This window comes from Stenotrophomonas sp. GL_111 (assembly GCF_057835245.1).
Map to the genome: position 1 here is coordinate 1,885,163 of NZ_CM174421.1, position 115,343 is coordinate 2,000,505.

At 67.1% G+C, this 115,343-nt stretch carries 96 protein-coding genes and 1 tRNA gene (2 of these 97 running past the window's edge); 56 read left to right on the forward strand and 41 right to left on the reverse strand.

All coding sequences use genetic code 11. The features are described 5' to 3' along the window. Positions 1-130 carry the end of a phosphotransferase enzyme family protein gene (locus AC3IPM_RS08715; protein WP_489303546.1) on the forward strand. The gene continues 974 nt to the left of window position 1, outside the view, so 130 of the gene's 1,104 nt are visible here — the last part of the coding sequence; its start codon lies off the left edge, out of view; it ends in the stop codon at positions 128-130. Between the two features lie 6 nt (positions 131-136). Here AC3IPM_RS08715 and AC3IPM_RS08720 read toward each other — a convergent pair whose 3' ends face one another. The 7 genes from AC3IPM_RS08720 to amaB are packed head-to-tail and all read right to left on the reverse strand — an operon-like array spanning position 137 to position 6,594. Further along, the gene (locus AC3IPM_RS08720; RefSeq protein WP_489304058.1) at positions 137-1,024 is read right to left on the reverse strand and encodes a DMT family transporter; all 888 of its coding nucleotides are present in this window, start codon (positions 1,022-1,024) and stop codon (positions 137-139) included. A gap of 32 nt (positions 1,025-1,056) precedes the next feature. After that, positions 1,057-2,106: a UDP-N-acetylmuramate dehydrogenase gene (gene murB, locus AC3IPM_RS08725; RefSeq protein WP_489303547.1), complete on the reverse strand. Its 1,050-nt coding sequence runs from the start codon at positions 2,104-2,106 to the stop codon at positions 1,057-1,059. Next, complete coding sequence (locus tag AC3IPM_RS08730) at positions 2,103-3,158, reverse strand: quinone-dependent dihydroorotate dehydrogenase (protein ID WP_489303548.1); 1,056 nt, start codon at positions 3,156-3,158, stop codon at positions 2,103-2,105. Before AC3IPM_RS08730 ends, murB begins: the two co-directional genes overlap by 4 nt. Positions 3,159-3,167: 9 nt before the next feature. After that, complete coding sequence (locus AC3IPM_RS08735; protein WP_489303549.1) at positions 3,168-3,938, reverse strand: class I SAM-dependent methyltransferase; 771 nt, start codon at positions 3,936-3,938, stop codon at positions 3,168-3,170. 7 nt (positions 3,939-3,945) lie between these two features. Beyond that, positions 3,946-4,230, reverse strand: a complete 285-nt coding sequence (locus tag AC3IPM_RS08740; protein WP_489303550.1) for a DUF4190 domain-containing protein — start codon at positions 4,228-4,230, stop codon at positions 3,946-3,948. 46 nt (positions 4,231-4,276) lie between these two features. Continuing rightward, positions 4,277-5,062, reverse strand: a complete 786-nt coding sequence (locus AC3IPM_RS08745; RefSeq protein WP_489303551.1) for an SDR family NAD(P)-dependent oxidoreductase — start codon at positions 5,060-5,062, stop codon at positions 4,277-4,279. Beyond that, positions 5,062-6,594, reverse strand: a complete 1,533-nt coding sequence (gene amaB, locus AC3IPM_RS08750; RefSeq protein WP_489303552.1) for an L-piperidine-6-carboxylate dehydrogenase — start codon at positions 6,592-6,594, stop codon at positions 5,062-5,064. Before amaB ends, AC3IPM_RS08745 begins: the two co-directional genes overlap by 1 nt. 223 nt (positions 6,595-6,817) lie before the next feature. On the opposite strand from amaB, the gene kdsA reads away from it, so the two are divergent. Next, positions 6,818-7,663 (forward strand): 3-deoxy-8-phosphooctulonate synthase, encoded by an 846-nt coding sequence (gene kdsA, locus AC3IPM_RS08755; RefSeq protein ID WP_489303553.1) that lies wholly within the window; start codon positions 6,818-6,820, stop codon positions 7,661-7,663. Positions 7,664-7,755: 92 nt separating this feature from the next. Then, a tRNA-Arg gene (locus tag AC3IPM_RS08760) sits at positions 7,756-7,832 on the forward strand. A 55-nt stretch (positions 7,833-7,887) separates the two neighbouring features. Here AC3IPM_RS08760 and AC3IPM_RS08765 read toward each other — a convergent pair. Both AC3IPM_RS08765 and AC3IPM_RS08770 read right to left on the reverse strand, forming a co-directional pair. Next, on the reverse strand, positions 7,888-10,602 hold the full coding sequence (locus AC3IPM_RS08765; RefSeq protein ID WP_489303554.1) for an XVIPCD domain-containing protein: 2,715 nt from the start codon (positions 10,600-10,602) through the stop codon (positions 7,888-7,890). 36 nt (positions 10,603-10,638) lie between these two features. After that, positions 10,639-11,289, reverse strand: a complete 651-nt coding sequence (locus tag AC3IPM_RS08770; RefSeq protein WP_489303555.1) for an imm11 family protein — start codon at positions 11,287-11,289, stop codon at positions 10,639-10,641. 176 nt (positions 11,290-11,465) lie between these two features. Between AC3IPM_RS08770 and AC3IPM_RS08775 the strand changes: the two genes are divergently transcribed. Next, positions 11,466-11,915 carry a GNAT family N-acetyltransferase gene (locus tag AC3IPM_RS08775; protein ID WP_489303556.1) on the forward strand — a complete coding sequence of 150 codons (450 nt, stop codon included), beginning with the start codon at positions 11,466-11,468 and terminating at the stop codon, positions 11,913-11,915. 56 nt (positions 11,916-11,971) lie between these two features. Here the strand turns inward: AC3IPM_RS08775 and AC3IPM_RS08780 are convergent, their stop codons facing one another. Then, complete coding sequence (locus AC3IPM_RS08780; protein WP_489303557.1) at positions 11,972-12,469, reverse strand: DUF6265 family protein; 498 nt, start codon at positions 12,467-12,469, stop codon at positions 11,972-11,974. A 254-nt stretch (positions 12,470-12,723) separates the two neighbouring features. Here AC3IPM_RS08780 and AC3IPM_RS08785 point away from each other — a divergent pair, with 254 nt between their 5' ends. Together AC3IPM_RS08785 and AC3IPM_RS08790 are read left to right on the forward strand one after the other, a co-directional pair. Next, entirely contained in the window at positions 12,724-13,173 is a 450-nt protein-coding gene (locus tag AC3IPM_RS08785; protein ID WP_489304060.1) for a PA2169 family four-helix-bundle protein, read from the forward strand. Positions 13,174-13,361: 188 nt separating this feature from the next. Continuing rightward, a complete protein-coding gene (locus tag AC3IPM_RS08790; protein WP_489303558.1) occupies positions 13,362-13,649 on the forward strand; it encodes a hypothetical protein in 288 nt (95 codons plus the stop codon). 134 nt (positions 13,650-13,783) lie between these two features. Here AC3IPM_RS08790 and AC3IPM_RS08795 read toward each other — a convergent pair whose 3' ends face one another. Both AC3IPM_RS08795 and AC3IPM_RS08800 read right to left on the reverse strand, forming a co-directional pair. After that, positions 13,784-14,251, reverse strand: coding sequence for a GNAT family N-acetyltransferase (locus tag AC3IPM_RS08795; RefSeq protein WP_489303559.1), 468 nt, complete (start codon positions 14,249-14,251; stop codon positions 13,784-13,786). A 61-nt stretch (positions 14,252-14,312) separates the two neighbouring features. Continuing rightward, positions 14,313-15,143, reverse strand: coding sequence for a DUF6491 family protein (locus AC3IPM_RS08800; protein ID WP_489303560.1), 831 nt, complete (start codon positions 15,141-15,143; stop codon positions 14,313-14,315). A gap of 143 nt (positions 15,144-15,286) precedes the next feature. Here AC3IPM_RS08800 and AC3IPM_RS08805 point away from each other — a divergent pair, with 143 nt between their 5' ends. From AC3IPM_RS08805 to thrC, 5 genes are all read left to right on the forward strand, one after another. Then, positions 15,287-16,009, forward strand: a complete 723-nt coding sequence (locus AC3IPM_RS08805) for a helix-turn-helix transcriptional regulator (protein WP_489303561.1) — start codon at positions 15,287-15,289, stop codon at positions 16,007-16,009. A gap of 74 nt (positions 16,010-16,083) precedes the next feature. Further along, entirely contained in the window at positions 16,084-17,031 is a 948-nt protein-coding gene (locus tag AC3IPM_RS08810) for a DMT family transporter (protein WP_489303562.1), read from the forward strand. Between the two features lie 375 nt (positions 17,032-17,406). Beyond that, complete coding sequence (gene thrA, locus AC3IPM_RS08815; RefSeq protein ID WP_489303563.1) at positions 17,407-19,932, forward strand: bifunctional aspartate kinase/homoserine dehydrogenase I; 2,526 nt, start codon at positions 17,407-17,409, stop codon at positions 19,930-19,932. Further along, positions 19,929-20,864, forward strand: a complete 936-nt coding sequence (locus AC3IPM_RS08820; protein WP_489303564.1) for a homoserine kinase — start codon at positions 19,929-19,931, stop codon at positions 20,862-20,864. Before thrA ends, AC3IPM_RS08820 begins: the two co-directional genes overlap by 4 nt. Positions 20,865-20,913: 49 nt before the next feature. Further along, positions 20,914-22,209 (forward strand): threonine synthase, encoded by a 1,296-nt coding sequence (gene thrC, locus AC3IPM_RS08825; protein ID WP_489303565.1) that lies wholly within the window; start codon positions 20,914-20,916, stop codon positions 22,207-22,209. Positions 22,210-22,232: 23 nt separating this feature from the next. On the opposite strand, the gene AC3IPM_RS08830 is transcribed toward thrC, so the two are convergent. Further along, positions 22,233-22,988, reverse strand: a complete 756-nt coding sequence (locus AC3IPM_RS08830) for a Crp/Fnr family transcriptional regulator (RefSeq protein ID WP_489303566.1) — start codon at positions 22,986-22,988, stop codon at positions 22,233-22,235. Positions 22,989-23,131: 143 nt separating this feature from the next. Here AC3IPM_RS08830 and hisS point away from each other — a divergent pair, with 143 nt between their 5' ends. The 15 genes from hisS to AC3IPM_RS08905 all read left to right on the forward strand — a co-directional run bounded on the left by hisS (position 23,132) and on the right by AC3IPM_RS08905 (position 37,107). After that, positions 23,132-24,529, forward strand: a complete 1,398-nt coding sequence (gene hisS, locus AC3IPM_RS08835) for a histidine--tRNA ligase (RefSeq protein ID WP_489303567.1) — start codon at positions 23,132-23,134, stop codon at positions 24,527-24,529. Next, a complete protein-coding gene (locus AC3IPM_RS08840; protein WP_489303568.1) occupies positions 24,526-24,861 on the forward strand; it encodes a hypothetical protein in 336 nt (111 codons plus the stop codon). Before hisS ends, AC3IPM_RS08840 begins: the two co-directional genes overlap by 4 nt. A gap of 175 nt (positions 24,862-25,036) precedes the next feature. Continuing rightward, positions 25,037-25,363, forward strand: a complete 327-nt coding sequence (locus AC3IPM_RS08845) for a YerC/YecD family TrpR-related protein (protein ID WP_489303569.1) — start codon at positions 25,037-25,039, stop codon at positions 25,361-25,363. A 12-nt stretch (positions 25,364-25,375) separates the two neighbouring features. Next, a complete protein-coding gene (gene hisG / locus AC3IPM_RS08850; RefSeq protein ID WP_489303570.1) occupies positions 25,376-26,284 on the forward strand; it encodes an ATP phosphoribosyltransferase in 909 nt (302 codons plus the stop codon). Further along, complete coding sequence (gene hisD, locus AC3IPM_RS08855) at positions 26,281-27,576, forward strand: histidinol dehydrogenase (RefSeq protein ID WP_489303571.1); 1,296 nt, start codon at positions 26,281-26,283, stop codon at positions 27,574-27,576. The genes hisG and hisD overlap by 4 nt, the downstream gene beginning before the upstream one ends. After that, positions 27,573-28,664, forward strand: coding sequence for a histidinol-phosphate transaminase (gene hisC, locus AC3IPM_RS08860; protein ID WP_489303572.1), 1,092 nt, complete (start codon positions 27,573-27,575; stop codon positions 28,662-28,664). Before hisD ends, hisC begins: the two co-directional genes overlap by 4 nt. Continuing rightward, positions 28,661-29,734: a bifunctional histidinol-phosphatase/imidazoleglycerol-phosphate dehydratase HisB gene (hisB, locus tag AC3IPM_RS08865; RefSeq protein ID WP_489303573.1), complete on the forward strand. Its 1,074-nt coding sequence runs from the start codon at positions 28,661-28,663 to the stop codon at positions 29,732-29,734. The genes hisC and hisB overlap by 4 nt, the downstream gene beginning before the upstream one ends. After that, the gene (hisH, locus tag AC3IPM_RS08870; RefSeq protein WP_489303574.1) at positions 29,731-30,333 is read left to right on the forward strand and encodes an imidazole glycerol phosphate synthase subunit HisH; all 603 of its coding nucleotides are present in this window, start codon (positions 29,731-29,733) and stop codon (positions 30,331-30,333) included. Before hisB ends, hisH begins: the two co-directional genes overlap by 4 nt. Beyond that, positions 30,330-31,064, forward strand: coding sequence for a 1-(5-phosphoribosyl)-5-[(5-phosphoribosylamino)methylideneamino]imidazole-4-carboxamide isomerase (gene hisA, locus AC3IPM_RS08875; RefSeq protein ID WP_489303575.1), 735 nt, complete (start codon positions 30,330-30,332; stop codon positions 31,062-31,064). The genes hisH and hisA overlap by 4 nt, the downstream gene beginning before the upstream one ends. Beyond that, a complete protein-coding gene (gene hisF, locus AC3IPM_RS08880) occupies positions 31,058-31,834 on the forward strand; it encodes an imidazole glycerol phosphate synthase subunit HisF (protein ID WP_489303576.1) in 777 nt (258 codons plus the stop codon). The genes hisA and hisF overlap by 7 nt, the downstream gene beginning before the upstream one ends. Further along, positions 31,824-32,447 carry a bifunctional phosphoribosyl-AMP cyclohydrolase/phosphoribosyl-ATP diphosphatase HisIE gene (hisIE, locus tag AC3IPM_RS08885; protein ID WP_489303577.1) on the forward strand — a complete coding sequence of 208 codons (624 nt, stop codon included), beginning with the start codon at positions 31,824-31,826 and terminating at the stop codon, positions 32,445-32,447. Before hisF ends, hisIE begins: the two co-directional genes overlap by 11 nt. 94 nt (positions 32,448-32,541) lie before the next feature. After that, the gene (locus AC3IPM_RS08890) at positions 32,542-34,140 is read left to right on the forward strand and encodes a calcineurin-like phosphoesterase C-terminal domain-containing protein (protein ID WP_489303578.1); all 1,599 of its coding nucleotides are present in this window, start codon (positions 32,542-32,544) and stop codon (positions 34,138-34,140) included. A gap of 120 nt (positions 34,141-34,260) precedes the next feature. After that, the gene (locus AC3IPM_RS08895) at positions 34,261-35,322 is read left to right on the forward strand and encodes a glucokinase (protein ID WP_489303579.1); all 1,062 of its coding nucleotides are present in this window, start codon (positions 34,261-34,263) and stop codon (positions 35,320-35,322) included. 55 nt (positions 35,323-35,377) lie between these two features. Beyond that, positions 35,378-36,376 carry a glycosylasparaginase gene (locus tag AC3IPM_RS08900; protein ID WP_489303580.1) on the forward strand — a complete coding sequence of 333 codons (999 nt, stop codon included), beginning with the start codon at positions 35,378-35,380 and terminating at the stop codon, positions 36,374-36,376. Next, positions 36,373-37,107, forward strand: a complete 735-nt coding sequence (locus AC3IPM_RS08905; protein WP_489303581.1) for a copper homeostasis protein CutC — start codon at positions 36,373-36,375, stop codon at positions 37,105-37,107. The genes AC3IPM_RS08900 and AC3IPM_RS08905 overlap by 4 nt, the downstream gene beginning before the upstream one ends. 87 nt (positions 37,108-37,194) lie before the next feature. Here AC3IPM_RS08905 and AC3IPM_RS08910 read toward each other — a convergent pair whose 3' ends face one another. After that, complete coding sequence (locus AC3IPM_RS08910; RefSeq protein ID WP_489303582.1) at positions 37,195-40,266, reverse strand: TonB-dependent receptor; 3,072 nt, start codon at positions 40,264-40,266, stop codon at positions 37,195-37,197. Between the two features lie 564 nt (positions 40,267-40,830). Between AC3IPM_RS08910 and AC3IPM_RS08915 the strand changes: the two genes are divergently transcribed. The 6 genes from AC3IPM_RS08915 to AC3IPM_RS08940 all read left to right on the forward strand — a co-directional run bounded on the left by AC3IPM_RS08915 (position 40,831) and on the right by AC3IPM_RS08940 (position 50,726). Next, positions 40,831-43,299, forward strand: a complete 2,469-nt coding sequence (locus AC3IPM_RS08915) for a GH92 family glycosyl hydrolase (RefSeq protein WP_489303583.1) — start codon at positions 40,831-40,833, stop codon at positions 43,297-43,299. A 117-nt stretch (positions 43,300-43,416) separates the two neighbouring features. After that, positions 43,417-44,460: a LacI family DNA-binding transcriptional regulator gene (locus AC3IPM_RS08920; RefSeq protein ID WP_489303584.1), complete on the forward strand. Its 1,044-nt coding sequence runs from the start codon at positions 43,417-43,419 to the stop codon at positions 44,458-44,460. A 43-nt stretch (positions 44,461-44,503) separates the two neighbouring features. Then, positions 44,504-45,817 (forward strand): L-fucose:H+ symporter permease, encoded by a 1,314-nt coding sequence (gene fucP / locus AC3IPM_RS08925; protein ID WP_489303585.1) that lies wholly within the window; start codon positions 44,504-44,506, stop codon positions 45,815-45,817. A 7-nt stretch (positions 45,818-45,824) separates the two neighbouring features. After that, the gene (locus AC3IPM_RS08930) at positions 45,825-46,820 is read left to right on the forward strand and encodes a carbohydrate kinase family protein (protein WP_489303586.1); all 996 of its coding nucleotides are present in this window, start codon (positions 45,825-45,827) and stop codon (positions 46,818-46,820) included. Continuing rightward, positions 46,817-48,025, forward strand: coding sequence for an AGE family epimerase/isomerase (locus AC3IPM_RS08935; RefSeq protein WP_489303587.1), 1,209 nt, complete (start codon positions 46,817-46,819; stop codon positions 48,023-48,025). The genes AC3IPM_RS08930 and AC3IPM_RS08935 overlap by 4 nt, the downstream gene beginning before the upstream one ends. A gap of 55 nt (positions 48,026-48,080) precedes the next feature. Continuing rightward, a complete protein-coding gene (locus AC3IPM_RS08940) occupies positions 48,081-50,726 on the forward strand; it encodes a beta-mannosidase (protein ID WP_489304062.1) in 2,646 nt (881 codons plus the stop codon). 80 nt (positions 50,727-50,806) lie between these two features. Here the strand turns inward: AC3IPM_RS08940 and AC3IPM_RS08945 are convergent, their stop codons facing one another. The 6 genes from AC3IPM_RS08945 to AC3IPM_RS08970 all read right to left on the reverse strand — a co-directional run bounded on the left by AC3IPM_RS08945 (position 50,807) and on the right by AC3IPM_RS08970 (position 56,311). Continuing rightward, positions 50,807-51,091: a hypothetical protein gene (locus tag AC3IPM_RS08945; RefSeq protein WP_489303588.1), complete on the reverse strand. Its 285-nt coding sequence runs from the start codon at positions 51,089-51,091 to the stop codon at positions 50,807-50,809. Further along, the gene (mtnC, locus tag AC3IPM_RS08950) at positions 51,091-51,789 is read right to left on the reverse strand and encodes an acireductone synthase (RefSeq protein WP_489303589.1); all 699 of its coding nucleotides are present in this window, start codon (positions 51,787-51,789) and stop codon (positions 51,091-51,093) included. The genes AC3IPM_RS08945 and mtnC overlap by 1 nt, the downstream gene beginning before the upstream one ends. A gap of 3 nt (positions 51,790-51,792) precedes the next feature. After that, entirely contained in the window at positions 51,793-52,356 is a 564-nt protein-coding gene (locus tag AC3IPM_RS08955) for a 1,2-dihydroxy-3-keto-5-methylthiopentene dioxygenase (protein WP_489303591.1), read from the reverse strand. 85 nt (positions 52,357-52,441) lie between these two features. Beyond that, the gene (locus AC3IPM_RS08960) at positions 52,442-53,083 is read right to left on the reverse strand and encodes a methylthioribulose 1-phosphate dehydratase (RefSeq protein WP_489303593.1); all 642 of its coding nucleotides are present in this window, start codon (positions 53,081-53,083) and stop codon (positions 52,442-52,444) included. A 257-nt stretch (positions 53,084-53,340) separates the two neighbouring features. Then, positions 53,341-54,768 carry an amino acid permease gene (locus AC3IPM_RS08965; RefSeq protein WP_489303595.1) on the reverse strand — a complete coding sequence of 476 codons (1,428 nt, stop codon included), beginning with the start codon at positions 54,766-54,768 and terminating at the stop codon, positions 53,341-53,343. A 67-nt stretch (positions 54,769-54,835) separates the two neighbouring features. Then, positions 54,836-56,311: an amino acid permease gene (locus AC3IPM_RS08970; RefSeq protein ID WP_489303597.1), complete on the reverse strand. Its 1,476-nt coding sequence runs from the start codon at positions 56,309-56,311 to the stop codon at positions 54,836-54,838. Positions 56,312-56,495: 184 nt separating this feature from the next. Here AC3IPM_RS08970 and AC3IPM_RS08975 point away from each other — a divergent pair, with 184 nt between their 5' ends. Then, entirely contained in the window at positions 56,496-57,077 is a 582-nt protein-coding gene (locus AC3IPM_RS08975; protein WP_489303599.1) for an NUDIX hydrolase, read from the forward strand. 320 nt (positions 57,078-57,397) lie between these two features. Here the strand turns inward: AC3IPM_RS08975 and serA are convergent, their stop codons facing one another. Then, the gene (gene serA / locus AC3IPM_RS08980) at positions 57,398-58,639 is read right to left on the reverse strand and encodes a phosphoglycerate dehydrogenase (protein WP_489303601.1); all 1,242 of its coding nucleotides are present in this window, start codon (positions 58,637-58,639) and stop codon (positions 57,398-57,400) included. Between the two features lie 190 nt (positions 58,640-58,829). On the opposite strand from serA, the gene AC3IPM_RS08985 reads away from it, so the two are divergent. The 3 genes from AC3IPM_RS08985 (at position 58,830) to AC3IPM_RS08995 (ending at position 62,396) form a co-directional block, all read left to right on the forward strand. Beyond that, positions 58,830-60,218, forward strand: a complete 1,389-nt coding sequence (locus AC3IPM_RS08985) for an FAD-binding oxidoreductase (RefSeq protein WP_489303603.1) — start codon at positions 58,830-58,832, stop codon at positions 60,216-60,218. 61 nt (positions 60,219-60,279) lie between these two features. Next, a complete protein-coding gene (locus AC3IPM_RS08990; RefSeq protein ID WP_489303605.1) occupies positions 60,280-60,576 on the forward strand; it encodes a DUF2388 domain-containing protein in 297 nt (98 codons plus the stop codon). Next, the gene (locus tag AC3IPM_RS08995; protein WP_489303606.1) at positions 60,576-62,396 is read left to right on the forward strand and encodes a DUF7844 domain-containing protein; all 1,821 of its coding nucleotides are present in this window, start codon (positions 60,576-60,578) and stop codon (positions 62,394-62,396) included. The genes AC3IPM_RS08990 and AC3IPM_RS08995 overlap by 1 nt, the downstream gene beginning before the upstream one ends. On the opposite strand, the gene AC3IPM_RS09000 is transcribed toward AC3IPM_RS08995, so the two are convergent. Then, complete coding sequence (locus tag AC3IPM_RS09000; protein ID WP_489303608.1) at positions 62,374-63,441, reverse strand: ATP-binding protein; 1,068 nt, start codon at positions 63,439-63,441, stop codon at positions 62,374-62,376. The two genes, AC3IPM_RS08995 and AC3IPM_RS09000, sit on opposite strands and share 23 nt — an antisense overlap. Continuing rightward, positions 63,441-64,187 (reverse strand): response regulator, encoded by a 747-nt coding sequence (locus tag AC3IPM_RS09005; RefSeq protein ID WP_489304064.1) that lies wholly within the window; start codon positions 64,185-64,187, stop codon positions 63,441-63,443. Before AC3IPM_RS09005 ends, AC3IPM_RS09000 begins: the two co-directional genes overlap by 1 nt. A gap of 128 nt (positions 64,188-64,315) precedes the next feature. Between AC3IPM_RS09005 and AC3IPM_RS09010 the strand changes: the two genes are divergently transcribed. The 4 genes from AC3IPM_RS09010 (at position 64,316) to AC3IPM_RS09025 (ending at position 69,839) form a co-directional block, all read left to right on the forward strand. Further along, positions 64,316-65,467 carry an efflux RND transporter periplasmic adaptor subunit gene (locus tag AC3IPM_RS09010; RefSeq protein ID WP_489303610.1) on the forward strand — a complete coding sequence of 384 codons (1,152 nt, stop codon included), beginning with the start codon at positions 64,316-64,318 and terminating at the stop codon, positions 65,465-65,467. A 26-nt stretch (positions 65,468-65,493) separates the two neighbouring features. Then, positions 65,494-68,613 carry a multidrug efflux RND transporter permease subunit gene (locus AC3IPM_RS09015; protein ID WP_489303612.1) on the forward strand — a complete coding sequence of 1,040 codons (3,120 nt, stop codon included), beginning with the start codon at positions 65,494-65,496 and terminating at the stop codon, positions 68,611-68,613. Then, a complete protein-coding gene (locus tag AC3IPM_RS09020) occupies positions 68,610-68,999 on the forward strand; it encodes a nuclear transport factor 2 family protein (RefSeq protein WP_489303614.1) in 390 nt (129 codons plus the stop codon). Before AC3IPM_RS09015 ends, AC3IPM_RS09020 begins: the two co-directional genes overlap by 4 nt. A 93-nt stretch (positions 69,000-69,092) precedes the next feature. Then, positions 69,093-69,839, forward strand: coding sequence for an MliC family protein (locus tag AC3IPM_RS09025; RefSeq protein WP_489303616.1), 747 nt, complete (start codon positions 69,093-69,095; stop codon positions 69,837-69,839). Between the two features lie 15 nt (positions 69,840-69,854). On the opposite strand, the gene AC3IPM_RS09030 is transcribed toward AC3IPM_RS09025, so the two are convergent. From AC3IPM_RS09030 to AC3IPM_RS09060, 7 genes are all read right to left on the reverse strand, one after another. Next, entirely contained in the window at positions 69,855-70,289 is a 435-nt protein-coding gene (locus AC3IPM_RS09030; protein ID WP_489303618.1) for a hypothetical protein, read from the reverse strand. Positions 70,290-70,392: 103 nt separating this feature from the next. After that, positions 70,393-70,959, reverse strand: coding sequence for an elongation factor P-like protein YeiP (gene yeiP, locus AC3IPM_RS09035; protein ID WP_489303620.1), 567 nt, complete (start codon positions 70,957-70,959; stop codon positions 70,393-70,395). Between the two features lie 70 nt (positions 70,960-71,029). Next, complete coding sequence (locus AC3IPM_RS09040) at positions 71,030-71,800, reverse strand: SDR family NAD(P)-dependent oxidoreductase (RefSeq protein WP_489303622.1); 771 nt, start codon at positions 71,798-71,800, stop codon at positions 71,030-71,032. Between the two features lie 79 nt (positions 71,801-71,879). Continuing rightward, a complete protein-coding gene (locus AC3IPM_RS09045) occupies positions 71,880-74,444 on the reverse strand; it encodes a sensor domain-containing protein (RefSeq protein WP_489303624.1) in 2,565 nt (854 codons plus the stop codon). Continuing rightward, positions 74,441-75,334, reverse strand: coding sequence for a hydroxymethylglutaryl-CoA lyase (locus AC3IPM_RS09050; protein ID WP_489303626.1), 894 nt, complete (start codon positions 75,332-75,334; stop codon positions 74,441-74,443). Before AC3IPM_RS09050 ends, AC3IPM_RS09045 begins: the two co-directional genes overlap by 4 nt. Positions 75,335-75,527: 193 nt before the next feature. After that, positions 75,528-75,914: a VOC family protein gene (locus tag AC3IPM_RS09055; RefSeq protein ID WP_489303628.1), complete on the reverse strand. Its 387-nt coding sequence runs from the start codon at positions 75,912-75,914 to the stop codon at positions 75,528-75,530. 17 nt (positions 75,915-75,931) lie between these two features. Continuing rightward, positions 75,932-76,720 carry an enoyl-CoA hydratase-related protein gene (locus tag AC3IPM_RS09060; protein WP_489303630.1) on the reverse strand — a complete coding sequence of 263 codons (789 nt, stop codon included), beginning with the start codon at positions 76,718-76,720 and terminating at the stop codon, positions 75,932-75,934. 118 nt (positions 76,721-76,838) lie between these two features. Between AC3IPM_RS09060 and AC3IPM_RS09065 the strand changes: the two genes are divergently transcribed. The 3 genes from AC3IPM_RS09065 to AC3IPM_RS09075 are packed head-to-tail and all read left to right on the forward strand — an operon-like array spanning position 76,839 to position 79,203. Next, positions 76,839-77,093, forward strand: a complete 255-nt coding sequence (locus tag AC3IPM_RS09065) for a FeoA family protein (protein ID WP_489303632.1) — start codon at positions 76,839-76,841, stop codon at positions 77,091-77,093. Continuing rightward, complete coding sequence (gene feoB / locus AC3IPM_RS09070) at positions 77,090-78,949, forward strand: ferrous iron transporter B (protein ID WP_489303634.1); 1,860 nt, start codon at positions 77,090-77,092, stop codon at positions 78,947-78,949. Before AC3IPM_RS09065 ends, feoB begins: the two co-directional genes overlap by 4 nt. After that, positions 78,949-79,203 (forward strand): DUF6587 family protein, encoded by a 255-nt coding sequence (locus tag AC3IPM_RS09075; RefSeq protein WP_489303636.1) that lies wholly within the window; start codon positions 78,949-78,951, stop codon positions 79,201-79,203. Before feoB ends, AC3IPM_RS09075 begins: the two co-directional genes overlap by 1 nt. Before the next feature lie 243 nt (positions 79,204-79,446). Here the strand turns inward: AC3IPM_RS09075 and AC3IPM_RS09080 are convergent, their stop codons facing one another. Further along, a complete protein-coding gene (locus AC3IPM_RS09080; RefSeq protein WP_489304066.1) occupies positions 79,447-80,028 on the reverse strand; it encodes an NAD(P)H-dependent oxidoreductase in 582 nt (193 codons plus the stop codon). A 54-nt stretch (positions 80,029-80,082) separates the two neighbouring features. Further along, on the reverse strand, positions 80,083-80,484 hold the full coding sequence (locus AC3IPM_RS09085) for a MerR family transcriptional regulator (RefSeq protein ID WP_489303638.1): 402 nt from the start codon (positions 80,482-80,484) through the stop codon (positions 80,083-80,085). A gap of 163 nt (positions 80,485-80,647) precedes the next feature. Between AC3IPM_RS09085 and dapB the strand changes: the two genes are divergently transcribed. The 6 genes from dapB (at position 80,648) to recJ (ending at position 89,357) form a co-directional block, all read left to right on the forward strand. Further along, positions 80,648-81,388 (forward strand): 4-hydroxy-tetrahydrodipicolinate reductase, encoded by a 741-nt coding sequence (gene dapB / locus AC3IPM_RS09090; RefSeq protein WP_489303640.1) that lies wholly within the window; start codon positions 80,648-80,650, stop codon positions 81,386-81,388. A gap of 225 nt (positions 81,389-81,613) precedes the next feature. Further along, the gene (carA, locus tag AC3IPM_RS09095) at positions 81,614-82,744 is read left to right on the forward strand and encodes a glutamine-hydrolyzing carbamoyl-phosphate synthase small subunit (RefSeq protein ID WP_489303642.1); all 1,131 of its coding nucleotides are present in this window, start codon (positions 81,614-81,616) and stop codon (positions 82,742-82,744) included. 68 nt (positions 82,745-82,812) lie between these two features. Next, complete coding sequence (gene carB, locus AC3IPM_RS09100; RefSeq protein WP_489303644.1) at positions 82,813-86,055, forward strand: carbamoyl-phosphate synthase large subunit; 3,243 nt, start codon at positions 82,813-82,815, stop codon at positions 86,053-86,055. Positions 86,056-86,063: 8 nt separating this feature from the next. Continuing rightward, positions 86,064-86,528: a transcription elongation factor GreA gene (gene greA / locus AC3IPM_RS09105; protein ID WP_489304068.1), complete on the forward strand. Its 465-nt coding sequence runs from the start codon at positions 86,064-86,066 to the stop codon at positions 86,526-86,528. Positions 86,529-86,534: 6 nt separating this feature from the next. After that, on the forward strand, positions 86,535-87,452 hold the full coding sequence (locus tag AC3IPM_RS09110; protein ID WP_489303646.1) for a phosphoglycerate mutase: 918 nt from the start codon (positions 86,535-86,537) through the stop codon (positions 87,450-87,452). 171 nt (positions 87,453-87,623) lie between these two features. Further along, on the forward strand, positions 87,624-89,357 hold the full coding sequence (gene recJ, locus AC3IPM_RS09115) for a single-stranded-DNA-specific exonuclease RecJ (RefSeq protein ID WP_489303648.1): 1,734 nt from the start codon (positions 87,624-87,626) through the stop codon (positions 89,355-89,357). A 69-nt stretch (positions 89,358-89,426) separates the two neighbouring features. On the opposite strand, the gene AC3IPM_RS09120 is transcribed toward recJ, so the two are convergent. The 4 genes from AC3IPM_RS09120 to AC3IPM_RS09135 all read right to left on the reverse strand — a co-directional run bounded on the left by AC3IPM_RS09120 (position 89,427) and on the right by AC3IPM_RS09135 (position 97,585). Beyond that, positions 89,427-89,981 (reverse strand): hypothetical protein, encoded by a 555-nt coding sequence (locus AC3IPM_RS09120; protein ID WP_489303650.1) that lies wholly within the window; start codon positions 89,979-89,981, stop codon positions 89,427-89,429. Between the two features lie 22 nt (positions 89,982-90,003). After that, positions 90,004-90,243, reverse strand: a complete 240-nt coding sequence (locus AC3IPM_RS09125; protein ID WP_489303652.1) for a hypothetical protein — start codon at positions 90,241-90,243, stop codon at positions 90,004-90,006. 551 nt (positions 90,244-90,794) lie between these two features. Continuing rightward, a complete protein-coding gene (locus tag AC3IPM_RS09130; protein ID WP_489303654.1) occupies positions 90,795-96,350 on the reverse strand; it encodes an RHS repeat protein in 5,556 nt (1,851 codons plus the stop codon). Positions 96,351-96,535: 185 nt separating this feature from the next. After that, entirely contained in the window at positions 96,536-97,585 is a 1,050-nt protein-coding gene (locus tag AC3IPM_RS09135; RefSeq protein ID WP_489303656.1) for a DUF1176 domain-containing protein, read from the reverse strand. A 135-nt stretch (positions 97,586-97,720) separates the two neighbouring features. On the opposite strand from AC3IPM_RS09135, the gene AC3IPM_RS09140 reads away from it, so the two are divergent. The 6 genes from AC3IPM_RS09140 (at position 97,721) to AC3IPM_RS09165 (ending at position 108,561) form a co-directional block, all read left to right on the forward strand. Continuing rightward, entirely contained in the window at positions 97,721-100,648 is a 2,928-nt protein-coding gene (locus tag AC3IPM_RS09140; protein WP_489303658.1) for a DUF2135 domain-containing protein, read from the forward strand. 96 nt (positions 100,649-100,744) lie between these two features. Further along, entirely contained in the window at positions 100,745-101,668 is a 924-nt protein-coding gene (locus AC3IPM_RS09145) for a LytTR family DNA-binding domain-containing protein (protein WP_489303660.1), read from the forward strand. A 42-nt stretch (positions 101,669-101,710) separates the two neighbouring features. Then, positions 101,711-102,836, forward strand: a protein-coding gene (gene prfB, locus AC3IPM_RS09150; protein ID WP_489303662.1) for a peptide chain release factor 2 whose coding sequence is annotated in 2 segments (ribosomal slippage) — positions 101,711-101,785 and positions 101,787-102,836 — 1,125 coding nt in all. Because the reading frame shifts where the segments join, the coding sequence is not laid out codon by codon here. A gap of 123 nt (positions 102,837-102,959) precedes the next feature. After that, the gene (gene lysS / locus AC3IPM_RS09155; RefSeq protein WP_489303664.1) at positions 102,960-104,477 is read left to right on the forward strand and encodes a lysine--tRNA ligase; all 1,518 of its coding nucleotides are present in this window, start codon (positions 102,960-102,962) and stop codon (positions 104,475-104,477) included. A 198-nt stretch (positions 104,478-104,675) separates the two neighbouring features. After that, positions 104,676-105,815: a cyclic di-GMP phosphodiesterase response regulator RpfG gene (gene rpfG / locus AC3IPM_RS09160; protein ID WP_489303666.1), complete on the forward strand. Its 1,140-nt coding sequence runs from the start codon at positions 104,676-104,678 to the stop codon at positions 105,813-105,815. A gap of 1 nt (position 105,816) precedes the next feature. Next, entirely contained in the window at positions 105,817-108,561 is a 2,745-nt protein-coding gene (locus tag AC3IPM_RS09165; protein WP_489303668.1) for a response regulator, read from the forward strand. 13 nt (positions 108,562-108,574) lie between these two features. Here AC3IPM_RS09165 and rpfF read toward each other — a convergent pair whose 3' ends face one another. The 4 genes from rpfF to AC3IPM_RS09185 all read right to left on the reverse strand — a co-directional run bounded on the left by rpfF (position 108,575) and on the right by AC3IPM_RS09185 (position 112,550). Continuing rightward, a complete protein-coding gene (gene rpfF / locus AC3IPM_RS09170; protein WP_489303670.1) occupies positions 108,575-109,444 on the reverse strand; it encodes a diffusible signal factor synthase RpfF in 870 nt (289 codons plus the stop codon). Between the two features lie 208 nt (positions 109,445-109,652). Then, positions 109,653-111,329, reverse strand: a complete 1,677-nt coding sequence (locus AC3IPM_RS09175; protein WP_489303672.1) for a long-chain fatty acid--CoA ligase — start codon at positions 111,327-111,329, stop codon at positions 109,653-109,655. Positions 111,330-111,516: 187 nt separating this feature from the next. Beyond that, positions 111,517-112,179: an ATPase gene (locus AC3IPM_RS09180; RefSeq protein ID WP_489303674.1), complete on the reverse strand. Its 663-nt coding sequence runs from the start codon at positions 112,177-112,179 to the stop codon at positions 111,517-111,519. Beyond that, positions 112,179-112,550 carry a type II toxin-antitoxin system Phd/YefM family antitoxin gene (locus AC3IPM_RS09185; RefSeq protein ID WP_489303676.1) on the reverse strand — a complete coding sequence of 124 codons (372 nt, stop codon included), beginning with the start codon at positions 112,548-112,550 and terminating at the stop codon, positions 112,179-112,181. The genes AC3IPM_RS09180 and AC3IPM_RS09185 overlap by 1 nt, the downstream gene beginning before the upstream one ends. Before the next feature lie 177 nt (positions 112,551-112,727). On the opposite strand from AC3IPM_RS09185, the gene AC3IPM_RS09190 reads away from it, so the two are divergent. Continuing rightward, positions 112,728-113,174 (forward strand): hypothetical protein, encoded by a 447-nt coding sequence (locus AC3IPM_RS09190; RefSeq protein ID WP_489303677.1) that lies wholly within the window; start codon positions 112,728-112,730, stop codon positions 113,172-113,174. 73 nt (positions 113,175-113,247) lie between these two features. Here the strand turns inward: AC3IPM_RS09190 and acnA are convergent, their stop codons facing one another. Next, a protein-coding gene (gene acnA / locus AC3IPM_RS09195; RefSeq protein WP_489303679.1) for an aconitate hydratase AcnA crosses the window boundary here: on the reverse strand, positions 113,248-115,343 show its 3' portion. 658 nt of this gene lie beyond the right edge of the window; only the last 2,096 of its 2,754 coding nucleotides appear in the window; the start codon falls outside the window, past its right edge — the gene reads right to left on this strand; its stop codon occupies positions 113,248-113,250.

A 115,343-nucleotide genomic window follows, 5' to 3' on the forward strand; every position in this document is an offset into this window, starting at 1 on the left:
GGGGGCAGCGGCACGGCCACCCTCGCAGCGGCTGCAGGCTCTGCGCCACATGGACGAGCAGTTCGCGCCGGGCAACGTGGTGGATGCGGCCGCACGCGCGGACGCCGCCGCACGCGCACGGGCCGGCTGACCGGCGTTATTCGCCCGGTTTGGCCCCGGCGCTGGCGGCCTCGCTGGCCGCACGCCGTGACAATACTGCTTCGCGATGCGCGATATAGGCGTTGGCGGCCAGGATGATGCTGGCTCCGAGCACGGTCCAGCGGTCGACGGTTTCATTGAACAGCAGCCAGCCGAACAGGCTGACCAGGGGCAGCTGCATGAAGCTGATCGGGGTCAGCGCCGAGACTTCACCCAGGCGCAGGGCCCGCGTCCACAGCAGCTGGCCGATGGTGCCGAACAGGCCGGTCGCCGCCAGCCACAGCCAGGCGATACCGGCCGGCCAGACCCATACGAACAGCGCTGGCACCAGCGACAGCGGCACCCAGAACACGTAGGTGTAGAACACCACCGTATCGGCGCCGTCGACGCGGGTGAGCTGCTTGATCTGGATCGCCACCAGTGAGCTCATTACCGCGGCCAGCACCGCCACCAGCGTGCCGGGGGTGAAGCTGTCCGAGCCGGGCCGCACAATGATCAGCACGCCGATGAAGCCGATGATCACCGCCGCCCAGCGGCGCATGCGCACGGTCTCGCCCAGCCACAACACCGCGGCGATGGTGACGAACAGCGGCGTGGAATAGGACAGCGAGATGGCCTGCGACAGCGGCAGGTGGCCGATCGCCCAGAACCCGCACAGCATCGAGGCCAGCCCGATCGCGCTGCGCAGGAAATAGCGCGGCAGCTGCTGGGTTTTCAGCGGTGAACGACCGGGGCGGATAAGCATCGGCAGCAGCGCGAGCAGGCCGAAGGCGTTGCGGAAGAACGCCACTTCCTGGGTTGGCACGTGTGCGGTGGCGAAGCGGATCGCCACCGCCATGAAGCCGAACGCCAGGGTGCTGCCGAGCATCAGCAGCGCCGCACGCATCGGCGTCGGCGCGGGCAGGGCCAGCGGTGGGGTCACCACTGGGCGCCGATCAGGCGCGGCTCCGGTTCGATGGGTACGCCGAACTTCTCCAGCACCGAGGCCGAGATCTGTCGCGCCAGCGCCAGCAGCTGTTCGCCGCTGGCGCTGCCGTAATTGACCAGCACCAGCGCATGGCTCGGCGCCACGCCGGCATCGCCGTCGCGGAAGCCCTTCCAGCCGCAGGCCTCGATCATCCAGGCCGCCGACAGCTTGCGTCGGTTGTCCTGGTCGGCCGGGTACACCGGCAGGTCGGGGAAGTGCTGCAGCAGCACGTCCACCTGCTCCAGCGGCAGCACCGGGTTCTTGAAGAAGCTGCCGGCGTTGCCGAGCACATCCGGGTCGGGCAGCTTGCGCTGACGGATGGTGATCACTGCATTGGCGACATCGGCGGCGACCGGCAGCTCCACACCCATCGCCTGCATTTCCTCGGTGATGCCGGCATAGCCCAGGCGCAGGGCGTGCAGCAGCGGCAGGCGCAGTTCGATGGCGGTGATCAGGTAACGGTCCGGCGCCTGTTTGAACAGGCTGTCGCGGTAGCCGAACTGGCAGGCCTCGGTATCGAAGCGAACCCACTCGCCGGTGTCGCGGTCCCACGCATCCACGGCCTGGATGAACTCATCGACCTGCACGCCATAGGCGCCGATGTTCTGGATCGGCGCGGCGCCGGCGGTGCCGGGGATCAGCGCCAGGTTCTCCAGCCCGGACAGGCCATTCTGCAGCGACCACATCACCAGCCCATGCCAATTCACCCCGGCACCGGCGCGGACCACGGTGTGGTCGGCACGGTGTTCGAGAATCTGGATGTCGCGGTTGGCGAACACCAGCACGGTGCCCTCCACATCGGCGGCGATCAGCACGTTGCTGCCGCTGCCCAGCACCAGCAGCGGCTGCCCGGCCACCTGCGGCAGTGCGAGCACCTCCGGCAGCGCGTCGGGGTCGAACACCTCCAGCAGCTGCGCGGCGGTAGCCTCGACGTGGAAGGTGTTGAGCGCCTTCAGCGAGGCGTTTTCGGTCAGGGTCCAGGCAGGCATTGCATTACTCATAGGGGGGCCACCGCGCCGCGGCTGGGGGCTTCGCGGCGGCGACGGATCGCCTCCACGCAGTCCTGCACCAAGGCCGGGCCACGGAAGATCAGGCCGCTGTAGCACTGCACCAACGCCGCACCGGCCGCCATCTTGGCCACCGCATCGGCACCGGACTGGATGCCGCCGACGCCGATCAGCGGCATGGATTCGGGCAGCCGCGCGCGCAGGCGGCGCAGCACCAGGGTGGATTGGCCGAGCAGCGGCGCACCGGACAGGCCGCCGGCTTCTTTGGCATGCGGGTCGTTGGCCACCGCGCTGCGGTCGATGGTGGTGTTGGTGGCGATCACGCCGTCGACCTTCAGTTCACCCAGCACGCGCGCAGCGGCATCGATGTCGCGATCGCTCAGGTCCGGGGCCACCTTGACCAGCATCGGCACGCGGCGACCGTGCTTGGCGGCCAGGTCTTCCTGGCTGTCGCGCAGCTGCGAGACCAGCTGGCGCAGCGCGGTTTCTTCCTGCAGCTCGCGCAGCCCGGCGGTATTGGGCGAGGAGATGTTGACGGTGATGTAGTCGGCCAGCGGGTACACCTTCTGCAGGCAGTGCTGGTAGTCGTCGAACGCCTGCTCGTTGGGGGTGTCCTTGTTCTTGCCGATGTTGATGCCGAGCAGCCCGTTGCGGCGCTTGGCGCGTTCGACATTGCGCACCAGCGCATCCACGCCCAGGTTGTTGAAGCCCATGCGGTTGATGATGGCCTGGTGGGCCGGCAGCCGGAACAGCCGCGGCTTGGGATTGCCCACCTGCGGGCGCGGGGTGATGGTGCCGATTTCGACGAAGCCGAAGCCCAGCGCCAGCAGTGCATCGATGTGCTCGCCATTCTTGTCCAGGCCGGCGGCCAGGCCGACCGGGTTGGGGAAGTCCAGGCCGAAGGCCTTGGTCGGCATCGGCGCGATGCGGCTGCCCAGCAGCGGCGTGGTGCCGGTGCGGTAGGCCAGCTCGAGGGCACTCAGGCCGAGACCGTGGGCGCGTTCGGCGTCCAGGCAGAACAGGAAGGGGCGGGCAAGCGAATACATGGTGTCCAGTCAGTCCAGCGTGCCGATGAAGGCACGGGTTTGATATTCAAAGGCGATGTGGCCGTCCTGGGCATGGGCGTCGAACAGCTGGCGCAGCGCCAGCAGCATCGGAGCATGCCGCGGATGCCCCGCCTGCGGGGCGTAGGAGGAAGACAGCAGACGTCCGCGCAGGCCGTCGAAATCCATGCGCTGTACATTCGGCAGGCACGCGGTCCCGCGCAGGCCCTCGCCGTACCAGGCGCGCATGGTGTCGTCGTCCTGATAGCGTTCGGCGACCTCGGTGTAGTCGGTACCGAACTCCAGCAGCAGCTGCTCGTAGCCGACCAGGAACGGCGAGGCATCGAGCAGGCGCGAGTTCCAGAACACCAGCGCCATTCCGCCCGGGTGCAGGATGCGCGCCCATTCGCGGCGCACCGCCGTGGTGTCGAACCAGTGGAAGGCCTGGGCGGCGGCGACCAGGCCGACACTGTCCTGGGCCAGGGTGGTGGCCTCGGCGGTGCCTTCGACCAGCTTCAGGCGCAGGTAGTCCGGGGCCAGCCACTGTTCGGCCGCGGTGCGCATGGCGGCATTGGGTTCCACCGCAATCACCGGGTGGCCGGCGGCCAGGAACAGGCGGGTGGAGATGCCGGTGCCGGCACCGATATCGGCCACCAGCGTTTCGGTGGGGACACCGATATCGTGATGCAGCCAGTCCAGCAGGGCCGGCGGATAATCGGGACGGTAGCGGACGTAGTCGGCGACGCGGCTGCTGAAGCGTTCGGTCGAATCCGGGCGGCTCATGCGCACCTCACGAATTGATGGCGACCAGCCAGGCCAGGCCGCCGAAGAACAAGAGAAGGATCACAATCGCCAGCAGGCTGCCGATCACCACCACCCAGCCCAGGATCAGGCCGGCTACGGCCATGCCGTCGCCTTCCAGCTCAAGCGGGCGGCGGCGCAGCTCGGCGCGGGCCATGTGCCCGGTGATGATCGCCAGCAGGCTGCCGAGGAAGGGCATGGCGGTCCAGCCGAGGATGCCGGTGATCAGGCTGACCACGGCCAGCGCACTGGTCTGGCGGGGGGGCTGGTGCATCCGGGTCCTCCTGGGCAGAGCGCCCATGATAGTGCTTGTGCCCGGATTAGCCCATCAACACCTGGCCGCCGTCGACATTCAAGGTATGCCCGGTGATCCAGCTTGCCAGCGGCGAGCACAGGAACAAGGCCGCGTTGGCGATCGCCTGCGGTTCCCCGAAGCGGCCAAACGGAATCTTCGCCAAGGTGGCGTGGTACAGCGTGGGGTCCTGCTCGCGGCGGCGTGCCCACAGCCCGTCCTCGAATTCGATCGAGCCCGGGGCGATGGCATTGACGCGGATCCGCTGCGGGGCCAGCGCCAAGGCCTGGGAGGTGGTGTAGTGCATCAGCGCGGCCTTGGCGGCCGCGTAGGGCGCACCGCCCGGACGCGGCTGCTGCGCCGCGATCGAGGCCAGGTTGAGGATGCAGGCGTCGTTGGACTGCTGCAGCCACGGCAGCGCCAACCGTGACGCACGCACCGCCGCCATCAGATCGATGGTGAGGCTGGCCTCCCAGCCGGCCTCATCGTCGTTCATGCCGTAGCCGGTGGCGTTGTTGACCAGCACATCGATGCCGCCCAGTGCCTGCGCGGCATCGGCCAGCCATGCGCCGATGTCGTCAAGGACCGACAGGTCGGTGCTGCGGGTATGCAGCGACCGCCCCAACGCCTGTGCCTCCGCACGCAGCGCGGCAAGCCCGGGCTCACCGCGTGCGCAGACCGAGACGTCGGCGCCTGCCGAAGCAAACGCCAACGCCATCACGCGCCCGATGCCCTTGCTGCCACCGGCGATCAACACCCGGCGCCCGTTGAAATCCAGGCGCGGGCCGGTGCTGGCTTCAGGCGCGTTGCCCATCACAGGTCGAACTTGATGCCCTGGGCCAGCGGCAGCGAGTCGGAGTAGTTGATGGTGTTGGTCTGGCGGCGCATGTACACCTTCCAGGCATCGGAGCCGGACTCACGGCCACCGCCGGTGTCCTTTTCGCCACCGAACGCGCCACCGATTTCCGCACCCGAGGTGCCGATGTTGATGTTGGCGATGCCGCAGTCCGAACCGGCCGCCGACAGGAAGCGCTCGGCGGTTTTCAGGTTGGTGGTGAAGATCGACGAGGACAGGCCCTGCGGCACGCCGTTCTGCATGTCGATGGCTTCGTCCAGGGTGCTGTACTTCATCACGTACAGGATCGGCGCGAAGGTTTCGTGCTGCACCACTTCATCGCTGTTCTTCAGCCCGGTCACGATCGCCGGCAGCACGAAGTTGCCCGCGCGGTCGATGCGGGTGCCGCCGGTCTGCACGGTGCCGCCGCTGGCCTTGGCCTTTTCGATGGACGCCAGGAACTGCTGCACGGCGCCGTCGCTGTTGAGCGGGCCCATCAGGTTGGCCGGGTCGGTCGGGTCGCCGATCTTGCCTTCGACCTGCTTGTAGGCCTTGATCAGCGTGGCCAGCACGTCGTCATGGATGGATTCGTGCACGATCAGCCGGCGCGTGGTGGTGCAGCGCTGGCCGGCGGTGCCGACCGCACCGAACACGATGCCGGGGATGGCCAGCTTCAGGTCGGCGGTTTCGTCCAGGATGATGGCGTTGTTGCCGCCCAGTTCCAGCAGGCAGCGGCCCAGGCGGTGGGCGACCTTCTCGGCGACCTGACGGCCGACCTGGGTCGAACCGGTGAAGCTGATCAGCGGCACGCGCTTGTCGGCGACCATGGTCTGGGACAGCTCCACGCCGGCATCGTTGATCAGGAAGAAGATGTCCGGGAAGCCGGCACCGCGCAGCGCGTCGTTGCAGATCTTCATCGAGGCGATCGCGGTCAGCGGGGTCTTGTTGGACGGCTTCCACAGGCACACATCGCCGCAGATGGTGGCCAGGAACGAATTCCACGCCCACACCGCCACCGGGAAGTTGAACGCACTGATGATGCCGACCAGGCCAAGCGGCTGGTACTGCTCGTACATGCGGTGGCCCGGGCGCTCGGAATGCATGGTGTAGCCGTACAGCATGCGGCTCTGGCCCACGGCGAAGTCGGCGATGTCGATCATCTCCTGCACTTCACCGTCGCCTTCGGGCTTGCTCTTGCCCATTTCCAGCGCGACCAGCGAGCCCAGCGCATCCTTGTGCGTGCGCAGCGCTTCGCCGCACAGGCGCACGGCTTCGCCACGGCGCGGGGCCGGGGTGGTGCGCCAGACCTTGAAGGCTTCCTGGGCGCGCGCGATGATGGTTTCGTAGTCGGCGGGGGTGGTCGCGTAGACCTGGGCGATGGCCTCACCGGTGGTCGGGTTCACCGAGGTGATCACACCGGCATCGGTGGCGGTGGACCACTCGCCGTTGCCAAGGTAGGTGCCAGCGTTGGTCGCGTCGAGGCCGAGGGCCTTGAGCAGGTCAGAGGACATGCAAACTCCTGTTGCGTAACGAAGAGGGCGCAGCCGCTGGCAGGGTGGGGGGCGGCATGCAGAACGCCGATTTTAGCAGACCCTCGCCCGGCGCCGACCCGGCGTGCCATGCCAGTGCCGGACGCCGGCCGGCAACCCCGACACAGCGTCCCAGCCGCTAGAATGCAGCATTGACCGGGGTGGCCATGGCCGTGGCCCGGTCGCCTCGTCCCCAGGAGTCTGAATGAACGTTACCGTTGCAGAAGGTGTGGTCGTCGGGAACCGTCTCCCGTTCGTGCTGTTTGGCGGCCTGAACGTGCTGGAAGACCTGGATTCGACCCTGCATGCGGCCGAGCACTTCACCAACGTGACCCGCAAGCTGGGCATCCCGTATGTGTTCAAGGCGTCGTTCGACAAGGCCAACCGCTCTTCGATCCATTCCTACCGCGGTGTCGGCCTGGACGAAGGCCTGCGCATCTTCGAAGAGGTCAAGCGCCGCTTCGGTGTGCCGGTGATCACCGATGTGCATGAAGTGGCACAGGCCGCGCCGGTGGCCGAAGTGGTCGATGTGCTGCAGCTGCCCGCCTTCCTGGCGCGCCAGACCGACCTGGTGGTGGCGATCGCGCAGACCGGCCGTGCGGTCAACATCAAGAAGCCGCAGTTCCTCAGCCCGACCCAGATCAAGCACATCGTTGCCAAGATCCGCGAAGCCGGCAACGAGAACATCATCCTGTGCGAGCGGGGGGCGCAGTTCGGTTACGACAATCTGGTGGTGGACATGCTCGGCTTCCGCGAGATGATCGAATCCACCGGCGGGCTGCCGGCAATCTTCGACGTCACCCACAGCCTGCAGCGCCGCGACGCGGGCAGCGAAGCCTCCGGTGGCCGTCGCCGCCAGGTCGCCGAGCTGGCCCGTTCGGGCATGGCGCTGGGTCTGGCCGGTCTGTTCCTGGAAGCCCACCGCGATCCGGATCACGCCCGCTGCGACGGCCCCAGTGCCTTGCCGCTGGCCGCGCTGGAGCCGTTCCTGGCCCAGATCAAGGCGGTGGACGACCTGGTCAAGGGCTTCGACGAACTCAACGTCAACTGAGTTTGTCGATACCCGGCGCGCAGGCCCGGCCTTGGTCCTGCCGCTGAATGTGGGTATCCTTCACGGCTGCACGCATCGCGCGTGCAGCCTGTGGCCCCGTAGCTCAGCTGGATAGAGCGTCCCCCTCCTAAGGGGAAGGTCGCCCGTTCGAATCGGGCCGGGGTCACCATCGATGACCAACCTGTCTGCGGCTGCGAGGTGTCTGCGCAAGCCTGGGTTGTTCACTACGTCATCTTCGGCCCTTGCCGGGTCTGCTCATCGCGCTGCTGTTCCTGTGCCTGGGCCAGTTCCTGCCCCCGGCTCTGTTCCTGTGGGCCGCGGCTCTGCTGGGCAACTGCATACTGCTGCTCGGGTGCTGCAGCCAGGGCTTCCTGTGTCGGCATCTGCGCGCGGTTGGCCGCGGGGTCTGGCGACGCGCCATGTCCTGAGCGCATCACCAGCAGCGTGGTACCGGCGGCTCGAGTTTCGGTGGCATCGTTCAAGGCCATCTCCACCTTGTCGCCGGGCTTGAACCCGGCCTCCACGGACAGCCGGTACGCGCTGGCCAGAAGCCGGTCGCTGTCCTGGTCCCACGGCTTGTTGTGCTTTTCATCGAGCTTCGCCACAGACGAACGCAACTGCGCCACCAATCCGGCATCTTCCGGGCGCGGCAGCATGCTGTGTCTGCGGTCTACCTCTGCACGATCTGGCGTGGTGGGCGGTGTGTTGTTCGGTGCGGGCGTATTCGGTGCGGGCGCGGGCGGGTTTGCAACAGCGGGCGTCACGCTGCCCGGCGGCTGGGATGCCGGTGTGGTCGCCCGCTGTGCGAGCGCCTGCGCGATTTCCTGCGTCGTGGTGACGGAGCGGATCTCCATCCGCTCGTCATCCTTGCCCGCCAGGGTGGCGAGCGAGCCATCCTTCTGCACCTGCAGGGAGTAGGGCATGGGCGCGATCATGTCGCGTGCGTGGTCCTGGGTGACAGCTGCCACGGCATCGTCGATTTCCTCCGCGGTGCGTTGAATACCGGCGCTGCGGTAGGCCGCTGCCACCTGGCCACGCAGGCCGAACTCGGTGGGGGTGGGGTTGGCGCGGGCCACCTCGGCCATGCCGCGCAGTTCCTGCACGCCTGCTGCCTGGCTTTGGCGTGTGCGGTTGAGCTCCTCGATGATGTTGCCTTCGGCCGGGTTGGTGCCGTAAACCCAGCCGGGGGTGTGCCACTGTCCGTTGGCATCCTGCGTGTACTTCTCGCCGTTGGATGCCCTCAGCGGTTGCGGCTGGGTCTGGGCGTTGCTGATCACCTCGGGCACCGGCTCGATGCGGGCGAAGTCATTCCAGCCGTACTGGTTGTACGCAACCTGGTAGCGGGCAGTGAGCGCCTCGGGGGTGTTGGCGGCGTTCTGGGCAATGATGCGCTGGGATTCCAGTTCCAGTTGGCCCGCCTTTTCCGCGCCGACGACCACGCTGCGATCAAGGGGAATGCGCCCATCGATCACCTCGTGGATGGACAGGTTCCATGCACCGTTCTGCGGGTTGCGCACGTAGTGGCGGCTGGTTTCAAACGGCTCGCGCGGCGGGGTGTTGTCGCCGCGAGCATCGATGCGGAAGGGGTCCTGGGGTTTGGGCAGGTTGGCCAGGCCCAGCGAGTACGAGTCGTTGGCCGCCTTGTAGTTGAGCTCGTCCACGAGCCGGCCGGCAGCCACCATCTGGAGGTCGCGGTAGTTGCCGTCCGGGGTGGGCGCGCGCACGGTCCGGCTCCAGGTGCCGTTGGCGTCTTCCGGGTTGCGGGTCCATTCGTTGCCGCTGCGATCCACCTGGGTGTAGACGGCCTTTTTGTCCTGGTGCTGCGCCCAGTACTCCCCCGCGAAGCCGCCGGCCACGCCGCCGGCCAAACCCGTGATCACGGCACCGGGGCCGGTCCACGAGCCGGTAACGATTCCATAGCCGGCCCCCAGCAGGAAGCCGCCGCCAAAGCCGCCGGCGGTGCGGCCTACGAAGTGGGTGGCGGCGGAATTTGCGCCGGCTTCGTTGCCCTCCGCGCGCAGTTCGGCCACGCGATGGCCGGTGATGGCGAAGTCCACGGCAAGGGCGGCCACCCCGGCCGCCCCGAGGACACGTGCTCCGGTGAGCGGCCCGCGTGCGGCGGCGACCTCGGCGGCGGCACCTTCTGCGGCGCCGGCGCGACCTGCGCTGCCGGCCAGTTCAGGGGCTGTGGGCGTTGGCGCGGGACGCGCGATGGACAGCGGCATTTCCGGATTGAACGCCGTGCGCACGCGCACCGCAGTGGGTTCGTTCAGCGGCAGGCGGCCGCCATGATTGGCCTCTTCAATGGCCGTGCCCAATGAAGCACGGCCACCCCAACGATCGCTCAGGGTGGTGTTGCCGGGTTGGTCGATGGCGTCGAGCGCCAGCCGCAGGTTGGTTTCGGACTGGGTGACGGCGCGCCAGCGTAATTCGTCAGGCGCGAGGGTTTTCAGCTCGGCAATCTGGGCGGCGTGGGTGCGCTGATAGCCGTCGAGGTCGGCAAAGAAGGCACGGACGCTGGTATTGGCCTGCGCGGGCGTCATGCCCTGGGGCGTGTTGGTGACCAGGTCGCCGTTGATGATGCCGGCGCGCAGGGTTTCGGTCAGGGTTTCGACCTTCGCCGCCACGCGCTGCAGTGCCAATGCCTGCTGCTCGGGCGTCGCGGGCAGTTTGCCCATGGCGGCCCTGCCTTCGGCGGTGTTCTCGATTTCCTTCAGCGCCTGCCTGAGCTGGTCCGAGTAATCGCCCAACGGTCCACCCGGATGCGGGGAGATGCCCATCTGCGCGGCCAACGCCTGATTGGCGGGCAGGTTGATGATGTTGCCCGCGCCATGAAGCTCGAAATGGCCGGCTCGGGCAAGCCGCTGCAGCATGAGGTTCTTCTCATACAGCGCCTGCTCGATGAGGTGGTGTCCCTGGAAAACCGGTGTGTCAGGCATCGGCGAATGTCCCGCTCAAAAGTCCGTTTCAGGGGGTTACAGTGCGTAGGTGTCCTTGAGTTCAACGCCAGCCAGATGGGCTTGGCCAAGGGCATCGAACATCACACGGTCGCAGATGGGATCCAATCCACTGCGCGGCTGGCGGAAGATGTGCGCAGCACCCACCACCGCCTTGTTGAACACCAGGCAAGCGCCGCCGAGCACGCTGTAGAAGGGTTCGTCCTCGCCGGTGATGAAGTTGTAGTCGGTCTTCACCTTCACCTGCGAAGCGGGCACGTCCAGCGCATCCAATGTGCGGATCACATCGCAGAAGTAGTACTGCGGGCCCGGGGAGCCATCGGCCAGGGTGAAGTCGCAGGCGACGAACGCAAAGGCCTGTGGGTCCACGGAAGCGAACACCTCCTTGAGTGCCTGCGAGACGATCCAGATGCCGGCCAGCTCTTCAAAATCCCGCGGCATGCCGCCCTTTTCCGGCACGTGCACCAGGTGGGGACGCTCCGGGTACTGGCCGGGTTCGCCTGTAGGCGGGGCCACCACCTCCATGCCCGGGGAAACCAGTTTTTCCGCGTTGGCAATCTCCAGCCCGGGGAACTGACCGTTGCCCCAGAAGCTGGATGTGATGACATAGAACTCGCCCCGGTGGGATTCGGTCTCAACCGAGACGGGAATGGCAGTGGGCTCGTTCATGGGCTTCCATCATGGATGCGGAGGTAGAACAGTACCGAGGGGCGGGCTGATCGTAGCCGGGGTGAGGGGGAGGGGCAAGTTTGCCGCATGCCGGCCACTCATCCACTGTTGACCTGGGATGCGGGACGCTCGCCTGCGCAGGTGCCGGGCTCGCTGGCGCCACACGGGAGAGCGGCATGTCAGTGACGATTCGCAACGCCGGGGTGAAGGATCTGGGCCAGGTTGCGGTCTTGTTCGACACCTATCGCCAGTTCTACGCGCAGCCGGCCAATCCCGCGTTGGCGCGCGACTTCATGCAGGCCCGGTTATCGGAAGGCACATCGCTGGTACTGGTAGCCGAAAACACGGACGGTACGATCCTGGCCTTCACCCAGCTGTATCCGCTGTTCGATTCGGTGGGGGCCATGCCCAGCTACATTCTTTACGACCTTTTCGTGTCGCTGCAGGCGCGCCGTCAGGGGATTGCCCGGTTATTGATGGTTGAAGCGGTGAACGAGGCGCGCCGGCGCGGGGCAGGGCGGGTGGAGCTGCAGACCGGGCGCGACAACCTGCCCGCGCAGGCCCTGTATGAAGGACTGGGCTGGGCGCGCGACAACGACTTCTTCATTTACGCCATTCATCCGTAGGCCGCCGCGGTATCAGAACCGCTGCGTGGCTTCACGGCAGCAATTGCACGGCGTGGTCATTCCGCGTGCGTCCCCGCATCGTCGCAGCGCGTGCGTTGCATGGGGAAGTCGATGGCCTTGACCGCACCGCTGCGCGCGCCTTCGATCCTGGCCAGCAGCTGGTCATCGCCCTTGCGGGTATAGGTGATCCGCTGCGGGAAGTCGTTGTGCGGATTGACGAAGTGGGCCTCCGTTCTGTTGATCCGTTCAAGCTGGAATTCGGTACGGTCCTGCCCGGAGGGCAGGGCGATGAACGCAAGGTCGCCGCCGTCGATCTGGCGCAACTGCATGAACTCGTAGCTGACGGTCCGGCCACCCTTCACCGTTCGGCTGGTGCCGAGCATCGTGCCGCCTGCCAGCGTGCTCCACTGCTCGCCCGTGCCAGGCTCGGCGTCGCTTTGGCGCCAGCAACCCGTCAGCCAAGTGAGGTGCTCGATATCCGCAACGGCAGCGGCGCAATGCAAGGGTGCACAGGCAAGCACGCATCCTGCGATCCACATCGGTACACCGCGCATGTCGGCCTCTCGTGCAGGTGAGTAGGGGTGGAGGGTAGCGCCGGGGCATGCTCCAGGCAATGAAGTGACTCGGCCGATCGGGTCGATGCGTGAGTGATCGCATGCACGGCAATCACGGCAATTGAACGCACGCTGCGCGCGGCATTGATGTCACTTAACGCTGTGTTTTGCAGGTCACGCCAACGTCATCGCCATTGCGGAAAAGTCGTTCCACCCAAGCACGGGCTTTCAATCCGCAACAGGAGTAGATGACAGTGACGACCGAATCGAAGACCGCCCATACCTTGAACGACCTGATCGAGATCGCCCGCGACGGCGAACAGTTCTACACCGAGGCTGCCGGCAAGGTGGAAGACACCGAACTGTCCGCCCTGTTCACCCGTATCGCCGGAGTGAAGTCGGAGATCGTGCGGTCGCTCAGCAGCACGGTGCTGGCGGCCGGTGGCAAGCCGGCCGAGCATGGCACGGTGGTGGGGTCGATGCAGCAGTTCTACGGCAAGGTGCGCGCCACCCTGGGCGACAAGCAGTACGGCTACGTGGCCGAGCTGGAGGAGTCGGAGGATCGCCTGCTCAAGGCATTCAAGGACACGCTGACCGACAGCGATACGCCGCCGGCCGCGCGCCAGGAAGTGCAGCGTCTGCTGCCGCAGGTGCAGGAATGCCATGCGGTGATGCGCGACCGTAAGCATGCAATGAAGCACTGAATGCGCTGAGGCCGCGGCGGCGGCCACGGTGATCGATGCGCCCCGGCTTGTCCGGGGCGCGTCTTTTCAGGCGGGTGCCTGGCGGCCCCGCGACGGGGCCGGGGGCGGCTGTGATCGGTTCCGGACGTGCGCGTACGGGGGGCGGGGATTTGGTGCATACTCGATTGAAAGAACCGCTTGGATTCGCTATGGAACACATGCGTTGGCTGACGCTTCGTCTTAGCAACAATCAATCCATCGGGCCGAGGGTGCTGCTGGAGCTGTGGGCCAATGCCTGCGAAACCAACCAGTCCACGGTGTCGCGTGAGACGCTGCCCGGCAAGTCCACGTCGTACGCGTTGCATGCACCGACGTCATTGGCGTATCCCAAGCGTGCGGAATTGCGCATGCGCAAGCTGCTGGAGGATGCCGGTTATACCTTTACCCTGGGATCGCTGGCCGATCGCCCCGCGCCGCAGCCGGTGCGTTTCCGATGAGTGCGGGCGGCGCGATGCGTCGCCGTTGATGTTGTTGGGTGTGTGATTGCCACGCATGGCGTGGCACTACCCGGGTTGGTACGAAGGTTGGGTAGAGCGACGCCATGCGTCGCTGCGGTGCCTACGGGGCGGGGTTATTCTAGGGTGCGCAGCATGATCCGTACCGGGAAACCGCCGGCGTGGATCAGCGACTCCAACGGCTGCCACCCCAATCGCCGGTACAGGCCGCCATCGTCGGCTTCGGTCTGCAGATAGACCTCGCGCACGCCAAGATCCGCCGCGCGCTGCATCAGTTCTTCAATCAGCTGTGCGGCGATGCCCTGGCCGCGATGACTGTCGCAGACATACACGCCACCCAGCCAATGCAGGCGCTCGGGGCGCTCGGTGCGTTCGTGGAACTTGAGTTGTGCAGCAGCCACCGGCTGCCCGTCGACCAGTGCCACCATCAGCAGCGGCAACTCGTCCGATTGCAGGAACACTTCCAGGCGCTGCTGTTGATCGGCCAGCGTCACGCCAGGAACCTGCTGGCCCCACGCGTTGAAGTACCAGTCGGCCAGCACCGGCAGCAGTTCGGGGTGTTCACTCAGGGCAATCAGCTGCATCACGCTTCCGTGTGTAGACGGCGGTCGCCGAGCATACGCGTTTGGCGCGTGCAGCGCGTACTCAGCTGTCGGGATATACGGCCAGGATGTCGCAGCGATCCGCCACGCGGTTGATGCTCATCGAGGCCAGGTTGCTCTTGGCGGGGCCATCGCTCAACGCCTCGATGGAGGGGTCGATAATCGGCAGGATCTCGACGCGGTCCCCTGGATTGCCGCAGATCACCCCGCTGTTGAAACCGGAGTGGAAGCGCAGCTGCGGGGAGTTGACCAGCGAGCGGCACAGTGTGCCCACTTCAACCACGTAGTAGCGATGACCACCGGCGCGGCGCGGATTGGTTTCCACGGTGATGCCGCGGGAATTCTCGTTCCAGCCGCGCACGTCGCGGGTGCTGAAGCAGTAGGACGGTGAGCCGCGGAACGTGCGCCGCGTCTGGGTGACGCTGACGGCCTCCAGGGTGGGGATCGGGCTGCGTGTGGTCTGCCGGGCATCCTGGGAGAATTCGCGGCGACTGATACGTTCGACCGAGGCGACGGTGCAGCTGCGGTCATCGGCCAGCACGCGTTCCTGACCGCCACCGCAGACCCAGCTGTCGGTGGCGACTACGCGCGGCTGGGCAGCATCCAGCACGCCGGGGCAGGCCGAAGCGAAGTTCACGCGCCAGGCAGACTGATCGGCGGCCAGCAGCGAAATGCTGCCCGGGTTGACCTGGTTCATTTCCAGCAGGCCTTTGGCGTCCATGCAGGTGGGGCCGGGGGCCACCCGTGCCGACGTCTGCGGGGCTGCCGGGGACGTGGACTGCGCGGCCGCCAGGGGTACACAGACCACGGCAAGGGCGAGCAGGGCCGGGCGATACCGGCGCAACAGCGGGGCTACCTTGTAGGAAGACGTCACGGCATGCACTCCTTGCTGACTGGACGAGCCGACTATAGCACCGGGATGTGACAGGGCTGGCCGGCCAGGCCCCGGGGGTTTGCGCGCGGGACGGGGGGCGCGCAGACTCGGCTCCCCCGCCTCTGCCGTGCCGTCTCCTTCGCATGTCTGCCGCCGCCTTCAATCTGCGTCGCTATGGTCGGTCCTCCGCGGCGGACCGGCATGCGTTCGCGCAGTGGGTGGTGCCGTTCGGCGGTGAACTGGAGTTCGAACTGGAAGGCCGTGGCGCACGCCTTGACCGGTTGCAGGGTGCCTTCGTCGCACCGTCAACAGGGCATGCGCAGGGTGCCTGGGACGACCAGCCGTTCCTGATCGTGGACTGCCCGGTGGCGCTGCTGGACGATGACACCCTGCAGCGACTGGATCGGCAGCCGGTACTGGCGTTGCCGGCACCCGTGCGGGCGATGGCGCAGCGGCTGTGTACCGATGCGTCGGCGCGCTTCGATGCGGCCACGGTGGCACGCGAATTGCCGGTGTTGCTGCAGGCGTTTTCGCTCGCCGGCAGTGCCACCCGCCTGCAGGCCGTGTGCGCGCGCATCGATCAGGCGCCGGGGCAGGACTGGCCGGTGGAGCGGATCGCCGCGGCGGTCGGGGTCAGCGGCAGTCGCGCGCATGCGCTGTTCCGCCAGGCCTTCGCACTCAGCCCGCAGGCCTGGCTCAGCGCCAGCCGGTTGCGCTGGGCGCGTGCGCAGTTGGCACACAGCGATGCATCGGTTGCCACCATCGCCCAGCATGCCGGCTATTCCGAACACAGCGCCCTGACCCGCGCGCTGCGCCGCGAATGGGGCATGACGCCGGCCGACTACCGGCGCCGCCATCGGCAGTAGCCTGGGTCAAGCATCGGTACTGCAGCCTGCCTACACTGGCCGATCTTTCCGAAGCGGCAGGCGTACGCAGGCAGATGAATCGATCGATGGGCGTGGGCATCGCCAACGGCATTGCCGCCGGAGCGCTGTGGGGCGTGGTGTTCCTTGCGCCGGCGATGCTGAGCCAGTTCGGCGCGGTGCAGCTGTCGGCCGGCCGTTACCTGGTCTACGGGTTGATCGCCGTGGTATTGCTGGCGCCGCGTTGGCGCGAGCTGCGCACGCGGATTGGCATGGCCGAATGGCGTGGCCTGTTGTGGCTGAGCTTGGCCGGCAACCTGGTGTATTTCGTGTTGCTGGCCAATGCGGTGCAGTGGGCCGGTGGTGCGGCCGCATCACTGATCGTGGGCCTGATTCCAGTGGTGGTGACCCTGGCCGGCGTTCGCGAGGAGGGGGCGGTGCCATTGCGCAGACTCGCCCCGGCACTGCTGCTGTGCCTGTTCGGGGTCGGCCTGGTCGGCTATGAGGCGCTGCTGGCCGAGCATGCGCAGGGCTCCACCGGTCGCCGTCTGCTGGGGTTGGCGTGTGCGTTCGGTGCGCTGTTGTCGTGGGCGCTGTATTCAATCGGCAACAGCCGCTGGTTGGCACGCCGCCCGGACCTGTCCGGGCACGACTGGTCGCTGCTGACCGGGGTGGCAACCGGGGCCTTGGCGCTGCTGCTGGTACCCACCGCCTTCGTGACCAGTACCGCCACGCACAGTCCCGCCGACTGGGCCAGCTTCTGGCTGATCAGTGCCGGGGTGGCGGTGGTGGCCTCGGTGCTTGGCAACGCGTGCTGGAACCGCGCCAGTCGCAACCTGCCGCTGACCTTGACCGGGCAGATGATCGTGTTCGAAACCCTGTTCGCGCTGCTATATGGCTTCGCCTGGCAGCAACGCTGGCCGACTCCGATCGAGAGCGTGGCAATTGTGTGCCTGGTGTCGGGGGTGCTGATGTGCGCGCATGCGCACCGGCCGCCGCCGGCCGTGGCCGAGCATGTGGGGTGAACCGGCAGGACAGCTGGGCAGGCGGTGCGTTGCGCAAAGCGCTGCGCTGCGGTGATGGTCACATCGGCAACTTTTAGGCGACGTTGCCTGCAGATCGGTCGCTGCGGGTTTTTGCAGTGCAACACTTGACAAGCCGGGGGGCGACGGTGTTTTCTTGACCCATGGTCTTCGCCCTCGCCACCGCCCTGTTGCACACCCCCGCGCATGCGGGCGGCCAGGCCGTGTCGACCGGTACCACCATTACCACCGCCACCACTCGCCCGGTGCGGCCCGTCGTCTTCGCGTAATTTCCGAAAACAACGGCCCCGCACCAGATCAGGTTGCGGGGGACACTCCTTCAGCCTGAATGACGCGGGGCCTCGAATCGAGGTCAGCATGTCTTCTGTTGCCGTTCCCGCCATCGCCGTTGCATCCCCCGTCGCCACCGCCCCGGCCCTGCGTGCCGGCACCGCTACGGTGGTGCACAAGTTCGGCGGCACTTCGGTGGCCGATGCCGAGCGCTACCGGCATGTTGCCCAGTTGCTGCTTGCCCGCGATGAGGCGATGCAGGTCACCGTGGTGTCGGCAATGAAGGGGGTCACCGACGCGTTGATCGCGCTGGCGGGCGTGGCCGCTGACAACAGCCCCACCTGGCGCGACCACTGGCATGCGCTGCGTGCACGCCATCGGGGCGCAGCGGTGGCCCTGCTGGGCGAGCATGCCGGCCCGACCGTGGAGTGGCTGGACGCGCGCTTCGAACACCTCGCCGAGGTGCTGGGCGCGTTGGCGGTGATCGGCGAGCTGCCCAGCGAAGTGCTGGACCGGGTACAGGGGCTGGGCGAGGTTTACTCCGCGCAGCTGCTCGGGGTGTACCTGCAGACCCTGGGCGAAGACTGCGCGGTGCTGGATGCGCGCGAGGTGCTGGTGGTGGACCGCGGCGAGCTCGGCGTGGACGTGGACTGGGTGCAGAGTGCGCAACGGTTGGCGCTGTGGCGCGAGACGCATCGCAGTGCGCGGGTGGTGGCAACCGGTTTCGTGGCACGCGATCGGCGCGACCGCGTCACCACGCTGGGGCGCAATGGCAGCGACTACTCCGGTGCGATCTTCGCGGCGCTGTTCAATGCCGATGAACTGCATATCTGGACCGATGTGGACGGCGTGCTTTCGGCCGATCCGCGGGTGGTGCCCGAGGCGGTGCAGCTGGAAGCGCTGAGCTACGACGAAGCCTGTGAGCTGGCGTATTTCGGGGCCAAGGTGGTGCATCCGCAGACCATGTCGCCAGCCATCGAGCGCGGCCTGCCGATCATCATCCGCAACACCTTCCGGCCCGATCACCCGGGCACGCGGATCACCGCCGAGCGCACCGTCTCCGGCCCGATCAAGGGGCTCACGCTGAGCCCGGATCTGGCGCTGCTGAACCTGGAGGGCACCGGTCTGATCGGCGTGCCGGGGACGGCCGAACGGGTGTTCGCCGCGCTGCGCAACGCGCATGTGTCGGTGGTGATGATTTCGCAGGGTTCTTCGGAGCATTCGATCTGCTGCGTGGTGCGTCAGGGCGAAGCGGCGCGGGCCCGCGATGCGTTGCTGCATGCCTTCGCGCATGAGCTCAGCCTGGGCCAGGTGCAGCGCGTGCAACTGACCGACAATGTCAGCGTGCTTGCCGCGGTGGGCGATGGCATGGCCGGGCAGCCCGGCGTGGCGGCGCGCCTGTTCGAATCGCTGGGCCGTGCCCAGGTCAATATCCTGGCCATTGCGCAGGGCTCCTCGGAACGCAATATCTCCGTGGCGGTCGACAGCCGCCATGCGACCAAGGCGCTGCGCGCCGCGCATGCTGGATTCTGGCTGTCGCCGCAGACGTTCTCGGTGGGCGTGATCGGGCCGGGCAATGTCGGGGCGGCACTGCTGGACCAGCTGCAGGCCGCGCAGGTGTCGCTGCTGGGGCGGGCCAATGTCGATCTGCGGTTGCGTGCGGTGGCTTCGCGCAGCCGCATGCTGCTTGATACCCGTGGCGTGGGCGGTGACTGGCGTGCGGCGTTGGCCGGGCCGGGCGAAGCCACCGACCTGGCGCGTTTCACCGAGCATCTGTTGTCGGCGCACCTGCCGCATGCGGTGATCATCGACTGCAGCGGCAGTGCCGATGTTGCCGACCGCTACGCCGGCTGGTTGGCCGCGGGCATCCATGTGGTCACCCCGAACAAACAGGCCGGCGCCGGCCCGTTGCCGCGCTACCACGCGATCCGCGAGGCAGCGGCGGCCAGCGGGGCGCGGTTCCGTTACGAAGCCACCGTGGGCGCCGGGCTGCCGGTGATCACCACGTTGCGCGATCTGGTCGATACCGGCGATGAAGTGCTGGCCATCGACGGTATCTTCTCGGGCACGCTGGCCTGGCTGTTCAACAAATACGACGGCGCGGTACCGTTCTCGCAGCTGGTCGTGCAGGCGCGGGGGATGGGTTACACCGAGCCGGACCCGCGCGACGATCTTTCCGGTGTGGATGTCGCGCGCAAGCTGGTGATCCTGGCCCGCGAAGCCGGGCGTGAGTTGAGCCTGGAGCAGGTACAGGTGGAAAGCCTGGTGCCGGAGGTGCTGCGCCAGGCCAGCGTGGACGACTTCATGGCCGGGCTGGGAGCGGTGGATGCGGTGTTCGCCGAGCGCCTGGCCCAGGCCCGGGCGCGTGGCGCGGTGCTGCGCTACGTCGCCCGCTTGTCGGCGGACGGTGCGCAGGTGGGGCTGGTCGAATTGCCGATCGGGCACGCCTTCGCCAACCTGCGCCTGACCGACAACGTGGTGCAGTTCACCACCCGCCGCTACTGCGACAACCCGCTGGTGGTGCAGGGCCCGGGCGCGGGCCCGGAAGTGACGGCGGCCGGTGTGTTCGCCGACCTGCTGCGGGTGGCCGCCGGTGAAGGAGCGCGCCTGTGAGTGCATCGGCAACCGGGCAGCAGGCGCGTGCCTTCTCGCCGGCATCGGTGGGCAATGCTGCGGTCGGCTTCGACATCCTCGGCCATGCCATCGCCGGGGTTGGCGATACGGTGAGCGTGCGCCGGATCGCGGAACCGACGGTGCGGATCGTGGCGATCCGCGGCACCACCGTGGACCTGCCGTTGCGTGCCCAGGACAACACCGCCGGTGCGGCATTGCTGGCGATGCAGGAGGCGCTGGCCTTGCCGTTCGGGTTCGAGCTGGAGATTGATAAGGGCATTGCGCTGGGCTCGGGCATGGGCGGTTCGGCGGCCTCGTGCGTGGCGGCGCTGGTGGCGGCCAATGCACTGCTCGACGCACCGCTGTCGCGGCAGGCGTTGTATCCGTTTGCCTTGACCGGTGAAGCGGTGGCCAGTGGCGGGCGCCACGGCGACAACCTCGGGCCGATGCTGCTCGGTGGGTTGGTGTTGAGCACGGCCGAGCGGTTGGTGCCGATTCCGGTACCGGCGGCCTGGCACAGCCTGCTGGTCCACCCGGACGCGGTGCTGGAAACCCGGCGTGCACGCGCCGCGCTGCAGGGCCACTACGCGCTGTCGGAATTCGTGGCGCAAAGCGCCAATCTCGCGCTGGTGTTGAGCGGCTGCTACAGCGGTGACGCGGCTCTGGTGCGCGCCGGGCTGCGCGACGTATTGGTGGAGCCGCGCCGCGCCGGCCTGATCGGTGGCTTCCACGCGGCGCGCGATGCGGCATTGGCGGCCGATGCGATGGGAGCCAGCATCTCCGGCGCCGGCCCCAGCGTGTTTGCCTGGTTTGAATCCGAAACGGCGGCGCACGCCGCGCAGGCGGGCGTGCAGCAGGCCTTCGCCGTGGCCGGGTTCAGCAGCCAGGCATGGGTATCGCCGTTGCATGCGCCCGGCGCGCAGTTGCTGTGAGCGCGCTTGCCGAAAGCGCACGGTCCCTTTCCATTGCCAGGATGTCTCGATGAAGTTCGTTTCCACCCGTCATGTCGCGCCCGCTGTTTCACTGAGCCAGGCCATCGCCGCCGGGCTCGCTCCCGATGGCGGCCTGTACGTCCCCGAGCAGCGCCCGCAGCGGCAACGTTGGCACGCGCAGCAGGATCTGGCCGCGAATGCGGCCGCCGTGCTGGCACCGTATTTTGCCGGCGATGCGCTGGCCGGTTCACTGGACGCGCTGTGCGCGCAGGCCTTCGATTTCCCGGTGCCATTGCGCGCGCTGTCGACCCCGGGCGATCACGTGCTGGAGCTTTTCCATGGGCCCACGGCGGCGTTCAAGGACTTCGGTGCGCGCTTCCTTGCCGCCAGCCTGGCCCGGTTGCAGCGCGATCAGGCGCGCGAGCTGACGATTGTGGTCGCCACCTCCGGCGATACCGGTGCCGCCGTCGCTGCTGCCTTCCATCGCCAGCCGGGTATCCGCGTGGTGGTGCTGTATCCCGATGGCCGGGTCTCGCCGCGCCAGGCACATCAACTGGGCTGTTTTGGCGACAACATCCGCACGCTGCGCGTGGCCGGTTCGTTCGATGACTGCCAGGCGATGGTCAAGCAGGCGCTCGGCGACCGTGCGTTGCAGGCGCAGGTGCCCTTGAGTTCGGCCAACAGCATCAGCCTGGGCCGTTGGCTGCCGCAGATGAGTTACTACGCCGACGCGGCGCTGCGCCACCATGCCGCCACCGGCGAGGGGCTGAACCTGGTGGTGCCTACCGGCAACCTGGGCAACGCGATGGCGGCGGTGCTGGCACGTGCGATGGGCTTGCCGCTGGGCACGATCGCCTTGGCCACCAATGCCAACGATGTACTGCCTCGCTATTTCCACGGCGCGGACTACCAGCCCGGTACCAGCGTGGCGACGCTGGCCAATGCGATGGACGTGGGGGCGCCCAGCAATTTCGAGCGGCTGCGCTGGCTGTATGCCGACAATGACGCCGCGTTGCGTGCGGACTTCCGGGTGGAGGCGGTAAGCGATGCGGCGATCCGCGAGCTGATCGCCCGACGCTGGTCACAGGCCGGGGAGGTGTTCTGCCCGCACACGGCCACGGCGATGACGTTGCTGGAGCGGTTGCGCGCCGAGGGCGCACAGGGGCATTGGGCGGTGGCCGCCACCGCGCATCCGGCCAAGTTCGAATCGGTAGTGGAGCCCTTGATCGGCCAGGCACTGGACGTGCCGCCGGCGTTGGCCGAACTGCTGCAGCGGCCGGCGCAGGCCGAGCCATGTGCGCCGGACTATGCGGCGCTGCGCGCGGTGCTGCTGCAGGGGAGATAGTGCCGGGCGAGCCCGGTGGCGCATCAGGCGTCGCCGGAGAGGTGCTGCAGGCCGGCTTCGTCGAGGATCTCGACGGTGTTCAGGTGGGGCAGGGCGATCAGGCCCTGCTGGCGCAGCTTGGTGAAGGTACGGCTGACCGTTTCCATGGTCAGGCCGAGGTGATCGGCGATATCGCCGCGGCCCATCGGCAGCGTCACGCGCAGGCCGTTGCCGCCCAGCAGCGCTTCGCGGGCGGCCAGCCGCAGCAGGAAATCGGCCAGTTTCTCGGCCGGTTGCAGGCGGCCCAGCGCCAGCGCGGCATCCTGGGCATCGTCGAGCGCCTGGCAGGCCCGCTGCAGCAGCTTGCGTTCCAGGTGCGGGAAGCGTGCGCGCAGGTCTTTCATCTGGGTCAGGCTGACCCGGCAGACGCGGCTGTCGCCGATGGATTCGATGTCGTAACGGTGGTGGTCACTGCCGCTCAGGCCGAGATAGTCCCCCGGCAGCACAAAGCCGCTGATCTGGCGGCGGCCATCGGCCAGGGTGCGGACCAGACGCAGCGCACCGTCGGTCAAGGTATAGACATGTTGGCGCGGCTCCCCGGCACGGGCCAGGGTGGCGCCCAGTGGCAATGGCACCGAGACGGTAACCCGCTCCAGTGCCTGCACCTCGTCCGGCGACAGCGCCGAGCACACCGCCAGATGGCGGACCGAGCAACGCAGGCAATCGCGCAGCGGCGAGCAGCCCGGCGCGGTGGGGTCTTCTACAGCAGAAAGCGCGATGCCGGAGTGGGGCCGGGACATGTCGAACCAGGGAGCGGGGCCTGCTTATGATACGTCATGCGGCCAATCGGCCGGTCCAATGACCAGGTGCGGGGCCGAAGCGGCCCGCTGCGGCTAGAATATGCCGCTCGCTCATTCCCCACGTTTCCGCAGGAGTCCCGCAAGTGATCAAGCCCCGTACGCCGCCCGGCATCATGGAGTTGCTGCCGCGCGAGCAGATCGCGTTCCAGCGCATGCTGGACGTCATCCGCCGCAACTACGAGCGGTTCGGGTTCCTGCCGGTGGAAACCCCGGTGTTCGAATTGTCCGATGTGCTGCTGACCAAGTCCGGCGGCGAGACCGAGCGCCAGGTGTATTTCGTGCAGTCCACCGGCGCGCTGGCCAATGCCGCCGAAGCCGGTGACAAGAGCCTGCCCGAGCTGGCGCTGCGCTTCGACCTGACCGTGCCGCTGGCGCGCTACGTGGCCGAACACGAACACGACCTGACGTTCCCGTTCCGTCGCTACCAGATGCAGCGCGTGTACCGCGGCGAGCGCGCCCAGCGCGGCCGTTTCCGCGAGTTCTACCAGTGCGACATCGACGTGATCGGCAAGGACGCGCTGAGCACGCGTTACGACGCCGAAGTGCTGGCCGTCATCCACGCGGTGTTTGCCGAACTGCGCATCGGTGACTTCTCGGTGCAGTTGAACAACCGCAAGCTGCTGCGCGGCTTCTTCGAAAGCCTGGGTGTGGCCGATGGCGAGCGCCAGCTGGCGGTGCTGCGCGAAGTGGACAAGCTGGACAAGCGTGGCCCGGATTACGTGCGCGAAACGCTGGTCGGCGAGGGCTTTGCGATTCCGGCCGAACAGGTCGAGCGCATCCTGGCCTTCGTGGCCGTGCGTTCGAGCAGCCATGCCGATGCGCTGGCACAGCTGGACGCGCTGCTTGCCGATACCGCCGCCAGCGACACGCTCAAGACCGGCGTGGCCGAACTGCGCGAAGTGCTGGAGCTGGTCAAGGCGCTGGGCGTACCGGAAACGGCGTACTGCCTGAACTTCTCGATTGCCCGTGGCCTGGATTACTACACCGGCACCGTGTACGAAACCACGCTGACCGACCACCCGCAGATCGGCTCGATCTGTTCCGGTGGCCGCTATGAAGACCTGGCCAGCCACTACAGCAAGTCCAAGCTGCCGGGCGTGGGCATCTCGATCGGCCTGACCCGGCTGTTCTGGCAGCTGCGCGAAGCCGGCCTGATCGACGGTATCGAGGACAGCAGCGTGCATGCGCTGGTGGCGCTGATGGATGACGCCAGCCTGCCGCAGTCGCTGGATATCGCCCGTCGCCTGCGCGCCGGTGGCATCAACGCCGAAGTGCAGATGGAGCCGAAGAAGATCGGCAAGCAGTTCCAGTACGCGGCCAAAGCCGGCATCCGCTTCGTGGTGTTGGCCGGTGAAGACGAGCTGGCGCGCGGCGTGGTGGCGGTCAAGGACCTGCTGCGCGAGCAGCAGTTCGAGGTTGCCCGCGAGGAGCTGGCCAGCACGCTGCAGGTCGAACTGGAGCAGGCCAAGGTCATGCCGTGAAGTGGCCCGGAGCAGCCGTGCTGCTGCTCCTGCTGGCTGCCTGCCGCAGCGACCCTGCGCTGCACAGCCAGCGGCTCGGTCCGGGGCACTACCGGCTGGTGGTCGATCGCTGCCATGTGATCGACCCGGCCCAGCTGGAGGGGGACCTGCGTGCGCTGGCCGGGCAGACGTGCCCGAAGGGGGCGGGGCCGCTGGAAGCTGTGGAGCGCATTCCCAGCCGCCAGGGCAGCCTGTTCGGCGAATGCCTGCGCAGAGGGGCGTCGCGGGCCGAAGTGCATTGCGTGGCTGCCGGCGCCTCGGGGGCGGTGCTGCCTCCCCCTGGCCCCATCTGAACGGCGCGATCTGCCCGCGCGCAGGCAAACAGCCCTGCCGCTTGATTCCCAATGCCCGCCTTCTGGCGGGCGTTTTCGTTTCCGGGGCCTGAACTGGTTCTTTCCACCTCGCCGCGGGGTTTGACCCTGCCCGCTGGTTTGCGCTAATGTATTAGCACGCTATTACATTGATACGATGAAACTACGTCCGCTCCCCCGTGAAAAAGATGCCCAGGCCGACCTAGCCTGCCTGGCCGGTGCCTTCGCCGCGTTGTCCAGCGCGGCCGAGGTGACTGCCTTCCTGCGCGACCTGTGCACGCCGGCCGAGCTGGAGGCGCTGGCGGACCGCTGGAAGGTGGTGCCGCTGCTGCAGCAGGGCGTGCCGTACCGCGAGATCCACGAATTGACCGGTGTCAGCGTGACCACCACCGGCCGTGTGGCGCGCTCGCTGGATCACGGCCACGGCGGCTATGCCGCCGCCGTCAGCGCGACCGCAACGCCCACGCCCCCCGAATCCGAGTAGAGACCCGCCCCCATGAGTGCAACCCAGACCGCCCCGGCACGCGACCGGCTGCGTATCGCCATCCAGAAGAACGGGCGGCTGGCCGAGCCGGCGCGCAGCCTGCTCACCGCTTGCGGGCTGAGCTGGCGGCAGAGCCGCGACAAGCTGTTCTGCTATGGCGAATCACTGCCGGTGGACCTGCTGCTGGTCCGCGATGACGACATCCCGGGGCTGATCGCCGATGGCGTGTGCGACTTCGGGATCGTCGGCCGCAATGAGCTGGACGAGCAGGGCGCGGCGCGCCGTCGGATCGGCCTGCCCGATGCCTACCAGGCTCTGCGCGGGCTCAACTTCGGCCAGTGCCGGCTGATGCTGGCGGTGCCGGAGGAGTGGACCTGGACCGGCGTGGAACAACTGGCGGGCATGCGCATCGCCACCAGCTACCCGGCGATCCTGGCCGACTGGCTGGCCGCACGCGGTGTCAGTGCGCAGGTGGTGGAGTTGTCCGGCTCGGTGGAGATCGCGCCCCGGCTGGGCACTGCCGACCTGATCTGCGACCTGGTCTCCAGCGGTGCCACGCTGGCGGCCAACCAGCTCAAGCCGGTGGAGACCCTGCTGGAAAGCGAGGCGGTGCTGGCCGGGCCGGTGCGCATGCCCGATGACGCCCGTGCCGGGCTGATGGCGATGCTGCTGCGGCGCCTGGATGCGGTGAAGGTGCAGGACAGCAAGCTGCTGATGTTCCGCGCCGAGCGGGACCGCGTGTCCGAGCTGAGCCGCCTGCTGCCCGACGCCGATCCGCTGGTGCAGCTGCCCGATGACGGCGGCCGTCTGCGTTTGCAGACCATGTGCCACGGTGCGTTGACCTGGCAGCGGCTGGAGGAGCTGGAGCGCGCAGGCGCCCAGGGGTTGATGGTGTTGAGCGTGGAGCGTTCGCTGGCATGAATCGTCTGCAGTGGTCCCAGTTGGATGCCGGCGCCCAGGCGCAGGCCCTGCAACGCCCGGTCCAGGCCGTGGCGGTGCGTACCCGTGAATCGGTGGCGGCCCTGATCGCGGCGGTGCGTGCCGACGGCGATGCCGCGTTGCGTGCGATCAGCCTGCGCTTCGACGGCGTGGCCCCGGAGGCATTTGAAGTCAGCGAGGCCGAATTCGACGCCGCCGAGCAGCAGGTATCCGCCGAGCTGCGCCAGGCGATGGTGGATGCGGCCGCACGCATCCGCGTCTTCCACCAGGCCGGGATGAGCCAGGGCTATGCGGTGGAGACCGCGCCGGGCGTGCACTGCGAGCGCGTGGTGCGGCCGATCGGCCGGGTCGGGTTGTATGTGCCGGCCGGGAGCGCGCCGTTGCCCTCGACCGCGCTGATGCTGGGTGTGCCGGCGCAGTTGGCGGGCTGCCGTGAAGTGGTGTTGTGCACGCCGCCACGCAAGGACGGCAGCGCCGATCCGGCGGTGCTGGTGGCCGCGCGGCTGACCGGCGTGCACCGGGTGTTCAAGCTCGGCGGCGCGCAGGCGATTGCCGCGATGGCCTATGGCACCGACAGCGTACCGGCCTGCGACAAGCTGTACGGGCCGGGCAACAGTTATGTCACCGAAGCCAAGCAGCAGGTGGCGCAGGACGGTGCGGCCGCCATCGACATGCCGGCCGGGCCGTCCGAAGTGCTGGTGATCGCCGATGCCGGGGCCAACCCGGCCTTTGTCGCCGCGGACCTGCTCTCGCAGGCCGAACACGGCCCGGATTCGCAGGTGCTGCTGCTCAGCGACGATGCCGCGATGGTCGAACAGGTGGAGCTGCAGGTGCAGGCACAGCTGGCGCGGTTGTCGCGCGCCGACATCGCCACCCAGGCGCTGGCCTCGTCGCGCTTGATCCAGGTCGACTCACTGCAGCAGGCGTTCCAGATCAGCAACCGCTACGCGCCCGAACACCTGATCCTGGCGCTGCGGCAACCGCGCGACTGGCTCGACCAGGTGGAAGCGGCCGGCTCGGTGTTCCTCGGCGACTACACCCCCGAGGCATTGGGTGACTATTGCAGCGGCACCAACCACGTGCTGCCCACCGCCGGCGCCGCGCGTGCCTACAGCGGGGTCAGCGTGGCCAGTTTCCAGAATCTGATCAGCGTGCAGTCGGCCACCGCGCAGGGCATCGCGGCGATTGGCCACTGCGCGCGTGTGCTGGCCCGGGCCGAAGGCCTGGACGCGCACGAGAATGCGGTGGCACTGCGCATGGAGACGGCGGCATGAGCGCGCCCCCCTCCGTGCTGTCGCTGGTGCGCCCGGACCTGCAGGCGTTCGCCGGCTACTCTTCGGCGCGCAGCAGCGCGCTGGTCGGCGATGTGTGGTTGAACGCCAACGAATCGGCTTGGGCCAACCCGGCCGATAGCGAGGGCCGCGCCCGACGCTATCCCGAGCCGCAGCCCTTGGCGCTGCGTGCGCGGCTGGTCACGCTGTACGGCTGTGCGCCGGACCAGTTGCTGATCGGCCGTGGCAGTGACGAGGCGATCGACCTGCTGGTGCGTGCGTTGTGCGTGCCGGCCTGTGATGCGGTGTTGGTGACCCCGCCGGTGTTCGGCATGTACGCGGTATGTGCCCGCCTGCAGAACGCCCCGCTGCTGGAAGTGCCGCTGCACGATGACGGCCACAGCTTCAGCGTGGATATCGAGGCGGTGATCCGCACTGCGCTGGACGGCGATGCCAAGCTGGTGTTCCTGTGCTCGCCGTCCAATCCGGCCGGCAGTGTGGTGACGCTGGCGGATATCGAACACGTGGCAACGGCGCTGCGGGGCAGGGCACTGGTGGTGGTGGACGAGGCCTATGCCGAGTACGCCGAGCAGGGTTCGGCCATCTCCTTGCTGGACCGCTACGACAACATCGCCGTGCTGCGGACGCTGTCCAAGGCGCATGCGTTGGCGGCGGCGCGGATTGGCAGCCTGATCGCCGATCCGGCGTTGATCCAGCTGCTGCGCCGCTGCCAGGCCCCGTATCCGGTGCCCGGCCCGTGCGCGGAACTGGCCCTGGCCGGGTTGGCCGACGGCTGCCTGCAGCTGACCGCTGAGCGCGTGGAGCGGATCAAGTCCGAACGCAGCCGCCTGCAGCGTGGGCTGGAGGCCTTGCCCGGCGTGGTGCGGGTATACCCCTCGCAGGGCAACTACCTGCTGGTGCGTTTCGAGGATGCGCAGCAGGCCTTCGAGGCACTGCTCGATGCCGGGGTGGTGGTGCGTGACCAGCGCGCCGCGCCGCAGCTGCACGACGCACTGCGCATCAGTATCGGCTCCAGCCTGGAGAACGACCGCGTGCTCAGTGCGTTGGCCAAGCGGAGGGCCGCAGCATGACCCCCATCCTGTTCGTGGACCGCGACGGCACCCTGATCGAAGAGCCGGCCGATTTCCAGATCGATGCCTACGAGAAGGTCCGCTTCGTGCGCGACGTCATTCCGGCCATGCTCAAACTGCGCGACGCCGGCTACCAGTTCGTGATCGTCAGCAACCAGGACGGGCTGGGCAGCGCGGGCTACCCGCAGGCCAGCTTCGATGGCCCCAACGATCTGATGCTGCAGATATTCGCCAGCCAGGGCATCGTGTTCCGTGACGTGCTCATCGATGGCACGTGGCCGCACGACAACGCGCCGACCCGCAAGCCGGGCATCGGCATGCTGCTGCCGTACCTGCAGGACCGCAGCATCGACTGGGCGCGCTCGGCGATGGTGGGTGACCGCATCACGGATATCCAGTTCGCCGAAAACATGAACATCCGCGGCTTCCAGTTGCGCACCGAACAGTTCGGTGGCGAGTGGGACTGGAACACGATCGCGCATGAGCTGGCCGATGCGCCACGCCGCGCCGTCGTACAGCGCAATACCAAGGAAACCCGGATCCGCGTCGAGGTCGACCTGGACCGCACCGCCGAGCCACAGACCCACACCGGGCTGCCGTTCTTCGACCACATGCTGGAGCAGATCGGCAAGCACGGCGGTTTCGCGTTGCAGGTACAGGCCGAGGGCGACCTGCACATCGACGAACACCACACCATTGAAGACACCGGCCTGGCCCTGGGCCAGGCGCTGCGCGAGGCGCTCGGCGACAAGCGCGGGATCGGCCGCTATGGCTTCACCCTGCCGATGGACGAGACCCTGGCCAGCGCGGCGCTGGACTTCAGCGGGCGCCCGTATTTTGTATTCGAGGGGGAGTTCAAGCGCGAGCGCGTGGGCGATATGCCGACCGAACTGGTGCCGCATTTCTTCCGTTCGCTGTGCGACGCGGCCGGGCTCAACCTGCACCTGAGCGTGCGGGGCGACAACGACCACCACAAGGTGGAAGCCTGCTTCAAGGCGCTGGCGCGTGCGTTGCGCCAGGCACTGCCGCGGCAGGGCACCGCGCTGCCGAGCACCAAGGGGGCGCTGTGACCGAGGTTGCGTTGATCGATGCCGGTGGCGCCAACCTGGGCTCGGTGCGCTATGCGCTGGAGCGCCTGGGGGCCACGGTGCGGCTGGTGCGCGACGCGCACGGCCTGCAGGGCGCAGCGCGGGTGATCCTGCCCGGGGTGGGCGCTGCACCGCACGGGATGGCGCGCCTGCATGCGCAGGGCCTGGTGGAACCGCTGCGTGCACTGCAGGTGCCGCTGCTGGGCATCTGCCTGGGCATGCAGCTGCTGTTTGAAGGCTCCGAAGAAGGGCATGTGGAATGCCTGGGGCTGATGCCCGGCGTCGTCCGCCATCTGCACCCGGCCACGGGCATCCGGGTACCGCACATGGGCTGGAACCGGCTGCTGCCCCTGCGCGAATCGCCCCTGTTGGACGGGGTGCGCGAGCGTTCCAGTGCCTATTTCGTCCACAGCTATGCCGCCCCGCTGGGCGAGCACACCGTGGCCGCCTGTGACCACGGCGGCCTGTTCGCGGCGGTGGTCCAACGCGGGCTGCACAGCGGCGCGCAGTTCCACCCGGAGCGCTCGGCCGCCACCGGCGCGCGCATGCTGCGCAACTTCCTCGAGACCGAACCCACATGAGTTTCACTGTCTATCCCGCGCTGGACATCCGCGAGGGCCGCGTGGTGCGCCTGCTGCAGGGCGACTATGACCAGCAGACCACCTATGGCGACGACCCGTTGCCGCGTGCCTGTGCCTTTGCCGCGGGCGGGGCACGCTGGATGCACCTGGTCGACCTGGACGCCGCACGTGCCGGCGGCTACACGCTGGCCCCGCTGCTGGCCGCGATTGCCGCTGACAGTGGCCTGCAGGTGCAGACCGGCGGCGGCGTGCGCAGCCGCGATGACGTCGCGCGCATTCTCGACGCGGGCGCCTCGCGCGTGGTGGTCGGTTCGGTGTCGGTGCGTGCGCCGGCGACGGTGATCGGCTGGCTGGCCGAGTTCGGCCCCGAACGGTTGACCATCGCACTGGATGCGCGCCAGGCCGACGACGGCCGCTGGCTGCTACCGGTGCATGGCTGGACCGAGACCGCCGAGGACACCCTCGACGTACTGGCCACGCGCTTTGCCGAAGCCGGCATGCGGCACCTGCTGTGCACCGACATCGCCCGCGACGGCATGCTGTCCGGGCCCAACATCGGCCTGTATCAACATCTGGCCGCGCTGCTGCCCGGCGTGGCGGTACAGGCCTCCGGCGGCATGCGCAGTGCTGCCGACGTGGCCGAGGCCAAGGCGGTGGGGTGTGGCGGGGCGATCCTCGGCAAGGCGCTGCTGGAAGGGCGCATGACCCTGGAAGGCGCGCTCGCATGTTGAGCCGACGACTGATTCCCTGCCTGGATGTGCGCGATGGCCGTGTGGTCAAAGGTGTGCGTTTCCGCGATCACGTCGATATGGGCGACATCGCCGAGCTGGCGCTGCGCTACCGCGACCAGGGCGCCGACGAACTGGTGTTCTACGACATCGGTGCCAGCCCGGAAGGCCGCGCGGTGGACGTGGGCTGGATCGAGCGGATCGCACGGCTGATCGATATTCCGTTCTGCGTGGCCGGCGGTATCAGTGATGTCGAGACCGCGCGCCGCGTGCTGTATGCCGGGGCCGACAAGATTTCGATCAACTCGCCGGCGCTGGGCCGGCCGGAACTGATCGAGGAACTCGCCGATGCGTTCGGCGTGCAGTGCGTGGTGGTCGGCATCGATTCGGTGCGTGAAGCCGATGGACAGTGGCGGGTGCGGCGCTTCAGCGGCGACCCGGACAAGACCCAGGCCGTGCCGGTGCGCACGCTGGACTGGCTGGTGGAGGCCCAGCGCCGCGGTGCCGGTGAGATCGTGCTGAACTGCATGGACAGCGATGGCGTGCGCCGCGGCTATGACGTGGCCCAGCTGCGCCAGGCGCGCGCGCTGTGCCAGGTGCCGCTGATCGCCTCCGGCGGCGCGGGCGAGATGCAGCACTTCGCCGATGTGTTCGACCAGGCCGATGTCGACGGCGCACTGGCCGCCAGCGTTTTCCACAGTGGCGCCATCGCCATTCCCGCGCTCAAGCAGTTCCTGCGCGCGCAGCAGATCGAGGTTCGAGATGTCTATTGAAGTACTGCCGTCGCGCGAGGCGCTGGATGGCCTGGATTGGACCAAGGGCGACGGCCTGTTGCCGGTGGTGGTGCAGGATGCCGACAGCCTGGCGGTGTTGATGCTCGGCTACGCCAGCGCGGAATCGCTGGAGATCACCCTGGCCACCGGCCACATGACGTTCTACAGCCGCAGCAAACAGCGGCTGTGGACAAAGGGAGAATCGTCGGGGAACGTGCTGTCGGTGGTGGCGGTGCGCGTGGATTGCGACCGCGACACCTTGCTGGTCAGTGCCCGCCCGGCCGGACCGACCTGCCACACCGGCAGCGCGAGCTGCTTCCCGCAGGCGCCGGGCAACTTCCTGGGGCGGCTGGATGCGCTGGTGCACGATCGCGAGCAGCAGCGCCCTGCCGGCAGCTACACCACCACGCTGTTCGAGGCGGGCACGCGGCGGATCGCACAGAAAGTGGGCGAGGAAGGCGTGGAGACGGCATTGGCCGGGGTGGTGCAGGACGATGCCGCGCTGCTGGGCGAATCGGCCGACCTGCTGTTCCACCTCACCGTGCTGCTGCGCGCGCGTGGGCTGTCACTGCATGACGCGGTGGCGGTACTGGCGGCCCGGCACGCCGGTTGAGTGTTGCCGAGCGTTGCGTTTAACGGGTCTGCAACGCGGTGCAGGCGATGATGCACGGCTCTACAATCCCCCACCCCCCGAACGGACTTCGCCGATGACCCGTAATGCTGCCTGGCTGGCCTGCCTGCTGTTGATGTCCACGCCTGCCCTGGCCGCCGAGGTCACCGTGACCGGCAAGGTCTACCAGGAGCGCGACGGCAAGCCCGGGCGCGGCCCGACCGACCCGGGGCTGGCGGGGGTACAGGTCTCCAATGGTGAGCAGATCGTGCGCACCGCCGCCGATGGCAGCTATGCGCTGCCGGTGCGCGAGGGCCAGACGGTTTTCGTGATCAAGCCCGACGAATACCGCTTCCCGGCCGCGGCGAACGGTCTGCCCGGTTTCTGGCGCCACTACGCGCCGCAGGGCTCGCCGCGACTGAAGTACGACGGCATCCGCGCCACCGGTGGCAACACCCGCAACTGGGACTTCGCGCTGGAGCCGGCCAAGGGCACCGATGCGGCCCGTGCCGGCTTCGAGATGCTGGTGTTCAGCGATTCGCAGACCGCCAGCAAGCAGGACATCAGCTACTACCAGCGGGCCATCGTCGAGCCGATCATCGGCAAGCACCCGGCGCGACTGGGCACCACCCTGGGCGACATTGTCAATGACGACCTGAGCCTGTACCCGGCGATCAACAAGGTCACCGCGCAGCTGCAGGTGCCGTGGTTCCACGTACCGGGCAACCACGACCTGGACATGGACGCGGCCAACGACGCGCATTCGCTGGACAGCTGGCGCGCCGAGTACGGCCCGGATACCTATGCGGTGGAGGAGGGCGGGGCCAGCTTCGTGTTCCTGGATGACGTGGTCTACGACCCGAAGGCCACGCCGAAGTACGTCGGCGGCCTGCGCACGGACCAGTTCACCTTCCTCGGCAGCTACCTGAAGGGCCTGCCGCGCGACCGCCTGGTCGTGCTGGGCATGCACATCCCGTTGTTCGACGCCGCGCCCGGCCGCGAAACCTTCCGCCGTGCCGACCGCACACGTCTGTTCGCGCTGCTCAAGGACTTCCCCAACGTCTTGGTGCTCAGCGGCCACAGCCACACCCAGCAGCACTACTACCACGGCGCCGCCGAGGGCTGGCAGGGCAGCAAGCCGCTGCACGAGTACAACGTCGGTGCGGCCTGTGGTGCGTTCTGGTCCGGGGTGAAGGACAGCAACGGCATTCCGGATGCGACCATGAGCGATGGCACCCCGAACGGCTACGCGGTGCTGGCGGTCAAGCCCGGCGGCGACTACGCGCTGACCTACCACGTGGCCCGCGCCCCGGATGACTACCAGATCGGCCTGCATGCGCCGCAGGTACTGCGCAAGGGCGCGTACCCGGCCTGGGGCATCTACGCCAATGTGTTCATGGGCCAGGCCGATACGCTGGTCGAGTACCGCGTCGATGGCGGCGCGTGGCAGCGCATGAAGCGGGTCGAGCAGCCCGATCCGCGTCTGCTGGTGGAGAACGTCGCCGACGACACCGCCGAGCGCCTGCGCGGCTACGACCGCTCGCCGGAGGCCACGCCGTCGCCGCACCTGTGGCGCGGCGCGCTGCCGACCGACCTGGATGCCGGCGAACACAAGGTGGAAGTGCGCGCGGTGCACGGCGATGGCCCGACCGCCACCGCCAGCACCACCTACCGGTTGCAGGTCGGCAAGCCGTGATGGCGTGCCGGCAGGGGCTGTGATGCGATCCGCCAATACACCCCTGTACGGCATCGCCTGCTTTGCAAAGGCCGGCCGATCGCCGAGAATCCAGTCGATTGAATCGTTTCAAGCCAAGGCATGCGAGTGAGCGTTGCGGCACCGTTTCCGGATTCTGTTCCGGACCCTTCCGACGCGTCTCCCGCGTCGTCCTTCCGCCCGGATGCACCGGTTGAAGCGCTGATCGTGGCCGATGTCGGTGGCACCTTCGCGCGCGTGGCGCATGCGACGGTGCGTGCCGGCCAGGCACCGCAGCTTAGCGGCCTGCGCCGCTATGCCTGCGCCGACTACCCCAGCCTGGCCGCGATCCTGGCCGATTTCGCCGCGACGCTGGCCACGCCTGCCGACACCGCGGTAGTGGCCATTGCCGGCCTGCTCGATGGCGACCACCTGGTCAACACCAACCTGGCCTGGCCGGTGTCGGTACAGGCGACCCGGCGCGGCGCCGGGCTGGCGTCGCTGGCCTTGATCAATGATTTCGAGGCGGTGGCCTATGCCATTCCCTTCGTGCAGGCCGAGACGCTGCATGGCTTGAACGGCGCGCCGGGCGAAGGCCTGCGCTGGCCGGCGCTGGTGCTTGGCCCGGGCACCGGCCTGGGCGCGGCACTGCGTTTCGAAGGCGGCCCGCGTCCGGTGCTGGCCAGCGAGGCCGGGCATGCCGCGCTCACCGCCGGCAACGCGTTGGAACTACAAGTGCTGCAGCAGATGCTGCAGCGCTGGGCACACGTGGACAGCGAACGCATCCTGTCCGGCAGTGGCCTGATGAACTTGTACCCCTGCCTGTGCGAGCTGCGCGGCAGTACGCCGCGTTGGCAGAGCACCGAGGCGCTGATCGCCGCCGCGCATGCGGGCGAGGATGCACTGGCGGTGGAAACGCTGGAGGTCTTCTGCGCCTGGCTGGGCAGCCTGGCCGGCGACCTGGCGACCACCTTCGGTGCGCGTTCGGTCTATCTGGCCGGCGGAATTTCTTCGCGGATCGAGCGCTTCCTGCACGATGGTCGCTTCCAGGCCCGCTTCCTCGACAAGGGCGTGATGCGCGAAGTGCTGCGGCAGGTGCCGGTGTGGCGGGTGGACCATGGCGAGCTGGGCGTGATCGGCGCGGCGGTCTGGCATGCCGGGCAGGGCGCACGCGCCGCTGCGTGAACAACCGCATCCGGGCTACCGGGTGCGGCATTGACCATTGCTGGGAGGGAATCGGATGACGGATCGCAGACAGTTCCTGCAGGCCGGTGCACTGGCCGCAGGTGTGATGGCGTTTCCCCGCGTGCAGGCCAAGGCCGCCGCAGGCGCGCGCGTGGTATCGACCTGGGACTTCGGGGTGGCCGCCAACCAGGCGGCGTGGAAAGTGCTCGGCACCGGCGGCAGCGCCCTGGATGCGGTGGAGGCCGGCGCGCGCTGGGCGGAAAGCGAGCTGTGCAATCCCACGGTGGGGCGTTGCGGCAATCCTGATCGCGACGGTGTGCTCAGCCTGGACGCCAGCATCATGGCCGGTGATGGCCGCTGCGGCTCGGTGGCGGCCCTGACCGACATCCTGCATCCGGTTTCAGTGGCCCGCAAAGTGATGGAGCAGACCCCGCACGTGATGCTGGTGGGCGAGGGCGCGCAGCAGTTCGCGCTGCAGCAGGGCTTCGCGCGGGAAAAGCTGCTGACCCCGGAAGCGGAGAAGGCCTGGCGCGACTGGCTGAAGACCGCGCAGTACACGCCCGAGATCAATGCCGAACGCCGCACCCGGCCCGGTGACAGCAGCAACCACGACACCCTCGGCATGCTCGCTCTGGACGCCCAGGGCCAGCTGGCCGGTGCCTGCACCACCAGTGGCATGGCCTGGAAGCTGCATGGCCGGGTGGGCGACAGCCCGATCATCGGGGCCGGGTTGTATGTCGACAACGAGGTCGGCGCAGCGACGGCATCGGGAGTGGGTGAAGAAATGATCCGCAACGCCGCCTCCTTCCTGGTGGTGGAATTGATGCGCCAGGGCCGCAGCCCGGCGCAGGCCTGCCGCGAAGCGATCGCGCGGGTGGTGCGCAAGCGCCCGGAGGCCAGCAAGACCCTGCAGGTGTGCTTCCTGGCGCTGTCGCGCAGCGGTGAAGTGGGGGCGTATGCGCTGCACCGTGGCTTCGTCTATGCGGTGTGCGACGCCGAACGCCAGGATCTGCTGCGCGATTCGCAGTCGGTCTATACCAGCGAGCAGGTATGAGCACGCCGCGCCGGTTGCTGGAAATCGCCTCCAATTCGGTGGCCTCCGCCTTGGCCGCGCAGCAGGGCGGTGCCGACCGCATCGAGTTGTTCGACAACCTGGCCGAGGGCGGCGCCACGCCGTCGTTCGGCAGCATCGCGCTGGCCCGCGAGCAGTTGCGGATTCCGCTGTATGTACTGATCCGCCCGCGTCCCGGCGACTTCCTGTATGACGCCGCGGAAGCCGACATCATGCTGCGCGACATCGAGAACTGCCGGCGACTCGGTTGCGATGGCGTGGTGATCGGTGCATTGGATGCCGATGGCGGCATCGACATGACCCTGTGCCGGCAACTGGTGGCCACCGCCGGCCCACTGGACGTGACCTTCCATCGCGCCTTCGATGCGGCGCGTGACCTGCCTGCGGCGCTGGAGCAGGTAGTGACGCTAGGTTGCGCGCGCGTGCTGAGTTCAGGGGGGCACGGCAGTGCCGAGGCCGGTGCAGGCGTGCTGGCAGCGTTGGTGGCGCAGGGGGCAGGGCGCATCGGCGTGATGGCCGGGGCAGGGCTCAGCGCAGGCAACATCGCCACGGTCGCTGCGCGCACCGGTTGCCGCGAACTGCATGCTTCGGCCAAGGCGCCACGGCGTTCGGCCATGCGCCACCACAACCCGGCCCTGACCGGGCTGTCGCCGGATTGGATCGCCACCGGCGTCGACGAAGTCGCCGCGCTGCGCGCCGCGCTGGACCGCTGACAATCCCGCAGAACAAAAAACGGCAGCCACCTGATACCAGCGTGGCTGCCGTGGAGGAACATCCCCGCCCGAAGGCGGGGTAACGTCTTAGAACTTCCAGTTCACGCCGAAGTACAACTGGCGGCCGGCATAGATGTTGGACACCAGGCGGGCCTGGCTGTCGTTGCCCAGGTAGCTGCGCAGTTCGGACTTGGTGGCGTTGAGCACCGAGGCGGTCAGCGTCCAGTCCGGGGTGATGTTGTAAGCGACGTTCAGATCCAGCTGATCGTAGGGCTCGGTGTAGGTGGTCATGCCATTGATGAGACCACCGACCACTTCACCACGACGGTTGTACGAGGCACGTGCCAGGAACTTATCGTTCTCGTAGAACAGGGTCACGTTGGCCTGGTTCTTGGCGCTGCCGACCAGCGGCGAGGAGCCGATTTCTTCGCCATCGAGCACGATCGACGCCAGGTTGGTGTCGTTGTAGGTGTAGTTGGCCTGCACGCCGAAGCCGAAGCCGAAGGTGTACTGGCCGTACAGTTCCACGCCCTGCGAGACGCCGTCACGGCCGTTGGCCTGGGTTTCGTACTTCTGCACCGTCACCGATTGCCCGCCGACGGTCATCTGCTGGTCGCGCACCACCGGCACGGTGAAGTTGTCCACGTTCTTGCGGAACAGCGACACGCCGGCCACCGCGCCGGGCTTGAAGTACCATTCCAGGCCGAGGTCGAACTGCACGGCCTCGAACGGCTCCAGCGCCTTGTTGCTGCCCGAGCCATACCAGCCGGGGGTGTCGGTGCCGCCGGCGACGCGGCGGTCGTTGCTGTATTCCTCGCTGACGTAGCGCAGGCCACCCGGGTAGGCGATGGAGGTGTAGCTGGGGCGGGCGATCACCTTCGATGCCGCGCCGCGCAGCACCAGGCTATCGGTGATGTCCCAGGCGATGTTGAAGCTGGGCAGGAAGTCGGTGTAGGTCTTGTCCAGCGAGCTGAGCGTGTAGACCTTGTCGCGCACCTGGTTGTCCGGCAGGCGCACGAAGCCGCCCTGGCAGCGCAGGGTCGGATCGGCGGCCGGGTCATCGCAGCTCATCGGTGCACCGGCGGCGTTGTCGACGAAGTAGTCGTTGAAGCGCTCGACCGAATCGCTGGACTGCGCGAACTGCTTGGTACGGACCACACGGACACCGACGTTGCCGCGCACGCGTTCGGTACGGAAGTTGGCCTGGAAGTAGCCGGAGTAGATCTTCTCGTTGACGTCGTAGACGAAGTCTTCTTCGGTACGGTTGTGCGAACCGCCGTAGGTCTTGTTCAGGTAGTCGATGTAGGCCGGGTAGTTGACGCCCGGGAACACGTTGGCGTTGAAGCCGCCGGCGATGTTGCTGATCGGGTTGGACAGGAAGAAGCCGGGCTGGGCGTTGCCGGCGGTGGGGTCGCAACCGGCCTGGTAGCGGTTGTTGTCATAGTCGGCCGGGTCCAGGCCCGGGCACACCCAATAGGTGTTGCCGGTGTTGCGGTGGACCTTGCCATCGCGGTACTTGGTACCGAACTGGATGGAATCCAGCCAGCCGGCTTCAAACAGCTTGGTGACATCGGCCTGGAAGTAGTTCTGTTCGACCTCGGTCTTCATCCACGACGAATCGGTGGAGCCGGTATCGACTTCGGCAATGCCGGCCATCAGCTGCTGCTGCAGGTCCGGCGAGAACTGCACCGACGGGGTGCCGGTCAGGTCCCATGCGGTGTACTGATTGCCCGACTGCCACGCGTTTCCAACCTTGCGGCGCGGCTTGGCCGACATCCGGAAGTTCATCGACGGGCCACCCTCGGACCAGGTGCGGCCACCGGTGAAGGACGCCTTCCACAGCGGGCTGATGTCCCAGTCGATGGTCAGGTCGGCCGTCTGCGAGAGGGCCTTTTCCTTGCTGTAGCCACCGGTCAGCTGCGGGGTGGGGATGGTGCAGTCGTCCGGGCCCCAACCACCTGGCTTCATGCCGGCCGCAGCGGCCTCTTCTTCGCTGCAGTAGTAGGTCTTGCCGGCCAGCTTTTCATACTGCGCACCGGTGACGATGCTGCCACTGGGGTCGAAGGTCAGGCCGTTGAGCAGGCGACCACCGTCCCAGTTGCCGTCCTGGTTGTAGCGCGCCAGGTTCCACTCCGGCACCTTGAGCATGTTCTGGGTGTAGTCACCCTGCAGCTCGAAGCGGAAGTAGTTGGCGGTCAGGGTCAGGTTGTCGATCGGCTTGAACTGGAAGGTCAGCTGGCCGCCCTTGCGCTCGCGCTTCTCTTCCTTCACCGCGAAATTGACCGAGGTCGGCATGAAGAACTCGCTGTAGTTCTTGCCGGTCTGGTTGTTGAAACCGGACTGCCCCCACCAGTAGTGGATGCCGTCCTGAGGCAGCAGGCCGCCGTTGGCATCACGGGCGGTGGTGCCGTCGCCATACCACTGGTAATCCTCGGTGCTGGCTTCCATGGTGCGGCTGGTGCGCTTCTGCTGGGTCACGCCGACCAGCACGCCGAAGCGCTCGTCCTTGCTGTGCCAGGAGTACAGCGCCGACGCCTGCGGATCGATGTCGTGGCTGGTGTCCGACGAGGTGCCTTCCAGATTCACGTAGCCGGAGTTGGCTTCCATCTCCAGCGGGCGACGGGTGTGCAGGATGACCGTGCCGCCGATGCCGCCTTCATCGATGCGTGCTTCCGGCGACTTGAACAGCTCGGCGCTGGACAGCATGTTCGACGGCAGCAGGGTGTAGTTGAACGAACGCGTGGCTTCGTTGTTGGTTTCCGAGGAGGCGACGAAGTTGCCGTTCAACTGGGTCAGGGTCAGGTCCGGGGCCAGGCCACGCACGCTCACCGACTTGCCTTCGCCACCACTGCGGGTGATGACCACGCCGGGCACGCGCTGCAGCGCGTCGGCCACGTTCTTGTCGGGGAACTTGCCCACGTCCTCGGCGGTGATCACTTCAACCACGGCGTTGGCGTCGCGCTTCTGCTGAAGGCTCTTTTCGATCGCGTAGCGGTAACCGGTGACCTGGACGCTGTCGAGCGTGGTGGCTTCCGGCGATGAAGCGGGGTTGGCCTGTTGTGCGAAGGCACTGACCGGGGCCAGCGCGGCGGCGAACAGCGCGGCGGTGATGGCTGCCGACAGCGTGTCGCGGTGGCGCATGCGTGACATCTTGTTCATTCCACTCTCTCCCTCTCCTGGATTGAAACGGTGGCGATACGTTATTGAATCGATCTAATGATTGGAACCGCTGTTGCCAGCGTCGAGGTACCGTGCGTCCCGCATGCAGCACGCGGTGGGCCCCCACCCACCGCTCCGGCCATCGTGACCGTTTGAAGTTGGATCGATCTAAACGATTGGCGGGGAATTTTTAGCACGGCCCGGCGGGGGAAGCATGCTGCTCCGCAATATGGCCGCGTCGTGTCAGCAGGGTGACTAACCGCACATTTCCATGAAAACGTTTTCTCGCGCGCGGCGAGGGGCGAGCGCTGGCGCAGGGCAGTCGCACCGGGGTCGGGGTGGGCAGACCCTGGCCGACACCGCCGGATGTTGCGCCGCAGAATGCAACCACGGAATTTCCCGTGCTTTACTTAAATCGATCTAAATTCACCAGAACGTGGATTTGGCGCTTTCCTGATGTCCCGCACTCTCCCCCCTGCCGCAAGGCGCGGGACGGGGCATCAGCGGCCCGGCTTCGGCCGGGCCACCCTTCACCGCACCGACATCGACCACAGGATCCAGCATATGCGCCGACTGCCGTCCGCTACTGTCGTTTTCCCGCCCCTGCGACGCCCTCTGGCCGGGTTGGCCTGCCTGCTGGCGCTGGCCTGCGCGCCGCTGCTGCAGGCCGCACCGGCCGCGCTCGAGCGCGAGGTCAACACGTTCATCGGCAGCAAGGACGATGGCAACACCTTCCCCGGCGCGTCGGCCCCGTTCGGCCTGATCCAGGTCAGCCCGATCGGCAGCCACTACGCCGGCTGGCGCTATGACGACGAGAAGATCCGCGGCTTCGGCCATTCCTTCGTGTCCGGTGCGGGCTGCTGGGAGCAGGGCGGCCAGGTCTCGGTACTGCCGGTGACGGGCAGCATCGGCAAGGGCGGCGATTTCAACATCGACGATGCCAAGAGCTTCGACCACAAGCGTTATGCCTCGACTTACAGCCATGACGGCGAAGTCGGCCAGGCCGGCTACTACAAGGTGCGTCTGACCAATTACGGCGGCATCGATGCCGAGGCCACCGCGCGCACCCGCGCCGCTGCCGAGCGCTATACCTTCGGGGTGGATGCCAAGACCGGCCACGTGCTGGTCAACGTCGGCCAGGCCAACGAGCGCCATTCGGTGATCGGCAGCGTGATCGATGTGGTGGGCGACCGCGCGGTCGAAGGCAAGCTGGTCACCAAGAGTTTCTGCGGCGGCCATCAGTACACCACCTGGTTCCGTATCGAGTTCGATCGTCCGTTCCAGGCGTTCGGGACCTGGGGCGAAGAAGGCGGCCTGCCGGGTGCGCGTCATCGCATGGAAGGCGAGCAGAAGCCCAGCGGTGCCTGGTTGAGCTTTGCGCTGGACAAGGGCGGCCGCGCGGTCACCGCGATCAGTGCGATCTCCCACGTGGACGCCGAAGGCGCGCGCCTGAACCTGCGCAGCGATGGCATGCAGGGCGGCAAGCTGCTGGGCTTCGACCGCATGCGTGCGCAGGCCCAGGCACAGTGGCGCCAGGAGCTGTCCACCGCGCGCATCGAAGGCGCCAGTGGCGATGATCGCAGCGTGTTCTACACCGCGCTGTACCACGCCTTGCTGCAGCCGATGACCGGCAACGATGCCGATGGCCGCTACCGGGGTTATGACGACGCAATCCACCGTGCCGACGGCTGGACGTACTACGAGTACTTCTCGCTGTGGGATACCTACCGGGCGCAGAACCAGTGGCTGGCGCTGACCCGCCCGCAGGTGGCACGCGACATCGGCCGCAGTCTGCTGGCAATCAACACGCAGGGCGGTTGGCTGCCGCGCTGGGGCTATGCCAATTTCGAAACCAACATCATGACCGGCGATCCGGTCACGCCGTTCCTGGTCGACCTGTGGCGTTTCGGAGCCCTGGCCGGCAGCGAGCAGGAGGCCTACACCGCGCTGCGTCGTAATGCCTTCGAACAGCCGCCCGTGAACTCGCGGCATGCCGGGCGCTCGGGCAACCCGGGCTATGTGGAGAACGGTTTCGTCGGCTATGACCGCGCATTCCCCTCCAAGGGCATGGACGTGGACCCGCACCATGGCGGCTCGGCCACGCTGGAATACGCCCTGGCCGACTGCGCGCTGGCACAGATGGCCGATGGCCTGGGCCATGCGGCCGACGCCGATACGCTGCGCGCCCGCGGTGGCAACTGGCACAAGGTGTGGGACCCGCAGGTGCAGGATGCGGAGACCGGCATGCAGGGCTTCCCGCGTCCGCGCCTGCCCGATGGCCAGTGGTATACGCCTTCGGACGGGCACTACAGCCCGCGCTCGCACCACGGTTTCCATGAAGGCACCGCGTGGCAGTACCAGTGGCTGGCACAGCAGGACGTGCCGGGCCTGGTCCAGGCCATGCACGGCCGTGAGGCGGCCGGCAAGCGCCTGGACGCGTTCTTCGCTTACGACGCGCTGGTGGCTGCGCCGCTGACGGCCGCGCGCAAAGAGTGGGTGGTGGGCCCGTACAGCTATTACAACCAGTACCGCTACAACCCCAACAACGAGCCGGACCTGCATTCGCCGTGGATGTACACGCTGATCGGCCAGCCGTGGAAGACCGCCACGGTGGTGCGCGCCGCGCAGCAGCTGTTCACCAATGCGCCCAACGGCGTGACCGGCAATGATGACCTCGGCACCATGTCGGCCTGGTACCTGTTCAGCGCGATCGGGCTGTACCCGGCCGTGCCGGGCAGCGGCCAGTTCCTGCTGCACACGCCGCGCTTTGCCAAGGTCGAACTCGACCTGGGCCAGGGCCGTCAGCTGACCTTGAACGCGGCCGGTGCCGATGGCCGCGCGCTGCAGTACATCCAGGGCGTGAGTGTCGATGGCAAGGCGCATGCACCGGTGTGGCTGGACTGGGACCGCCTGCAGCAGGGCGGCCGCATTGATTACACGCTGGGCGCGCAGGCACCCACCCGTGGCTGGGGCACCCAGGCCGACGCGCTGCCGCGCTCGTTCTGCGCCACCCCGGGTGCGGTGCTGGAATGAACCCGGGCCGCCGCGCGCGCCTACCTGCCGGTGCCGACGTTCGCGTCGGTGCCGACAGGGACCGTTCGCCGGTGCGATCGTTTAGGCTTGCGGAATGAACAGGAGCGCCTGGACGCGATGAAAGACAAGACCCCTCCCGCCGGCAAAGCCGGGCGTGCGGTCACCGTGACCGATATCGCCGAGGCCATCGGCGTCTCGCGCGCGACCGTGTCGCTGGTGCTGCGCGGCAGTCCGCTGGTCAATGTCGATACCCGCGCCCGGGTCGAAGCCGAGCTGCGTCGGCAGCGCTACGTCTACAACCGGGGCGCGGCCAACCTGCGCCGGCGCACCTCGTCCAGCGTGGCGTTGGTGATCAACGACCTGTCCAACCCGTTCTTCGCCGAATTCGCTTCCGGGGTCGACGAGGCGCTCGGGGCCAAGGGCTATGTCACCCTGCTTGGCAGCACCGGCGAATCGCCCGAACGCCAGCACGCGGTGCTGACCACGCTGATGGAACACATGCCGGCGGGCTTGATCCTGTCGCCGGCCGAGGGCAGCGATGCCGTGCAGGTGCGCCAGGTGCTGGGGCATGCCAACGTGCTGCTGTTCAACCGTGAACTGGCCGGCGCCGACTGGGACTTCCTGACCCTGGACAACCAGCAGGGCGCCTACCTGGCCACCCGCCACCTGATCGAACAGGGCCACCAACGCATCGCCTTTTTCGGTGGCCATGCCGATTCCAGCTCGTGCCACCAGCGGCGCAGCGGGTATGCGCAGGCGCTGGCGGAGGCGGGCAGGGAACTGCACCCGCAGTGGCTGATCGAATCGGCGCCGAACCGCCTGGAAGCCGCCGCGCGCACCGGTGAGTTGTTCGCGCAGGAGCCGGCGCCGACCGCGGCGGTCTGCTACAACGACAGCGTCGCGCTCGGGTTGATGCTCGGCCTGGCCTCGCGCGGAGTGCGCCCTGGCCAGGATTTTGCCGTGACCGGTTTCGATGATATTTCCGAGGCGGCGGTGGCATTGCCGCCGTTGACCACCTTGACGGTCAACCCGCGCGAGCGTGGCCGTCAAGCGGCCGAGCTGCTGCTGCAGCGGCTGGACCACCCCGACGCGCCGCCGCAGCGTACAGTTGCGCCGGTGCAACTTCGTATCCGCGCCAGCAGCGGCACCGCCGCTGCCTGATCGCCTTCCATTTCACCTGCTCGCGCAATGAGGCGCGTACTGAATGCCCATCTCCCCGACGCCCCGCATGCCCACCTCGTCTTCCTCGTCCGCGCCCGTGGTCAACACGCGCATGGCGCTGGGCGTGGCCACCACGATCTTCTTCATGTGGGGCTTCCTGACCTGCCTCAATGACATCCTGATTCCGCACCTGAAGGCCGTGTTCGAGCTGAACTACGCCAAGGCGATGCTGGTGCAGTTCACCTTCTTCGGCACCTACTTCCTGATGTCGCTGCCGGCCGGCCGGCTGGTCGCGCACCTGGGTTACAAGAAGGGCATCGTGGCCGGTCTGGCGATTGCCGCTGTGGGCGCGCTGGGCTTCTGGCCCGCCGCCGAGCTGCGCGTGTATGAAGCCTTCCTTGGCGCGTTGTTCGTGCTGGCCACCGGCATCACCGTGCTGCAGGTCGCCGCCAACCCGTACGTGGCACTGCTGGGGCCGGAACAGACCGCATCAAGCCGCTTGACGCTGGCCCAGGCGCTGAATTCGCTGGGTACGGCGATCGCACCGATCTTCGGCGGCCTGCTGATCCTCGGCAACACGGTCAAGAGCGCCGAAGAAATCGCCGTGCTGCCCTCGGCCGAACAGATCGCGTATCGCGTGCAGGAAGCACAGTCGGTGCAGGGCCCGTATGTCGGCCTGGCCATCGCGCTGGCGCTGCTGGCGGTGTTCGTCTACCTGTTCCGCCTGCCGGCGCTGACCGAGACTACCGAACAGGCCGACTCCGGCACGCACACGTTGCTGGACGCCCTGCGCCACAAGCACGTGCTGTTCGGCGTGCTGGCGATCTTCTTCTACGTCGGCGCGGAAGTGTCGATCGGCAGCTTCCTGGTCAACTACCTGTCGATGCCGAGCATCGGCGGCTTCAGCGAGAAGGAAGCCACGCATTACGTGTCCGCGTACTGGACCCTGGCGATGATCGGGCGGTTTGCCGGCTCGGCGATCATGACGCGGTTCTCCCCGCGCGTGCTGCTGACCCTGTTCGCGGTGGTCAACGTGCTGCTGCTGGCGCTGACCATGCTCAGCCAGGGCCAGACGGCGCTGTACTCGGTGGTGGCGATCGGCCTGTTCAACTCGATCATGTTCCCGACCATCTTCGCGCTCAGCATCGAGCGCCTGGGTCCGCTGACCAACAAGGCCTCCAGCCTGTTGATCATGGCCATCGTCGGTGGCGCAGTGGTGCCGTATCTGCAGGGCCTGCTGGCGGACGCGATCGGCTTGCAGCCGTCCTTCATCCTGCCGCTGATCTGCTACGGCTACATCATCTTCTACGGTCTGTCGGGCTCGCGCCCGAGCGCCGAATTCCGCCAGGGAGCCTGAGGCCAGAATGAGCAAGATTGTCTGTTTCGGCGAGATTTTGATCGATCTACTTGCCCAGCCACCGGCCACCGCGGATACCCCGCGCGCGTTCCTGCAGTACGCCGGCGGGGCCCCGGCCAACGTCGCCGTGGCGGCGGCGCGGTTGGGGGCCGACACCCATTTCGCCGGCATGCTCGGCCAGGACATGTTCGGCGACTTCCTCGCCGACAGCCTGGCCAGCGCCGGGGTCACCACCGACTGCATCGTGCGTACCGACGCGGCCAAGACCGCGCTGGCCTTCGTGGCACTGGATGACAGCGGCGAGCGCAGTTTCAGCTTCTACCGGCCACCGGCGGCGGACCTGCTGTTCCGCAGCAGCCACTTCCGGCCGAACTGCTTCGATGGCACGCGCAGCTTCCATGTATGTTCCAACAGCCTGACCGAAGCGGAGATCGCGGCGACCACGCTGGACGGCATGCGTCGTGCACGCGCGGCCGGGGCGATGGTCAGCATCGACCTCAACCTGCGTCCGGCGCTGTGGCCGGCCGATGTCGATCCCGCGCCGCGGCTGTGGGAAGCGCTGCTGCTGGCCGACCTGGTCAAGCTCTCGCGTGAGGAACTGGACTACCTGGCCGCCGCGCAGGACGGCGGCGATGCCGCGGTGATCGCCCGCCTGCTGGCCGCGCAGGCGCAGGCGGTGGTCGTCACCGACGGTGCCGCGCCGATCCAGTGGCATACCCGCCACGCCCACGGTGTGCTCAACGGCTTCCGCGTGAACACGGTGGACACCACCGCGGCCGGCGATGCCTTCGTCGGTGGGCTGCTGTTCGGGCTGGGCGAGCGCGGTGGTGACGGCGATGCCTTCGCCGGCTTCTGCCAGACCCCGGCCGGACTGGTCGAGGCGATCCGCTTCGGCGCGGCGGTCGGCGCGCTGGCGGTGACCCGCAAGGGCGCATTCGCCGCCATGCCCACGCTGGATGAAGTCCAGCACCTGCTGCAGCAACAACAGGAAAACGCCGCATGAGCACGCCGGTTCCCGCGACCCCTGATTTCCGTTCGCCTGCCTTCCTGCGCGCGCACATCGCGCAGACCATGGCCTTCTACGCGCCGCACGAGATCGACCCCCAGGGCGGCTTCTTCCACTACTTCCGTGACGATGGCAGCGTGTACGACGCCGGACACCGCCACCTGGTGAGCAGCACCCGTTTCGTGTTCAACCACGCCATGGCTTACCGCGAGTTCGGTAAGGCCGAAGACCTGGCCGCGGCCGAGCATGGCCTGCGCTACCTGCGCGAGGTGCATCACAACCCGGCCACCGGCGGCTATGCCTGGACGCTGCGCGATGGCGTGGTCGAAGACACCACCAACCACTGCTACGGCGTGGCCTTCGTGCTGCTGGCCTACAGCTGCGCGCTGAAAGCGGGCATCGAGCAGGCGCGGGCGTGGATGGACGAAACCTGGCAGCTGCTGGAACTGCGCTTCTGGGAGCCGGCGTTCGGCCTGTACAAGGACGAGGCCGATGCCCAGTGGAACTTCAGTGACTACCGTGGCCAGAACGCCAACATGCACATGTGCGAGGCGATGCTGGCCGCGTTCGAGGCCAGTGCGGAGCCGCGTTACCGGGACCGCGCACTGCTGCTCGCCCAGCACATGACCCAGCGCCAGGCCGCGCAGGCCGACGGCCTGGTGTGGGAGCACTACGACCCGCAGTGGCAGATCGACTGGAACTACAACCGCGACAACCCCAAACACCTGTTCCGTCCGTGGGGATTCCAGCCGGGCCACCAGACCGAGTGGGCCAAGCTGCTGCTGATCCTGGACCGGCACGTGCAGGCGGACTGGCTGGTGCCGACCGCGCGCCACCTGTTCGACGTGGCCGTGGCACGTAGCTGGGACGATGCGCGCGGTGGCCTGTATTACGGCTTCGCGCCGGATGGCACGGTCTGCGATGACGACAAGTACTTCTGGGTGCAGGCCGAATCGTTGGCTACCGCCGCGCTGCTGGCCGCGCGCACCGGCGAGGCAGAGTACTGGGACTGGTACGACCGGCTGTGGGGCTATGCCTGGCAGCACATGATCGACCACCGCTACGGCGCCTGGTACCGCATCCTGGACGCGGACAACCGCAAGTACAGCGACGAGAAGAGCCCGGCCGGCAAGACCGACTACCACACCATGGGCGCCTGCCACGAAGTGCTCAACGTGGTGCGCACCCCCATCCAGGGCTGAGCGCAGCACTACCGGTAACACCGCGATCGGGGAGGGAAGGGCCGTGTACGGGAATCTGCAGGATCGACTGAACAACGGCCGCCGCGCCTGGCGAGGTGTGCTGGCCAGCCTGCTGCTGTGGGCACTGGCCAGCACCGCCAGCGCCGCGCCGCTGCAGGCGCAGTGGACGTTCCGGCTGTTGCCCGGCGACGCACAGCTGCAGGCGCATCCGCAGCTGGCCTCGTGGCGCAGCGCGCAGGTGCCCGGCGCGGTGCACACCGACCTGCTCGCCCACGGCTTGATTCCGGACCCGTACGTGGGCGCGCCGGAGGCCGGCCTGCAATGGATCGGCCTGGCGGACTGGGAATACCGCACCCGCTTCGATGTGGACACCGCCACATTGGCGCAGGCGCATGCCGAGCTGTCCTTCGAGGGCCTGGACACCTTCGCCACGGTCACCCTCAACGGGCAGCCGCTTCTGCAGGCCGACAACAGCCACCGCACCTGGCGGGCCCGCGTCGAGGGCCGCCTGCGCGCGCACGGCAATGAACTGCAGATCGTGCTGCGCTCGCCGATCCGTACCCTGCTGCCGCAGGTGCAGGCGATGCCGCACAAGATCGCCGGCAACTATCCATCGCCCTATGGTGACGAGCCCAAGGACGCGATGGTCGGCAATTTCGTGCGCAAGCCCGGCTACCACTTCGGTTGGGACTGGGGCCCCCGTTACGTCACCGCCGGTATCTGGCGCCCGGTGCAGCTGGAAAGCTGGGGTGCGCAGCGCCTCACCGATGTGGCGGTGCAGACCCGCGCACTGGATGCGGCACGGGCCGAACTGGAGATCGCCGTGCAGGTTGAAAGCGCGTCGCGCGACAGCGTGGCGGTGCGTCTTGAGCTGCTCGACCCGGACGGCAGGACGGTGGCACGGATCGATCGCAACGCGCCCGTGGTCGTTGGCGACAACCGCATCACGCTGCCGGTGACGCTGCAGCAGCCACGCCGCTGGTGGCCGGTCGGGCAGGGCGAGCAGGCCCGCTATACCGTGCGTGCGACGCTGGCCCCGGACACCGCTGGCGCCACGCGCATCGAGCAGCGCACCGGCCTGCGCACGGTGGAACTGCGCCGCGAGGTCGACCGCAACGGCGGCCAGGGCTTCGCCTTCGTCATCAACGGCGTGCCGATCTTCGCCAAGGGCGCCAACGTCATTCCGTTCGACATGTTCCCGGCGCGGGTGGATCCAGCGCGCCTGCGCCGTGAGCTCACCGCGGCGCGCGATGCCAACATGAACATGCTGCGCAACTGGGGCGGCGGCTATTACGAGGACGATGCGTTCTTCGACATCGCCGACGAGCTGGGCCTGCTGGTCTGGCAGGACTTCATGTTCGGCGGCGGCATGCAGCCCGGCTACGATCCGGCGTTCCGCGCCAATGTGGTGGCCGAGGCCCGCGACAACGTGCGCCGCCTGCGCCGCCACCCCAGCATCGTGCTGTGGGCGGGCAACAACGAAGAAGAAACCGCCTGGAAGGACTGGGGCCACGGCCGCGACCTGAAGGCGGCCGATCCCGCTTTCGCCGCCCGCGTGTGGCAGGGCTACGTGGACCTGTTCGGGCAGGACCTCCGCCAGGTGGTGGCCGAGGAAGGGCTGGGCGTGCCGTACTGGTCCAGTTCGCCCAGCAACGACCTGGACGAGAAGGCCAACGATTCCACGCGCGGCGACAAGCACTACTGGCAGGTCTGGGGCAACCCGGCGCTGTCGGTGCAGGCCTACCTGCGCGAGACCCCGCGCTTCATGTCCGAGTATGGCCTGCAGGCCTGGCCGGTGCTGCGCAGCCTGGACGGCATCATTCCGGCCGCCGAGCAGCGGGTGGACAGCCCCACCGTGCGCGCGCACCAGAAGTTCATGGCCGGGGAGGGCAACCAGCGCCTGCTCAAGTACATCGAGGACGAGTTCGGGACGCCGCAGGATTTCCCTGCCTTCGTCTATCTCAGCCAGGCGATGCAGGCCGAAGGGATTGAGCTGGCCGCGCTGCATCACCGCGCCTCGCGCCCGTACACGATGGGCTCGCTGTACTGGCAGCTCAATGATGTGTGGCCGGGCGCGTCCTGGTCGAGCATCGACTACGCCGGGCGCTGGAAGGCACTGCATTTCCACGCCAAACGCTTCTTCGCCGACCATGCCGTTGCGGCATTGCGTGACGAAGGGGAAACCCGGATCAGCCTGCTCAACGACCGCCAGCAGGGCCTGCAGGCGACGTGGCGGCTGCGGGTGATGGATGTCGATGGCACGCTGCGTGACGAGCAGCGGCATACGCTGGCGTTGCCGCCGCTGGCAGCGCTGGAGGTAGGCCGTTATACCGATGCCCAGTTGCTGCGCGGCGCCGATCCGAGCCGTACCGTGGCGGTGGCCGAGCTGTGGGACGGCGAGCGCTTGCTGTCGCAGCAGGTGGTGTATTTCAAGGCCGCCAAGGCGCTGCAGCTGCCGCGCGTGGACATCGAAAGCACGCTGCGTGCCGATGGCGAAGGGTATGTACTGCGCCTGCGTGCCCCGCAGTTGGCGCGCGCGGTATGGGTCAGTTTCGACGGCCTGGATGCGGCGTTGGAGGACAACGCACTGACCCTGGTGCCAGGCGAAGCGGTCGAGATCCGTCTGCGCGCCGACGCCGACCTGGCCACGCTGCGTAAAACGCTGCGCGTCCAATCGCTGAGCGACGTACTGAAAAGGTAGAGCCACGCCACGCGTGGCTGCTTCTGGCGCCATCTCCGAAGCCCACCACCACGCATGGCGTGGCGTTACCCCGGGCGGGATTACATCCCGCTCTTGTTCGCCACTTCGATGCCGTCCACCAGCACCCGGATGCGCTGTTCGCGGAAGGCCGCGAACAGGATCGCGCGCGTCTTCTCCACGATCACCTCATGCCCGGCGATATGCCGCAGCCAGGACTGGGTGGTAGTGAACGAGAAATGCGTGCCCGGGTGCGCCGGGTGCTGCACCCACACGCTCTCCTGCGCGCTGACCAGCTTCATGCCGCCCCAGAACCAGTCGCGGGTCAGTTTCACCGGGGTGGCCCCGGCCATGAAGTCGATATCCATTACAGGGTGATCTGCTGGAAATTCTCGACCCGGTCGTGGCCGTGGGTGGCCTCGCCGGTGCGCGGCAGCGGGTAGTCGTCCAGGCGGTCGAGCAGGCGCGTCTGCACGCCGGCCTCGCGGGCAGCATCCAGTTCCTCGACCACATCGGAGAGGAACACGATCTGACCCGCCGGCACGCCGATGGCCTCCACGATGCGACGGTAGCTGTCGGCGTCGCGCTTGCCGCCCACTTCGGTGTCGAACCAGCCGGACACCAGCGCGGTCAGGTCACCGGCCTCGCTGAAACCGAAGAACTGCTTCTGTGCCGGTACCGACCCGGAGGAATACACGTACAGCGGCAGCCCGGCGGCATGCCAGCCCCGGAGCACGGCCGCCACTTCCGGATAGAAGTGCGCCTTGTAGTCGCCGTTGCGGTAGCCGCTTTCCCAGATCATGCCCTGCAGCGCCTTCAGCGCCGTGTGCTTGCGGTCCTGGTCGATCCAGCCCTGCAGCGTCTCCACGATCAGGCTGTCCTGGCAGGCGCCGCCGATCTCCACGGCCACCGCATCCAGCCAGCGGCGCACCTCCGGCTGCTGGCCATGCGCGGCGACAAACGCCGGCAGCGCCTTGCGCGCATACGGAAACAGCACGTTCTTGACGAACGAAATGCTGCTGGTGGTGCCTTCGATATCGGTCAGGATCACGGTGGGATGCGGCATGGATCAGTCGGCCTGGTGCTGTTGGGCGTGGTAACGCGGGAAGGTCTGGGCGATGTCACTGCCGGTGAAATGGCCGACCCAGCCGTCCGGCTCGGTGAAGAAGCGGATCGCCACGAAGCTCGGGTCTTCGCCCATGTCGAACCAGTGGGTGACGCCATCGGGCACCGCGATCAGGTCGTCCTTCACGCACTCGATCTCGTAGACCTTGTCGTCCACATGCAGGGTGAACAGGCCCGAGCCGGCCACGAAGAAGCGCACCTCGTCTTCCTTGTGGAAGTGTTCGTCGAGGAACTTCCTGCGCAGCTCCGCGCGGTTGGGGTTGTCCGGGGCGATCGAGGCCACGTCCACGCTCTTGAAGCCGTGCGCGGCCACCAGCCGGTCGATATCGGCCTTGTAGGCGGCGAACACCGCCTCCTGGCTGGCGCCCGGCGCAACGTCCTGGGTGGCCTGCCAGCGCTCGAAGGTGACCCCGATCTTCTTCAGCTCGGTGGCCATCACCGTGCCGTCGCGGGAGTCCAGCAACGGGGCGTCCGGGGCGGTGTCATGGAATATGCGGAGTCGGCTCATGGCGGCAGCAGCGAGGCGAAAGGGGGGAGGGAAAGGGTACCAGCGCGGCGCCGGAAGTGGGGACGCCGCTATTCAGCCGCGCAACTCAGCCGCGCAGCCTGCGCAGCTCCAGCTCGCAATGCAGCAGGAATTCGAACGCCTCCAGGTGACGGCGCGCCTCGGCCATATCGCGGCCCCAGGCATACAGGCCGTGGCCATCGATCAGATAGCCCCACAGGCTCTGGCGGTCCAGCAGGTCCTCGACCTGGGCCGACAGCACGTCCATATCCTGGGTATTGGCGAACACCGGCACCTCGATCGCCATCTCGTGCGTGCTGTTGCCGTGGAAGGCCTTCAGCAGCTCGTAGCCCTCCAGCCGGATATGCCCCTGCGGCGCATACAGTCGCGAGGCGATCGTCTGCACCGGCGAATGCGTATGCAGCACACAACCGATGTCCGGGAAGCGGCGGTACAGCTGGGTATGCAGCAGCGTCTCCGCCGACGGCCGCAGCGGCCGACCCACGGCCTTGCCGTCGAAGTCCACCACCATGATGTCGTCCTCGACCAGGCGTCCCTTGTCCTTGCCGGACACGGTGATCGCCGCATGGCGGTCATCCAGGCGATGGGAGAAATTGCTGCTCGTCGCCGGCGTCCAGCCGGCCTGGGCCAGCTCGCGCACGTTGTCGATCAGCACCTGGGCCAGCGCGCTCAGGCGCGCGGTGTCATACGGAAAGGTGGGGGCGTTCATGCCCCCATTTTACGGTGCCCGGGGGCCTTTGGGTGCGTCCTGTGCCGGCCAGCGGCCGGCACTACCGCCATTTCGTTCCGTCATCGGAAGGCCGTCTGGCGGCAGGGCGGTGTGGGTTTGCGGGGGTATCCGCGCCATGGATGGCGCGGCTAAGCCTCCAGGGATGGATTCACGGCGTCCCCCGCAAACCCACACCGCCCTGCCAACCCACGCATCAACTCAGAGCCGCCGTTGACGTTGCCGTCGCAGCAGCGCATTTACCGCCCGCGCATGCGGCTATGCCGGTAGCCATACCCGAAGTAGATCGCGAAACCGCCGAGCGTCCAGAACCCCATCAGCATCCAGTTGTGTGCCGTCATCGCCGTCAGCAGCGCAATGCAGCTCAACACCCCCAGGCTGCAGATCAGCCACGCCATCGGCATCCGGAACGGACGCGGCAGGTCCGGCTGCGTCCGGCGCAGGATCAGTACCCCCGCACACACCGCGGCGAACGCGATCAGCGTCCCCATCGAGGTCAGCTCGCCCAGGATGTCCAGCGGGAACAGCGCCGCCAGCAGCGCGATGCCAATGCCCGTGATCACCGTATTGATATGCGGCGTACGGTACTTCGGGTGGATCTTGGTGAACACCGGGGGCAGCAGGCCATCGCGGCCCATGATCATGAAGATGCGCGGCTGCCCGATGATCATCACCAGCACCACCGACGACAGCCCGATCAACGCACCGATCTCCACGATGATCCGCAACCAGCCCAACTGCGGATGCGCGGCCACGGCCGTCACCACCGGCTCGTCGGTGCCCAGCAGCGTGTACGGCACCAGCCCGGTCATCACCGCCGCCATCGCGATGTACAGCACCGTGCAGATCACCAGCGACAGCAGCATCCCGATCGGCATGTCGCGCTGCGGCCGATGCGATTCCTGCGCCGCCACCGACACCGCCTCGAAGCCGATATAGGCAAAGAACACCATCGCGGCACCGCGCAGCACCCCCTCGAAGCCGTACTTGCCGGGCCCCGCGTTTTCCGGAATGAACGGCGTCCAGTTGGCCGGGTCCACGTACTTCCAGCCGGCGATGATCACCAGCACGATCAGCCCAGTCTTGAGCACCACCATGGCCATGTTCATCGCCGAGGACTTGCTGATGCCGACGTAGCACAGCCAGGTCAGCAGCAGCACCAGCACCGCGGCCGGAATATTGGCGATCGCCCCGGTCGGGCGCAGCTGGCCGTCCAGCGGTGCACTCACCAGCGCCGCGGGCAGATGGATGTCGAAATGGCTGAGCAGGCTCAGGAAGTAGCCGGTCCAGCTGACCGCCACCGCCGAGGCCGACACGCCATATTCGAGCACCAGCATCCAGCCGATGAACCAGGCCGAGAGCTCGCCGAAGGTCGCGTAGGTATAGGTGTAGGCGCTGCCGGAAACCGGCACCATCGCCGCGAACTCGGCATAGGCCATCGCGCAGAACGCGCAGCAGATCGCCGCCAGCACGAAGGACAGCATGATGGCCGGGCCGGCGTGATTGGCCGCCGCCTGGCCGGTGATGACGAAGATGCCGCCGCCGATCACCGCGCCGATGCCCAGCGCGGTCAGCCCCCAGGGCCCCAGGGTGCGGCGCAGGCTCAGCCCGTTGGCGTCTTCATGGGCGGCGTGCGGATGCTTGGTGGCCCACAGTTGCTTGAACATGGTGTGTTTTCTTATAGGTATAGCGAACGTGGCACGGGCCGGCCGGGTGGCCGGCCCGTCGGAACCATCAGGCGGGCTTGTTCAGCTTGCTGTGGCGGATGCCGTAGCCGAAGTAGATGCACAGGCCCAGCAGGGTCCAGCCGATGAACAGGTGCCAATGCACCGCGAACGCCTGCCAGAACAGGAACAGGCACGACAGCGCGCCCAGCGGGCAGATCACCCACACCAGCGGCACGCGGAACGGACGCGGCAGTTCCGGGCGGGTGTAGCGCAGGATCAGGACGCCGATGCAGACCGTGGCAAAAGCCAGCAGGGTGCCCATCGAGACCAGTTCGCCCAGCACGTTCAGCGGCACCATGCCGGCCAGCGCGGCGGCGAGCACGCCGACCACGATGGTGGACCAGTACGGGGTGCGGAAGCGCTTGTGGACCTTGCCGAACAGCTTCGGCAGCAGGCCGTCGCGCGAGATCGTGTAGGCGATGCGGGTCTGGCCCATCATCATCACCAGCACCACCGAGGACAGGCCGGCAATCGCACCGATTTCCACCGCGGTCTTCAGCCAGGACAGGCTCGGGTAGGCTTCCAGCGCGGTGGCCACCGGCTTGTCTGTGCCCAGCAGGTGGTAGGGCAGCATGCCGGTCAGCACCGCGCACACGATGATGTAGACGATGGTGCACACCGCCAGCGAGCCGAGCAGGCCGATCGGCATGTTGCGCTGCGGGTCCTTGGTTTCACCGGCGGCGGTGGAGACCGCATCGAAGCCGATGTAGGCGAAGAACACGATGGTGGCGGCACGGAACACGCCGCTCCAGCCGAATTCGCCGGAGACGCCGGTGTTTTCGGGGATGAAGGGGTGCCAGTTGGCCGGGTCCACGTGCGCCGCGCCGATGCCGATGAACAGGCAGATCACGAAGACCTTGATGGCCACGATGATGGCGTTGACGAAGGCGGACTGGGTCACGCCCACGTACAGCAGGCCGGTCACCGCCGCCACGATCAGCACCGCGGGCATGTTGAACAGCTTGCCGGAGGCAACGAACTCCTGCCCGGTCCAGGCAATGGGCGCGGCGCTGAGCGCATCCGGGAACGGCATGTGCAGCGTGGTGGTGATGAAACTGATCAGGTACGCCGACCAGCCCACCGCGACCGAGGCCGAGGCGAACAGGTACTCCAGCACCAGGCACCAGCCGATGAACCAGGCCATGCCTTCGCCCAGGGTGGCGTAGGAATAGGAATAGGCGCTGCCGGAGACCGGCATCATCGCCGCGAACTCGGCATAGCACAGGCCCGCCAACGCACAGGCGAAGCCGGCAAAGACGAATGACAGCATCACCGCCGGGCCGGCGTGGTTGGCCGCGGCCTGGCCGGTCAGCACGAAGATGCCGGCGCCGATCACCGCGCCGATGCCGAGCATGATGAGGTGTTTGGCTGTGAGGGTCCGTTTCAGTGTGGGCTCGCCATCCAGGCTGCCTTCGATCGGTTCGCCAGCATCGACGTGTGCGGATGGTTGGACCGGTTTGACCCTCAACAGAGACTTCAGCATGCAGTGCTTCCCTAAGTGAACAAAGGTGAGGTGCGCGATACTTTGCCGCGCACCCTGATGGCGACTGGGCGCCCCTGCGGAGCGGGGCCCGCTGTACCTTAGCCAAAGCTGAAGCCTGCGCACAAGCACAAATGCAGCATGGCCGGGCGATAATCGGCAAATTCCGCCAGATACCGCTGCCACCATGACGTTGAAGCCTGAACCCGTTGCCGTTGCTGACGCCGCGCTACGTGCCCAACTGGCCGAATACGCGCAGCGACAGCCCCGACACGCTGCCCTGGCTGCCGAATTCAGCACACTTCTGGACGACCCCGAAAATCCCTTCCTGCGCGAGCGCCTGGCCGGCCATTTCACCGGCAGTGCCTGGCTGGTCAGCGCCGACGGCGAGCGCGTACTGCTCACCCACCACCGCAAGCTGGACCGCTGGCTGCAGCTGGGCGGGCATGCCGATGGCGTCCGCGACCTGGCGCAGGTGGCGCTGACCGAGGCCGAGGAGGAATCCGGCTTGAGCGCGCTGGTGCTGGAGGACGGCGCGCTGTTCGACATCGACAAGCACTGGATTCCCGAGCGCCGCGACGTGCCCGGCCACTGGCACTACGACGCCCGCTACGTGGTGCGCGCGCTGGGCAGCGAGCAGTTCGCGGTCAGCGAGGAATCACTGGCCCTGGCCTGGCGCGACATCCGTGACGTGGCCGATGCCATGATCGAAACCCCCGACGGCGACGATTCATTGCCGCGCATGGCAAAGCGGTGGTTGGCGCGGTGATGAAGCACCGACGACGGCCCTAGCGGTTGATACCCATCCCGGCGCCGGAGCGAAACGCAGCCGAGCATGGCTCGGCTCTACCAAAGCAACAGCCAACCCGGGTAGTGCCGAGCCATGCTCGGCAACCGCGCCCCAGCGCGGCACAAGATTCCGCAGCCGCAATCCCGAAGCACCGACAACGGCCCTCGCGGTTGATACGCCTCCGACGCCTGCATCCGGGTATCGCGGCGCCGGAGCGAAGCGCAGCCGAGCATGGCTCGGCTCTACCAAAGCAACAGCCAACCCAGGTAGTGCCGAGCCATGCTCGGCAACCACTACCCTCAATACAACACGCGCGTCCGCAACGTGCCCGGAATCGCCGCAAGCTCTTCGCGTACCGCCGCGGCGTCGGCCTCGCTGCCGGTGATGTCGATTACCACGTAGCCCACCTTCGCATCGGTGCGCAGGAACTGGCCGTCGATGTTGAGGTTGTGCCGCGAGAACGCCTCGTTGACCTTGGACAGCACGCCCGGCACGTTCTGGTGGATGTGCAGCAGGCGCAGGCTGTCGGCATGCTCGGGCAGGGTGACTTCGGGGAAGTTCACCGCCGACAGGGTGCTGCCGTTGTCGCTGTAGCGGACCAGCTTGGCCGCCACTTCCACGCCGATGTTGTCCTGCGCTTCCAGCGTGCTGCCGCCCACGTGCGGGGTCAGGATGACGTTGTCGTGCGCGGTCAGCGGCGACACGAACGCATCGCCATTGCCCTTGGGTTCGACCGGGAACACATCCAGGGCAGCGCCGCCGATATGGCCTGAACGCAGCGCGGCGTCGAGTGCCTCGATGTCGACCACGGTGCCGCGCGCGGCGTTGATCAGGTGTGCACCAGGCCGCATCCGGGCCAGCTGCCCGGCGCCGATCAGCCACTGCGTGGCCGGCGTTTCGGGTACGTGTACGGTGACGATGTCGGCGCGCGCCAGCAGGTCGTCCAGGCTGATCGCGGCACGCGCGTTGCCCAGCGACAGCTTGGTTTCGATGTCATGGAAAATCACCTGCATGCCCATCGCCTCGGCCATCACCCCGACCTGGGTGCCGATGTGGCCGTAGCCGATGATGCCCAGCGTCTTGCCGCGCACTTCATGGCTGCCGGCGGCGGATTTGGACCAGCCACCGCGATGGCATTCGGCGTTCTTCTGCGGAATGCCACGGGTGAGCATGATCGCCTCGGCGATCACCAGCTCGGCCACGCTGCGGGTGTTGGAGTAGGGCGCATTGAACACCGGGATGCCGGCCAGTTCGGCCGCGTCCAGGTCGACCTGGTTGGTGCCGATGCAGAAGCAGCCCACCGCCATCAGGCGCTTGGCATGGCTGAGCACCTCGGCATTGAGCTGGGTACGCGAGCGGATGCCGACGATGTGTGCCTCGGCGATGCGCGCCTTCAGTTCGTCCTCGGGCAGCGCCTTGCTGTGCAGTTCGATCTGCGAATAGCCGGCCGCGCTGAACACGTCGATCGCGGTCTGGCTGACCCCTTCCAACAACAGCACACGGATATCCTGCTTCGGGAACGAGGTCTTCTTCGGCGACATGGGCGGCGGGCGACGTGAGGGGGACAAGCACCCAACTATGCCAGAACGGCCGCGCGATTGTGCAGTGCGCCAAAGCCGCCCGGGGATGGTTTCAGCTGCATCCAATTTGACCGCCGCTGCACTGCCGGGGCTGGACGCCACTGCACCCGGCTGGCAGGCTTGCGGGCTTCCTTGTTCCGTCCCGACTGCCATGACCGATCCGCGCCTTTCAACGCTGTTGCAGGACTGCCCCGGGCTGCGGCTCACCACCGAGCCGGCCGACCTTGAGCACTACGGGCGCGACTGGACCCGGCGCTGGGCCCCGGCGCCGCTGGCGATCGCGTTGCCCGGCAACGTCGAGGAAGTGCAGGCGATCCTGCGCTGGGCCAGCGCCGAGCGCGTGGCGGTGGTGCCGTCCGGCGGCCGCACCGGCCTGTCCGGCGGCGCCGTTGCCGCCAACGGTGAGCTGGTGCTCAGCCTGGAGCGGATGAACAAGCCGCTGGCCTTCGACGCGGTCGACCGCACGCTAACCGTGCAGGCCGGCATGGCACTGGAAGCGGTGCACAACGCCGCGCGGGAGCACGGCTTGATCTACCCGGTGGATTTCGCTGCGCGCGGTTCGTGCTCGATCGGAGGCAACATCGCCACCAATGCCGGTGGCATCCGGGTGATCCGCTACGGCAACACCCGCGAGTGGATCGCCGGGCTGAAGGTGGTCACTGCCGACGGCCAGCTGCTGGAACTCAACAAGGGCCTGATCAAGAATTCCAGCGGCTACGATTTCCGCCAGCTGCTGATCGCCTCCGAAGGTACCCTCGGGGTGATCGTGGAGGCCACGCTTCGCCTCACCGATCCGCCGCAGGCCAGCAACGTGATGCTGCTGGCGCTGCCCTCGTTCGAAGTGTTGATGCAGGTCTTCGCCGCGTTCCGTGAGCGCATGCAGCTGCAGGCCTTCGAGTTCTTCACCGACCGCGCGCTTGAACACGTGCTGGCGCATGGCGCGCAGGCGCCGTTCGACGAGGTGCATCCGTTCTACGTGGTCACCGAGTTCGCCGCCGGCGATGACGCCCAGGAGGCCGCGGCGATGGCCGCGTTCGAGGCCTGCATGGAGCAGGGTTGGGTCAGCGACGGCGTGGTCAGCCAGAGCGATGCGCAGGCCGCGCAGCTGTGGCGGCTGCGCGAAGGCATCACCGAGGCGGTGGCACGCTACAAGCCGTACAAGAACGATGTGTCGGTGCGGATCTCGTCGATGCCGGCCTTCATGGCCGAAACCCAGGCGCTGATCGGCGAGGCGTACCCGCATTTTGACGTGGTCTGGTTCGGTCACATCGGCGACGGCAACCTGCATATCAACGTGCTCAAGCCCGACGCGACGGCGGATGCGGAGTTCCTGATCCAATGCGAGCACGTGACCAAGCTGCTGGCCCAGGTGCTGGCCCGTTTCGATGGCAGTATTTCGGCCGAACACGGTATTGGTCTGGTCAAGAAAGGCTATCTGGACAGCACCCGCAGCGCGCCGGAAATCGCCCTGATGAAGGCGGTCAAACGTGCGTTTGATCCACAAGGGCTGCTGAATCCCGGAAAAGTGTTCGACCTCTAAGCCGCGACAGGCTTTCACGCAGCCTATACGCTCTGCGCTTTCCACCTCGAACGACAACATGATGATGCGTCCGATCCTGCTGCTTGCCATCCTCGCCCTGCCGCTGTCGGCACTGGCGTCCAGTTTTGCCGGTTCCTCCGCGGGCTCCGCGTCCGGTGCCTCCTCGGCCGGTTCGTCCAGCTCGGGCGACGACAAGATCGTGCTGGATGCACGTGACGATGCCGCCGCGTTCGTCGCCAGCGATGGCGCCATCCGTGGCGCGCGCCTGGAAGCCGCACTGCTGCACCTGCGCGAGCAGGATGCCGGCAACCGCCAGGCCAGTGATCTGGTGCTGGCGCGGACCCTGCTGGCACGCTGATGCCCGCGCTGCGCCGTTGGGCCCGCCGCTGGCGCTGGGCGGTCCTGACGGCGTTGCTGGCCGCGCCGCTGGCGCAGGCCGCGCTGCATGTCGAAGCGCAGGCCGAAGGCCTCGACGCCGCGCAAGCGGTGGCGGCCGCGCGCGTGGCGCAGCAGGTACAGACGCTGTTGCCGCCGCAGTGGCAGGCCCGATTCGATCGACCCGTGCGCATCACCTGGTCGGACACCCTTCCCGAACACGTGCATGGCCGCGCCCGACAGGGGGCGATCACGCTGCGCCGTGCATTGCTCGATGAGGTGCACGAAGGGCAGCCATTGCCGCGCGCCGTGCAGGCAGCGTTGATACACGAATTGACCCACGTGCTGGACCGCTCCGCACATGGCGGCTGGTCGCGCACCGCACGCTGGCGCGATCTCAGCGGCTGGCAGCAACGCCCCTGGCGGTTGGGCCGCAGCGCCAACGCCTTCGCCGAGCGCAGTCCGGACGATTACGAGCGCTACAGTCCCGCCGAATACCTGGCGGTGAACGCCGAGCACTACCTGCTCGATCCCGACTACGCCTGCCGGCGCCCGGCACTGGCCGCATGGTTCGCCGCGCAGCTGGGGCCGACGCCGCAGCAGGCTGCCTGCGACCGGCGCCTGCCGCTGGTACAGGCCGAAGACACCACTGGCGCGGCCTCGCTGCTGGAGCTGGACCCGGCCCGGATCTACGCGGTGGATTACCTGCTCGCCGAAGGCAACGAGCAGATGATGAGCCGCTGGGGCCACAGTATGCTGCGGCTGGTGATCTGTGCGCCGGGGCGGCCGCTTGGCCCGGCATGCCGGATGGATCTTTCGCAGCACCGGGTGCTGTCGTTCCGCGCGTTCGTCGGCGATGTGCAGATTTCCAGCTGGGCCGGTTTGACCGGTGCCTATCCGTCGCGATTGTTCGTGCTGCCGTTGAACCAGGTGGTCAACGAATACACGCAGCTGGAACTGCGCGGGCTGTCATCGGTGCCGCTGCAGCTGTCGCAGGCCGAGATCGGCGGCCTGCTCGAACGGGTGGCCCAGGTGCATTGGAGTTACGACGGCCGCTACCGGTTCATCAGTAATAACTGCGCGGTGGAGACTGGCAAGCTGCTGCAGGAAGGCGTGCCGCGGCTGGCCTCGCCGGGTTTGAACCGGATCACCCCGCGTGGCCTGCTGACACGGCTGCAACGGCAGGGCCTGGCGGATGCGTCGGTGCTGCACGACCGTGCGCAGGCGACCCGGCAGGGCTATTACTTCGCCTCCGCGCAGGATTACTACCAGCAGTTGTTCGACGTCGCCCGTGCCGAGCTGGCGCTGGACGATCACGATGTCACGCACTGGCTGCAGCGTCCGGCCGCGCAGCGCGGCGCCTGGCGCGAGCGCGGTGGGCTGCGTGCCACTTCGGCATTGCTGCTGCTGGAACAGGCGGCGCTGTACCGCCAGGAACTGCGCGCACGCGATGTGCTCAAGCGCGAACTGGTGGCGCCGCGCGATCCTGCCGATCCCGCGCGTGCCGCACTGCTGGCGCTGCTGCACGATGCCGACCAGCTGGTCAGCCCGGCCGCGCTGATCGACGAGGGTGGCTACGGCTTGCCGCAGCACGACGAACGCGCGCAGGCGGCTGCGGCCACGTCACGGCTCAGTGCGCGCGGCGTGTCGGCCTGGAAGGATCTGCAGGCTCAGCTGCGTGGCCGCCTTCCGGGCGCGCAACAGCAGGAACTGAGCGCCATCGATGCCAACCTGGCCGCACTGGGCGCACGCATGCGCCGCCTGGCCCAGGCCGATGCGGCTACTGGCGCGGCAGCTCGATGACGAAACGCGCGCCGCCCAGCGCGCTGGTGGTGCAGGAAACGTGGCCGCCATGCGCATCGGCAATCGCCTTGACCACGGCCAGGCCCAACCCGCTGCCGCCGCGCTGACGCGAGCGCGAGCCATCGCCGCGCATGAACGGGTCGAAGATGTGCGCGCTCAGCGCCGGGTCGATGCCGGGGCCTTCGTCATCCACAGCCACCTGCACATGGGTGAGGGTGTCGTGCACGGCGATTCGCACCCGGCCGGGCGTGGCGTAGCGGCGCGCGTTTTCCAGCAGGGCCATCAGCGCCTGGCGCACCCGGGTCGGGTCGCAATGCGCCGGGTGTTCCTCGCGTGAGGTTTCCAGTTCCAGCACGAAGCCGCCGCTGCGGAAGCCGGGGTCGACCAGGGTCATCACCGAGTGCACCTCGGCCACCACGTCGCAGCGTGCGCGGCGCACGTCCAGCCGCGCGTTGTCGGCCAGACTGAGCACGCGCAGGTCCTCGATCAACCGCGACAGGCCTTCCACCTGGGCCAGCAGGCTGCGGAACTGCGCTTCATCCGGGGCGAACACGCCTTCGGCCAGGCCCTGCAGGCGGCCGCGCAGGATGGTCACCGGGGTGCGCAGCTCATGGGCGATGGCTGCGTGCCACATCACCCGGTCCGCATCCATGTTCTGCAGGCGTCGCGCCATCGCGTTGAAGTCGTCCACCAGCAGTGCCACTTCGCCCAGCGAGTGGTCGCTGGTATCGGCGCGCGCACCGAGGTCGCCCCCGGCCAGTTTGCCGATGCTGTCCACCACCGAATTGAGCGGGATGAGGATGCGCTGCGACAAGCGGATGGAAGCGGCCACCGCCAGTGCCAGCCCGATCAGGGTGACCCCGGCCATCCACACCAGCTCCGGGCCGGTCGGTGCCCAGCCGGTCGGTTCTTCGGCGGCGGTCGGGTAGAAGTTCACCAGGATCGCGTACAGCAGGTAGGAGCTGAGGATCATCATCACGATGACCCCCAGCACCATCAACGACATCGACACCACGATGTGGCGGCTGAGCCCGGGGCGGCGCATCAGTGGTCGGCCATGAGCCGGTAGCCGACACCGCGCACGCTGGCCGGCACGTTTTCCAGCCCCACATCGTCAAGCTTGCGGCGCAGCTTGCTGACATGGCTGTCCACGGTGCGCTCCAGCGCCTCGCTTTCCGGCAGGCAGTCGTGCATCAGTTCGCTGCGGCTGAAGATCCGTGACGGTGCCAGTGCCATGCAGTGCAGCAGCTTGTACTCGGTCAGGGTCAACAGCAGCTCGTGGCTGTAGCCGTCGCCTTCCACGTGCACGGTGTGGGTAGCAGGATCGATCACCAGCCGGCCCACGCGCAGGATGCCGGGCAGGGCGTCGCGGCGCACATTGAGCGTACGGCGCAATACCGCGCGCACCCGTGCGGCCACTTCGGCCGGGTTGAACGGCTTGACCACGTAGTCGTCGGCGCCCATCCGCAGCGCGGTCAGCTTGTCCAGGTCCTGGTCCAGCGCGGTCAGCATGATCACCGGGGTATCGCCGCGCTGGCGCAGTGTGTTGAGCACGGTCCAGCCATCCATGCCCGGCATCTGCACGTCCAGCAGGATCAGGTCAGGGCGGGCGCTGCGGTGCAGGGCCAGCGCGTTCAGTCCATCCTGGGCGCGCAGCGTGCGCAGGCCTTCGCGCTGCAGGTAGGCAGCGACGATGTCGGCGATTTCCGGTTCGTCCTCGACGATCAGGACCAGCGCGTTGAGCGAGCGATCCCAGTGCGCGGCGGCGCTGGGTGAATCAGTGGCATGCATGCAGGGCAGGGCCAGAAGGTGCTTGTGCTCCATCGTATCTCCACAGTTCCTCCATCGAAACCCCATGCAGGCCACGCAGACTTCGCCGTTCATGATTATTGCCGGGTATCCGGCGCCCTGTGCAACCGATGAAAACCATCAGGATCCAAGCCACCGTGTGGGTGGTACTGGCGGCCGCGCTGACGGCCTGCTCCACGGAAGAAGCGCCCGTCGTGGCCGTGCCGGACGTAACCGTGCTGGCGGTGTCGCCAGCGCTCGTACAGCGCGAGGATGAACTGCCCGGGCGGGTGGCGGCGGTGCGCACCGCGCAGATCCGTGCGCAGGTGGGTGGCATCGTGACCCGGCGGCTGTTCGAGCAGGGCGCCGAGGTCAAGGCGGGCACGCCGCTGTTCCAGATCGATCCGGCCGCCTTCCGCGCCGATGTGGACAGTGCCGCCGCCCTGCTGCAGCGCAGTGAAGCAGCGGCGCTGCGCACCCGTGTCCAGGCCGAGCGCCTGCACTCGCTTGCGGTGGCCCAGGCGGTGAGCCAGCAGACCCGCGACGATGCCCATGCCGAGCATCAGCAGGCGCTGGCCGATGTCGCCCAGGCACGCGCCACGCTGGCCCGGCGCCGGCTGGACCTGCGCTATGCCACGGTGGATGCGCCGATTGACGGCCGCATCGACCAGGCGCTGGTCACCGAGGGTGCGCTGGTCGGTGCCGGGGATACCACGCCGATGGCCATCGTGCAGCAGCTTGACCAGGTGTATGTGGACGTACGCCAGCCGGCGTCGATGCTGGAGAGCATCCAGCGCAGCGTGGTGGCGGGCCAGATCAACAAGGCCGAGGGCCTGCCGGTGGTGCTGGTCGGCGATGGCGGACGCGTGTACCCCGAGCAGGGACGGATCCTGTTCTCCGGGATCAACGTGGATGCCGAAACCGGCGACATCGTGCTGCGCATCGTGGTGGACAACCCCGAGCGGCGCCTGCTGCCCGGCATGTTCGTGCGTGCGCGGGTACCACGCGGCGTGCAGCCGGCAGCGTTGCTGCTGCCGCAGCAGGCGGTGCTGCGCAGTACCGGCGGTCAATCGTATGCCTGGGTGATCGACAAGGCGGGCAAGGCGGTGATCCGCACCCTCGAGGTCGATGGCCAGGTCCAGCGCCAGTACGTGGTCAAGCATGGCCTGCAGGCCGGTGAGCAGGTGGTGGTGGAAGGCCAGGAGCGCCTGCAGGAAGGGCAGGTGGTCAATCCACGCCCGTGGAAACAGCCGGCTGCGGCCGGCGCGCCTGCCGCGCCTTGAGCGCAGCGTCGTAACAAGGAAGGCACATGCCACAGTTTTTCATTGACCGCCCGGTATTCGCCTGGGTGCTGGCCATCTTCGTGGTGCTCGCCGGTGCGCTGGCGATCCCACGGCTGGCGATCGAGCGCTACCCCAGCGTCGCCCCACCCAGCGTCAGCATCTACGCCAGCTACCCCGGTGCCACCCCGCAGACCATGGACGATGCGGTGGTCGGGTTGATCGAGCGCGAGCTGTCCGGGGTCAAGCACCTGCTGTATTTCTCATCCTCCACCGATACCTCCGGTGAAGCCTCGATCACCGCCACCTTCCGCCCCGGCACCGACCCGGAGCTGGCCCAGGTGGACGTGCAGAACCGGATCAAGGCGATTGAAGCGCGCCTGCCGCAAGTGGTGCGGCAGAACGGTTTGACCGTGGAAGCATCCGATTCGGGCTTCCTGATGCTGGTCGGGCTGAAGTCCACCGATGGCCGACTGGGCGAAGTGGACCTCAGCGACTACATGGCGCGCAACATCGTGGAGGAACTGCGCCGCATCGATGGCGTGGGCCGGGTGCAGCTGTTTGGTGCCGAGCGCGCGATGCGGATCTGGGTCGATCCGGCGCAGCTGACCGCCTACCGCTTGACCCTGTCCGAACTGGGCACGGCGATCGGCGAGCAGAACGTACAGATCGCGCCGGGACGGGTCGGCGATTCGCCCACCGTGCCCGGCCAACGGGTGACCATTCCGCTCACCGCCGAAGGCCAGTTGACCACGCCCGAAGCGTTCGCGGCGATTGTGCTGCGCGCCAATCCGGACGGTTCCAAGGTGGTGGTCGGTGACGTGGCGCGGGTGGAACTGGGGGCGCAGAGCTATGCCTGGGGCACGCGCGAAGACGGCGTGCCGGCCACGGCGGCGGCCATCCAGCTTTCGCCCGGGGCCAACGCGGTGCGTACGGCCAACGCGGTACGTGCGCGCATGGCCGAGCTGGCGCCGACCCTGCCGGCCGGAATGCAGGCCACGGTGCCGTTCGATACCGCGCCGTTCGTGGAGATCTCCATCCGCAAGGTGTTGATCACCCTGTTGGAAGCGATGGTGCTGGTGTTCGCGGTGATGTACCTGTTCCTGCAGAACATCCGCTACACGCTGATTCCGGCGATCGTCGCGCCCATCGCGCTGCTGGGCACCTTCGCGGTGATGCTGGCGGCGGGGTTCTCGATCAACGTGCTGACCATGTTCGGCATGGTGCTGGCGATCGGCATCATCGTCGACGATGCCATCGTGGTGGTGGAGGGCGTGGAGCGGATCATGGCCGAGGAAGGCCTGCCGCCGCGCGAAGCCACCGCCAAGGCGATGAAGGAACTGACCGGTGCGGTGATCGGCATCACCCTGGTGCTGACCGCGGTGTTCATTCCGATGGCGCTGGCCGATGGCTCGGTGGGGGCGATCTACCGGCAGTTCACCCTGGCCATGGCCGTATCGATCCTGTTCTCTGCGCTGCTGGCACTGAGCCTGACGCCGGCGCTGTGCGCCACCCTGCTCAAGCCGAGCACGCGCGGACACCACGGGCGCGGCGGCTTCTTCGGCTGGTTCAACCGCGGTGTGGAGCGCATGACCGGCGGCTACCAGAGCGGGGTGGTGCGCATCCTGAAACGCGGCGGCCGCGCCATGGCACTGTTCGCGGTGCTGCTGGTGGCGCTGGGCGTTGGTTTCCAGCTGCTGCCCAGTGCCTTCCTGCCGGAAGAGGACCAGGGCTACTTCATGACCTCGATCCAGCTGCCGGCCGATGCCACCGCCGAGCGCACCCTGGAGATCGTCAAGGCGTACGAGACGCACGCCGCCTCGCGTCCGGGCATCGCCTCCAACCAGTTGATCCTGGGCTACAGCTTCGCCGGCTCCGGCCCGAATGCGGCGCTGGCCTACACCATGCTCAAGGACTGGGGGCAGCGCGACGGTGCCACCGCGGCCGATGAAGTGCAGCGTGCGCAGGCGGCCATGGCGGCCACGCCGGAAGGGCAGGTGATGAGCCTGATGCCGCCGGCGATCGACAGCCTGGGCACGTCCTCGGGCTTCGAGCTGCGGCTGCAGGCACGCACCGGGCAGACCCACGCGCAGCTGCAGGCCGCACAGCAGCAGTTGCTGGCGCTGGCCACGGCCAGCCCACTGCTGCGGGATGTGTACGCCGAAGGCTTCCCGGCGGGCAGCACGGTGCGGTTGGAGATCGACCGGCACAAGGCCGAAGCGATGGGTGTGCGTTTCACCAGCATCAGCGACACGCTGTCGGCGGCGATGGGCTCGCAGTACGTCAACGATTTCCCCAACGCCGGGCGCCTGCAGCAGGTGATCGTGCAGGCCGATGCGGCCCACCGCATGCAGGTCGAGGACGTGCTGAAACTGCCGGTACGCAATGCCAATGGCGGCATGGTGGCGCTGTCCGAGCTGGTCACCCCGGTGTGGTCGCAGGCGCCCTTGCAGCTGGCCCGCTACCAGGGCTTCCCGGCACTGAGTCTGTCCGGCGCACCGGCCGCGGGTGTCTCCAGCGGCCAGGCCATGGCCGAGATGGAACGCTTGGCGCGGCAGCTGCCGGCCGGCTTTGCGCTGGCCTGGACCGGGCAGTCGTTGCAGGAGCGCGAATCGGGCGCGCAGGCTCCGTGGCTGATGCTGCTGTCGATGCTGGTGGTGTTCCTGGTGCTGGCCGCGCTGTATGAGAGCTGGACCATTCCCACCGCGGTGATGCTGGTGGTGCCGTTGGGCCTGCTCGGTGCGGTGGCGGCCGTGCTGTTGCGTGGGCTGCCCAATGATGTGTTCTTCAAGGTCGGCATGATCACCGTGATCGGGCTGTCGGCGAAGAACGCGATCCTGATCGTGGAGTTCGCGCGCCAGTTGCAGCAGCAGGGCCGTGGCCTGGTCGAATCAGCAGTGGAAGCGGCGCGGCTGCGGCTGCGGCCGATCCTGATGACTTCGCTGGCGTTCGCCCTCGGCGTAATACCGTTGATGCTGGCCACTGGCGCTTCTGCTGAAACCCAGCATGCCATCGGTACCGGCGTGTTCGGCGGCATGGTGACCGCCACCGTATTGGCGGTGTTCTTCGTGCCGCTGTTCTATGTCCTGGTGCAGGGCGCGCGGCAATGGCGTGCACCGTGGCGCCGCCGCAAGGGGAAAGGTGGATGAGCGCAATACTGGAACCGGCGCAGATCGAGGCGGCCGAGCAGGCGTTGTTGACCGCCTTGCAGGCGCACGACGTGGACGCGTTGAGCGGTTGGCTGTCGCCGGCGCTGTTCTTCACCGACCCCGGCGGCCAATGGCTGGGGGCCCATCCGTGCGTCAGCGCGTGGTCGAGCCGACAGCTGCGGATCAGCGCGATTGACGAAGGCGAGCGCGAGCGTTTGTTGTGCGGCCAGCTCGCGCTGGTGTCCAGTGACGTGCGGCTGGGCTATGCCACCGAGGGCGCTGAACACCAGCGCGAGCTGCGTCTGCTGCGGGTGTGGGCCAGCTGCTCCTCGCCGGCCGGTCTGCACCTGCTGTCGGTGGGCGTGCTGCCCGCGCGCGGCGGCTGAACAGGCCGTCACGGCCGGGTGGCGGCTTCACCTTGGATTAGGCGCACCGCGCTAGCATCGGGGGTTGATCATGAAAACCGCAAGGAGTCGAACATGCGTGCATCCCCTTGGATGTTGAGTCTGGCCATCGTGACCGGGCTGAGTGCATGCCAGCCGGCGCAGCAGGACCCGGCGACGGCCGCCGCTGGAAAGCAGGAAGCGCCGCCCTCGGCCACGGATGCCACCTCGGACGAGCGCAGCTTTGCGTTCCAGTGCGGCGATCTGGCCGTACACGCGACCTACCGCGGCCAGGATTCGGCCACGGTGGTGATCGGTGAGCGCACCTATGCGATGGCTGCGCAGCAGGCCGCATCGGGCGCCAAGTACGGCGACGGACAGGGCAATGTGCTGTGGACCAAGGGCACCACCGAGGGCGTGCTGAGCCTGAAGGGCGAAGCGGACCGCACCTGCACCGGTTCGGGCGAGGAGGGGGCCAGTGCACCGGCGCCCACACCGTCGCCGGCAACGGCAGGCGCTGCCGATGCCGCAGGTTTCCGCGCGACCGGCAACGAGCCCGGCTGGCTGGCCCAGGTGGGCCCGGGCGCGACGCCTTCGCTGCGCGTGGAGACCGACTACGGCGAGCGCAAATTCGAGATTGCCGCGCCGACCCAGGGCAAGGATGGCTGGTCGGGCAAGGCTGCCGATGGCACCGATATCAAGCTGACGTTCCAGCGCACGGTATGCCAGGACGACATGAGCGGCCAGGCCTTTGGTGCCACCGCGATGCTCACCGTTGGTGCGCGCCAGTATCACGGCTGTGGCGATTTCGCCGGTGCGCCGTCGCTGGCGGCCAAGCCGTAACCCCGAACGTTCGGGTCAGGGCAGGTCCTGCGGGCGGCAGGGGTCCGGCGCGGTGTCGGTGAACAGGTCGTAGCGGGTGCCGACACCGATCAGCGCCTGGCGGAGGCCGCAATCGGCGTGGTGGCGCGCGAACAGGTCGGCGAAGATCTGCTGCCGGCCCTCGCAATACTGCTGGTTGGCGGCGTCCAGTTCGCGCCGCCGTTCTTCGTCGTAGGGTTCTTCACCGGCGAAGTGCTGGCAGGTGTTCTCGCGGGCCAGGAAGGCACGCACGTCCTCGGGCATCGTGCAGTAGATGCGGATGTCGTCCAGATCGTAGACATCATTGGAAACCGGGCAACCCGCATCGGCGCGGGCGCGCTCCAATGCCTCCAGGGCGTCGGGCGGCTCCGCTGCGGCTGCCTCGGTGGCCGTCGTGACCTCCACGCCGGCAGCAGGCACAGCGGCCGCCATGGGCGCGGTCGCGGGCGCTGCTGCGGCATCGCCAGCGGGGCTGTCCACTGCCCGCGGCGCACAGGCCGCGAGCAGGGACACACACAATGCCAGCGCGATGCGCTTAGTCGGCACGGCCGGCAAACTCACCGGTTTCGGTGTTGACCAGCACACGTTCGCCGTTGGCGATGTACTCGGGCACCATGATCTCGATGCCGGTGCTGAGCTTGGCCGGCTTCGGGCGCTTGGTGGCAGTGCCGCCCTTGAGCTCCGGCGGGGTCTCCACCACTTCGAGCACCACGCTGGACGGCATCTGCACGGCCACGGGCACTTCGTCGATGACCTGCACGTAGATGCCGGTCAGGCCGTCGGTGATGTAGCCGGCGTCATCGCCCACCACATCGGCATCGAGCGTGTACGGGGTGTAGTCCTCGTCATCGAGGAAGACGAACGCATCGCCGTCCTTGTAGGAGTACGTGGACTGGCGGCGCAGCAGTTCGACTTCCGGCAGGTTGTCGTCGGCATCGAAGCTGGCGTCGAGCTTGTTGCCGCCCGGCACGCTGTACATGATGAAGCGGAAGCGGACGTTGCCGCCGCGACCCTGCGGCGAGCTGCGCTCGATGTCGCGGATCTGGTAGACGCCGTTGTTGTATTCGACGACGTTGCCTTTCTTGATGTCGTTGGCTTTCATGGGAATGAGGGTCGGTTCGTGGGAGGTGGCGGGCACCAGACTCAGGTGCCCTGCGGGATTGCGGGTTTGCTTACTTCGGCGCCAGACGCACGGCACCGTCCAGGCGGATGGTCTCGCCGTTGAGGTAGGTGTTGCCGAGGATATGCGCGACCAGGCCGGCGAAGTCTTCCGGCTTGCCCAGGCGCGGCGGGAACGGAATCGAGGCGGCCAGCGATTCCTGCACGGCCGGCGGCATGCCATCCACCATCGGGGTCCAGAAGATGCCCGGGGCAATGGTCATCACGCGGATGCCGAAACGCGACAGTTCGCGGGCCATCGGCAGGGTCATGCTGACCACGCCGCCCTTGGAAGCGGCATACGCGGCCTGGCCGATCTGGCCTTCATAGGCGGCGACACTGGCGGTGTTGATGATCACCCCGCGCTCGCCGTCTTCGCCGGCGGCGTTGTGCTGCATGCGGTTGGCCGCGGCCTTGGCGACATTGAAGCTGCCGACCAGGTTGACCATGACCGTGTTCTGGAAGCTGGCCAGCGGCATCGGCGCCTCTTTGCCCAGCACGCGGCCGGCGCCGAGGATGCCGGCGCAGCTGATGGCGGCATTGAGCCCACCCAGGAAGTCGTGCGCGGCATCGATCTGCGCCGCCACGGCGGCTTCGTCGCTGACGTTGGTGGAGAAGTAGCGGGCGTTGGCCTCGCCCAGCTCGGCCACGGCGGCCGCACCCTTGTCGTCATTGAGGTCGAACAAGGCCACTTTGGCGCCCTGGGCGACCAGGTGGCGGGCCACCGACAGGCCCAGGCCGGAGACGCCGCCGGTAATCACGGCGCGGACAGAAGACAGCTGCATTGCACGATTCCGCTGGTTCAAGAACCGCCGATTCTAGCGGAAGCGGCCGCCATCGCCGTTGTGCAGCGCGTGGTGGGGTTCAATGCCGGCGCGCCAGGCGCCGGGCGAACTCGTCGGCCGACAGGCCCGGGGCGAACAGGAAGCCCTGACCGACCGGCACGCCCAGGGCCCGCAGGAACTGGCGCTGCGGCTCCGATTCGATGCCCTCGGCGACCAGGCCCAGGCCCAGGCTGCGGGCGATGCCGCAGACCGCCTCGCAGACCGCCACGTCCGAGCGGTTGCCGGGCACTCCTTCGACGAACAACTGGCTCAGTTTCAATCCGTGGATCGGCAGGCGGCGCAGGTAGTTCAGCGCGCTGTAGCCCTCACCGAAATCGTCGATGGTGAGCAGCACGCCCATTTCACGCAGCCGCGCGAAGGTCTGCAGGGTATCCGGGGCATCCTCGATCAGCACCCGCTCGGTGAACTCCAGTTCCAGCGCGCTGCCGGGCAGGCCGAACTCGTCCAGCACCTGGCGCACGTTGCGCGCCAGATCCTCGCCGACGAACTGCCGGTAGGAGACATTGACCGCCACCCGCACGATGCCCAGCCCGGCGTCCTGCCACTGACGCACCTGGCGGCAGGCCTCGCGCAGCACCCACTGCCCGATCCGCACGATGTCGCCGGTGCTTTCAGCATGGCCGATGAAGATGTCCGGGCGCAGTTCACCCAGCTGTGAGTTGCGCCAGCGGATCAGCGCTTCGGCGGCCACCATCTGGCCGCTGTGCAGGTTTACCTGCGGCTGGTAGACCAGATGGAACTCGTCATCGTCCAGCGCCCGGTGCAGGCGGCTCTCGATCTGCAGGCGGTCGTGCTGGCGCTGCGCCAGTTCCGGGGAGAACACCTGCCAGCCGTTGCGGGTGCGGCGCTTGCAGTCGTACATGGCGATGTCGGCGTTCTGGATGAGCTGCTGCGGGCGCAGGCCATCCTGCGGCGCGCGCGCGATGCCGATGCTGGTGGTCACCGCGAACTCGTCGCTGCCGAAGCGGAACGGCGTGCTGAAGGCGTGGGTGATCGCATCGGCCAGGCGCTCGGGCTGATCGGCCTGGTCGCGGGTGTCGCACACCACCAGGAACTCATCGCCGCCGAACCGGGCCAGCAGCCCTTCGGTCCCGATCGCGGTGCTGATGCGGCGGGTGGCGTCGATCAACAGCTCGTCGCCGGCGTTGTGGCCGAGCAGGTCGTTGACGGTCTTGAAGCGGTCCAGGTCGATGTACAGCACCGCAACCCGGCAATGGGTGGGGCTGGCCATCCGCGCGGCCAGGTCGTTGAGGACCGCATCGCGGTTCATGATCCCGGTGAGCGGGTCGGTGCGCGCCTGGATGCGCAGGGTTTCCTCGGCCTGCTTGCGCGCGGTGATGTCCTGCACGGTGCCGGCGATGCGCGCGGCATCAACGTCACCGGCTTCGGCCTCGCCGATCATCCGCACCCAGAACGAATGGCCGTCGCTGCGCTGGCCCTGCAACTCCAGCTCGAACGGCACCTGGCGGTCGATCACATCCAACAGGGCCTGCTGCAGCTGCGAGCGGTCATCCACGCGCAGGCATTCCAGCAGGTGCGCCATGTCGTGCAACGGCAGTTCCTGGCCGAGGATGCGTGCGGCCTCGTCGGTGAGGTACAGCCGCTGCAGGCCGCGGTCCCATTCCCAGCCGCCGATGTGCGCCAGCGATTGGGCGCGGTCGAACAGGGTGTTGTTGCGTTTGAGTTCGGTGATGTCGCTGAACAGCGCGAACACATGGTCCGGGCAGTCGCGGCCGTTGCTGTAGACCGGTACGTTGGTGGTGGAGATCCAGATCATCCGCCCGCGTGGCCGGTGGTACAGGCCGACGATGGTGCTGCGTACGATCCGCCCCAGTTGCAGGGAAATACTGGCCGGCCACTGTTCGCGGGTCAGCGGATGGCCGTGCTCGTCCACGCTGATCCAGTCGTCCGGGGCCAGCAGCGCCTGCAGGCTGCCGCCATTGCCCTGGGTGCCCAGGATGCGGTGCGCGGCCGGATTGGCCGACACTACCCGCAGCTGGCGGTCGAACAGGATCACGCCCTTGTCGATGGATTCCATCAGCAGCCGGTAGCGCGATTCAGCCTGCCAGCGGCTGCTCAGATCGCGCGCCACCGCGACGATGCAGTGCTCGCCCCCATGCTCGAACCCCGCCGAGTGCACCTCGACCGGGAAGCGGCTGCCGTCGCCGCGCATGTTGGTGACCTCGATGACATAGGTCTCGCCGCGGCGCAGCGCTTCCCAGACCGGGTCGAGATGGTCGCTGGGCAGGTCCGGGTTCAACAGCTCGATCGGCTGGCCGATGATGTCCTCGCGGCTGCGCCCGTAGGCGTGCACGCCGGCCTTGTTGAGGTCCAGCACCACCCCGGATTCGCTGAGGATGCTGACCGGATCAGGTACGGCATCGAACAGCGCGGCGTAACGGCGCAGCGCCGACTGCCGCTCGTCCATGGCTTCCTGCAGCGCCTGCTGTACGTCGTGCAGCACGCCATGCAGGTCCTCGCCCGGCGGCTGCGCCAGGGCGCGTTCCAGTGCGGCCAGCGCGTGGACGTGGGCGGCGAGGTGATCGCCAACCGCAGCGTCCGGGCGCGGGCCGCTGCCGTTCACAACGCCGCCAGCGCCTTGCCGGCCTTGCTGCCGGTTTCCCGGCCGAGCAGACCTGCCAGCCAACGCCCGGTCGCGGCCAGTGCCGGCAGGTCGATGCCGGTACGCATGCCGATGCCGTGCAACAGGTAAACCACATCTTCGCTGGCCACGTTGCCGCTGGCGCCCTTGGCATACGGGCAACCGCCGGCGCCGGAAACGGCCGAATCGACCACGCGCACACCTTCCTCCAGGCAGGCATCGATGTTGGCCAGCGCCTGGCCGTAGGTGTCGTGGAAGTGCACGGCGAGCGCGGCCATCGGCACTTCGCTGGCCACCGCGTGCAACATCGCGCGCGCCTTGCGCGGGGTGCCCACACCGATGGTGTCGCCGAGCGAGATTTCGTAACAGCCCATCGCATGCAGGGCCTTGGCTACGCGCACCACCTCGCTTACCGCCACCTCGCCCTGGTAGGGGCAACCAAGCACGGTGGAGACATAGCCGCGCACCTTGACCCCGTCGGTGGCGGCGCGCGCCAGGATCGGCGCGAACCGCGCCAGCGATTCGTCGATGCCGGCATTGGTGTTGGTGCGGTTGAAGGTTTCCGACGCGGCGGTGAACACCGCCACTTCCTCCACGCCCACCGCGCGGGCGCGGTCGTAGCCCTGTTCGTTGGGCACCAGCACCGGGTAGGCGATGCCGGGCACACGCACGATGCCCGCATAGACCTCGGCTGCGTCGGCCAGTTGCGGCACCCAGCGCGGGCTGACGAAGCTGGTGGCTTCAATGGTGAGTAGGCCGGTCTGCGAGAGCTGGCGGATCAGCTCGATCTTGTCGGCAGTGGCCACCGGCTGGGCTTCGTTCTGCAGGCCATCGCGCGGACCGACTTCGACGATACGGACGAAATCATCCATGGCGGGCCTCCCGGCGGACGGGAAGACACGCGGCCAACAACAGGCGGGGCAGGGGTCGGATCACAGGGGTACCTGGCAGAAGAGGGTGACCCACCTTCCCCGGTGGGCCACGAAAAGGGGATACGCGGGCTGGGCGACAAAGCGGCCAGCTCGCGGTGTACGCCCGCGGGGCGCATGGGCCGGATGCGGCGGCTCAGCCGGGGCGGTGGCAGACCGCTTCGATGTTGTTGCCGTCCGGGTCCAGCACGAAGGCCCCGTAATAGTCCGGGTGATAGTAGGCGCGGATGCCGGGGCCGCCATTGTCCTGGCCGCCGGCCGCCAGCGCCGCCTGGTGGAAGGCATCGACATCGGCGCGGCTGGCCGCACTGAAGGCCACGTGCACGCCGCCGCCCGCGCCTGGCGCGTTGCCGATCCAGAAGTCCGGCTTGCCGGTGCGGCCGAAGCCGGCATGGTCGTAGTCGCCGCTCTGTTCGGCGCTCACCTGCATCACCACGCCGATGCCGAGCGGCGCCAGAGCCTGCTGGAAGAAGGCCAGGCTGCGCGCGAAGTCGGCGCAGCGGATACCGATATGGTCAAGCATGGAAATCTCCTTTCGGCTCAGTCCTGGGTGACCCAGTGCGGGGCGCGCTTGTCCAGGAACGCGCCCAGACCCTCCTGGCCCTCCGCGGAGACCCGCAGGCGGGCGATCAGCGCAGCGTTGTCGCGGTCCAGGGCGTCGCGGTCACGACCCACGCTGACCCGGCGCACCAGTTCCTTGGCCGAGGACGAAGCGATCGGGCCGGCCTTGTCGAGCAGGCCGAGCTGGCGCTGCACGGCCTCGTCGATCCGTTCAGGTTCGATCAGCTGGTGAACCAGGCCGATGCGCAGGGCGGTTTCGGCATCGAAGTGCTCGCCGGTGGCGAACCAGCGGCGGGCCTGGCGCGGGCCGATCGCATCGATCACGTAGGGGGAGATCACCGCCGGCAGCAGCCCCAGCCGGCTTTCGGTCAGGCCGAAGCGGGCCACGGTGCTGGCAATGGCGATGTCGCAGCAGGCCACCAGGCCGACCCCGCCGCCGAACGCCGCGCCGTGGACGCGGGCGATGGTGGGCTTGGGCAGCTCGTCCAGGGTGCGCATCAGCCGGGCCAGCGCCAGCGAATCCTGGCGGTTGTCCTCCTCGCTGGCGGCGGCCATGCCGCGCATCCACTGCATGTCCGCGCCGGCCGAGAAGGAGGCGCCCGTGCCGGCCAGCACCACGGCGCGTACATGGTCGTCGCGCCCGGCCGCCTCCAGCGCCGCGGTCAGCTGGGCAATCAACGCCGCGTCGAAGGCGTTGTGCAGGGTGGGGCGGTTCAGCCACAGGGTCAGCACCGAGGCGCTGCGTTCGATCCGTAATGCTTCACTCATGGGGGGCCTGCGGTTGCTCCATACATGTATGGATCATAGCGGGCCAGGCGGCGCGGGCCATGACGCGACGCGGCGATGCTAGAATTGATAACCATTCTTATCAACCAGAAGGCGCTCTGTGACGTTGTCCGAACTGCCTTTGCACGGCTCCGCCCTGGTGGAATCCGTGCAGGAACTACACGCAAACGATGCCATCGCCCGGCGGCTCCGAGAACTCGGTTTCGTCAAGGGTGAAGATGTGCGTCTGGTAGCCCGTGGTCCGGTCGGCGGCGAGCCGCTGCTGGTACAGGTCGGGTTTACGCGCTTTGCCCTGCGCCGCAGTGAAGCGGCGCGCATCGTGATCACCGATATTGTTGCCGGAGGCCGCGCATGAGCGCCGACGCTGCAATGCTGCGCGTGGCCTTGGTGGGCAACCCCAATAGCGGGAAGACCGCGCTGTTCAACCAGCTCACCGGTAGCCGCCAGAAAGTGGCCAACTACACCGGGGTGACCGTGGAGCGCAAGGAAGGCCGCCTGCGCGCGCCGTCCGGACGCGAGTTCGCCGTGCTCGACCTGCCGGGGGCCTACAGCCTGCAGCCGGCCAGTTTGGACGAAGCGATCACCCGCGACCTGTGCCGGGGCTTCTACCCGGGCGAGGCCGCGCCGAACGTGCTGCTGTGCGTGGTCGATGCGACCAACCTGCGCCTGCACCTGCGCTTCGCGCTGGAGCTGCGCGAGCTCGGCAAGCCGATGATCGTGGCGTTGAACATGGTCGATGCGGCCGAACGCCGCGGCATCAAGATCGACGTGCAGGCGCTGGAGCAGGCACTCGGCGTGCCGGTGGTGGAAACGGTGGCCGTGCGCCGCCACGGTGCCGCCCAGCTGGTCGAACGCCTGGACGCGATGGTGCCGCACCTGCAGGCACCGGTGGCGGCCGCCGATACGGACAGTGACTATCACGCCCGCGTGCGCGCCATCCTCAACGCGTCGGTCAGCATGCCCACGCGCACCGCCAAAATCGACGACGCATTGGATCGCTGGTTGTTGCACCCGGTGTTCGGGCTGCTGACCCTGGCCGTGGTGATGTTCCTGATCTTCCAGGCGGTGTACGCCTGGGCCACCCCAGTGATGGACCTGATCGAAGCCGGTACCGGGGCGCTCGGCCAATGGGTAGGTGGCGCCTTGCCGGCCGGGCCGCTGAACAGCCTGCTGACCGACGGCATCATCGCCGGCGTCGGCGGGGTGATCGTGTTCCTGCCGCAGATCCTGATCCTGTTCGCCTTCATCCTGGCGCTGGAGGAATCGGGCTACCTGCCGCGTGCCGCGTTCCTGCTGGATCGCATGATGGCCGCCGCCGGCCTGTCCGGGCGCTCGTTCATCCCGCTGCTGTCCAGCTTTGCCTGCGCGGTGCCGGGCATCATGTCCACCCGCAGCATCCAGGATCCGCGCGACCGCCTGGCCACCATCCTGGTGGCGCCGCTGATGACCTGTTCGGCACGCCTGCCGGTGTACGCGCTGCTGATCGGTGCGTTCATTCCGGAAAAGACCGTGTGGGGCATCTTCAATCAGCAGGGTCTGGTGCTGTTCGGCCTGTACGCGGCCGGTATCGTCAGTGCGCTGGCGATGTCGTGGACGATGAAGAAGTGGCGCCGCGACAAAAGCGAGCATCCGCTGATGCTGGAACTGCCGTCCTACCGCATCCCGCACCCGCGCGATCTGGCGGTGGGGCTGTACGAACGCGGCATGATCTTCCTCAAGCGCGTGGGCGGCATCATCCTGGCGCTGACCATCCTGCTGTGGGTGTTGCTGTCGTTCCCGGCCGCGCCGGTGGGCGCGACGATGCCGGCGATCGACTACAGCTTCGCCGGCCAGATCGGCCATGCGATGGCGGTGTTCTTCGCGCCTTTGGGCTTCAACTGGCAGATCTGCATCGCGCTGATCCCGGGCCTGGCCGCACGCGAAGTGGCGGTGGCCTCGCTGGCCACGGTGTATGCGCTGTCGGCGGCCGACGATGATGCGGCCAGCCAGGCGCTGACGCCGTTGATCAGCGATGGCTGGTCGCTGGCCACGGCGCTGTCCTTGCTGGTCTGGTACATCTACGCCCCGATGTGCATCTCCACGCTGGCCACGATCAAGCGCGAGACCAACTCGTGGAAGCAGATGGGCTTTGCCACGTTCTATCTGTTCGCTGCGGCCTACATTGCCTCGCTGATCACCTACCAGGTGACCGTGGCCCTGGGCGGCGGCTGATGGAGACCAGCCTGCTGTTGCAGTACGTCGTCATCGCGCTGGCCGTGGTGGTGAGTGCGTGGGTGGTGTTGAAAAAGCAGTTTCCCGGCACGGTGCGCAAGGCGCGCGGGGCCATCGCGCTGGGGCTGGTGAAGCCGCAGCGCGCCGCGTGGCTGCAGGCGCTGGGCCGGAAGATCGCCCCGCCGGCCAGCGGCGGTGGCGGCGCCTGTGGCGGCTGCGACAGTTGCGGGCCGACGCCACCGAAGCAGCATTGAGCGAGCAGCCACGCATGGCGTGGCTCTACCTGCCGTTGAAGACAGCCATCCATGTGGAGGGTGCCGGGTAACCCCGCCCAGGACCGTCCACAACATGGAGGTTGTGGACGAGCCCCCATGGATGGGTTCACGGCGTGTCCTGGGCGGGGTTACCCGGTACCCTCCAAGCTTGGATCAATGAGACGCCGGCTCTTGCCTTTGTGCCGTTGGCGTTCGGCTGCTGCAGCCACGCATGGCGTGGCTCTACCGGGCTTGGGCGCCGAGTGCGTCGACTTGCTTGAGCCAGGCGTCGCGCTGGGTGCTGCTTGCGCTCCGCACCGGCCCGAAGCCGGTGATCCTGACCGGTTTGATCCCGCAGAACTGCAGAATGGTGCGGCGGATCTGCTGGTGCCCCGGCATGCGGTAGACCCAGCGGTAGTACCACGGTGGCGTGTCCAGCGTGGTGATCACCCGCGCGCTGCGGCCGCTGAGCAGGCGGTCCCACCACAGCGAATCCTTGCGATAGCGGAACGCGTAGCCGGGCACGAACGCGCGGTCGAAGAAGCCCTTCAGCAGCGCCGGCATGCCACCCCACCAGGTCGGGTAGACCAGCGCCAGATGCTCGCACTGGCGGATCGCTTCCGTGGCGCGCAGCAGGTCCGGCTCCAGCGGCTGGATCTGGCGATAGCCGTGGCGCAGGATCGGGTCGAAGGCCAGTTCGCCCAGGCGGAACAGCTGCACCCGGTGGCCGGCAGCGAGCGCGGCCTGCTGGTAGCGGTCGGCGAGGGCACCACACAGGCTGTCGGCGTCGGGATGACCGAGCAGGATCACAATGTTCAAAGGCAGGCGATCGCGGCAGTGGAGGAGCGCGCAGCCTGGGGTCTGCCCCATGGGGCAGAGTCAAGCCGGCTGGCAGTCGCCTACCGCCAGGCAGGCGTCCAGCGGGGCGTGACCGCCGGCATCGATCAGCGCGGTCACCTCCACGCGCAGCCCGGACAGCGCGGCATCCAGTGCCTGCAATCGTTGGGATTCCGCGCGCACTGCCTGCTGTCGGCCCGCCAGCATCGTGTCCACCCGTGCCCAGTCGATCGCGCCATCGGCACGCCGCAGCGGTGCCACGTCCGCCAGGCGGAAGCCCAGCGCGAGGGCCTGGCGGATCAGCAGCACCATGTTCAGATCCTGCGCGCTGTAGTCGCGGTAGCGGTTGATCCGCGGCACCGTGGCCAGCAGCCCACGCGCCTCATACAGACGGATCGCCTTCTGGCTGGCACCCGTGCGCCGCGCGACTTCGGAAATCCGCATCGTTCAGTCCCGTACCCGGCCGCGGGCACCGCCGGTGACCAGCACACGTCGCGGAAAAAATTGCATGGAACGCTCGCCAGGAAAGATCGGGCCATCAGGGTAGCAAGCGCGATTGGCTGCGCAGCCCCTTGGCGGCATCGTCGGCAACCGCTAGCCTGCGTGCATGACTACTTCTCCGCTTCGTTTGCTCATCCACGGTGCTTCCGGTCGCATGGGCCAGGCTTTGCTCCGGCTGGCGGCCGACAACCCGGCCCTGCAGGTAGTGGCGGCCGTGACCCGGCGCGCGCCCGTGCAGCGCGTGATCGAGGGTGTGCCGCATTTCGCTGCCAGTGAGCTGTCCGGTGCGCCGCCGTTCGATGTGGCCATCGACTTCAGCCTGCCCGAAGGCTTCGACCCGGTGCTGGCACTGTGCGTGGCACGCGGGGCCGGGCTGGTCTCGGGCACCACCGGCATCAGCGAGGCACAGCGCCAGGCGCTGATCCAGGCGGCGGCGGGCATTCCGCTGGTGTGGGCGTCCAACTTCAGCCTGGGCGTGGCAGTACTGGACGAGCTGGTCGAGCGCGCGGCCGCGGCGCTGGCCGGCTGGGACTGCGATATCGTCGAATCCCACCACGTGCACAAGCAGGACGCGCCCTCGGGCACCGCGCTGACTCTGGGCGCCGCCGCGCTCAAGGGCGGGGCGCAGCCGCACTACGCCAGCCTGCGCGCCGGCGACATCGTCGGTGAGCACCTGGTCCAGTTCACCGGGCTGGGCGAGCGCATCGAGCTGACCCACCGGGCCACCAACCGCGACATTTTCGCCCGTGGCGCGCTGTTTGCCGCCATCCAGCTGAATGGGCGCACGCCCGGCAGCTACCGGGTCCGCGACCTGCTGGCCGGGGCCGGCCCCGCCCCGACAGCCTGAGCAGGGGCCGGGTCCGCCTGAACCATCGGCGGGCCCTTCACGTGGATACGCCAGCGGATGCATGCAAACGCTGGCGTCGCGGGGTGCTTGCCTTTACAATTCCCGCTCGCCGAATCACGACAGCCGGACCGGTCCCGAACCGCAGTCCGCGCTTTTTTGCAGCCGCTTTTTCGTGGAGCGCAGGCGTGACTTCGGCGACCCCTCGGTAGCCAAAGTGAGATTTCCGTGACCCAAGCCGCAATCCTCGTCCTCGAAGACGGCACCGTATTCGAGGGCGAATCCGTAGGCGCGCCCGGCCTGTCCGTCGGTGAGGTGGTGTTCAACACCGCCATGACCGGTTACCAGGAAGTGCTGACTGATCCTTCCTACGCCCGGCAGATGGTCACGCTGACCTACCCGCATATCGGCAACACCGGCATGACCGACCAGGATGACGAAGCCCACAAGGTGTGGTCGGCTGGCCTGATCGTGCGCGACGTGCCGCGCCGTCCCAGCAACTGGCGCAGCCAGGTGTCGCTGCAGGACTGGCTGCTGCAGCGCGGCGTGGTCGCCATCTCCGGCATCGACACCCGCAAGCTGACCCGCATCCTGCGCGAGCGCGGCGCCCAGAACGGTGCGCTGATGGCCGGCGATGACATCAATGTGGAAACGGCACTGGAAGCGGCGCGCAAGTTCCCGGGCCTGAAGGGCATGGACCTGGCCAAGGTGGTGAGCACCGACAAGGCCTACAGCTGGAACGAGGGCCAGCTCGACCTGAACAGCAACGCGTTCGCGTCCGCCGCACCGCGCTTCAAGGTGGTGGCCTACGATTTCGGCGCCAAGCTCAACATCCTGCGCATGCTGGCCGAACGCGGCTGCGACATCACCGTGGTGCCGGCGCAGACCCCGGCCGCCGACGTGCTGGCGATGAACCCGGATGGCGTGTTCCTGTCCAACGGCCCGGGCGATCCGGAACCGTGCGACTACGCGATCGCGGCGATCAAGGTGTTCCTGGACAAGAAGCTGCCGACCTTCGGCATCTGCCTGGGCCACCAGCTGCTTGCGCTGGCCTCCGGCGCCAAGACGGTCAAGATGGGCCACGGGCACCACGGCGCCAACCATCCGGTGCAGGACCTGGACGACGGCCGCGTCATGATCACCTCGCAGAACCACGGGTTCGCGGTGGATGAAGCCTCGCTGCCGGCGACCCTGCGGGTGACCCACCGTTCGCTGTTCGACGGCACCAACCAGGGCATCGCACGCACCGACGTGCCGGCGTTTTCCTTCCAGGGCCATCCGGAAGCATCGCCGGGTCCGCACGATGTCAGCCCGCTGTTCGACCGTTTCGTGACGTTGATGGCGCAGGCCAAGGCCTGATCCACCGCGCCGCTGCCGAAGGCGCGGCGCAGTCACCCCCGACACGCTGTACTGACTTAGAGAAGACAATGCCCAAGCGCACTGACCTAAAAACCATCCTCATCATCGGTGCCGGCCCGATCGTCATCGGCCAGGCCTGTGAGTTCGATTACTCCGGCGCCCAGGCCTGCAAGGCCCTGCGTGACGAGGGGTACCGCGTGGTGCTGGTCAACAGCAATCCGGCCACCATCATGACCGACCCGGAGATGGCCGACGCCGTCTACATCGAGCCGATCAACTGGCAGACGGTCGAGAAGATCATCGCCAAGGAAAAGCCCGATGCCCTGCTGCCGACCATGGGCGGCCAGACCGCGCTGAACTGCGCGCTGGACCTGGCCGACAACGGCGTGTTGGAGAAGTACAACGTCGAACTGATCGGCGCCAAGCGCGACGCGATCATGATGGCCGAAGACCGCGAGCTGTTCCGCGTGGCCATGGGCGAGATCGGCCTGGACTGCCCCAAGGCCGCCGTGGCGCACACGCTGGAAGAAGCGATCGAGATCCAGGCCCGTGTCGGCTACCCGACCATCATCCGCCCCAGCTTCACCCTGGGCGGCAGCGGTGGCGGCATCGCCTACAACCGCGAAGAGCTGATCGACATCGTCACCCGCGGCCTGGAACTGTCCCCGACCACCGAAGTGCTGGTGGAAGAGTCGGTGCTGGGCTGGAAGGAGTTCGAGATGGAGGTGGTGCGCGACACCGCCGACAACTGCATCATCGTGTGCTCCATCGAAAATCTGGACCCGATGGGCGTGCACACCGGTGACTCGATCACCGTGGCGCCGGCGCAGACCCTGACCGACAAGGAATACCAGCGCCTGCGCGATGCCTCCATCGCCGTGCTGCGCAAGATCGGCGTGGACACCGGCGGCTCCAACGTGCAGTTCGGCATCAGCCCGACCACCGGCCGCGTGGTGGTGATCGAGATGAACCCGCGCGTGTCGCGTTCCTCGGCACTGGCCTCCAAGGCCACCGGCTTCCCGATCGCCAAGGTCGCCGCCAAGCTGGCCGTGGGTTACACCCTGGACGAATTGAAGAACGAGATCACCGGTGGCCTGACCCCGGCCTCGTTCGAGCCGTCGATCGATTACGTCGTCACCAAGATCCCGCGATTCGCCTTCGAGAAGTTCCCGGCGGCCGACGCGCGCCTGACCACCCAGATGAAGTCGGTGGGCGAGGTGATGGCGATGGGCCGCACCTTCCAGGAGTCGCTGCAGAAGGCGCTGCGTGGCCTGGAAACCGGCAAGATCGGCCTCGACCCGACCGGTCTGGACCTGTCCAACGAAGACGACATCACCACGATCAAGCGTGAGCTCAAGGCCCCGGGCCCGGAGCGCCTGTTCTTCGTCGGTGACGCGTTCCGCGCCGGTTTCAGCGTGGAAGACGTGTTTGCGCTGTCGCACATCGACCCGTGGTTCCTGGACCAGATCGAAGAGATCATCCAGGCCGAGGCCGACCTGGCCGCTGACGGCATCGATGCACTGGACGCCGCCCGCCTGCGCAAGCTCAAGCGTGCCGGCTTCTCCGATGCGCGCCTGGCCGAGCTGACCGGCACCAACGAAGCGGCCGTGCGCGCGCTGCGTCGTGCGCACAAGGTGCGCCCGGTGTACAAGCGCGTGGATTCCTGCGCGGGCGAGTTCGCCACCGGCACCGCCTACCTGTACTCGACCTACGAGGACGAGTGCGAAGCGGCGCCGAGCAACCGCGACAAGATCATGATCCTGGGCGGCGGTCCGAACCGCATCGGCCAGGGCATCGAGTTCGACTACTGCTGCGTACACGCCGCACTGGCGCTGCGCGCGGATGGCTTCGAAACCATCATGGTCAACTGCAACCCGGAAACCGTCTCCACCGATTACGACACCTCCGACCGCCTGTACTTCGAGCCGTTGACGCTGGAAGACGTGCTGGAGATCGTCGAACTGGAACAGCCCAAGGGCGTGATCGTGCAATACGGCGGCCAGACCCCGCTGAAGCTGGCGCGCGCGCTGGAAGCCAACGGCGTGCCGGTGATCGGCACCTCGCCGGACTCCATCGACCTGGCCGAAGACCGCGAGCGTTTCCAGCAGCTGGTCGACAAGCTCGGCCTGAAGCAGCCGCCGAACCGCATCGCCCGCAACGACCAGGAAGCCCTGCTGCTGGCACGCGAGATCGGCTACCCGCTGGTGGTGCGCCCGAGCTACGTGCTGGGCGGCCGCGCGATGGAAATCGTCTACGGCGAATCCGACCTGGCCCGCTACGTGCGCGACGCGGTGAAGGTCTCCAACGACTCGCCGGTGCTGCTGGACCGCTTCCTCGACAATGCCGTGGAAGTGGACGTGGACATCATTGCCGACAAGGACGGCAACGTGCTGATCGGCGGCGTGATGGAGCACATCGAAGAGGCCGGCGTGCACTCGGGTGACTCGTCGTGCTCGCTGCCGCCGTACTCGCTGTCCGCTGAAACCCAGGCCGAGCTGCGTCGCCAGGTGGTTGAGCTGGCCAAGGCGCTGAACGTGGTCGGCCTGATGAACACCCAGTTCGCGATCCAGGTCGGCGAGAACGGCGAAGACATCGTGTACCTGCTGGAAGTGAACCCGCGTGCCTCGCGCACCGTGCCGTTCGTGTCCAAGGCCACCGGCATGCCGCTGGCCAAGATCGCCGCGCGCTGCATGGCCGGCAAGAGCCTGGCCGAGCAGGGCGCCACCAAGGAAATCGTGCCGGAGTACTACTCGGTCAAGGAAGCGATCTTCCCGTTCGCCAAGTTCCAGGGTGTCGATCCGATCCTCGGGCCGGAGATGCGCTCCACCGGTGAAGTGATGGGCGTGGGCCGCAGCTTCAGCGCCGCCTTCGCGCGTGCGCAGGAAGCCGGTGGCATCAAGGCCCCGCCGCTGGGCAAGGCCTTCGTCTCGGTCCGCGATCCGGACAAACAGCGTGTGCTGCCGGTCGCCCAGGCCCTGCTGGAGCGCGGTTACACCCTGGTGGCCACCCGTGGCACCGGCGCGTGGCTGCAGCAGCACGGCATGGACTGCGAAATCGTCAACAAGGTGGTCGAAGGCCGTCCGCACATCGTCGATTCGATCAAGAATGGCGACATCGTCTACATCGTCAACACGACCGAAGGGCGTGCGGCGATCAACGATTCGTTCTCGATCCGTCGCGAGGCGCTGCAGCACCGCGTCACCTACTCGACCACCATTGCCGGCGCCAAGGCGCTGGTGCAATCTCTGGAATTCCGCGGGACCGGCCCGGTCTGGTCGCTGCAGGAACTGCACAAGGAGTTGAATGCATGAGAGCCCCGATCACCCTGAAGGGCGCGCAGCGTCTGCGCGAAGAACTTGACCACCTCAAGGGGGTCAAGCGTCCCAAGGTCATTGCCGCGATCGCCGAAGCGCGTGCGCATGGCGACCTGAAGGAAAACGCCGAGTACCACGCCGCGCGCGAGGAACAGGGCTTCATCGAAGGCCGCATCAAGCAGCTGGAAGGCGAGCTCTCGCATGCCGAGATCATCGACATCTCCAAGCTCAACGCCGGTAGCAAGGTGGTGTTCGGTGCCACTGTCGAGCTCTCCGACATGGACAGCGAGGAAGAGAAGCGCTACCAGATCGTGGGTGATCTGGAGGCCGACATCAAACTCGGCCTGATCGCGATTTCCTCGCCGCTGGCGCGTGCGTTGATCGGCAAGCTGGAAGGCGACGCGGTCACCATCGACGCACCGGCCGGCCAGCGCGAGTACGAAATCGTCAGCGTCCAGTACCTGGACTGAGTGACGATGGCGACAGCGACGCTGCTGCTGCCCGCACGCAGCCGGTTTCCGGCTGCGCCGTTGCCCGAAGATGTGGCAAAGGCGCTGGGACGGGCGGTTCGCAGCAGCGTCGAACCCGGCGAGCGTGCCCAGCTGCAGCGGCATTTCCAGCTGCAGCCTGCACAGTGGCCGGTCGCCGCCTTGACCCGCCAGCTGGACGTCGGCGATGCGGGCGATGCTGTCTGGCTGCGTGCCGATCCGGCCTATGTGGTGCCGGATATGCACGGCGCACGGATGATGGGCCACGGCGACACGCTGCGGCCCGAGCCGGAGGACGTCGCCCGGTTGTTGCCTGCACTGCAACCCTTGTTTGCCGGCTTCGGTTTCAGCCTGGATGCACCGCAGCCGTCGCGCTGGTACCTGCGGCTGCCACCGGGCACCACGTTGCCGGCGTTTGCCTCGCCCGATGAGGTGCTCGGCGATGACCTGTTCGCCTATCTGCCGGAAGGCGAGACCGGACGCCGCTGGCGTGCCCTGTTGACCGAAGCGCAGGTGGTGCTGCACCAGCACGACTGGAACGCGCAGCGCGTGGCGGCGGGCAAGCGGGCGATCAACTCGCTGTGGTTCTGGGGCGGCGGCGAACTGCCGCAGTGCGTCAGCACCGCGCACGTGCAGGTCCGCAGCCGCGAGTCGCTGCTGCAGGCGCTGGCCAAGGCGGCCGGTGTACAGGCCGATGGCGACCAGCAGGTGGACGCGCTGGTCGACCTGCGCCAGCTGCGTTCGCTGGAACAACTCGGCAACGATGCGATCCGCCCGTTGCTGGCCGCATTGCAGCGCGGCGAACTGCGTCGGCTGGTGCTGGATTTCGAGGACGGCGCACGTTTTGAGATCGACAAGGGCCAGCGCTGGCAGTTCTGGAAAAAGCCCCTGCAACTGCACGGGTAATGCCGGCCGCTGGCCGGCAACCTCGCACGGCCGCATGGGTAGTGCCGGCCGCTGGCCGGCAACCTCATACCGCCCGATTCCAGGAGGTTGCCGGCCAGCGGCCGGCACTACCGCGGGTATCATGTTGGGGGCTGCCATTGGCAGCACCTTTCATCCCCGATCGAGCCTGCCTTGCCTTCTCCCGATTCCCCCCAGATCCAGCGCCGTCCCGTGCCCACCCTGGCCGCGTGGCCGGCCGACATGCTGCCGCTGCTGCAGCGCCTGTACGCCGCGCGCGGTGTCACCGATGCCGCGCAGGCCCAGCCGAAGCTGGCGCAGCTGCACGCGCCGGAGCTGATGGGCAGCATGCAGAACGCGGTGGCTTTGCTGGCTGCGGCGATTGCGGCCAATGAGCGAATCCTGGTGGTCGGCGATTTCGATTGCGACGGTGCCACCGCCTGCGCGGTCGGTGTGCGCGGGCTGCGCATGCTCGGCGCACGCGATGTGGTACATGCTGTGCCCAACCGCATGCTGCACGGCTATGGCCTGTCGCCGACGCTGGTCGCCGATCTGGCGCCGCTGCAGCCGGGCCTGCTGGTCACCGTGGACCATGGCATCGCCTGCCATGCCGGTGTGACCGCGGCCAAGGCGTTGGGCTGGAAAGTGCTGGTCACCGACCACCATCTGCCCGGTGAGCAGCTGCCGCCGGCCGATGCCATCGTCGATCCCAACATCAACGGCGACGCGTTCCCGAGCAAGGCGCTCGCCGGCGTGGGCGTGATCTTCTACGTGCTGATGGCGCTGCGCCGCCACCTGCGCGAGCAGGGCGCGTTTGCCGCCACCCGCGAGCCGGATCTGCTGACCCTGCTGGACCTGGTCGCGGTCGGTACCGTCGCCGATCTGGTCGTGCTCGATGCCAACAACCGCGCCCTGGTCTCAGCGGGTCTGCGCCGGCTGCGCGCCGGGCAGGGCTGTGTCGGCCTGCAGGCACTGATCGAAGCCAGCGGCCGGGATCCAGCGCGGCTGAGCGCCACCGACATCGGCTTCGCGCTGGGGCCGCGCTTGAACGCCGCCGGGCGTCTGGAAGACATGGCGCTGGGCATCGAACTGCTGCTCACCGAAGATCGTACGCAGGCGCGCGAGATCGCCACCACGCTGGAGCAGATCAACGCCGAGCGTCGCGCCGTGCAGCAGCTGATGACCGACGATGCCGAACTGGCGGTGTCACGTGCGGTGCTCAGCGCCGAAGGCGAGCGCCCGATCGCGGCCTGCCTGTTCGACGCCGAATGGCATCCCGGCGTGGTCGGCCTGGTTGCCTCGAAGATGAAGGATCGGCTGCATCGGCCGGTGATCGCTTTCGCCCCGTCCGAACCGGGCAGCGATTCCCTGCGCGGCTCGGCGCGTTCGATTGCCGGCTTCCACATCCGTGATGCACTGGCGCTGGTCAACGCAGCGCATCCGGGGCTGATCGACAAGTTCGGTGGCCACGCCATGGCCGCCGGGCTGAGCCTGCCGCATGCGCGGCTGGACGATTTCCAGCAGGCCTTCATCGCCGTAGTCCAGGCCAGCATGGACCCGGCCGCGTTGCAGCAGCAGCTGCTCAGCGATGGTGAGCTGGCCCCGGGCGAACTCGATTTCCGCCATGCCGAGGCCCTGCGCCTGGCCGGGCCATGGGGGCAGGGCTTCCCGGAACCGCTGTTCGACGGCCATTTCCAGGTGGCGCGCTGGCAGGTGCTGAAGGAAAAACACCTGAAACTCAGCCTGCGCGTGCCCGGTCGCACCGAACCGCTCAACGCCATCCATTTCAGTGGCTGGACCGGCAACGCGCCGGCCAACCATGTCCACATCGCCTACCGGCTGGTCAGTGACGACTACCGTGGCGGTGGGGCGATCCAGTTGATCATCGAGCATTGCGCGGACGTTTGAAGCCGGGATGTAGCGGGGTCTGTTGGCACCGCTGGCCCCGATCTTCGGCGTTCGCTTGCGGTCGTTGCCTCAGTTCCTGCCCGCGCACATGCGTTTCAGGTCAACCTGGTCCACGCTCCTGATCTCCACCGACATGCCTTCCGGAAAGAGCCGGGTGTCGGGGAACTGCCCGACCATTTCCACTGTTCCCATGGACCATAGCTCGTCCTCGTAGGTGGCTGTGTAGCGCCCGTGAATGGTGACCGGGTTGCACGCCTCGCGCCCCAGCAGCAGGCTGCTCGGCTCCTCGGGCGATACGAGGGCGTCCAAGACCTGTTTGGCCTCGCCAGGCTTGATTCGAATGGCGCCGATCCCTCCGGAGTAGCGGTAGGCGACCGGGTCCTGGAAGAGGAGAAACTCGCCCACGATCTTGACGAGGTGGCCGGTGATTGAAATGAGGTGGCCGTCGAGCCTTGCAGTGCCTGAGGCGAGCGTCAGGAAGGACTGCCTGCATACGGGCTCATGCAGCGTTCCATGCATGCCGCACTCACGCCTTCCCAGCAGGTTCTCGGGCTCGGCAGCGTCTGCTGCGAATGGCGTCAGAAACATAAAGGCCGCAAGTGCGCTGGTGATCCGTATGGACATTGTCGGCTGCCTCTCAGTGGCTTCAGTTCTTGTCCGCACACATGCGTTTCAGGTCAATCTGGTCGGCCGTGTTGATCTCCACTGATACTCCTTCCGGAAAGAGCCGGCTCACAGGGGCTTGTTCGAGCATGTCCAAGGTCCCCATGGACCAAAGCGCGTCCTCGTAGCTGGCGGAGTAGCGCCCTCTGATCGTGACCGGCTGGCATGCTTCACGCCCCAGCAGCAAGCTGCTCGATGCATCGGGCGATACGAGCGACTCCATGATCTGGCTTGTATCACCGACCTTGAGTCGAATGCCCCCGACACCTCGGGAGTAGCGATAGGTCACAGGGTCTTGGAAAAGGATGAATTCACCCTGGATCTTGACCAGATGACCAGATGACCGGTGATCGCAATGAGATGCGTATCCAACCTGCCAGCACCCATTGCAAGTGTCTGGAATGACTGCCTGCATACCGGTTCGTGTAACTCCCCGTGCATGCCGCACTCCGGCCTGCTCAACAGCGCGCCTGGCTCCGTGGCATTCGCCATCGGTACCAGGAGCATGCAGATGGCCGAGCTTTCAATGATCCGTATAGACATTGTTGGCTGCCTCAAGCTGATCCGTGCGCTCGATAGTCTGGCCGGTAGCATCTGTTACTGCGACAGGGCTGCCCAGAATGTCTGTATGAATGTACTCAACTCTGGACGTCTGAGCTTGGGCCGCCGAAATGCCCAACGCAGCTAGAAGATACAGAAGGGCGTTGTACCGGCTTAAAGCCCGAGCCGGGTACCGTGTTGCACCGCTCGCGCTGCCCACCAATGGTCTCATCATTAGTTCACCTCTCCTGGCACGAAGACCTGAGGTGTAGGCGGGCTTGACCAATCCGAGCAACCGGCGCTGTTGCAGGCACGAACAACGTGGGTCGGTGAACAGGCCCGCGTGACGTGGCCGTAGCTCTTATTGGGCCCCGAGTACTGCACGACTCCGGTCTGATAGGCCATCAGCTCGTAACGTTCAGCAGTGGGACTCGCTGTCCACATGACAGAGCAGAGAATCTTGGGTGCGCCAGTTCGGGTGGAGTTGGTGATCCGCGGTAGAGCAGGGGGTAGGTAGATCGTTGTGGACACGGTGCCGGAATAGTTGCCGCAGCCGGAGCGGTTGCAGGCCTGTACCCGGTAGAGGTAGCTGCCGTCGCCCCGCCCTGAGACGGTTGCAGAGGTGGAGGCTCCATTGTGAACTTGAGTCCACTGGCTGCCGTTGGCGGCCTCTTCAAGCACATAGCTGGTTGCCGTCTCCGAAGCGGTCCATGAGATCGAGTACTGAGGCGCATTGCTGCTGGCTGGTGCGCTCAGCGTCGGAGATGCTGGCGGCACGAGTACCTGGATTGGCATCGGCGAAGATGCGGGGCCGCATCCGGCGCTGTTGCATCCCCTGACCCGGAACTGGTAGTTCCCGGTGGCAAGGCCACTGATCACGGCGCTGCTCTGGGCATCAAAGTAGGCGCGGGTCCAAGGCCCGCCTCGCTGCTGCTCCAGCTCGTAGCTCGAGGCTCCCGCCACGGCATTCCAGGTGGCGGTGAAGGAGCCCGAGCCGCTGTAGTCGGGCATGCTGAGTATTGGGGCTGTGTTGGGTGCACCCACGACGTCTACTGTGCGTACGTCAGAGAACGCGCCACAACCCGCCGGGTTGCAGGCTTTCACGCGATACTGGTAGCGACCGCCTGCCTTGCCCGAGACAGCGTGTGTCAGCCCAGACCCGGTGTAGACGTCCTGCCAAGCGGCGCCATTCACGCTTTCCTCAAGTGAATACTCGCTGGCACCGCTGACCGCGGACCAGCCGACAACGTAGTTCCCGCCCACCACGAGGGCAGGTGCACTGAGCACGGGTTCGCCCGACGGCGGCAGGGCTACCGCCGTGCTCTGGACTGCGCTCCACGATCCACAGGCAGACGCGCAGCCGCGAAGCCTGTAGCTATAGTTGCCGTCCGAGCGTCCAGCCACGATGTACTGGGTAGCAGTGCCGCTGTAGAGATCCTGCCAGTCACCGAAGTTGATCTGCTCCTGCAGCTCGTAGCGTGCAGCACCGGCTGCAGAGCTCCATTGCGCTGTATAGGTTCCACTGTTACTGAACGCGGGAAGTGTCAGCTTCGGTGGTGTCGGTACGCTGGGTACGTGGTCGACAATCAGTCGCGCAACCAGACTCCCACCGAGGTAGGCATACTCGGTATCCTGGCCTTTGCGGAGATCCTCCGTCCGTCGAAGCACGCCATCGAGGCTGTAGAGCGAACGAATCTCCCCACCGGCCTCATCCATTGATGACACGCGGCGCCCCTGGCTGTCATAACGATAGCTTTCTTTGCCCACGGCACCGCGCAGTCGATTGCCGTAGTCGAACTCGTAGCCTTGACCGTTCTTGCTGCTCAGGTTGCCTTGTGCGTCGTAGCTCAGGCCGATCACTGTGCTTCCGATTTCATTCCGGATATTGGTCAGCTGGTTCTTGTTGTCGTACCAATAGAAGTGCTGTTTGACGCCACCAAGTTGCCAGCTGGCGATGTTGTCCAGGGCGTCATATGTATAGCGATGCACACAATCACCACCGAAGCTGCAGGAACGTGCTTCGATCAGCCGGTCCATCCCGTCATAGGCCATCGTTCGGTCGTAGTGCTGGCCGCGCACGCCATCCAGAAGCTGCGCCGTGTTGCCGGCCGCGTCGTAGGTCACGCCTGTATCAAGCACGCCGACGTCGGTGCTGCGCGACGGGAGCTGGCGAGCGTTCAATTGAAGTGTGTGGGGAATTCCGTTTCCGTACACGAATGATCTGATTGCGCCGTTCGGGTAGTAGCTCACGCTGCCAGCCAGCGCCACGCCTGTCGACTGCTCCCAGACGCCACTGGGCTGTCCCAGTGCATTGGGCGCGTAGGTCAATATGCGCCCGGATGGAAGCACATGCCGGCTGAGATTGCCGTTTGCGTCATAGCCATAGCCGACGCTGCGGAGCTGGCCATCGCCGGGGTTCAGTGACTCTCCGCTTAGCAGGCGGCGGCTGTTGTAGTCGAAGGCGTTGATCGCTACGAGCTGCCCGGCGCTGTCATTCTGGGTGGTGACAGATCGGGGCAGTCCATCTGGCCAGTAGTTGAACGTCTGACTGCCGCGGCCATCCGGGAAGCGCAGGGTGCTGACTCGGTTCCGGGCATCGTAACTGCGATCAACCCGCCGACCGGAGGCATAGGCTTCAGTGCGATTGCACGCGGCGGCGTCAGGCAGGTCCAAACCATTGACCGTCCAGATCGTGTTGCCTGTCGCGTCGTACTCCATCACGGTCGATCCATCTTCCGGCTCAATTCTCTTGCAGAGCTGGCCGTGATTGTCATAGACGTAGCGCCGCCAGACGCTCTGGCTGGCATCACCGTTCCTGCGGCGCAATGAGGTGACACGTCCAAAGACATCGCGACCGATGTCCATGAATACGCCTTCCGGCATGCTGATGTCGCGCGGCAAGTCGTAGGTGGGCTGGTGGTACGCCTGATGACTGGTGATCGTGACTTGATTGCGCGGGTTGATGTTGCGCACTATGAGCTCGCCCAGATAGTCCGTTCTGGTTGTGAGGACTCCGAGCTCACTGTCCTGCCGTTTTTCGACCAGTCGACCAAGCGCGTCGTACGCCTGATACGAACCTGGCATCACAGCATTGAACGGCACTGTGCCATCCGCAGCTGGATTGCGTGGGAAGGACTCGAATACGTTCCGCCCGGAGGTGTCATATCGCCGCGCCTGCCAGCGCTCACTGGCGGCAGGACTGGCAGTGTCTTCAAGGCTTTCCGCGACTGGGCGCCAGAATGCGTCGAAGTAGGTGGTCTTCTTCTGCTGACCGACCGTGGAGACGTGACGCCAATGACCCGCGCTGAGGCCAACCTCAGGAGATTGAACCTGTTCAAATCGCGCGGCTACGTTGTTCCACGCAGTCCCGTTCGTGCTCGGATAGATGATGCGGGTGATACGGCCGGCAGCATCATAGCCATAGCCGGTGACATAGCCGTTCTCATCGGTGGCAGATTGCACCCATCCATTCCCATCGACAACGGCGGACAGGCTGGTGCCATCAGGATGGCGGATCAGCTGCGGCAGCCCTCGGTACCAGTTGTCCAGATGGGTGACACGTGCATTGCCATCTGTAACCGTCGCAAGCGAACCATTGGCGTGATAGCTGAAGCTTCGAGTGTTCCTGCCGAAGGAGTATTCACGTACGGCGAGGGCAGTAGTGGCATCGAATTCGGTGCGCGTTGTCTCCACGCCGTCGATGGTGGCGCGCGCCGTCTGTCCCAGCACCCAGCGGCCGATATTGTCCTGATACTCCTGAGTTTCCACTCGTGAGTAGCCCAAGCTGTTGTATCGGCGATACCGCAACGGCCTCGCATACGCATCGAATTGCTGAACTTCTTCCAGGTAGGAATCTGCCGCCTGCTGATTGCCACTGGAAGCGCTGATGGTGGATGGCTGGGGCAGGTTGAACCACGTCCCGCAGCCTGTACCTTGGCAGCCGTTCGTCAGAGTGCCTGCACTCTGTGGGGTCGAGGGGGGCGCGTCTGGATCTGCATTGGAGATGAAACCATCTTGTGCAATGACAGTACGTTTGATGGGGCGTGCATACGTTGTAGAAACATCATTGCCGCCCCACAAGGCCCCATAGCGTGGAGAGAATGGCTGGCCGACCACTTCGTCATCACTGATGTACTCGTACGTCTCCTCCCGGACGACCCTTCCGCCCACGTCAACGCGGCGCTTACCCAGCAACGTACCCTCGTTGACGCCGAACTGCATTCCGTATCGATAGAGATCCGTTGTTCCGTCCGGCTGGAGAATTGAAGATGTCTTGCCCACCGAGCACACGGCGCGATCAGTACAAGGTGTGTACGGAACCGGTACGGCGGTGCCCCAGTATGCTGAGCGACCACTGCCGTATCGGTAATGCCATGCATGGGGAGTGTCCAGGCCAGGCCCCGAGATCGACTTGGCCACCAGGCTGAACATGTCGTAGTAGTTGGGCGTACCCAGGTAGTAGGTGTGGGGTTCGCCGCCGACACCCGGAACATCGATGACGCAGACGCTTTTGCGCACACCGCTGCGGGGGTGTCGCAGGTGGCGGAACTCGAACTGGCCTTGTGCACCGGAGGGATGAGCGGCGTTCAGTGTGAATGCCGCATCGGTCACCGGAGGGACATTCATGCAGCCCGGCCCAAGTTCGGCGTCCCACATTTCATACAGCGGTTTCAGGCTGCCGCTATATCCGTAGCTCCATGCGCTTTGATCTGGAAGCACCACCGAGGTCAGGCTGTCGCCGCTGTATCCATACTGCCAACGACGGCCGTTTGCCTCCCCCTGGCTGAGGCGACCATTGACATAGGTCAGTGCGATCTCGCGGCCGTCGCTGGCGACGATGCGCTGTGGATAGCCTTCGCTGCTGTAGTGATAGTCCACGCTGTTGCCGAATCGATCCTCGATGCGGCTTGCCAGAAGAAACACCTGCACGCGCGCACGAGTGGTTCTGTTTCGTCCTTGAACTGCAGCGATGGACCGCTCGACACCAATATCGAATATGTACTTCAACCCATCCGGGGTGTGCATGATGAATCCATCACCCGGGTATCCGTTCTTCATGGGGGTGCAGGTGAAGCCATCCAGGTCACGGGTTGACCACAAGGCCGCATCCCCCTCGCCAAGCTTGGGGAAGGTAGAGGTCACTTCGCGGGCGAGCAAGGCCTTGCTTCCCTTGCCGGGGATGCGAACGGTGAATCCGTGGAAGATGTCGCTGAGCCGCGCCTGAGTTCCTGTCGACGGGTAGAGACGCTCGGCGCAACGTTGTTTGGCTTGGCCGACCGAGTTGGTGTTCCATTTAAAGAACGCATCCACCACACCTGAGATGCTCGGTACATCCACGTCCCAGTTACCAACACCACCAAACTTGTCGATGTGACCAATGACTGGCTCGGCGACGATATTCAGGCGCCTGCGAAGCTCGACGGGCAGGGCATCGTTGCCTGACAGGGAGATATCGGCGATACCGAACTCGGTGCCGCCGTTGAAGAGACTCACACTGTCGCCGAAGAGACCATCGTCCAGTGCTGACAGCTGCTGGGCGGCGCGCACCTTCTGCGAATACTCCTGATACGGTTCGACGCTTGTTGCCGCCCAACTGCTCGCAACAGGCGTTCCAGCCGATAGAGCGAGAAGTGCCACAACGTGGCCAAGACGTCGCCACGGGGCGGTACGGGTGGGGTAGCGTTTCGCTCCTGCGCAGATCGAGCGGGGGTCTTTGGCGCGGATCGTTGTCGCAGGCTTGTCAGACGACGCGTCAACGAGCGGATTCGGAGAGGTAAAGCGGATGACCATGGCGCTTCCTTGCCCAGAGTTTTATGTTGAATCTCTGCCACACGGCAGAGCAGATCGTGGCCGTTAAGGGTTAACGTTCACGCTCCCGTCGCCCGATCCTAACAATAATTTCACCGGTCCGTGGGACCCGCTTCCCGGAACTGCGACTCCATAACGCAACCCCAAGTGGTGCGCTGGCAGGTCTCCTACTCCCGCACCTCCGTCACCAACGTCGGCATCTCCCACGCACCGCCGGCAGCGACCAGCCGACACAGGCCGCTGGTCGCATCGGCAGTAACCACGAAGTGTTTGCCATCCCAGCCCCAGCTGTGGGTGGACCAGCAATCGCCCAGGCCGCGGCCCTTGTTGGCGGCGCTGATGGTGCGGCCGTCGTCATCGCCGCCCAGGGTGGTGACCAACTTGGGCTGGTAGGGCGCACGGTCGTTGACCACCCAGTAGCCGGCACCTTCGTTGTACGCACCACGCCAGCAGATCATTGAAACCAGCAGCTTGTCCGCACTCAGGCGCTGCACGTTCATTTCCTGCGGGCCGTCCTCGGCCAGCCTGCCGCTGGGGTCCAGCGCGTCGCAATCGTCCTCCGTGGTGACGGCGGTGATCGCCGCGCGCAGCGCGGGCGACTGCGCCAGCGCGGTATCGGTGGCACGTGTGGCCGGAATCTTCGCCAGCGTCACCACCGGTACCGGCAGCGCGGGCAGCACGGAACTTTCGGGGCGGCTGCCCTTGCGCATCACCGCGCCCGGCGTGCCGAGCCGGCCCTGGAACTCATCCATTTTCAGCAGCACCGCCGAGGCGCCGCTGTCAGACAGTGTCCAGCGCCGGCCATCATCGCCGACCGCCACGATCGTACTGTCGCGGGTCAGCGACTTCAGCAGCGCAGCCACCTGTGGGGCTGACAGCGTGGTGGTACCGCTCTCGGCGCTGTAATCCAGGGCGCCAAGGCGGCTGCCGTCGATCTCCAGCGTCAGGCGCTTGGGCAGGGTGGTTTCATCGTACTGGCCGAGCATCAACTCGGCGCGGATCGGCTGGTCCGGTCCGCCACGGCGGGTCAGCAACACCGACACCGGCAGGTTGTCGCCCTCATCGGCCTGATAGCCCGCCGCGCGGCAGGTGCGCGTGTTGTCGCAGGCCAGGGTCCAGTCGTTGTGGGTGAAGGACAAGCCGGTCACGGGAGCGGCGGCCTGGGCCGGCAGGAGCGGGGCCAGCAGCAACAGCGGCAGCAGCGAACGCAGGGACATCGCACATCCTTGTAGTGAAGCGGCGGGGCAGGCATCTTGCGCCCAGGCGAGGTCCCGCGCCAAGCCTTGCACCGGCTCAACCCCATTTCCCCGCATCGCCCGTTCAACCTGCTGTCATCGGATGAGGAGCGTCACATGCAAAGCGCACTGCACAGGATCGGCATGCTCGGCATGCTGTGGATGGGGCTGCAGGCCGGGGCCGCGGATGCGCGCTCGCCGCCGCGCCCGATGCCGTTCGAACCGTTGCTGCAGGTGGCCGGCGCCGAGGTGCCGGTGCAGCTGCGGCGGGTGACGCTGGACAGCCGGGTGGTAGCCGGGCTGGGCGAGACCCGGGTCGAGATGGAGTTCTTCAACCCGAACGCGCGCCTGCTCGAAGGCCAGCTCGCCTTCCCGTTGGCCGACGGTCAGCAGGTGGCCGGCTTCGCGCTGGACATCAACGGCGTGCTGCGCGACGCGGTGCCCGTTGCCAAGGCGCAGGGCCGCCAGGTGTTCGAGGCGATCGAGCGGCGTCGGGTCGACCCGGGCTTGCTGGAGCAGACCGCCGGCAACCAGTTCCGCCTGCGCGTGTATCCGATTCCTGCCCACGGCAGCCGTCGGGTGGTGCTGACCTTCCGTGACACGCTGGCCGTGGAGGCCAAGGGCCTGCGCTGGCAGCTGCCGCTGCAGTTCGCCCGCGGGGCCGCGCAGGTCACGGTGCAGCTGCAGGCCAGCGGCACCGGGGTTCCGGTGGTGGCGGCGGGAACGCCGTGGCGGTTTGAATCGCGTGATGGCCTGCATCAGGCGCACTGGGAAGGACGCGGTGATGCGCTGCCACAGCTGGCGCAACTGCTGCTGCCGCAGGTCCGCCAGGCCGATACGGTGACCGGCCTGCAGGACGGCGAGCGCTTCGTGCTCGCGCAGATCCCGGTCCCGGCAACCTCGGCCCCGCGTGTGCTGCCCAAGCGCGTCGGCCTGCTCTGGGATGCCTCCGGCTCGGCCCGGCAACGCGACCGTGCCGCCGAATTGGCCGTGCTGGACCGCTACTTCCGGGCGATCGGCGAGGGTACGGTGCAGCTGACCGTGCTGCGCGACCGCGCCGAACCGGCGCGTGAGTTCCGCCTGCGCGGCGGCGACTGGAGCGCGCTGCGGGCGCACCTGGCGGCGTTGCCGCTGGACGGCGCCAGCGCGCTGGGTGCCTGGACGCCCCGCGCCGATATCGGCGAATACCTGCTGGTGAGCGATGGCCTGGCCAACTATGGCGCGCGGACCTTGCCCGCACTCGCCGCCGGCCAGCGCCTGTATGCATTGAGCGCGGCCGGTGCGCGCACCGATGCGCCGCGCCTGCGCGCATGGACGTCGGCGCACCATGGGCAGTTGCTGCAGCTGTCCTCTGCGGCCGAGGTGGACGCGGTGCTGCCGCTGCTGCTGCAACAGCCGGCCGAAGTGACCGGCCTGCAGGGGCGCGGCGTTGACCAGCTGGTGGCTGATGCCAGCAGCGTCAATCAAGGCTGGCTGCGCGTGCTCGGCCGGGTCCAGCGTGATGACGGTGAGGTCACGCTGACCCTGCGCCTGCCCGATGGCCGCACCAGCGAGCAACGCGTATCTGTTGCCCGCGCCCGCGCGCTGGACGGTGGCCTGGTCGCACATGCCTGGGCCAACGCGATGCGCGCCCAGTGGGACGCCGACCCGGTCGGCAATGCCGCCGCGCTGCGCGGGCTGTCGCAGCGCTTCGGGCTGGTCAGTGCCGATACTTCGCTGCTGGTGCTGGAGACCCTGGACGACTACCTGCGCTACGGCATCCGTCCACCCGCACCGTTGCGCGCCGACTACGATCGCCTGCATGCGGTGCGGCTGGAGGATGACGCACAGCTGCGCCGCCAGCGCCTGGACCAGGTGGCGCGGCAGTTCACCGAGCGCCAGCGCTGGTGGAACACCCGCTTCCCGAAGACGGCCCCGCCGAAAGACGTATCGGCACCGACCAAGGCCATGCCGGTGGCCGCACCCGCCGCGCCGATGGCCGTGGGCGAAATGGTCGAGTACGCCGAGGCGCGCGCGAATGACATTGTGGCCGCCCCGGCACCGCCCGCCGCGGCCGGGGCCCCCGCACCGATGGCGCTGGCCCGTCGCGCCCGCACCGAATTGGATTCGGTCCAGACCACCGGCAGCAAGACCAACGCGGGCAGCATCGCGGTGACGTTGGCGCCGTGGGCACCGGATTCGGCCTATGCCCGTCGCCTGCGTGCGGCCCCTGCAGCGCAGCTGTATCCGCTGTATCTGTCCGAGCGCACCGAGCATGCCGACAGCAGCGCGTTCTATCTGGACGTGGCCGACCTGCTGCTGGAAAAGGGCCAGCGCGACCTGGCGCTGCGGGTGCTGTCCAACCTGGCCGAGATGCAGCTGGAAAACCGCCACGTGCTGCGTGTGCTGGGCTACCGGTTGATGCAGGCCGGTGCCCCGGCACTGGCGGTGCCGGTGTTCCGCGACGTGCTGGCGATGGGTGAGGAAGAGCCGCAGAGCTTCCGCGACCTGGGCCTGGCACTGGAAGCCAGCGGCCAACCGCAGGCGGCGCTGCAGTCGCTGTACGAAGTGGTGGTGCGGCCCTGGGACAGTCGCTTCGATGGCATCGCGTTGATCACGCTGGATGAGTTGAACACGCTGGTCGCACGTGAGCGGCTCGATGCCGGTGCAATCGACAAGCGCCTGCTCAAGTCGATGCCGCTGGACCTGCGTGTGGTGCTCAGCTGGGACAGCGACAACAGCGACATGGACCTGTGGGTGACCGATCCCAACGGCGAGCGCGCGTACTACGGCAACCGCCTGACCTACCAGGGCGGGCAGATGTCGCAGGACTTCACCGGCGGCTACGGCCCGGAGCAGTTCTCGCTGCGTGATGCCAAGTCGGGTACCTACAAGGTGGAAGCCAATTTCTTCGGCAGCCGCGAGCAGCTGGTCACCGGTGCCACCACCTTGAGCCTGCGCCTGAGCACGCATTGGGGCACCGGCAAGCAGCGCGACCAGCAGGTGACCATGCGCCTGAAGGATCGTGCCGATACGGTGCTGGTGGGGGAGTTCGAGGTGCGCTGACGCGTTTCCTCGTAGGAATGTGACGAGTGGTAGCCGCCCCGTGACCAATGGGGCGGCTACCATCATCACTCCAGAGCATCCTGACCGGCCCTTTCGATGGACCCCGCAATGGCCAAGGCCACACCCACCCGCTGGCGTCCCGCCACCCGTCTTCTGGTCTGGGCGGCGATCCTGCTGGGCAGCGGGGTGGCCAATGCCTTCGTCGAGGTGATGGACGCCAGCCGCCGCGGCGAGGGCCTGGCGCTGTGGCAGCCGCTGATCTGGGAGTTGAGCAGCGCCGGCATGATCCTGCTGACCCTGCCGCTGCTGTGGTGGGGCTGCCAGCGCTGGCCGCTGCATGCCGATACCTGGAAGCGCCGGCTGCCGCTGTACCTGCTGGCCAGCGTGGGCTGGTCGCTGCTGCACGTGGCGGGGATGATGGGGCTGCGCCATCTGGCCTATGCCAGCCTGGGCGAGCACTACGTGGACGGCTCCGCCTGGGCCACGCGGCTGCTCTACGAATACCTCAAGGACGTGCGCGCGTTCTTCAGTCTGGTGGCGATCGAGCACTTCTTCAGCTGGTTCGGACGTCGCCGCCAGGGCGAGGCGCACCTGCTGGCCGCACCGGAGGATGCGCCGCCGGAAGAACCGGTGGACCGCCCCGAGCGCTTCCTGGTGCGCAAGCTGGGCCGTGATTTCCTGGTGGCCACCGCCGACATCGAATACGCCCAGGCGGCCGGCAACTACATGAACCTGCATGTGCGCGGCCACGACTACCCCCTGCGCAGCACCATGGCCGCGCTGGAGGCCCGGCTGGACCCGGCCCGGTTCGTGCGGATCCACCGCAGCTACGTGCTCAACCTGGCCTGCCTGGTCTCCATCGAGCCGCTGGACAGTGGCGAGGCGAGGGTGCATCTGGCCGATGCCACGGTGCTGCCGTGCAGCCGCCGGCAGCTGCCGGGGCTGCGTGCGGCACTGGGCCAGGGCGGCGGCGTGGGCACCGTCCAGGCCCAGGTCCATCTACATGAACGGGCGCTCTAAGTTACACTTGTGGTCTTGTCCCAAGCCTTCAAAACCGCCGATATGATCGAGCTCAATCCCGTGCGCCAGCGAATCACCGATCTCACCGATCGCGTGCTCTCGCTCAGGGGGTATCTTTGACTACGACGCCAAGAAAGAGCGTCTGGAAGAAGTAACCCGGGAACTGGAAAACCCTGACATCTGGAACAACGCCGAGTACGCCCAGAATCTGGGCCGCGAACGCGCCAACCTGGAAAAGACCGTGGGCGGCATCGCCACCATCCTCGACGGTCTGGCCGAATCCGGCGAACTGCTGGAGCTGGCCGAGTCCGAACAGGACGAAGACACCGCGCTGGCCGTGGTCGCCGATCTGGACAAGTACCAGAAGCACGTTGAACAGCTGGAATTCCAGCGCATGTTCTCCGGCCAGATGGACAACGCCCCGGCCTTCGTGGACATCCAGGCCGGTGCCGGCGGCACCGAAGCCCAGGACTGGGCCGAAATCCTGCTGCGCATGTACCTGCGCTGGTGCGAATCGCGCGGCTGGAAGACCGAGCTGATGGAAGTCAGCGGCGGCGACGTCGCCGGCATCAAGTCGGCCACGCTGCGCGTGGAAGGCGATTACGCCTATGGCTGGCTGAAGACCGAAACCGGCGTGCACCGCCTGGTGCGCAAGTCGCCGTTCGACTCGGACAACCGCCGCCACACCAGCTTCACCTCGGTGTTCGTGTCGCCAGAAGTCGATGACAACATTGAAATCGACATCAACCCGGCCGACCTGCGTACCGACGTGTACCGCTCCTCCGGTGCCGGTGGCCAGCACGTCAACAAGACCGAGTCGGCGGTGCGTATCACGCACATTCCGACCAACACGGTCGTGGCCTGCCAGACCGGCCGCAGCCAGCACCAGAACCGCGACAACGCGATGAAGATGCTGGCCGCCAAGCTCTATGAGCTGGAAATCCAGAAGCGCAACGCAGAACGCGACGCAGTGGAGGCCACCAAGTCCGACATCGGCTGGGGCAGCCAGATCCGCAACTACGTGCTCGACCAGAGCCGTATCAAGGACCTGCGCACCGGCATCGAACGCTCGGACACCCAGAAGGTGCTGGATGGCGACCTCGACGAATTCGTCGAAGCCAGCCTCAAGTCCGGCCTCGCGGTGGGTGCCAAACGCATCGACGCCTGACGCTCGGGGCCGCCGCGCGCGGCCCCGACCCGTTGTGCCCGGGCCGCGCCCGGTTTCGCAATCCGCCCCGGTCATCGGCATGATGGCGGGGCACGTACCTCCCCCCATACATAGACCCACGCCATGAACGATCAGACCCACGCGCCGCAGCCCCCCGTCGACGAGAACAGCCTCATCGCCGAGCGCCGCGCGAAACTGACGGCGCTGCGCGGGCAGGGCATCGCCTACCCGAACGATTTCCGCCGTGAACATTTCGCCGGCAGCCTGCAGGCCGAATTCGCCGACGCCGAAACGTGGACCGCCGAAGCGCTGGAAGCCGCCGACCGCCAGGTCAGGATGGCTGGCCGCCTGATGGCCAAGCGCGTGATGGGCAAGGCCAGCTTCGCCCAGATCCAGGACGAATCCGGCCGCATCCAGCTGTTTCTGCAGGGCAGCACCCTGGGCGATACCTACACCGCCTTCAAGGGCTGGGACGTGGGCGACATCATCGCCGTGGAAGGCGGCCTGACCCGCACCAAGACCGGCGAGCTGTCGGTCAAGGCCACCAGCATCCGCCTGCTGACCAAGTCGCTGCGCCCGCTGCCGGACAAGTGGCATGGCCTGGCCGACGTCGAGCAGCGCTACCGCCAGCGCTATGTCGACCTGATCGTGACCCCGGAGTCGCGCGAGGTCTTCATCAAGCGCTCGCGCATCATCCGCGCGATGCGCGCGTGGCTGGACAACCGCGACTTCCTGGAAGTCGAAACGCCGATGATGCATTACATCCCCGGTGGCGCCGCGGCCAAGCCGTTCACCACCCACCACAATGCGCTGGACCTGGACCTGTACCTGCGCGTGGCCCCGGAGCTGTACCTCAAGCGCCTGGTCGTGGGTGGCCTGGAACGCGTCTACGAGATCAACCGCAACTTCCGCAATGAAGGCGTGAGCACCCGCCACAATCCGGAATTCACCATGATGGAACTGTACGAGGCGTATGCCACGTACAACGAAGTGATGGACCTGACCGAAGGCGTGATCCGCGATGTGGCCAGCCAGGTGCTGGGCACCACCGAAGTGGAGTGGGACGGGGCGAAGATCGACCTGGGCCCGGCGTTCCGCCGCTGGCGCATGGACGAGGCGGTGCGCCACCACAACCCGGAGATCAGCCTGGCCGACTGCACCGACCGCGACGCGCTGCTCCGCCATTGCGAGCGCTTGAAGATCCGCATCAAGCCGTCGTACGGCTGGGGCAAGCTGCTGCTGGAGATCTTCGAGGCGACGGTCGAACACACCCTGATCCAGCCGACCTTCATCACCGACCACCCGGTCGAGGTGTCGCCGCTGGCCCGCGCCAACGACGACCAGCCCGGCTATACCGACCGCTTCGAGCTGTTCGTCAACGGCAAGGAGCTGGCCAACGGCTTCTCCGAGTTGAACGACCCGGAAGACCAGGCGGCGCGCTTCCAGGCCCAGGTCACGGCCAAGGAAGGTGGCGATGACGAGGCCATGCACTACGACGCCGATTACATCCGTGCGCTGGAGTACGGTATGGCCCCGACCGGCGGCCTGGGCATCGGCGTGGACCGGCTGGTGATGCTGCTGACCGGCAGCAGCTCGATCCGTGACGTGCTGCTGTTCCCCTACATGCGCCCGGAAAACTGAGACGTACGTCCGGGTGCCTGGCACAGGCCACCCGGACGGGGTTCCGCTCCCGTGGCCGCGCGCGTATGGTTTCCGCGTGGCCATAGCAGCAATGGCGGGATGGCCACGGACCATGATCGGGCAGGGCGGGCGGCGTGACACCCGCATCACACTGTGACCACGATCATGAACCGGGGCGATCATGTCGGGAGGCGACGGATGCAAGGTGCCAGTGTGCAGAGCGGCGGAGTATCCTCTCCAACGCATGTTCCAGTGTGGTCCAGGAAGACGGCGGAAGCAGCCTTGAATATTGTCATCGTTGACGATCAGACGTCGGCGCGCACCATGCTGCGGCATGTCATCGAAGACATCGCGCCGGAACTGAGCGTGCATGATTTCGGCGACCCGCTCACCGCCCTGGCCTGGTGCGAATCGCATCCGGTCGACCTGCTGCTGCTCGATTACCGCATGCCGGAAATGGATGGGCTGGAGTTCGCCCGCCGCTTCCGTCGGTTGCCCAAGCATCGCGACATCCCGGTGATCCTGATCACCGTGGTCGGCGACGAGCCGATCCGTCAGGCCGCGCTGGAAGCGGGCGTCATCGATTTCCTGGTCAAGCCGATCCGCCCGCGCGAACTGCGCGCGCGCTGCTACAACCTGTTGCAGCTGCGCCAGCAGTCGGAGAACGTCAAGCAACGCGCGCTGTCGCTGGAACAACGGTTGCTGGCGAGCATGCATGAGGTGGAAGAACGCGAGCGCGAGACGCTGTCGCGGTTGGCGCGTGCGATCGAGTTCCGTGACGCCGGCACCAGTGCCTACCTCGAACGCATGGCCCACGTGGCCGGGCTGGTGGCCGAGCAGCTGGGCCTGCCCGAGGAAGAGGTCAAGCTGATCGAGATGGCCGCCCCGCTGCATGACATGGGCAAGATCGCCATTCCCGATGCGGTGCTGCTCAAGCAGGGCAAGCTCAACGAGGAAGAGCTGGCGATCATGCGCCGGCATCCGCGGATCGGCTATGAGCTGCTCAGTGGCAGCCAGAACCGTTTCATCCAGGTCGGCGCGTTGATCGCGCTGCGCCACCATGAGCGTTACGACGGCAGCGGGTATCCCGATGGCCTGATCGGCGATGCGATCCCGCTGGAAGCGCGGATCGTCGCGGTTGCCGATGTGTTCGACGCCTTGATTTCACCACGACCGTACAAGGAAGCATGGACGATGGAAGCCAGCCTGGCGTACCTGTATGCCCAGCGTGGGCGCCTGTTCGACCCCCGCTGCGTGGATGCGCTGCTGCGTGGGCGCGAGCAGCTTGAGGCGATCTGCGCCCAGCATTCGACCGCCTCGTCCCGACCGGGCACGTAACATGTCGTCCCTGTACCTGCGACTGAAGCGTCGGCTGGTGCAACGTCCGGATTCCGAGCACGGCCAGGTGGTCGTGCGGGTGGCGTTGATCTCGCTGATCCTGGTCTATGTGCTGCTGACCGGCGCGCGCAACCACCTGCTGGAGCAGTACGAAGGCGTGCTGACCACGACGCTGGTCGGGTTGGGCTACGCGCTGCTGCTGTTCGGCTGGCTGCTGTGGCAGCCGCAGCGCTCGCACCCGCGGCGCATACTGGGGATGCTGGCCGATTATGGGCTGATCACGGTCGGCATGATCCAGATGGGCGAACCGCTGGCCTGGGTGTACGCGGTGGTGATGTGGGTGACGGTGGGCAACGGGCTGCGCTACGGTAACCACTACCTGGTTGGCGCCATCGTGCTGGCCATGCTCAGTTTCGGCACCACCGTGCTGATGACACCGTACTGGATGGACAACGCCAGGCTGGCATTCTTCCTGTGGCTGGGCCTGGCAGTGGTGCCGATGTTCGCCTCGACCCTGCTGCGCCGACGTACGCGAGTCCCGACCATGAACAACACCGGACATGACCACCGTGCCCCCGCCGTCGGTGCCGCTGGCAGCGGCGGCAAGGGCAGCCTGCTGGCCCGGTTCAAGCAGCGCCTGTCCGGCCGGCCGGACAGCGAGCACGCGCAGAACCTGATCCGCATCGCGATCACTTCGCTGTTCATCATCTACCTGGGCTGGCGCTACCTGGAGACCGACGGCGACACGCTGCTGGCCACCTGGCTGATCCTGGCCTTCGAGCTGACCATCTCGGCCGGCCTGCTGGTCGGCATCCTGATCCGCCCCGGCGTGTCGCACGTGCGGCGGGTGATCGGCATGCTCACCGACTACTCCTGCATGGGCGTGATCATGACCATCCAGGGCGAGCCGGCCGCGCCGCTGTATGCGGTGTGCCTGTGGGTGACCATCGGCAACGGCATGCGCTACGGCAGTACCTACCTGCGCGTGGCCACGGCGATGGGCTGCCTGGCGTTCCTGTCCACGGTCACGCTGTCGCCCTACTGGCAGCAGCACAGTTACCTGGGTTGGGGCCTGCTGCTGGGCCTGGGCGCGATTCCGCTGTACTTCGATTCGCTGCTGCACGCCCTGACCCGTGCGGTGGCCGAGGCGCGCCAGGCCAACGAGGCCAAGAGCCGCTTCCTGGCCAACATGAGCCATGAGTTCCGTACCCCGCTCAACGGCCTGGCCGGGATGACCGAGGTGCTGGCCACCACCCGCCTGGACGAGGAACAGCGTGAGTGCCTGAACACCATCCAGGCCTCCGCGCGCAGTCTGCTGGCGCTGGTGGAAGAGGTGCTGGACATCTCGGCGATCGAGGCCGGCAAGGTGCGCGTGGAGCACCATGAGTTCGCGCTCGCCGACGTGCTGCAGGCGATCAACCTGATCCTGACCCCGCAGGCGCGCAGCAAGGCGCTGGAGTACCGGGTCCAGGTGGACGAGCATGTGCCGCCGCGCCTGTATGGCGATGCGGGCCACCTGCAGCAGATCCTGCTGAACCTGATGGGCAACGCGGTGAAGTTCACCGACGACGGCTTCGTACACCTGCATGTGTCGTTGCTGGGCGGGCAGGGCGGTGAACGGGTGACGCTGCGTTTCGAGATCCTCGACAGCGGTATCGGCGTGCCAGCCGCGCTGCGTGAGCGCCTGTTCGATGCCTTCGAGCAGGCCGATGTCGGCCTGGCCCGTCGCCATGAAGGCACCGGCCTGGGCACCTCGATCGCCAAGGGTCTGGTCGAATCGATGGGCGGACGCATCGGCTACGCCGCCAACATTCCGCGCGGCAGTGTGTTCTGGGTGGAAATCGCGCTGGACGTGGCGTTGACCCCGGCGCTGGGTGCCGAGCCGGCCGAGGGCGGTAATGTCATCGCCTTCTCCAATCCGTTCCTGCGCCATCGCGCGCGGGTTCGCAGCCTGCGCGTGCTGGTGGCCGACGACCACGAGGCCAATCGCATGGTGCTGCAGCGCCTGCTGGAGAAAGCCGGGCACAAGGTGTTCTGCGTCAACGGCGGCGAGCAGGTACTGGACATGCTCGAACAATCGGATTTCGACACGGCGATCGTCGACCTGCACATGCCGGGCATGAGTGGGCTGGATCTGCTGAAACAACTGCGGGTGATGCAGGCCAGCGGGATGCCTTACCTCCCGGTGATGGTGCTCAGTGCCGATGTCACCCCCGAATCCATCCTGCGCTGCGAGCAGGCCGGGGCGCGTGCGTTCCTGGCCAAGCCGGTGGTGGCCACGCGATTGCTGGACATCCTGGCCGATGTTGCCGCCAATATCCGGCCGGAGGCGGGTATCCAGTCGGTCGCCGCCGTGCCGGTCGGGACGGGGGCGCTGGATCCAGCGGTGCTCGATGAACTGGCCGCGTTGGGCATGGGCGATACGTTCGAGCAGCAGTTCATCGCCCAGTGCCTGAGCGATGTGGATGCGTGCATGGTGCAGATCCAGCAGGCCGGTGAAAGCCAGGGCTGGGAGGCGTTGCGCGAACACGCCCACGCGCTGCGCGGCGTGGCCAGCAACCTGGGACTGGTGCAGGTGGCCATCGGCGGCGGTGAACTGATGCGGATGCCCGACTGGCAGCTCAAGGCCGAGTGGAGCCTCCGTGTCTCCAACCTCGTCAATGCGCTGCGCCAGGGCAGGAAAGCGCTCGACGCCCGTGCTGTTGCCCTGCGGCAGCACGACGGCGGCGAGCGCACGCCTTCCTGATCACGGCGGGAAATCAGGAAGCGTCGGCGTTGCGCCGTCCCTGCGCGCGGACCAGCCGATCCATGGTCCGCAACGACTTTTCCCCCAGTTGCATCGCCGTATCGACCCAGATTTCGGTGATCCGCATCATCTCGTGCAGCGGCACCATGCTGGACACCTCCGACACTTCGCGCATGGCCGCCCAGGCGTGCGGAATGCGCCGGCTGTCCTTGATCACCTGCTCGACCGCGGCCACGCCTTCGCCAACCGGCACCACCACGTCGACCAGGCCCATCTCGTGCAGCTGGCGGGCGGTGTACAGATTGCCTTCGAGCATGATTTTCTCGGCCAGGCGCGGGCTGATCCGTTGGCACATGAACGAGTACGCGCCCATGCCGGGGAACAGGTCGAACAGCACCTCCGGCAGACCCATCAGCACGCCTTCCTCGGCCACGATGGTGTGGCAGCTCAAGGCCGCCTCGAAGCCGCCACCCAGTGCATTGCCCTGGACCAGGGCGATGCTGTGGGCACGCACACCGAGCCCGGCATGGAAGGCGTGCACCCCGCGCACGCAGCGCTGGGCGTAGTCGAGTAGGCGGGCCCGGTCGCCTTCACGGATCAGGCGGCAGAACAATTCCAGATCGCCGCCGAGGTTGAATACATCACTGTCCGAGGCCAGCACCACATGCGGGGACAGCGCATGGGAAATGCTCAGACGTTCGCCGAGTTCGCGCTGGTAGCCCACGATATCGTCCACCAGGCGCGAGGCGAAGCAGGGGCGACCGGGCTGGTCGACCAGATTGGCGTGCATGTGGATCCAGTACACGTCGCGCTGGAGCTCCTCCGTGATGCGCAGGGTCGGGTGCAGCTGCGGGCGAGGGGCAAAGGGATGGACTGCAGACATGGGAGTTCTCCGTAAGACCGTCCGGCCGACCGCAATGCGGACGGAGAATGAAGGGGGCGAGCGGAACGTGCGGCGGCGAGTGATTCTATGCGCGCGGTGTGAACCGCCCGCAAGCGGTCGTCTCGGCCCCGGCCCCGGCAGGGCCCCAATGCAAAGGCCCCCGCCGTTGCCGGCAGGGGCCCAGTCTTCACCCGATCCCCGCAAACCCTTACGGGGCGGGGCTGTCGCGGAGTTCGCGGCGCAGAATCTTGCCGACGTTGGTCTTCGGCAGCTCTTTTCGGAATTCGACGATTCTGGGGTGCTTGTAGCCGGTCAGGTTGGCCCGGGCGTGTTCCTTGACCTGTTCGACGGTCAGGTTGGGGTCCTTTTTGACGATGACCACCTTGACCACCTCGCCGGACTTTTCGTCCGGGACCCCGACCGCGGCCACTTCCAGTACCCCGGGCATCATCGCGATGACGTCTTCGACTTCGTTGGGATACACGTTGAAGCCGGACACCAGGATCATGTCCTTCTTGCGGTCCACGATGTAGAAGAAGCCCTGTTCATCCATGCGCGCCATGTCGCCGGTGTGCAGCCAGCCGTCGGCATCGATCGCCTGGGCGGTTTCGTCCGGGCGCTGCCAGTAGCCCTTCATCACCTGCGGACCCTTGATGCAGAGCTCACCGACTTCGCCGGTGGCCAGGATCTTGCCGTCGTCATCCTTCACGCAGGCGTCGGTGGACGGAATCGGCAGGCCGATCGCGCCGTTGTACTCGGCCAGGTTGAGCGGATTGATGCAGGCCGCCGGCGAGGTTTCGGTCAGGCCGTAGGCCTCCACCAGGGTGACCCCGGTGGCCTTCTTCCAGCGCTCGGCCACCGCCCGCTGCACGGCCATGCCGCCGCCGAGGGTGAACTTCACCGTGGAGAAATCGATCTCCTCGAAACCGGGCGTGTTGAGCAGGCCGTTGAACAGCGTGTTGACGCCGGTGATCGCGGTGAAGTGGTTGTTCTTGAGCTCCTTGACGAAGCCCTTCATGTCGCGCGGATTGGTGATCAGGTAGTTGCAGCCGCCGAACTTCATGAAGACCAGGCCGTTGGCCGTCAACGCGAAGATGTGATACAGCGGCAGGGCGGTGATGATCACCTCCTTGCCCGGCTCGATCCCCGAGGTGGACAACCAGGCCGAGGCCTGCTGCATGTTGGCGATCAGGTTGCGGTTGGTCAGCATCGCCCCCTTGGCCACGCCGGTGGTGCCGCCGGTGTACTGCAGGAAGGCGACGTCGTCGTGGTCGATCTCCACCTTCGGCAGGGTGTGGCGGCTGCCCAGCTTCAGCGCCTGGTTGAAGCGCACCGCGCCGCGGATGCTGTAGTTGGGCACCATCTTCTTGATGTACTTCAGCACGAAGTTCACCAGTACGCCCTTGGCGCCGAGCATGTCGCCCAGGCCGGTGGTGATCACCTGCTTGAGCGGCGTATCGGCGATGACCTGCTGCACGGTGTCACCGAAGTTGTCGACCACCACCAGTACCGCGGCGCCGGAATCGACCAGCTGGTGCTTGAGCTCACGCGCGGTGTACAGCGGGTTGACGTTGACCACGGTGAGGCCGGCGCGCAACACGCCGAAGGTGGCCACCGGGTACTGCAGGCAGTTGGGCATCATCAGGGCGACGCGGTCGCCCTTCTTGAGTTGCAGCTCACCCAGCAGGTAGGCGGCGAACTGCTCGACCAAGGCATCGGTTTCGCCGTAGGTCAGCACCTTGCCGAAGCTGGAATAGGCGGGACGGTCGCGGTACTTGGCCACCGAGGTATCGAACACGGCGGAGACCGAATGGAACTCGTTGACGTCGATCTCGGCAGGTACGCCGGCGGGATAGCTCTGCAGCCAGGGACGTTCCAGACTCATATTCCCCCTCCAGGAATCGTGGATGAAATGGTGCGATGACGGAGAGTATCCGCCAGTTCATGCCTTGGCAGCATACCGTTCCGAATGGAAAACGCGAAGGCCCGGTGAATGTGCCGTGCAGGCGGTGCATAGGCGCTGCTGGGTGATGGCGACACAGGCTGTCGCAAGCGGTTCACCGCGTGCTGCATCAGGGCTGCCTGCGCCGCGTGGATTCGTTGCACTGCAGGGCGGCTTCCATCAGGGGTATCGCCCAGCGCGGGGTGATGCGCAGCTGCTCGGCATCGTCAGGGGCAGGCCAGGCGAGCTGGCCGACCTCCATCTGCAGCAGCAGCTGCGGGTCGGCGACGGCCTCGCCGGGAGCGACGTCCACGCTGTTGTCGTAGACCTGCAACTGGGCCAGTCGTGGCATCAGGGTGATCAGGTTCTGCAAGGCCAGTGGATAACGGCGGCGGATGTCGGCTTCATCGATCGGGTGGCCGCCGGCCTGCACGCGTGCCTGGACCCGGGCGATGTGCTGTTCCGGCGAGGCCAGCCCGCAGTACCACACCAGCACATCGTGGCTGGCGGTGGCGTTGGCCAGTGTGGCGGTGATGGAGTTGCCGCCCAGGGTGGTTTCGAAGGCATGGTTGCGGCGTTCGCCGATGGCGCTCTTCAACCGCTGGAAGCCTTCGGCCCAGGCGTGGCCATTGGCCTCGGCCTGGCCCATGTGCAGCTCGCTGCGCAGTTGCCGTGCCCAGCTGTCCGGGTTGAACCAGTCCAGCCCGGCTTCGCGCAGCAGGTGGCCACCGATGGAGCTCTTGCCGGCGCCGTTTACCCCGGCCAGCACGAACAGGAACGGGCGCGCCGCCATCAGTAGCCGGTGCCGGCCTGGACCTTGCCCTTCAGCTGCGCCGGCTTGCGCAGCAGCGCACGTGCCTGCTCGCCCGCCGCCGCACCGTCCAGGCTGGACAGGCGTGCATCGAAGCTGTCGCGCAACTGCTGCAGGGCCGGGTTCTGTTCGCGCAGCGAGGCCAGGTTGCGCTGCAGGTCGACGACCTGTTCCTGCAGGGCCTGGTACTGCTCGGCGGAGATGATCACCGCCTGCGGTTCGTTGTGGTTGGTGACCAGCACCATCTGGCGCTCGCGCACGTCCTGCATGACCTTGCGCCAGTGCTCCTTGACCGACGAGGCGGTGGTGCGGGTCAGTTCGGTGATCGGGTCGAACTTGAGGGCATGCAGCATGGCGGTCGCTCCACGGGGGTGGAACCAGCCTAGTCCAAAAGGTAGGCAATAGCCATATTGGGAAAAATAGGAAATTAAGCCATGTGAAGGCGGTTCGGCAGGATTTCGTCCGGTTCCGAGGTTCCCTGCGGCCGCAGCCGGACAGACTGTGAAGACGTTCATAGGAGTCTTCAGGTCATGCGTAAGGTGTTGTATTTGTTGCTTCTGACGGCCACGGCACCGGTTCTGGCCGCGCCGCCACCCATGGTCCAGCTGGATTTCCCGGTGTTGGCGCCGGGCGAGAGCGGGCAGTTCCGGGTAGCGGTGCCGGCCTATGCCGGCGGGGCGGGGCGCGTGTCCTATGCGGCCCATGCGCTGATGCCGGGCAGTGATCTCGACCGCGGCTACCGGTTTGTCGCGGCGACCTGCGGAGAGGGTTTTGAAGGCCGGGTGCATTACGAGGACCGCGGCGTGGTGTGCTCGCGCATCGGGCAGGCGCCACATGCGGCGTTCGAGATGGTGGTGAGCGTGCTCAACACCGGTGCGGTGGATGGCGAAACGGTGATGGAGCAGGGATTGAGCGCCCTGATCATGGACGAAGGCGCGTCGTCTTCGCCATGGCATCTGTACAGCGTGCGCCCCTGACCGGAGCGGATGTGAAAACGCCCCCTCACGACGGTGCCGTGAGGGGGCGCAGGTGGCAGCCGATGCCGGGGTGTTACTTGCCGGCGAGCTGGCGCAGCACGTACTGCAGCAGGCCGCCGTGCTTGAAGTACTCCACTTCCTTCGGGGTCAGCAGCATCACGTGCGCCTCGAACGACTTACTGGTGCCATCGGCCTTGGTCGCGGTGACGGTGGCGGTCTTGCTGGCACCGTCCTGCAGGCCGCCGATGTCGATCACTTCCGAGCCGTCCAGGCCCAGGCTCTGCGCGTTCTCGCCGGCCTTGAACTGCAGCGGCAGCACGCCCATGCCGACCAGGTTGGAGCGGTGGATGCGCTCGAAGCTCTCGGCCATCACCGCCTTGACGCCGAGCAGGTTGGTGCCCTTGGCGGCCCAGTCGCGCGACGAGCCGGTGCCGTATTCCTTGCCGGCGAACACCACCAGCGGCACGCCTTCGGCCTTGTACTTCATGGCCGCATCGTAGATGGCCAGCTTCTGCGGCTCGCCACCGTCGTGCGGGAAGTACAGCGTGTTGCCGCCTTCTTCGCCACCGAACATCAGGTTCTTGATGCGGATGTTGGCGAAGGTGCCGCGTACCATCACGTCATCGTTGCCGCGACGGCTGCCGTAGCTGTTGAAGTCGGCCGGCTGCACGCCGTGCTCCTGCAGGAAACGGCCTGCGGGGGAGTCCTTCTTGATATTGCCGGCCGGGGAGATGTGGTCGGTGGTGATCGAGTCACCGAACAGGCCCATCACCCGCGCGCCGTGCACGTCTTCGATGTGGCCGACCTGCATGGTCATGCCGTCGAAGTAGGGCGGGTTCTTGATGTAGGTCGAGCTGGCGTCCCACGCATACAGGTCGCCATCGGGCGACTGGATGGTGTTCCAGCGGGTATCGCCCTTGAACACGTCGGCGTAGTTCTGCTTGAACATCTCCGGCCCGATGGTGGCGGCGATGACGTCGCCGATTTCCTTGTTGCTCGGCCAGATGTCGCGCAGGTAGACCGGCTTGCCGTCCGGGTCGTTGCCCAGCGGTTCGGTGGTCAGGTCGATGTCGGTGGTGCCGGCGATGGCATAGGCCACCACCAGTGGCGGGCTGGCCAGGTAGTTCATCTTCACTTCGGGGTGCACGCGGCCCTCGAAGTTGCGGTTGCCCGACAGCACCGAGGTCACCACCAGGTCGCCGCTGGCGATGCCGGCGCTGACTTCGGTGGGCAGCGGACCCGAGTTGCCGATACAGGTAGTGCAGCCGTAGCCGACCACGTAGAAACCGATCTTCTCCAGTTCGGTCAACACACCGGCCTTCTCGAGATAATCGGTGACCACACGCGAGCCCGGGCCGAGCGAGGTCTTCACCCACGGCTTGCGGTCCAGGCCCTTGGCGGCCGCATTGCGGGCGAGCAGGCCGGCACCGATCATCACCGCCGGGTTGGAGGTGTTGGTGCAGGATGTGATGGCGGCAATCACCACCGCGCCATCCTTCAGGCGGAAGCGCGTGCCGTCCATGTCGATGTCGGCATAGCCCTTGGCCAGCTGCTCGTTGCCCACTGCCGCGCCGCCGCCTTCGTTGACGAACTTGGCGACGTCTTCGTTGCGCTTGTCGCGGTTGGTGGTGAGCCCGCCGAGGTTGTCGCGGTAATTCTGCTTGACGTCTTCCAGCAGCACACGGTCCTGCGGACGCTTGGGGCCGGCCAGCGACGGCTTGACCTGGCCCATGTCCAGTTCCAGCGTGGCGCTGTAGCTGGCATGCGCGGTCCGTGCGTCGTGCCACAGGCCCTGGGCCTTGGCATAGGTTTCCACCAGCGCGATCTGCTCTTCACTGCGGCCGGACAGGCGCAGGTAGTTCAGCGATTCGTGATCGATCGGGAAGATGCCGCAGGTGGCACCGTATTCCGGGGCCATGTTGCCGATCGTGGCGCGGTCGGCCAGCGGCAGGTGCTGCAGGCCTTCGCCGAAGAACTCGACGAACTTGCCCACCACCCCGTGCTTGCGCAGCATCTGGGTGACGGTCAGCACCAGATCGGTGGCGGTGGCGCCTTCGGGCAGCTTGCCGATGAGCTTGAAACCGACCACCTGCGGGATCAGCATCGAGGACGGCTGGCCGAGCATCGCCGCTTCGGCTTCGATGCCACCCACGCCCCAGCCGAGCACGC

Coding starts and splice junctions, on each gene's coding strand:
- AC3IPM_RS08720 (WP_489304058.1), bottom strand. CDS start 1,024: ATGCGTGCGGCGCTGCTGATGCTCGGCAGCACCCTGGCGTTCGGCTTC.
- murB (WP_489303547.1), bottom strand. CDS start 2,106: ATGAGTAATGCAATGCCTGCCTGGACCCTGACCGAAAACGCCTCGCTG.
- AC3IPM_RS08730 (WP_489303548.1), bottom strand. CDS start 3,158: ATGTATTCGCTTGCCCGCCCCTTCCTGTTCTGCCTGGACGCCGAACGC.
- AC3IPM_RS08735 (WP_489303549.1), bottom strand. CDS start 3,938: ATGAGCCGCCCGGATTCGACCGAACGCTTCAGCAGCCGCGTCGCCGAC.
- AC3IPM_RS08740 (WP_489303550.1), bottom strand. CDS start 4,230: ATGCACCAGCCCCCCCGCCAGACCAGTGCGCTGGCCGTGGTCAGCCTG.
- AC3IPM_RS08745 (WP_489303551.1), bottom strand. CDS start 5,062: ATGGGCAACGCGCCTGAAGCCAGCACCGGCCCGCGCCTGGATTTCAAC.
- amaB (WP_489303552.1), bottom strand. CDS start 6,594: ATGTCCTCTGACCTGCTCAAGGCCCTCGGCCTCGACGCGACCAACGCT.
- kdsA (WP_489303553.1), top strand. CDS start 6,818: ATGAACGTTACCGTTGCAGAAGGTGTGGTCGTCGGGAACCGTCTCCCG.
- AC3IPM_RS08765 (WP_489303554.1), bottom strand. CDS start 10,602: ATGCCTGACACACCGGTTTTCCAGGGACACCACCTCATCGAGCAGGCG.
- AC3IPM_RS08770 (WP_489303555.1), bottom strand. CDS start 11,289: ATGAACGAGCCCACTGCCATTCCCGTCTCGGTTGAGACCGAATCCCAC.
- AC3IPM_RS08775 (WP_489303556.1), top strand. CDS start 11,466: ATGTCAGTGACGATTCGCAACGCCGGGGTGAAGGATCTGGGCCAGGTT.
- AC3IPM_RS08780 (WP_489303557.1), bottom strand. CDS start 12,469: ATGCGCGGTGTACCGATGTGGATCGCAGGATGCGTGCTTGCCTGTGCA.
- AC3IPM_RS08790 (WP_489303558.1), top strand. CDS start 13,362: ATGGAACACATGCGTTGGCTGACGCTTCGTCTTAGCAACAATCAATCC.
- AC3IPM_RS08795 (WP_489303559.1), bottom strand. CDS start 14,251: ATGCAGCTGATTGCCCTGAGTGAACACCCCGAACTGCTGCCGGTGCTG.
- AC3IPM_RS08805 (WP_489303561.1), top strand. CDS start 15,287: ATGTCTGCCGCCGCCTTCAATCTGCGTCGCTATGGTCGGTCCTCCGCG.
- AC3IPM_RS08810 (WP_489303562.1), top strand. CDS start 16,084: ATGAATCGATCGATGGGCGTGGGCATCGCCAACGGCATTGCCGCCGGA.
- thrA (WP_489303563.1), top strand. CDS start 17,407: ATGTCTTCTGTTGCCGTTCCCGCCATCGCCGTTGCATCCCCCGTCGCC.
- thrC (WP_489303565.1), top strand. CDS start 20,914: ATGAAGTTCGTTTCCACCCGTCATGTCGCGCCCGCTGTTTCACTGAGC.
- AC3IPM_RS08830 (WP_489303566.1), bottom strand. CDS start 22,988: ATGTCCCGGCCCCACTCCGGCATCGCGCTTTCTGCTGTAGAAGACCCC.
- AC3IPM_RS08845 (WP_489303569.1), top strand. CDS start 25,037: ATGAAACTACGTCCGCTCCCCCGTGAAAAAGATGCCCAGGCCGACCTA.
- hisG (WP_489303570.1), top strand. CDS start 25,376: ATGAGTGCAACCCAGACCGCCCCGGCACGCGACCGGCTGCGTATCGCC.
- hisD (WP_489303571.1), top strand. CDS start 26,281: ATGAATCGTCTGCAGTGGTCCCAGTTGGATGCCGGCGCCCAGGCGCAG.
- hisC (WP_489303572.1), top strand. CDS start 27,573: ATGAGCGCGCCCCCCTCCGTGCTGTCGCTGGTGCGCCCGGACCTGCAG.
- hisB (WP_489303573.1), top strand. CDS start 28,661: ATGACCCCCATCCTGTTCGTGGACCGCGACGGCACCCTGATCGAAGAG.
- hisA (WP_489303575.1), top strand. CDS start 30,330: ATGAGTTTCACTGTCTATCCCGCGCTGGACATCCGCGAGGGCCGCGTG.
- hisF (WP_489303576.1), top strand. CDS start 31,058: ATGTTGAGCCGACGACTGATTCCCTGCCTGGATGTGCGCGATGGCCGT.
- hisIE (WP_489303577.1), top strand. CDS start 31,824: ATGTCTATTGAAGTACTGCCGTCGCGCGAGGCGCTGGATGGCCTGGAT.
- AC3IPM_RS08890 (WP_489303578.1), top strand. CDS start 32,542: ATGACCCGTAATGCTGCCTGGCTGGCCTGCCTGCTGTTGATGTCCACG.
- AC3IPM_RS08895 (WP_489303579.1), top strand. CDS start 34,261: ATGCGAGTGAGCGTTGCGGCACCGTTTCCGGATTCTGTTCCGGACCCT.
- AC3IPM_RS08900 (WP_489303580.1), top strand. CDS start 35,378: ATGACGGATCGCAGACAGTTCCTGCAGGCCGGTGCACTGGCCGCAGGT.
- AC3IPM_RS08905 (WP_489303581.1), top strand. CDS start 36,373: ATGAGCACGCCGCGCCGGTTGCTGGAAATCGCCTCCAATTCGGTGGCC.
- AC3IPM_RS08910 (WP_489303582.1), bottom strand. CDS start 40,266: ATGAACAAGATGTCACGCATGCGCCACCGCGACACGCTGTCGGCAGCC.
- AC3IPM_RS08915 (WP_489303583.1), top strand. CDS start 40,831: ATGCGCCGACTGCCGTCCGCTACTGTCGTTTTCCCGCCCCTGCGACGC.
- AC3IPM_RS08920 (WP_489303584.1), top strand. CDS start 43,417: ATGAAAGACAAGACCCCTCCCGCCGGCAAAGCCGGGCGTGCGGTCACC.
- fucP (WP_489303585.1), top strand. CDS start 44,504: ATGCCCATCTCCCCGACGCCCCGCATGCCCACCTCGTCTTCCTCGTCC.
- AC3IPM_RS08930 (WP_489303586.1), top strand. CDS start 45,825: ATGAGCAAGATTGTCTGTTTCGGCGAGATTTTGATCGATCTACTTGCC.
- AC3IPM_RS08935 (WP_489303587.1), top strand. CDS start 46,817: ATGAGCACGCCGGTTCCCGCGACCCCTGATTTCCGTTCGCCTGCCTTC.
- AC3IPM_RS08945 (WP_489303588.1), bottom strand. CDS start 51,091: ATGGATATCGACTTCATGGCCGGGGCCACCCCGGTGAAACTGACCCGC.
- mtnC (WP_489303589.1), bottom strand. CDS start 51,789: ATGCCGCATCCCACCGTGATCCTGACCGATATCGAAGGCACCACCAGC.
- AC3IPM_RS08955 (WP_489303591.1), bottom strand. CDS start 52,356: ATGAGCCGACTCCGCATATTCCATGACACCGCCCCGGACGCCCCGTTG.
- AC3IPM_RS08960 (WP_489303593.1), bottom strand. CDS start 53,083: ATGAACGCCCCCACCTTTCCGTATGACACCGCGCGCCTGAGCGCGCTG.
- AC3IPM_RS08965 (WP_489303595.1), bottom strand. CDS start 54,768: ATGTTCAAGCAACTGTGGGCCACCAAGCATCCGCACGCCGCCCATGAA.
- AC3IPM_RS08970 (WP_489303597.1), bottom strand. CDS start 56,311: ATGCTGAAGTCTCTGTTGAGGGTCAAACCGGTCCAACCATCCGCACAC.
- AC3IPM_RS08975 (WP_489303599.1), top strand. CDS start 56,496: ATGACGTTGAAGCCTGAACCCGTTGCCGTTGCTGACGCCGCGCTACGT.
- serA (WP_489303601.1), bottom strand. CDS start 58,639: ATGTCGCCGAAGAAGACCTCGTTCCCGAAGCAGGATATCCGTGTGCTG.
- AC3IPM_RS08985 (WP_489303603.1), top strand. CDS start 58,830: ATGACCGATCCGCGCCTTTCAACGCTGTTGCAGGACTGCCCCGGGCTG.
- AC3IPM_RS08990 (WP_489303605.1), top strand. CDS start 60,280: ATGATGCGTCCGATCCTGCTGCTTGCCATCCTCGCCCTGCCGCTGTCG.
- AC3IPM_RS08995 (WP_489303606.1), top strand. CDS start 60,576: ATGCCCGCGCTGCGCCGTTGGGCCCGCCGCTGGCGCTGGGCGGTCCTG.
- AC3IPM_RS09000 (WP_489303608.1), bottom strand. CDS start 63,441: ATGCGCCGCCCCGGGCTCAGCCGCCACATCGTGGTGTCGATGTCGTTG.
- AC3IPM_RS09005 (WP_489304064.1), bottom strand. CDS start 64,187: ATGCATGCCACTGATTCACCCAGCGCCGCCGCGCACTGGGATCGCTCG.
- AC3IPM_RS09010 (WP_489303610.1), top strand. CDS start 64,316: ATGAAAACCATCAGGATCCAAGCCACCGTGTGGGTGGTACTGGCGGCC.
- AC3IPM_RS09015 (WP_489303612.1), top strand. CDS start 65,494: ATGCCACAGTTTTTCATTGACCGCCCGGTATTCGCCTGGGTGCTGGCC.
- AC3IPM_RS09020 (WP_489303614.1), top strand. CDS start 68,610: ATGAGCGCAATACTGGAACCGGCGCAGATCGAGGCGGCCGAGCAGGCG.
- AC3IPM_RS09025 (WP_489303616.1), top strand. CDS start 69,093: ATGCGTGCATCCCCTTGGATGTTGAGTCTGGCCATCGTGACCGGGCTG.
- AC3IPM_RS09030 (WP_489303618.1), bottom strand. CDS start 70,289: ATGGCGGCCGCTGTGCCTGCTGCCGGCGTGGAGGTCACGACGGCCACC.
- yeiP (WP_489303620.1), bottom strand. CDS start 70,959: ATGAAAGCCAACGACATCAAGAAAGGCAACGTCGTCGAATACAACAAC.
- AC3IPM_RS09040 (WP_489303622.1), bottom strand. CDS start 71,800: ATGCAGCTGTCTTCTGTCCGCGCCGTGATTACCGGCGGCGTCTCCGGC.
- AC3IPM_RS09050 (WP_489303626.1), bottom strand. CDS start 75,334: ATGGATGATTTCGTCCGTATCGTCGAAGTCGGTCCGCGCGATGGCCTG.
- AC3IPM_RS09055 (WP_489303628.1), bottom strand. CDS start 75,914: ATGCTTGACCATATCGGTATCCGCTGCGCCGACTTCGCGCGCAGCCTG.
- AC3IPM_RS09060 (WP_489303630.1), bottom strand. CDS start 76,720: ATGAGTGAAGCATTACGGATCGAACGCAGCGCCTCGGTGCTGACCCTG.
- feoB (WP_489303634.1), top strand. CDS start 77,090: ATGAGCGCCGACGCTGCAATGCTGCGCGTGGCCTTGGTGGGCAACCCC.
- AC3IPM_RS09075 (WP_489303636.1), top strand. CDS start 78,949: ATGGAGACCAGCCTGCTGTTGCAGTACGTCGTCATCGCGCTGGCCGTG.
- AC3IPM_RS09085 (WP_489303638.1), bottom strand. CDS start 80,484: ATGCGGATTTCCGAAGTCGCGCGGCGCACGGGTGCCAGCCAGAAGGCG.
- dapB (WP_489303640.1), top strand. CDS start 80,648: ATGACTACTTCTCCGCTTCGTTTGCTCATCCACGGTGCTTCCGGTCGC.
- carB (WP_489303644.1), top strand. CDS start 82,813: ATGCCCAAGCGCACTGACCTAAAAACCATCCTCATCATCGGTGCCGGC.
- AC3IPM_RS09110 (WP_489303646.1), top strand. CDS start 86,535: ATGGCGACAGCGACGCTGCTGCTGCCCGCACGCAGCCGGTTTCCGGCT.
- AC3IPM_RS09120 (WP_489303650.1), bottom strand. CDS start 89,981: ATGTCCATACGGATCACCAGCGCACTTGCGGCCTTTATGTTTCTGACG.
- AC3IPM_RS09125 (WP_489303652.1), bottom strand. CDS start 90,243: ATGGAGTCGCTCGTATCGCCCGATGCATCGAGCAGCTTGCTGCTGGGG.
- AC3IPM_RS09130 (WP_489303654.1), bottom strand. CDS start 96,350: ATGGTCATCCGCTTTACCTCTCCGAATCCGCTCGTTGACGCGTCGTCT.
- AC3IPM_RS09135 (WP_489303656.1), bottom strand. CDS start 97,585: ATGTCCCTGCGTTCGCTGCTGCCGCTGTTGCTGCTGGCCCCGCTCCTG.
- AC3IPM_RS09140 (WP_489303658.1), top strand. CDS start 97,721: ATGCAAAGCGCACTGCACAGGATCGGCATGCTCGGCATGCTGTGGATG.
- AC3IPM_RS09145 (WP_489303660.1), top strand. CDS start 100,745: ATGGACCCCGCAATGGCCAAGGCCACACCCACCCGCTGGCGTCCCGCC.
- lysS (WP_489303664.1), top strand. CDS start 102,960: ATGAACGATCAGACCCACGCGCCGCAGCCCCCCGTCGACGAGAACAGC.
- rpfG (WP_489303666.1), top strand. CDS start 104,676: ATGCAAGGTGCCAGTGTGCAGAGCGGCGGAGTATCCTCTCCAACGCAT.
- AC3IPM_RS09165 (WP_489303668.1), top strand. CDS start 105,817: ATGTCGTCCCTGTACCTGCGACTGAAGCGTCGGCTGGTGCAACGTCCG.
- rpfF (WP_489303670.1), bottom strand. CDS start 109,444: ATGTCTGCAGTCCATCCCTTTGCCCCTCGCCCGCAGCTGCACCCGACC.
- AC3IPM_RS09175 (WP_489303672.1), bottom strand. CDS start 111,329: ATGAGTCTGGAACGTCCCTGGCTGCAGAGCTATCCCGCCGGCGTACCT.
- AC3IPM_RS09180 (WP_489303674.1), bottom strand. CDS start 112,179: ATGGCGGCGCGCCCGTTCCTGTTCGTGCTGGCCGGGGTAAACGGCGCC.
- AC3IPM_RS09185 (WP_489303676.1), bottom strand. CDS start 112,550: ATGCTGCATGCCCTCAAGTTCGACCCGATCACCGAACTGACCCGCACC.
- AC3IPM_RS09190 (WP_489303677.1), top strand. CDS start 112,728: ATGCGTAAGGTGTTGTATTTGTTGCTTCTGACGGCCACGGCACCGGTT.